This window comes from Streptomyces sp. NPDC057682, from assembly GCF_042799575.1.
Lineage (GTDB): Bacteria > Actinomycetota > Actinomycetes > Streptomycetales > Streptomycetaceae > Streptomyces.
Window position 1 is genome coordinate 1 of record NZ_JBHVIN010000020.1, and the last position, 110224, is coordinate 110224.

The 110224-nt window shown below is 72.4% G+C and carries 115 protein-coding genes and 1 pseudogene; 62 read left to right on the forward strand and 54 right to left on the reverse strand.

Annotated features, from left to right (window positions below):
* Window positions 1-216: 216 nt before the first annotated feature.
* Window positions 217-981, reverse strand: a complete 765-nt coding sequence (locus ACFVDM_RS30825; protein ID WP_383648040.1) for a class I SAM-dependent methyltransferase — start codon at window positions 979-981, stop codon at window positions 217-219.
* A gap of 170 nt (window positions 982-1151) precedes the next feature.
* Between ACFVDM_RS30825 and ACFVDM_RS30830 the strand changes: the two genes are divergently transcribed.
* Window positions 1152-1544, forward strand: coding sequence for a helix-turn-helix domain-containing protein (locus tag ACFVDM_RS30830; protein WP_383648042.1), 393 nt, complete (start codon window positions 1152-1154; stop codon window positions 1542-1544).
* A gap of 104 nt (window positions 1545-1648) precedes the next feature.
* A complete protein-coding gene (locus tag ACFVDM_RS30835) occupies window positions 1649-2062 on the forward strand; it encodes a VOC family protein (RefSeq protein WP_383648045.1) in 414 nt (137 codons plus the stop codon).
* Window positions 2063-2181: 119 nt separating this feature from the next.
* Here the strand turns inward: ACFVDM_RS30835 and ACFVDM_RS30840 are convergent, their stop codons facing one another.
* A complete protein-coding gene (locus ACFVDM_RS30840; RefSeq protein ID WP_383648049.1) occupies window positions 2182-2964 on the reverse strand; it encodes a DUF4232 domain-containing protein in 783 nt (260 codons plus the stop codon).
* 218 nt (window positions 2965-3182) lie between these two features.
* Between ACFVDM_RS30840 and ACFVDM_RS30845 the strand changes: the two genes are divergently transcribed.
* On the forward strand, window positions 3183-4457 hold the full coding sequence (locus ACFVDM_RS30845; protein ID WP_383648051.1) for a hypothetical protein: 1275 nt from the start codon (window positions 3183-3185) through the stop codon (window positions 4455-4457).
* A gap of 190 nt (window positions 4458-4647) precedes the next feature.
* On the opposite strand, the gene ACFVDM_RS30850 is transcribed toward ACFVDM_RS30845, so the two are convergent.
* Window positions 4648-5859, reverse strand: a complete 1212-nt coding sequence (locus ACFVDM_RS30850; RefSeq protein ID WP_383648054.1) for a low temperature requirement protein A — start codon at window positions 5857-5859, stop codon at window positions 4648-4650.
* Between the two features lie 520 nt (window positions 5860-6379).
* On the opposite strand from ACFVDM_RS30850, the gene ACFVDM_RS30855 reads away from it, so the two are divergent.
* From ACFVDM_RS30855 to ACFVDM_RS30890, 8 genes are all read left to right on the forward strand, one after another.
* The gene (locus ACFVDM_RS30855; RefSeq protein ID WP_383648058.1) at window positions 6380-8167 is read left to right on the forward strand and encodes a hypothetical protein; all 1788 of its coding nucleotides are present in this window, start codon (window positions 6380-6382) and stop codon (window positions 8165-8167) included.
* Between the two features lie 166 nt (window positions 8168-8333).
* The gene (locus ACFVDM_RS30860; protein WP_383648060.1) at window positions 8334-8765 is read left to right on the forward strand and encodes a hypothetical protein; all 432 of its coding nucleotides are present in this window, start codon (window positions 8334-8336) and stop codon (window positions 8763-8765) included.
* Between the two features lie 67 nt (window positions 8766-8832).
* Complete coding sequence (locus ACFVDM_RS30865) at window positions 8833-10641, forward strand: alpha/beta hydrolase (protein WP_383648062.1); 1809 nt, start codon at window positions 8833-8835, stop codon at window positions 10639-10641.
* 101 nt (window positions 10642-10742) lie between these two features.
* A complete protein-coding gene (locus tag ACFVDM_RS30870) occupies window positions 10743-11240 on the forward strand; it encodes a hypothetical protein (RefSeq protein WP_383648436.1) in 498 nt (165 codons plus the stop codon).
* Between the two features lie 270 nt (window positions 11241-11510).
* Window positions 11511-13997, forward strand: coding sequence for an alpha/beta hydrolase (locus tag ACFVDM_RS30875; protein WP_383648064.1), 2487 nt, complete (start codon window positions 11511-11513; stop codon window positions 13995-13997).
* A complete protein-coding gene (locus ACFVDM_RS30880) occupies window positions 13994-14617 on the forward strand; it encodes a hypothetical protein (protein WP_383648066.1) in 624 nt (207 codons plus the stop codon). The genes ACFVDM_RS30875 and ACFVDM_RS30880 overlap by 4 nt, the downstream gene beginning before the upstream one ends.
* A 231-nt stretch (window positions 14618-14848) precedes the next feature.
* Window positions 14849-15856, forward strand: coding sequence for an NlpC/P60 family protein (locus tag ACFVDM_RS30885; protein WP_383648068.1), 1008 nt, complete (start codon window positions 14849-14851; stop codon window positions 15854-15856).
* A 268-nt stretch (window positions 15857-16124) separates the two neighbouring features.
* Window positions 16125-16859, forward strand: a complete 735-nt coding sequence (locus ACFVDM_RS30890; protein WP_383648070.1) for a phosphatase PAP2 family protein — start codon at window positions 16125-16127, stop codon at window positions 16857-16859.
* Between the two features lie 31 nt (window positions 16860-16890).
* On the opposite strand, the gene ACFVDM_RS30895 is transcribed toward ACFVDM_RS30890, so the two are convergent.
* Window positions 16891-18495, reverse strand: coding sequence for an FAD-binding oxidoreductase (locus ACFVDM_RS30895; protein WP_383648072.1), 1605 nt, complete (start codon window positions 18493-18495; stop codon window positions 16891-16893).
* A gap of 47 nt (window positions 18496-18542) precedes the next feature.
* On the reverse strand, window positions 18543-18719 hold the full coding sequence (locus tag ACFVDM_RS30900; protein WP_383648074.1) for a hypothetical protein: 177 nt from the start codon (window positions 18717-18719) through the stop codon (window positions 18543-18545).
* A gap of 130 nt (window positions 18720-18849) precedes the next feature.
* Here ACFVDM_RS30900 and ACFVDM_RS30905 point away from each other — a divergent pair.
* Together ACFVDM_RS30905 and ACFVDM_RS30910 are read left to right on the forward strand one after the other, a co-directional pair.
* A pseudogene (locus tag ACFVDM_RS30905) lies at window positions 18850-19725 on the forward strand (hypothetical protein); the annotation flags it as partial.
* 292 nt (window positions 19726-20017) lie between these two features.
* Complete coding sequence (locus ACFVDM_RS30910; RefSeq protein WP_383648076.1) at window positions 20018-20248, forward strand: hypothetical protein; 231 nt, start codon at window positions 20018-20020, stop codon at window positions 20246-20248.
* Window positions 20249-20290: 42 nt separating this feature from the next.
* Here the strand turns inward: ACFVDM_RS30910 and ACFVDM_RS30915 are convergent, their stop codons facing one another.
* Entirely contained in the window at window positions 20291-20659 is a 369-nt protein-coding gene (locus tag ACFVDM_RS30915) for a metal-sensitive transcriptional regulator (RefSeq protein ID WP_383648078.1), read from the reverse strand.
* Between the two features lie 201 nt (window positions 20660-20860).
* Between ACFVDM_RS30915 and ACFVDM_RS30920 the strand changes: the two genes are divergently transcribed.
* Both ACFVDM_RS30920 and ACFVDM_RS30925 read left to right on the forward strand, forming a co-directional pair.
* Window positions 20861-21481, forward strand: a complete 621-nt coding sequence (locus ACFVDM_RS30920; protein WP_383648080.1) for a DUF47 domain-containing protein — start codon at window positions 20861-20863, stop codon at window positions 21479-21481.
* Window positions 21482-21486: 5 nt separating this feature from the next.
* Window positions 21487-22485, forward strand: a complete 999-nt coding sequence (locus ACFVDM_RS30925) for an anion permease (protein ID WP_383648082.1) — start codon at window positions 21487-21489, stop codon at window positions 22483-22485.
* Between the two features lie 171 nt (window positions 22486-22656).
* Here the strand turns inward: ACFVDM_RS30925 and pstB are convergent, their stop codons facing one another.
* From pstB to mshD, 8 genes are all read right to left on the reverse strand, one after another.
* The gene (gene pstB / locus ACFVDM_RS30930) at window positions 22657-23433 is read right to left on the reverse strand and encodes a phosphate ABC transporter ATP-binding protein PstB (RefSeq protein ID WP_383648084.1); all 777 of its coding nucleotides are present in this window, start codon (window positions 23431-23433) and stop codon (window positions 22657-22659) included.
* A gap of 23 nt (window positions 23434-23456) precedes the next feature.
* Window positions 23457-24539: a phosphate ABC transporter permease PstA gene (pstA, locus tag ACFVDM_RS30935; RefSeq protein ID WP_383648086.1), complete on the reverse strand. Its 1083-nt coding sequence runs from the start codon at window positions 24537-24539 to the stop codon at window positions 23457-23459.
* The gene (pstC, locus tag ACFVDM_RS30940) at window positions 24536-25528 is read right to left on the reverse strand and encodes a phosphate ABC transporter permease subunit PstC (protein WP_383648088.1); all 993 of its coding nucleotides are present in this window, start codon (window positions 25526-25528) and stop codon (window positions 24536-24538) included. The genes pstA and pstC overlap by 4 nt, the downstream gene beginning before the upstream one ends.
* 132 nt (window positions 25529-25660) lie before the next feature.
* Window positions 25661-26794 carry a phosphate ABC transporter substrate-binding protein PstS gene (gene pstS, locus ACFVDM_RS30945; protein WP_383648090.1) on the reverse strand — a complete coding sequence of 378 codons (1134 nt, stop codon included), beginning with the start codon at window positions 26792-26794 and terminating at the stop codon, window positions 25661-25663.
* Window positions 26795-27091: 297 nt separating this feature from the next.
* Window positions 27092-27517, reverse strand: coding sequence for an NUDIX hydrolase (locus ACFVDM_RS30950; RefSeq protein WP_383648092.1), 426 nt, complete (start codon window positions 27515-27517; stop codon window positions 27092-27094).
* Window positions 27514-28605: a CHAD domain-containing protein gene (locus ACFVDM_RS30955; protein ID WP_383648094.1), complete on the reverse strand. Its 1092-nt coding sequence runs from the start codon at window positions 28603-28605 to the stop codon at window positions 27514-27516. Before ACFVDM_RS30955 ends, ACFVDM_RS30950 begins: the two co-directional genes overlap by 4 nt.
* On the reverse strand, window positions 28592-30847 hold the full coding sequence (locus ACFVDM_RS30960) for an RNA degradosome polyphosphate kinase (RefSeq protein WP_383648096.1): 2256 nt from the start codon (window positions 30845-30847) through the stop codon (window positions 28592-28594). Before ACFVDM_RS30960 ends, ACFVDM_RS30955 begins: the two co-directional genes overlap by 14 nt.
* 296 nt (window positions 30848-31143) lie before the next feature.
* The gene (gene mshD, locus ACFVDM_RS30965) at window positions 31144-32082 is read right to left on the reverse strand and encodes a mycothiol synthase (protein ID WP_383648098.1); all 939 of its coding nucleotides are present in this window, start codon (window positions 32080-32082) and stop codon (window positions 31144-31146) included.
* 661 nt (window positions 32083-32743) lie between these two features.
* Between mshD and ACFVDM_RS30970 the strand changes: the two genes are divergently transcribed.
* A complete protein-coding gene (locus ACFVDM_RS30970) occupies window positions 32744-34597 on the forward strand; it encodes a bifunctional metallophosphatase/5'-nucleotidase (protein WP_383648102.1) in 1854 nt (617 codons plus the stop codon).
* 242 nt (window positions 34598-34839) lie between these two features.
* Here ACFVDM_RS30970 and ACFVDM_RS30975 read toward each other — a convergent pair whose 3' ends face one another.
* The 5 genes from ACFVDM_RS30975 to ACFVDM_RS30995 form a co-directional block, all read right to left on the reverse strand.
* The gene (locus ACFVDM_RS30975) at window positions 34840-36249 is read right to left on the reverse strand and encodes a sensor histidine kinase (protein WP_383648105.1); all 1410 of its coding nucleotides are present in this window, start codon (window positions 36247-36249) and stop codon (window positions 34840-34842) included.
* Window positions 36246-36977 (reverse strand): response regulator transcription factor, encoded by a 732-nt coding sequence (locus ACFVDM_RS30980; RefSeq protein WP_383648110.1) that lies wholly within the window; start codon window positions 36975-36977, stop codon window positions 36246-36248. The genes ACFVDM_RS30975 and ACFVDM_RS30980 overlap by 4 nt, the downstream gene beginning before the upstream one ends.
* Before the next feature lie 66 nt (window positions 36978-37043).
* On the reverse strand, window positions 37044-38147 hold the full coding sequence (locus tag ACFVDM_RS30985; RefSeq protein WP_383648114.1) for a S1C family serine protease: 1104 nt from the start codon (window positions 38145-38147) through the stop codon (window positions 37044-37046).
* Between the two features lie 125 nt (window positions 38148-38272).
* Window positions 38273-39313, reverse strand: a complete 1041-nt coding sequence (locus ACFVDM_RS30990) for a LacI family DNA-binding transcriptional regulator (protein ID WP_383648119.1) — start codon at window positions 39311-39313, stop codon at window positions 38273-38275.
* 24 nt (window positions 39314-39337) lie between these two features.
* Window positions 39338-40138: a response regulator transcription factor gene (locus tag ACFVDM_RS30995; RefSeq protein ID WP_383648124.1), complete on the reverse strand. Its 801-nt coding sequence runs from the start codon at window positions 40136-40138 to the stop codon at window positions 39338-39340.
* A gap of 302 nt (window positions 40139-40440) precedes the next feature.
* Here ACFVDM_RS30995 and ACFVDM_RS31000 point away from each other — a divergent pair, with 302 nt between their 5' ends.
* The 8 genes from ACFVDM_RS31000 to ACFVDM_RS31035 all read left to right on the forward strand — a co-directional run bounded on the left by ACFVDM_RS31000 (window position 40441) and on the right by ACFVDM_RS31035 (window position 46255).
* Window positions 40441-41316: an alpha/beta hydrolase family protein gene (locus ACFVDM_RS31000; RefSeq protein WP_383648127.1), complete on the forward strand. Its 876-nt coding sequence runs from the start codon at window positions 40441-40443 to the stop codon at window positions 41314-41316.
* Between the two features lie 53 nt (window positions 41317-41369).
* Entirely contained in the window at window positions 41370-41624 is a 255-nt protein-coding gene (locus ACFVDM_RS31005) for a MoaD/ThiS family protein (RefSeq protein WP_383648130.1), read from the forward strand.
* A 421-nt stretch (window positions 41625-42045) separates the two neighbouring features.
* On the forward strand, window positions 42046-43143 hold the full coding sequence (locus tag ACFVDM_RS31010; protein ID WP_383648440.1) for a hypothetical protein: 1098 nt from the start codon (window positions 42046-42048) through the stop codon (window positions 43141-43143).
* Window positions 43144-43308: 165 nt separating this feature from the next.
* A complete protein-coding gene (locus ACFVDM_RS31015) occupies window positions 43309-43998 on the forward strand; it encodes a DUF2993 domain-containing protein (protein ID WP_383648133.1) in 690 nt (229 codons plus the stop codon).
* A gap of 217 nt (window positions 43999-44215) precedes the next feature.
* A complete protein-coding gene (locus ACFVDM_RS31020; protein WP_351392369.1) occupies window positions 44216-44323 on the forward strand; it encodes a putative leader peptide in 108 nt (35 codons plus the stop codon).
* Window positions 44324-44491: 168 nt separating this feature from the next.
* Entirely contained in the window at window positions 44492-45337 is an 846-nt protein-coding gene (locus tag ACFVDM_RS31025; RefSeq protein WP_383648139.1) for a sulfurtransferase, read from the forward strand.
* A gap of 77 nt (window positions 45338-45414) precedes the next feature.
* Complete coding sequence (locus ACFVDM_RS31030; protein ID WP_148837139.1) at window positions 45415-45702, forward strand: DUF1416 domain-containing protein; 288 nt, start codon at window positions 45415-45417, stop codon at window positions 45700-45702.
* Window positions 45703-45931: 229 nt separating this feature from the next.
* A complete protein-coding gene (locus ACFVDM_RS31035; RefSeq protein ID WP_383648145.1) occupies window positions 45932-46255 on the forward strand; it encodes a DUF3099 domain-containing protein in 324 nt (107 codons plus the stop codon).
* 67 nt (window positions 46256-46322) lie between these two features.
* Here the strand turns inward: ACFVDM_RS31035 and ACFVDM_RS31040 are convergent, their stop codons facing one another.
* Window positions 46323-46685, reverse strand: a complete 363-nt coding sequence (locus tag ACFVDM_RS31040) for a DsrE family protein (RefSeq protein ID WP_383648149.1) — start codon at window positions 46683-46685, stop codon at window positions 46323-46325.
* Window positions 46686-46811: 126 nt separating this feature from the next.
* Here ACFVDM_RS31040 and ACFVDM_RS31045 point away from each other — a divergent pair, with 126 nt between their 5' ends.
* From ACFVDM_RS31045 to ACFVDM_RS31070, 6 genes are all read left to right on the forward strand, one after another.
* Entirely contained in the window at window positions 46812-47627 is an 816-nt protein-coding gene (locus tag ACFVDM_RS31045) for a hypothetical protein (protein ID WP_383648151.1), read from the forward strand.
* Between the two features lie 44 nt (window positions 47628-47671).
* The gene (locus tag ACFVDM_RS31050) at window positions 47672-48520 is read left to right on the forward strand and encodes a hypothetical protein (protein WP_383648444.1); all 849 of its coding nucleotides are present in this window, start codon (window positions 47672-47674) and stop codon (window positions 48518-48520) included.
* Window positions 48517-49425: a hypothetical protein gene (locus ACFVDM_RS31055; protein ID WP_383648153.1), complete on the forward strand. Its 909-nt coding sequence runs from the start codon at window positions 48517-48519 to the stop codon at window positions 49423-49425. Before ACFVDM_RS31050 ends, ACFVDM_RS31055 begins: the two co-directional genes overlap by 4 nt.
* A gap of 246 nt (window positions 49426-49671) precedes the next feature.
* Entirely contained in the window at window positions 49672-50244 is a 573-nt protein-coding gene (locus tag ACFVDM_RS31060; RefSeq protein WP_383648155.1) for an FABP family protein, read from the forward strand.
* Window positions 50245-50510: 266 nt separating this feature from the next.
* Window positions 50511-50978 (forward strand): Fur family transcriptional regulator, encoded by a 468-nt coding sequence (locus ACFVDM_RS31065; RefSeq protein ID WP_383648157.1) that lies wholly within the window; start codon window positions 50511-50513, stop codon window positions 50976-50978.
* A 60-nt stretch (window positions 50979-51038) separates the two neighbouring features.
* Window positions 51039-52004, forward strand: coding sequence for a YgfZ/GcvT domain-containing protein (locus ACFVDM_RS31070; RefSeq protein ID WP_383648160.1), 966 nt, complete (start codon window positions 51039-51041; stop codon window positions 52002-52004).
* 33 nt (window positions 52005-52037) lie between these two features.
* Here ACFVDM_RS31070 and dtd read toward each other — a convergent pair whose 3' ends face one another.
* Entirely contained in the window at window positions 52038-52487 is a 450-nt protein-coding gene (dtd, locus tag ACFVDM_RS31075; protein ID WP_383648162.1) for a D-aminoacyl-tRNA deacylase, read from the reverse strand.
* Between the two features lie 116 nt (window positions 52488-52603).
* On the opposite strand from dtd, the gene ACFVDM_RS31080 reads away from it, so the two are divergent.
* The 5 genes from ACFVDM_RS31080 (at window position 52604) to ACFVDM_RS31100 (ending at window position 57290) form a co-directional block, all read left to right on the forward strand.
* On the forward strand, window positions 52604-53269 hold the full coding sequence (locus tag ACFVDM_RS31080) for an ABC transporter substrate-binding protein (protein ID WP_383648164.1): 666 nt from the start codon (window positions 52604-52606) through the stop codon (window positions 53267-53269).
* Between the two features lie 46 nt (window positions 53270-53315).
* Window positions 53316-54308: an asparaginase gene (locus ACFVDM_RS31085; protein ID WP_383648166.1), complete on the forward strand. Its 993-nt coding sequence runs from the start codon at window positions 53316-53318 to the stop codon at window positions 54306-54308.
* A gap of 145 nt (window positions 54309-54453) precedes the next feature.
* Complete coding sequence (locus ACFVDM_RS31090) at window positions 54454-55707, forward strand: GNAT family N-acetyltransferase (RefSeq protein ID WP_383648168.1); 1254 nt, start codon at window positions 54454-54456, stop codon at window positions 55705-55707.
* A gap of 98 nt (window positions 55708-55805) precedes the next feature.
* Window positions 55806-56603 carry a TetR/AcrR family transcriptional regulator gene (locus ACFVDM_RS31095; RefSeq protein ID WP_383648170.1) on the forward strand — a complete coding sequence of 266 codons (798 nt, stop codon included), beginning with the start codon at window positions 55806-55808 and terminating at the stop codon, window positions 56601-56603.
* Between the two features lie 18 nt (window positions 56604-56621).
* Window positions 56622-57290 carry a TetR family transcriptional regulator gene (locus tag ACFVDM_RS31100; protein ID WP_383648172.1) on the forward strand — a complete coding sequence of 223 codons (669 nt, stop codon included), beginning with the start codon at window positions 56622-56624 and terminating at the stop codon, window positions 57288-57290.
* 31 nt (window positions 57291-57321) lie between these two features.
* Here ACFVDM_RS31100 and ACFVDM_RS31105 read toward each other — a convergent pair whose 3' ends face one another.
* The 3 genes from ACFVDM_RS31105 to ACFVDM_RS31115 all read right to left on the reverse strand — a co-directional run bounded on the left by ACFVDM_RS31105 (window position 57322) and on the right by ACFVDM_RS31115 (window position 60037).
* Entirely contained in the window at window positions 57322-57780 is a 459-nt protein-coding gene (locus ACFVDM_RS31105; RefSeq protein WP_383648447.1) for a DUF2199 domain-containing protein, read from the reverse strand.
* Window positions 57781-57850: 70 nt separating this feature from the next.
* Window positions 57851-59389 (reverse strand): MFS transporter, encoded by a 1539-nt coding sequence (locus tag ACFVDM_RS31110; RefSeq protein WP_383648174.1) that lies wholly within the window; start codon window positions 59387-59389, stop codon window positions 57851-57853.
* A 156-nt stretch (window positions 59390-59545) separates the two neighbouring features.
* Window positions 59546-60037 (reverse strand): MarR family winged helix-turn-helix transcriptional regulator, encoded by a 492-nt coding sequence (locus tag ACFVDM_RS31115; RefSeq protein WP_383648176.1) that lies wholly within the window; start codon window positions 60035-60037, stop codon window positions 59546-59548.
* 100 nt (window positions 60038-60137) lie between these two features.
* Between ACFVDM_RS31115 and ACFVDM_RS31120 the strand changes: the two genes are divergently transcribed.
* Together ACFVDM_RS31120 and ACFVDM_RS31125 are read left to right on the forward strand one after the other, a co-directional pair.
* Window positions 60138-61256: a DUF4037 domain-containing protein gene (locus ACFVDM_RS31120; RefSeq protein WP_383648178.1), complete on the forward strand. Its 1119-nt coding sequence runs from the start codon at window positions 60138-60140 to the stop codon at window positions 61254-61256.
* Between the two features lie 263 nt (window positions 61257-61519).
* Window positions 61520-62851 (forward strand): MFS transporter, encoded by a 1332-nt coding sequence (locus tag ACFVDM_RS31125; RefSeq protein ID WP_383648450.1) that lies wholly within the window; start codon window positions 61520-61522, stop codon window positions 62849-62851.
* Between the two features lie 84 nt (window positions 62852-62935).
* Here ACFVDM_RS31125 and ACFVDM_RS31130 read toward each other — a convergent pair whose 3' ends face one another.
* Window positions 62936-63568: a sigma-70 family RNA polymerase sigma factor gene (locus ACFVDM_RS31130; protein ID WP_383648180.1), complete on the reverse strand. Its 633-nt coding sequence runs from the start codon at window positions 63566-63568 to the stop codon at window positions 62936-62938.
* A 100-nt stretch (window positions 63569-63668) separates the two neighbouring features.
* Between ACFVDM_RS31130 and ACFVDM_RS31135 the strand changes: the two genes are divergently transcribed.
* A complete protein-coding gene (locus ACFVDM_RS31135) occupies window positions 63669-64514 on the forward strand; it encodes an alpha/beta fold hydrolase (RefSeq protein WP_383648182.1) in 846 nt (281 codons plus the stop codon).
* Between the two features lie 112 nt (window positions 64515-64626).
* Here the strand turns inward: ACFVDM_RS31135 and ACFVDM_RS31140 are convergent, their stop codons facing one another.
* Window positions 64627-65607 (reverse strand): NAD(P)-dependent oxidoreductase, encoded by a 981-nt coding sequence (locus ACFVDM_RS31140; RefSeq protein ID WP_383648184.1) that lies wholly within the window; start codon window positions 65605-65607, stop codon window positions 64627-64629.
* Between the two features lie 46 nt (window positions 65608-65653).
* Here ACFVDM_RS31140 and ACFVDM_RS31145 point away from each other — a divergent pair, with 46 nt between their 5' ends.
* Window positions 65654-66016 (forward strand): winged helix-turn-helix transcriptional regulator, encoded by a 363-nt coding sequence (locus tag ACFVDM_RS31145; protein WP_383648452.1) that lies wholly within the window; start codon window positions 65654-65656, stop codon window positions 66014-66016.
* 117 nt (window positions 66017-66133) lie between these two features.
* On the opposite strand, the gene ACFVDM_RS31150 is transcribed toward ACFVDM_RS31145, so the two are convergent.
* Window positions 66134-66790 (reverse strand): TetR/AcrR family transcriptional regulator, encoded by a 657-nt coding sequence (locus ACFVDM_RS31150; protein WP_383648186.1) that lies wholly within the window; start codon window positions 66788-66790, stop codon window positions 66134-66136.
* Between the two features lie 170 nt (window positions 66791-66960).
* Between ACFVDM_RS31150 and ACFVDM_RS31155 the strand changes: the two genes are divergently transcribed.
* Together ACFVDM_RS31155 and ACFVDM_RS31160 are read left to right on the forward strand one after the other, a co-directional pair.
* Window positions 66961-68091: a serine hydrolase domain-containing protein gene (locus ACFVDM_RS31155; RefSeq protein ID WP_383648188.1), complete on the forward strand. Its 1131-nt coding sequence runs from the start codon at window positions 66961-66963 to the stop codon at window positions 68089-68091.
* Between the two features lie 106 nt (window positions 68092-68197).
* Window positions 68198-68755, forward strand: a complete 558-nt coding sequence (locus ACFVDM_RS31160; protein WP_383648190.1) for a YceI family protein — start codon at window positions 68198-68200, stop codon at window positions 68753-68755.
* Between the two features lie 166 nt (window positions 68756-68921).
* On the opposite strand, the gene ACFVDM_RS31165 is transcribed toward ACFVDM_RS31160, so the two are convergent.
* From ACFVDM_RS31165 to ACFVDM_RS31180, 4 genes are all read right to left on the reverse strand, one after another.
* Window positions 68922-70775, reverse strand: coding sequence for a hypothetical protein (locus ACFVDM_RS31165; RefSeq protein ID WP_383648192.1), 1854 nt, complete (start codon window positions 70773-70775; stop codon window positions 68922-68924).
* A 152-nt stretch (window positions 70776-70927) separates the two neighbouring features.
* The gene (locus tag ACFVDM_RS31170; RefSeq protein ID WP_383648194.1) at window positions 70928-71506 is read right to left on the reverse strand and encodes an O-methyltransferase; all 579 of its coding nucleotides are present in this window, start codon (window positions 71504-71506) and stop codon (window positions 70928-70930) included.
* Between the two features lie 84 nt (window positions 71507-71590).
* Window positions 71591-72850, reverse strand: a complete 1260-nt coding sequence (locus ACFVDM_RS31175) for an MFS transporter (RefSeq protein ID WP_383648196.1) — start codon at window positions 72848-72850, stop codon at window positions 71591-71593.
* A gap of 44 nt (window positions 72851-72894) precedes the next feature.
* On the reverse strand, window positions 72895-73524 hold the full coding sequence (locus tag ACFVDM_RS31180) for an ArsR/SmtB family transcription factor (RefSeq protein WP_383648198.1): 630 nt from the start codon (window positions 73522-73524) through the stop codon (window positions 72895-72897).
* Between the two features lie 118 nt (window positions 73525-73642).
* Here ACFVDM_RS31180 and ACFVDM_RS31185 point away from each other — a divergent pair, with 118 nt between their 5' ends.
* Window positions 73643-74389 (forward strand): class I SAM-dependent methyltransferase, encoded by a 747-nt coding sequence (locus tag ACFVDM_RS31185; protein ID WP_383648200.1) that lies wholly within the window; start codon window positions 73643-73645, stop codon window positions 74387-74389.
* Between the two features lie 16 nt (window positions 74390-74405).
* Here the strand turns inward: ACFVDM_RS31185 and ACFVDM_RS31190 are convergent, their stop codons facing one another.
* Entirely contained in the window at window positions 74406-75176 is a 771-nt protein-coding gene (locus tag ACFVDM_RS31190) for a hypothetical protein (protein WP_383648202.1), read from the reverse strand.
* 20 nt (window positions 75177-75196) lie between these two features.
* Complete coding sequence (locus tag ACFVDM_RS31195; protein WP_383648204.1) at window positions 75197-75355, reverse strand: hypothetical protein; 159 nt, start codon at window positions 75353-75355, stop codon at window positions 75197-75199.
* Between the two features lie 985 nt (window positions 75356-76340).
* Between ACFVDM_RS31195 and ACFVDM_RS31200 the strand changes: the two genes are divergently transcribed.
* Window positions 76341-76745, forward strand: coding sequence for a hypothetical protein (locus ACFVDM_RS31200; RefSeq protein WP_383648206.1), 405 nt, complete (start codon window positions 76341-76343; stop codon window positions 76743-76745).
* A gap of 178 nt (window positions 76746-76923) precedes the next feature.
* Here the strand turns inward: ACFVDM_RS31200 and ACFVDM_RS31205 are convergent, their stop codons facing one another.
* The 5 genes from ACFVDM_RS31205 to ACFVDM_RS31225 form a co-directional block, all read right to left on the reverse strand.
* On the reverse strand, window positions 76924-77835 hold the full coding sequence (locus ACFVDM_RS31205; RefSeq protein WP_383648208.1) for an aminoglycoside phosphotransferase family protein: 912 nt from the start codon (window positions 77833-77835) through the stop codon (window positions 76924-76926).
* Between the two features lie 73 nt (window positions 77836-77908).
* Window positions 77909-78118 carry a DUF397 domain-containing protein gene (locus ACFVDM_RS31210; RefSeq protein WP_383648210.1) on the reverse strand — a complete coding sequence of 70 codons (210 nt, stop codon included), beginning with the start codon at window positions 78116-78118 and terminating at the stop codon, window positions 77909-77911.
* A gap of 17 nt (window positions 78119-78135) precedes the next feature.
* Entirely contained in the window at window positions 78136-78345 is a 210-nt protein-coding gene (locus ACFVDM_RS31215; protein ID WP_383648212.1) for a DUF397 domain-containing protein, read from the reverse strand.
* Window positions 78346-78426: 81 nt separating this feature from the next.
* Complete coding sequence (locus ACFVDM_RS31220) at window positions 78427-78636, reverse strand: DUF397 domain-containing protein (protein ID WP_383648214.1); 210 nt, start codon at window positions 78634-78636, stop codon at window positions 78427-78429.
* Complete coding sequence (locus tag ACFVDM_RS31225) at window positions 78633-79511, reverse strand: helix-turn-helix domain-containing protein (RefSeq protein ID WP_383648216.1); 879 nt, start codon at window positions 79509-79511, stop codon at window positions 78633-78635. The genes ACFVDM_RS31220 and ACFVDM_RS31225 overlap by 4 nt, the downstream gene beginning before the upstream one ends.
* 166 nt (window positions 79512-79677) lie before the next feature.
* On the opposite strand from ACFVDM_RS31225, the gene ACFVDM_RS31230 reads away from it, so the two are divergent.
* The 4 genes from ACFVDM_RS31230 to ACFVDM_RS31245 all read left to right on the forward strand — a co-directional run bounded on the left by ACFVDM_RS31230 (window position 79678) and on the right by ACFVDM_RS31245 (window position 82722).
* Window positions 79678-80103: an ATP-binding protein gene (locus ACFVDM_RS31230; protein WP_383648218.1), complete on the forward strand. Its 426-nt coding sequence runs from the start codon at window positions 79678-79680 to the stop codon at window positions 80101-80103.
* A 297-nt stretch (window positions 80104-80400) separates the two neighbouring features.
* Window positions 80401-81486, forward strand: a complete 1086-nt coding sequence (locus ACFVDM_RS31235) for a helix-turn-helix domain-containing protein (RefSeq protein WP_383648220.1) — start codon at window positions 80401-80403, stop codon at window positions 81484-81486.
* Window positions 81487-81516: 30 nt separating this feature from the next.
* Window positions 81517-82416 (forward strand): hypothetical protein, encoded by a 900-nt coding sequence (locus tag ACFVDM_RS31240; RefSeq protein ID WP_383648222.1) that lies wholly within the window; start codon window positions 81517-81519, stop codon window positions 82414-82416.
* A gap of 39 nt (window positions 82417-82455) precedes the next feature.
* The gene (locus tag ACFVDM_RS31245; RefSeq protein WP_383648225.1) at window positions 82456-82722 is read left to right on the forward strand and encodes a hypothetical protein; all 267 of its coding nucleotides are present in this window, start codon (window positions 82456-82458) and stop codon (window positions 82720-82722) included.
* 20 nt (window positions 82723-82742) lie between these two features.
* Here ACFVDM_RS31245 and ACFVDM_RS31250 read toward each other — a convergent pair whose 3' ends face one another.
* Entirely contained in the window at window positions 82743-83879 is a 1137-nt protein-coding gene (locus ACFVDM_RS31250) for a MerR family transcriptional regulator (RefSeq protein WP_383648227.1), read from the reverse strand.
* Window positions 83880-84121: 242 nt separating this feature from the next.
* Here ACFVDM_RS31250 and ACFVDM_RS31255 point away from each other — a divergent pair, with 242 nt between their 5' ends.
* On the forward strand, window positions 84122-85084 hold the full coding sequence (locus ACFVDM_RS31255) for a phosphotransferase family protein (RefSeq protein WP_383648229.1): 963 nt from the start codon (window positions 84122-84124) through the stop codon (window positions 85082-85084).
* A gap of 115 nt (window positions 85085-85199) precedes the next feature.
* Here the strand turns inward: ACFVDM_RS31255 and ACFVDM_RS31260 are convergent, their stop codons facing one another.
* From ACFVDM_RS31260 to ACFVDM_RS31285, 6 genes are all read right to left on the reverse strand, one after another.
* Complete coding sequence (locus ACFVDM_RS31260; RefSeq protein WP_383648231.1) at window positions 85200-86432, reverse strand: hypothetical protein; 1233 nt, start codon at window positions 86430-86432, stop codon at window positions 85200-85202.
* Window positions 86433-86510: 78 nt separating this feature from the next.
* On the reverse strand, window positions 86511-86645 hold the full coding sequence (locus tag ACFVDM_RS31265; RefSeq protein ID WP_383648233.1) for a hypothetical protein: 135 nt from the start codon (window positions 86643-86645) through the stop codon (window positions 86511-86513).
* A 195-nt stretch (window positions 86646-86840) separates the two neighbouring features.
* A complete protein-coding gene (locus ACFVDM_RS31270; RefSeq protein WP_383648235.1) occupies window positions 86841-87290 on the reverse strand; it encodes a hypothetical protein in 450 nt (149 codons plus the stop codon).
* Window positions 87291-87357: 67 nt separating this feature from the next.
* Window positions 87358-87825 carry a DUF5958 family protein gene (locus ACFVDM_RS31275; RefSeq protein ID WP_383648237.1) on the reverse strand — a complete coding sequence of 156 codons (468 nt, stop codon included), beginning with the start codon at window positions 87823-87825 and terminating at the stop codon, window positions 87358-87360.
* A gap of 305 nt (window positions 87826-88130) precedes the next feature.
* Window positions 88131-88601, reverse strand: coding sequence for a DIP1984 family protein (locus ACFVDM_RS31280; RefSeq protein WP_383648239.1), 471 nt, complete (start codon window positions 88599-88601; stop codon window positions 88131-88133).
* A gap of 92 nt (window positions 88602-88693) precedes the next feature.
* Window positions 88694-89437, reverse strand: coding sequence for a VOC family protein (locus ACFVDM_RS31285; RefSeq protein WP_383648241.1), 744 nt, complete (start codon window positions 89435-89437; stop codon window positions 88694-88696).
* A gap of 230 nt (window positions 89438-89667) precedes the next feature.
* On the opposite strand from ACFVDM_RS31285, the gene ACFVDM_RS31290 reads away from it, so the two are divergent.
* The 5 genes from ACFVDM_RS31290 (at window position 89668) to ACFVDM_RS31310 (ending at window position 93310) form a co-directional block, all read left to right on the forward strand.
* The gene (locus ACFVDM_RS31290; protein WP_383648243.1) at window positions 89668-90288 is read left to right on the forward strand and encodes an RNA polymerase sigma factor; all 621 of its coding nucleotides are present in this window, start codon (window positions 89668-89670) and stop codon (window positions 90286-90288) included.
* Window positions 90285-91418 (forward strand): CU044_5270 family protein, encoded by a 1134-nt coding sequence (locus ACFVDM_RS31295; RefSeq protein WP_383648245.1) that lies wholly within the window; start codon window positions 90285-90287, stop codon window positions 91416-91418. The genes ACFVDM_RS31290 and ACFVDM_RS31295 overlap by 4 nt, the downstream gene beginning before the upstream one ends.
* Before the next feature lie 200 nt (window positions 91419-91618).
* Window positions 91619-92116, forward strand: a complete 498-nt coding sequence (locus ACFVDM_RS31300; RefSeq protein WP_383648247.1) for a helix-turn-helix domain-containing protein — start codon at window positions 91619-91621, stop codon at window positions 92114-92116.
* Between the two features lie 47 nt (window positions 92117-92163).
* Window positions 92164-92826, forward strand: a complete 663-nt coding sequence (locus ACFVDM_RS31305) for a hypothetical protein (RefSeq protein WP_383648249.1) — start codon at window positions 92164-92166, stop codon at window positions 92824-92826.
* Window positions 92827-92959: 133 nt separating this feature from the next.
* Window positions 92960-93310, forward strand: coding sequence for a DUF2516 family protein (locus tag ACFVDM_RS31310; protein WP_383648251.1), 351 nt, complete (start codon window positions 92960-92962; stop codon window positions 93308-93310).
* A gap of 40 nt (window positions 93311-93350) precedes the next feature.
* On the opposite strand, the gene ACFVDM_RS31315 is transcribed toward ACFVDM_RS31310, so the two are convergent.
* From ACFVDM_RS31315 to ACFVDM_RS31325, 3 genes are all read right to left on the reverse strand, one after another.
* The gene (locus ACFVDM_RS31315; RefSeq protein WP_383648253.1) at window positions 93351-94724 is read right to left on the reverse strand and encodes a PP2C family protein-serine/threonine phosphatase; all 1374 of its coding nucleotides are present in this window, start codon (window positions 94722-94724) and stop codon (window positions 93351-93353) included.
* Between the two features lie 333 nt (window positions 94725-95057).
* Window positions 95058-96143, reverse strand: a complete 1086-nt coding sequence (locus ACFVDM_RS31320; RefSeq protein WP_383648257.1) for an NlpC/P60 family protein — start codon at window positions 96141-96143, stop codon at window positions 95058-95060.
* Window positions 96144-96392: 249 nt separating this feature from the next.
* Window positions 96393-97169: a class I SAM-dependent methyltransferase gene (locus tag ACFVDM_RS31325; RefSeq protein ID WP_383648261.1), complete on the reverse strand. Its 777-nt coding sequence runs from the start codon at window positions 97167-97169 to the stop codon at window positions 96393-96395.
* 269 nt (window positions 97170-97438) lie between these two features.
* Between ACFVDM_RS31325 and mshA the strand changes: the two genes are divergently transcribed.
* The 3 genes from mshA (at window position 97439) to ACFVDM_RS31340 (ending at window position 100481) form a co-directional block, all read left to right on the forward strand.
* Entirely contained in the window at window positions 97439-98803 is a 1365-nt protein-coding gene (gene mshA / locus ACFVDM_RS31330) for a D-inositol-3-phosphate glycosyltransferase (RefSeq protein ID WP_383648265.1), read from the forward strand.
* Window positions 98804-98934: 131 nt separating this feature from the next.
* A complete protein-coding gene (locus ACFVDM_RS31335) occupies window positions 98935-99471 on the forward strand; it encodes a YbjN domain-containing protein (RefSeq protein WP_383648268.1) in 537 nt (178 codons plus the stop codon).
* Window positions 99472-99686: 215 nt separating this feature from the next.
* Window positions 99687-100481 (forward strand): hypothetical protein, encoded by a 795-nt coding sequence (locus ACFVDM_RS31340; protein ID WP_383648270.1) that lies wholly within the window; start codon window positions 99687-99689, stop codon window positions 100479-100481.
* 63 nt (window positions 100482-100544) lie between these two features.
* Here ACFVDM_RS31340 and ACFVDM_RS31345 read toward each other — a convergent pair whose 3' ends face one another.
* From ACFVDM_RS31345 to ACFVDM_RS31355, 3 genes are all read right to left on the reverse strand, one after another.
* Complete coding sequence (locus ACFVDM_RS31345; RefSeq protein ID WP_359140358.1) at window positions 100545-100787, reverse strand: hypothetical protein; 243 nt, start codon at window positions 100785-100787, stop codon at window positions 100545-100547.
* A complete protein-coding gene (locus ACFVDM_RS31350; protein WP_383648274.1) occupies window positions 100784-101032 on the reverse strand; it encodes a hypothetical protein in 249 nt (82 codons plus the stop codon). The genes ACFVDM_RS31345 and ACFVDM_RS31350 overlap by 4 nt, the downstream gene beginning before the upstream one ends.
* Before the next feature lie 131 nt (window positions 101033-101163).
* Window positions 101164-101922: a phosphoglyceromutase gene (locus tag ACFVDM_RS31355; protein ID WP_383648276.1), complete on the reverse strand. Its 759-nt coding sequence runs from the start codon at window positions 101920-101922 to the stop codon at window positions 101164-101166.
* Window positions 101923-102160: 238 nt separating this feature from the next.
* On the opposite strand from ACFVDM_RS31355, the gene ACFVDM_RS31360 reads away from it, so the two are divergent.
* Entirely contained in the window at window positions 102161-103456 is a 1296-nt protein-coding gene (locus ACFVDM_RS31360) for an MDR family MFS transporter (protein ID WP_383648279.1), read from the forward strand.
* Window positions 103457-103485: 29 nt separating this feature from the next.
* On the opposite strand, the gene ACFVDM_RS31365 is transcribed toward ACFVDM_RS31360, so the two are convergent.
* A complete protein-coding gene (locus ACFVDM_RS31365) occupies window positions 103486-103635 on the reverse strand; it encodes a hypothetical protein (protein WP_383648281.1) in 150 nt (49 codons plus the stop codon).
* A gap of 192 nt (window positions 103636-103827) precedes the next feature.
* Window positions 103828-104505, reverse strand: coding sequence for a phosphate signaling complex protein PhoU (gene phoU / locus ACFVDM_RS31370; RefSeq protein WP_383648284.1), 678 nt, complete (start codon window positions 104503-104505; stop codon window positions 103828-103830).
* 210 nt (window positions 104506-104715) lie between these two features.
* Here phoU and ACFVDM_RS31375 point away from each other — a divergent pair, with 210 nt between their 5' ends.
* Window positions 104716-105990, forward strand: a complete 1275-nt coding sequence (locus ACFVDM_RS31375; RefSeq protein WP_383648286.1) for a sensor histidine kinase — start codon at window positions 104716-104718, stop codon at window positions 105988-105990.
* Window positions 105987-106667: a response regulator gene (locus tag ACFVDM_RS31380; protein ID WP_383648289.1), complete on the forward strand. Its 681-nt coding sequence runs from the start codon at window positions 105987-105989 to the stop codon at window positions 106665-106667. The genes ACFVDM_RS31375 and ACFVDM_RS31380 overlap by 4 nt, the downstream gene beginning before the upstream one ends.
* Before the next feature lie 90 nt (window positions 106668-106757).
* On the opposite strand, the gene ACFVDM_RS31385 is transcribed toward ACFVDM_RS31380, so the two are convergent.
* Window positions 106758-107393: a DUF461 domain-containing protein gene (locus ACFVDM_RS31385; RefSeq protein ID WP_383648292.1), complete on the reverse strand. Its 636-nt coding sequence runs from the start codon at window positions 107391-107393 to the stop codon at window positions 106758-106760.
* A gap of 638 nt (window positions 107394-108031) precedes the next feature.
* Between ACFVDM_RS31385 and ACFVDM_RS31390 the strand changes: the two genes are divergently transcribed.
* The 3 genes from ACFVDM_RS31390 to ispF all read left to right on the forward strand — a co-directional run bounded on the left by ACFVDM_RS31390 (window position 108032) and on the right by ispF (window position 110115).
* On the forward strand, window positions 108032-108514 hold the full coding sequence (locus ACFVDM_RS31390) for a CarD family transcriptional regulator (RefSeq protein ID WP_006380568.1): 483 nt from the start codon (window positions 108032-108034) through the stop codon (window positions 108512-108514).
* Window positions 108515-108869: 355 nt separating this feature from the next.
* Window positions 108870-109616 carry a 2-C-methyl-D-erythritol 4-phosphate cytidylyltransferase gene (gene ispD, locus ACFVDM_RS31395; protein WP_383648294.1) on the forward strand — a complete coding sequence of 249 codons (747 nt, stop codon included), beginning with the start codon at window positions 108870-108872 and terminating at the stop codon, window positions 109614-109616.
* A complete protein-coding gene (gene ispF / locus ACFVDM_RS31400) occupies window positions 109606-110115 on the forward strand; it encodes a 2-C-methyl-D-erythritol 2,4-cyclodiphosphate synthase (RefSeq protein WP_383648297.1) in 510 nt (169 codons plus the stop codon). The genes ispD and ispF overlap by 11 nt, the downstream gene beginning before the upstream one ends.
* Window positions 110116-110224: the final 109 nt, after the last annotated feature.

The window sequence follows — 110224 nt, forward strand, 5'->3', positions numbered from 1 at the left end:
CGACGCCATGCACGCACTCTCGCCCCACCGGCCCCAGACCCCAGTACATCCAGTACAGGGGACTGGGGCCGGCACGCCGAGAGCACGCACCTGACCCCGCCCGGCCCGCCCTCCGGGCGGACGACGGGAATGGTCAGACAGGCCCTGGTAACCGGCAGGTCCCTTCTCCGTCCCGGGCCGCCGAGGCCCCGGACGGAGTGGGCCGTCGGCCTCCGGCTATGGCTCCCGGCGCCGGGCCACGGCCAGACTGACCACGTACCGCTCCTCGACCGTCCCGTCCGGGAAGACCTCGCCCAGGGCGGCGCGTTCCTCGGCCAAGAAGGCTTCGGTGGCCTCCGCGCCGAGGACGAGGAAGTCCGAGTAGCTGGCCAGGTTGGCGAGATGGGTGCGGAGGGGGACGCTCCGGGCCCACTCCACCTGGCGGTGGACGAAGCAGGGCGAGGCCGGCAGCCGGCGGAACCGGGCCAGGGGGTCGTGCGGACGGTCCTCGGCGCCGAAGAGGCGGCGCAACCGGGCGTCCTGGGCGGCGATCCAGGGGACCGAGGCGTCCGAGTCGTTCCACCAGAGGGCGAGCGCGCCGCCGGGGCGCAGGACGCGCAGGGCCTCGGGGACGGATCTGTCCGGGTCGGTCCAGTGCCAGGCCTGGGCGTAGGTGATGAGGTCGACGGAGGCGGAGGCCAGGGGCAGCCGGTCGCCGTCCCCGAGCACCAGCGGGACGCCGGGCAGGTCCAGCCGGAACTGCGCGGCCATGCCCGGCCCCGGCTCCACCGCGACGACGTGTGCGCCGCGTGCCCGGAGGAGCCGGGTCCCGAGCCCGGTGCCCGCGCCGATGTCGGCGACCCGGGCGCCGGCCAGGGGGAAGCCGGTGATCTCCTCGATCGCGTCGAGCAGTCCGGCCGGGTAGGAGGGGCGGTTCGCGGCGTAGTCGGCGGCGGCGTGGTCGAAGGAGAGGGCCTGTGCGGAACTGCTCGTACGCGTCATACGGTCATCCTGCCCCGCTCGCCCCCGTCCGCGGAGCCCGCGCCGGGAACGCCCGCGTCCCGTCCGTCCCGGGCGCCGGGGCATGATCAGGGCATGACCAAGGGGCGACCGGCCGGCCGACGGGCGGGACGGTCGGCGCGCCGGGTCGGGAGCAGGGGGAGAACGCCGCCATGAGCCGTGCCACCGAGGAGTCCAACCGGCGGATGCTGCGGGCCAGGGACGCCATGGACCGCGCGTACGCGGAACCGCTGGACGTTCCGGCGCTGGCGCGGCTCGCCCATGTCTCCGAGGCGCACTTCTCGCGGACCTTCCGCGCCACGTTCGGGGAGACACCGCACCGCTACCTCCAGCGGCGCCGCGTCGAACGCGCGATGTTCCTGCTGCGCGAGACCGACCGCAGCGTCACGGACATCTGCTTCGAGGTCGGTTTCGGCAGCACGGGTACGTTCAGCCGCACGTTCAGTGCCGTCGTCGGCCGGTCGCCCCGGGCATACCGCCGGGAGGCGGTGGCCGCGGGCGTCCCCACCTGCTTCACGATGGCGTGGACCCGGCCCAGCGGCTGAACGGCCGACCCGGTCACGGTCACGGCTGCCGGGGCCGGGCGGTGCCGCCGGGACTGAGCAGTTTCGGATAAGTTTTCGCGCCGCCGGCTCCCTAGCCTGGACGCATGTTCACCGCCATCACGCACTCGCAGATGTACGTACTCGACCAGGACGAGGCCCTCGACTTCTACGTCGGCAAGCTCGGTCTGGAGATCGCCGCCGATGTCGACCTGGGTTTCATGCGCTGGCTCGCGGTCAGCGTTCCGGGACACCCCGAGCGCCAGCTCCTCCTGGAGCGGCCGGGTGCGCCGGCGATGTCCGAGGAGACGGCGGCGCAGGTCCGCGACCTGATCACGAAGGGGGCGATGGGCGGCTGGCTCATCCTCACCACGGACGACTGCCGCAAGACCTACGAGACGCTGCTCGCCCAGGGCGTCGAGTTCACCGAGGAGCCCACCGAACGCCCCTACGGCATCGACTGCGGCCTGCGCGACCCGTTCGGCAACCGCCTGCGCTTCACGCAGCCGAAGACCGCCTGACCCGGAATCGGCTGTGTGAAGCCGGCCCCTGACGCCGGAACCCCCTGCCGGACCGCGCGCATGCGGTCCGGCAGGGGGTTCCGGCGTGCCCGGGGTTCCGGGCGCGGTCCGGCGGGCGGTCAGGGCTTGGTGTTGGCCGACTCCATGGAGGACACGGCGTCCGCGATCGAGGTCTGGTAGAGGCCCAGCTTCGCGGTGCCGACCTTCGCGCCCGGGGGAAGCGGGTAGCCCTCCTGCTCGGCGTTGGACATGTTGTCGCCGTCGGGGAGCACGCTCATCTCGTCCGGCCAGGTCAGGCCGTTGCCGCCGCCCGGGTTGAAGTCGAGGACGGCGATGGCGGACGTCCCCGGCTTGACCGGGTACGCCGGCGCGCCCCCGAGCCCGCCCGGGACGAGCGGGATGATGTCACCGCTGTGGTCCGTGGCGTTCTGGGCGCCGATGCTGACGCGCGGGTAGTAGCTCAGACCGCAGGAGTTCGAGCCGGTGTTGTTGACCTCGATGACCTGCTGGGTGGGCGAACCCTCCCGGGGGTAGACCCGTACCGACAGGTCGCCCTTCTGGCAGGGGTGCTTGTACGCGTAGTCGTCGCTGGTGTTCCCGCCGCCGGAGGTACCGGTCTTCGTGGCGCCGCCCTTCGACGTGCCCGAACCCGAGCCGGATCCCGACGCGGAGCCGGTACTGCCGGATCCGTCCGTCTTCGCGGTGTCGCCGCCGCTCTTCGCGGCGTCCGAGGCCTGGCCGCTGTCCTTCGACGTGGTCGTGGCCTCGGCGGAGGACGCCGGGCCGGCCGACTTCGTGCCGCTGCCGTCGTCGCCGCCGCAGGCGGTGAGGGCGAGAGCGAGAACGGCGGTGACGGCGGCACCAAGGGTGGCGGTGCGCTTGCGGGTGCGGATCGTACGCATGAGGAATCCCCGGTTTGTGTGGCGGTCGAGTGTGACGGTGCGGTCGCGGCCCGGACTCAGCGGCGAACCGTTCCCCCGCCTGGCCTGCTGACCTCTGAAGCTTCCCGCCCCCCGCTCATGTTCGGCTAACGCCTCCCTGACGTCCCGCTGATGTCCGTCCGGAGCGTCGTGGCCCGCCGGTCGGGCACGCTGGGAAGGGACGGGCGCATGCACCGAACGTGGCTGTGCGCTACGTCACCCGTGACTTCTGCGGTCTGATCACCGTTAGATGTGATGTGCCCAAGCCTGCCGTCTCGGTCGAGACCCCCTCGTTGACCGCTCCGGAACCCGCGCCCGTGCCCTTCCTTCTGACGCCACGGCAGGGGGACGCGGCGCGCGCACTGCTGTCGTACGTGGCGGCGATGCCGCTGGCCTCGGCCGATGCGCAGTTGCTGGCCGTCGTGGTGGGGATCCGGGCGGCGCGGACCGGGGTGGGCAATCTGACCGGGACGGATCTGCGGTCGCTGCGGCTGGACGATCCGGCGGGGGCCGTCGCGGAGGTGGAGGCGGCCGGCTGGCAGGTGCCCGACGCGCTGCTCCACGGGGAGCCGGACAAGCCCGCCGGGATCGTGGTTCCGGACATGGCACCGGGGCCGGACCATGTGATGCCCCTGGGCAAGGGCACCCGGTCCAAGGTCTCGGGATGGGCCATGCGGGCGCGGATGGCCAAGCCGGTGAAGAAGACCTCGTCGGCGGCGCGGCTGGCCGCCCTGTTCCTGGCCGCGCACAGCACGGACGAGCTGGTGGGGGAGGCGCCCGCCGACTTCCCCGCCGTCTGTTACGGGGCGGTGCCGGTGCTCCTGGAGAAGGGGTTCCTCGCCGAGATCACCGGGAGTACGTACCGGCTGGGGGACAGCGTCCGGCATCTCGCCGGGCGCTTCCGCACCCCCGAGGAGGCCGCCGCCCTGGAGGCCGCCGAGGCCGGGCGGCGGGAGGCGAAGCAGGCGGCGGCAGCCGCCGCGCTCGTGGAGGTCACCCCCGCGCAGTGGGCCGCCTGGAAGGCGGACCTCAGCCCCGCGCTGCTGCGCCATGTGGAGACCGTCGAGCGGTGCGCGCTCTGCCAGTGCACGTTCCCCCGGGTGACCAAGGCCTTCATGTCCGAGCCCACCCCCGTGCCCGCGCCCCGGCCCGAGGACGGCGCGCTTGAGGCATGGCACCTCCGGTATCCCGACGCCGGCCGGGAGGCCGCCGAGTTCACCGTCGCCTTCCGGGCCGAGCACGGGCACGGCCCGTCGTACGGACAGCTGTGGAAGGGCCTCGGCTGGAAGAAGCTCTCCCGGGCGCTGCGTGGTCTCGTCATCAGCGGGATCATCGCCGACGGCTGGCTCACCGACACCGCCCCCGTGCCGTGGACCCTGCGCCCGGGGAAGGCCGCCCAGGCCCGGGGGATCACCCTGCCGGGCCAGGCGACCGCCGGGCGGGGCGCGGCGAAGGGCGCGGGTCCGGCGCGGTGAGGCCGTGGCGGCCGGCTGTCCGTACGGGCGGCATCGGCGGGCCGGCTGTGTTGCCCGTACCGGCTGACCACCGGCTGATCGGCTGTGTTGCCCGGATCGGCTGACCACCGGCTGACCGGCTGTGTTGCCCGGATCGGCTGACCGGCAGACCGGCTGTGCTGCCCGCACCGGCTGACCGGCCGCGTCGTGGCTAGTCGGCGGGGTGCGGTGCGGGCGGCGCCCCGTCCCGTGCGGCCGCGCGGGAGGCCGGCACCAGTTTCGCCGCGATGAGCAGAGCCGTCACCAGGCCCGTCAGGAGGACCGGGGACGGGGTGAAGGTCATGGCCAGGACCGCGGCGGCGGCGAGCGGCTGGAACAGGGTGATCCCGGCCCACAGCTCGGGGCCGCGGTGGTGGAGCAGCCAGACGAGCGTGATGAAGACGGCCACCGGGACCGTGTAGACGGCCGCCGCCGCGTGTTCCGACAGATGCCCGTGGCCGCCCGTGTGCGCGACGTTCAGCGCGAGGCCCGCACCGACGGCCGCCGCCGAGGCGAAGACGGCGTAGTGCCCGTACCCCCACATCAGCGCCGCGCGCAGCGAGTCCAGACGTACGGGGGTGCGCGGGGCGAAGTACAGCCACCACAGGGCGAAGACCGTGAGGATCCCGCCGACGACGAGCGGCGCCAGCTCGCCGATGCCCGCCTCGCCGTCGAGCGCGGCCCGTACCGCGCCGGTCGCCGCCGTGATGGACTCGCCGAGCACGATCAGGGTGAACAGTCCGTACCGCTCCACGATGTGGTGCGGGTGCCAGGTGGTGGCGATCCTGCGCTCGGCCCAGGCGGGGACGGCGAGTTCGGCCACGACCAGGATCGCGAACGTCACGCCGCCCACGTTCTCGGGCAGCGTGAGCCGCACCACCCAGCCGATCTGCACCACGAAGATCCCGGCCGCGTACCGCAGACAGCAGCCCCGCCGCTCCCGATCGGCCCGCGCGGCCCGCAGCCACTGCGTGACCATCGCCAGCCGCATGATCACGTAACCCCAGGTGATGACCGTGAAGTCCTCGTGCCGCAGCGCCTCCGGCGCGCCCGCCGCCAGGACCAGCGCGCCGGTGATCTGTACCAGTGTCAGCAGCCGGTACGGGACGTCGTCGGTGTCGTAGGCGGAGGCGAACCAGGTGAAGTTCATCCACGCCCACCAGATGGCGAAGAACACCATCGCGTAGCCGAGGACCCCGTGGCCGACGCGTCCCGCGGCCAGTTCCTCCTCGAACGCCGAGGCCGCCTGGGCCACGGCCGTGACGAAGCAGAGGTCGAAGAACAGTTCCAGCATGGTCGCCGTGCGGTGCTCCTCGTCGGCGAGGCGGGCGACCATGGGGCGGTGCCAGGCGTCGGCGCGGGGCGCGGGGGGTGAATGGCTCATGAGGAGGCATTCTTCCCGCTGTTCCCGCCGGAGAGCGGGCGCGGCGTCGCCGCCTCGCGGGCGGGACCGCCGTCCCACCGCGCTGGGGAGGGGACCGGTACGGCAGCGGGGGAAACGGGTGGCGAGGGAAACGGGTGGCGAGGGAAACGGGTGGCGAGGGAAACGGGTGGCGAGGGAATCGAGTGGCCAGGAAATCGAGTGGCCAGGGAAACGGGTGGCGAGAGGGCCGGGGCGCTGCCACACTCTGCGGCATGACTCAGGGAATCGAGAACACCCCCGCCCGTTGAGCGCCCCGGACGAGCGCGGAGCGCTCACTCCCCGGCCCTCGTTGTACGCCACGGCCCTCCGCGTCCGGCAAGCGGCACCGGAAGGGCCTTGGTCCGCGTGGTACTCCGCGCCTCCCGCACCGCCTGCACCGCCTGCATCTCCTGCCCGGGACGCCGGTCGTGATCGTGGTCGTGGTCGGGGCCCTGGTCGCGGGAAGGCTCCCCGTCGCACGTGGGCCGAGACCCGCGAGCTGGTGACCGGACTGCTGGTGCCCCTCCTCACGGACCCGGATCCCGCCCGCGCCGCGCGCGAACTGCACCGCGGACTGGCGGCCCTCGACCCGCCCGTGCGGCCGCGGCGCATTCCCCAGCTCCTCCGGCAGCTCCCGCCGCCCGCCGGTGCTCAGTACACGGATCGCGTAAGGGAGTTCGCGCGGCAGCTGGTCCGTACGGCGGAGCTGCCCACGGCCGTCTGCGTGGGCGTCGTACTCCTCGCCCGGTTCGGTACGGCACAGGACGTGCCGGTCCTCCGGACCCTCGGGCTCCTGCGCGATCTCGTCCCGCCCGTGGTGTCCGCCCTCGACGCCCTTGACCGCCGGACCGCCGCTGTCGTCCGGCTCGGGGACACGGACGGGGTGACCGGACTCCGCGCGCTGGCCGCGGTGGTGGAGCACACGGACAGCGGTTCCGGCGCGGACGTGGACGCGGGCGCGGACGCCGTACGGGAATGCCTGCTCGCCCTGCCGCGGATCGCGGGTTCGGAAACGGCCCGGAGGATCGCGGAGGCGGCGGGCCCGGCCGTGGGCTGGGACGCGGACCCGGATCCGGATCCGGATCCGGATCCGGAACCGGACGTGGACCGTGCGGGCCCGGTCGGCGGGGGCATCGGTCCGCCGGTCCGTCGCCCCCAGCGCGGGGCCGACCCGGAACTGACGGCGCTGCTCGGTGTGTTGCTGTTCCGGATGACGAGCCGGCGCGGTGACCGGGCGGAGATCCTGTCCTACCCGGCGGCCCCGTACGCGTACGGGGTGTTCGCCCGCGACGCCGGCCGGCTCCCGCCCACCCTGGACCACTACGCGCTGGTGCTCTCGGCGGCCGACGAACTGCGCAGTGGTTCCGGCCCCTTGTACCCGTGGCGGCCGGGCGCCCGGGAGGCGGTGCTCGCGGAACTGGAATCGATTCTGGACCGCGCTGCCTGGCGGGCGCTTCTCGACGGTTCCGGCCCCGGAGGCGAAGGGTCTGGGGGAGGTGTCGGGGGAGGCGCCGGGGAGGACGAGGGCATCGAGTGGCGGCGCAGGATCGAATGGGCGCGGCGGTCCCGGCTGTCGCGGCGGTCGCGGGAAGGGCGGGTTCGCGGGGAGGACGGTGCGGGGGCGCGGTTGCGGATCGAGGTCGTCGAGCGCGATCCGGCCGATCCTGACGTCATCGAGGCCCGCATCCTGGTCGACGGACGGCCGGTGGTGCCGGAGTACTTCGGCCGGGGGCCGGCCAACGCGCCCGAGTACCTGCTGGACCGGGGCCTGCTGCGGGCCACCGCCGAGCCGCGCGAGGTGCGGCTCGCGGAGGCCTACTGCAGCGAGGGCTGCTGCGGCGCCCTGTACGTCACGATCCGGCGGGACGGAGACCAGGTGCGCTGGTACGGGTGGCGGTGCCCGGCTCCGCCCCCGTCCCCGTTGCACACCCGCGAACTGCCCGAACTCCGCTTCGACGCCGCCGCGTACGACGCCGAGGTCGCCCGCGCGGAGCGTGACGACTCCTGGACCTGGCCCGCCCGGCGCACCGCCCGCCTGGTCGTCGCCGCGCTCCGCGACCGGCCGGAACCGCTGGAACGGTGGGGCGTCCGGCTGTCCTGGGCGGGCACCCGCTTCGGGAACCCGGAGGTGACCGCCCTCTCCCTCCTCTACGACCGGGGTGACGGCTACGACGGGCAGTACCTGTGGCTCGTTCCGGACGACGGGGCCCCGCCCGAGGAACGTGCGGCCGCCGTACTGGAACGCCTGGCGACGGAGGACCCGCGGACGTACGGCGCCGACGGGGGGTGACGGACCCGCCGGTCCACCGTTCGGGTGATCCCCGGAGTGGTGCGGCCGGACGCAGAGGCCCGGACGAGCGGGGGAATCCGCGCACGTCCGGGCCTTCGCGCGTCCGTGGCGCGGCGTGTCGGGGCCGCCGTGTTTGGGACAGTCCGCTCCACGATCAAGGAGCGGGGTGAGTGGTGTGACCGTGGTGGGGCAGCCCGTCGGGCGGCAGCGTCTGAGCGATCTGGCCGGCGGTACGGGGCCGGGGGCCGGCGGCGACGAACTGAGGCACAGCGACGGTCCGTGGCTCCGCGCCTCCGGCGGCACCGAGGCGATGAACGCCCACCTCGGCCCCGTACGCACCGAACTGGCCACCGCCCACGAGGGCCTCTCCACCGGCACCGCCGGTCTGAGCGCCCTCGCCGAACTGGGCGCCGTCCGCGAGTCCTGGCAACGCCGCTTCGACGCCGCCCGCCACGAATGCGCCTCCCTCTCCGCCGCCCTCCGCACCGTCGCCCGCGCCCAGGGCGAGACCAACGAGTCCGTGAAGGCCTCCTTCGCCCCGGTGACGGGACGGGACGCGGGTCGGGGCACCGGCGGCTTCGAGGGGCTGACGCGGTGAGGGGCGGGGGTCGTGTGATCCGGGCGGGGCGTGTGATCGGGGTGGGGCGTGTGATCGGGGTGGGGCGATGACCGTTGTGGGGACGCGGTTGACCTGGGCGCAGTTACGGGACCTGAAGTGCGACGAGTTGGAGGGCGCGGCCGACGGCTGGGGCCGGGCCAGCAACCGGGCCGACGCCGGCCGCGACCGCATCGAGCGGCAGTTGCTGAACGGTCTTCGCGAGACCCAGCACGGCGCGGCGGCGGAGGCGGCCGTACGGCGGATGCGGCAGCTGGGCCGGAACCTGAGCTACGTGTATACGGAGTGCGGCCTGGTCCGTACCGCCCTGAACAGCCTCGCCTTCGAGATGCGGGCCCAGCAGCGGGTGCTGCGGGACGCGTTGGACGAGGCCGCGGCGCTGAGGTTCACGGTGCACGCGGATGGTTCCGTCACGTATCCGGAGGCCGGGGAGGGCCTGATCGACGGCAAGCCGCTGGCCGGTGGCACGGTGTCGGCCGGGCCCGCGCCGGGGCTGCTCCCGCCGTCCGGACTCGTCGCGCCGAACCCCCACGCGGCCCGTGCGCGGGACATCGCGGACCGGGTGGCGGCGGCCGTGCGTACCGCCGGTGAGATCGACTGGCGGTTCGCCGGGATCCTCCGGAAGCTCCGGGCCGAGGAGGGGCTCAAGGTCCCCGACCGCACGTGGACCGACGCCGCGTCCGACGCCGCCTCCGTCCGCGCCGCCGCCCGCGGCTACCTCAGGTCCGCCATCCCCTACGACGCGACCCCCGCCGCCCGGCGCACCTGGTGGGCCCACCTCACCGACGAACAGCGCGAGGAGTACCTCGCCGTCTTCCCCGACCAGATCGGCAACCTCGACGGCATCCCCGCCCTCGTCCGCGACACCGCGAACCGGGACAACCTCCAACTCCTCATCGGAAAGCTGGAGGGCGAGCACGGAGAACGGGCGGAGACCCGGCTGGCGGGGCTGCGCGAGATCGACCGGCAGTTGCGGGCGGGCCACCGTCCCGGTGAGCCTCCGATGTATCTCCTGGGTATCGGAGATGAGGGGAACGGCAGGGCCATTGTCGCGTATGGAAACCCTGATACCGCGCGCAACGTTGCCGCCTATGTTCCGGGTTTGAATACCTCGCTCGACAAGGGCTTCGCTGAAGGCGATCTCAAGAGAGCCAGAGACACCGCTATCGGTGCCCGATACTACGATTCTTCGTCTGCTGCGATTGTCTGGTTGGGTTACGACGCCCCGCAAACGCCTGACGGATTGAACAGTTTCGACGTAATGGGAGATGAGCGGGCAGAAAAGGGTGGGGAGTCGTTCAACGCGTTCATGGGCGGCCTTGCCGCGACGAACGAGAATTCGGACCCTCACATGACGGCGATCGGGCACTCGTACGGGTCGCGGACCGTGGGTGCGGCCACTCAGCAGAGTGGGGGAATCCCAGGAGTGGATGACATCGTTCTCGTTGGGAGCCCTGGAGTTGGGGTGGATCGCGCGGAAGATCTCGGCGTAGGAAGCGATCACGTGTTTGTTGGTGCAGCCGAGAACGATGTCGTAACCAAGCTTCCGTCGAAGCGGCAGAGCGCTGCTGGAGCCATGGGCTGGGCCGTTGCCGGCCCAGTGGGGGCAGGCATCGTCGGCGCCGCGGCGGATGAAGGCGACGACGAACTCTGGTTTGGGAGGGATCCCGCCAGTCGAGCGTTTGGTGCGCGGCGCTTCCAAGTCGACGACGGACCCGAACTAGTGAGTTCCCATGGGCTGTCGACTGATGCTCACTCCCGTTACTTCGATCCGAATCGAGATGCGGTTTCGGCAAACAATATTGCACTTGTTGCGGCTGGGCGTCCCGAGAAGGTCAAGGCTGAGGAGTATCGATGAATCCGTCCCCGAGGTGGATTGTTCACGTCGTGGTTCTGTGCGCTTTTCTGAGTTCGTGTGCGATTGGTGATGGAGGTCGGGTCGTGAATCGACGGGAAGACATGGATATGCAACAGGCGGCAGAGCGTGCGGACGGACTCCTGGATGAGGTTCTGGCTGAAATTCGACCAGAGGTGCAATGGGTGCATGGGCCTACAACGACGGGGTCGTGCGATGTGACGCGCAGACGAACCGTTATGACCATTGTGTCCGCGCAGCGACGAGGGAGCTTGCTCGGGATCGTCGACAGGTTCTGGAGCAAGGGAAGCTATCGAATCAAGGCGATCAACGATGACGTCGATGTTCCTGCGGTCTTCGCACAGACAAAGGACGGCTTCGGCGTAAGCCTGATTGTTGGAGGTGAAGGCCAGGTCTTCTTCGAGGTCGACACTCCGTGTGTGCGGGAGTCCGAGGTGGCAGACCCAGTGGCTGAGCCGAGCGGGCCGAGTTACGCGGGGTCGGAAGTGATCCCCCGCCCCAACATCCACTCCGACTTCTGGTCCGCCAACACCCCACCCCCCGCCCCCAATGACCGCATTAGCCCGGTCAAGGGCGATTAGGGAGTCCCCGCCGGCGGGATATTGAGTCTCGTATTGGGCCCTGGGGCCCATGCCGAAACCGGTGGTGCTGTGGTCGCATACGGATACCGGGGGGAACCGTCGCTGCGCCCGCTCACAAAGCTGGGGAGACTCTTCGTGTCTGGCATAGGAGAAGTAGCGTTACCCGATGGTGCTGCCCTAGGCACCCCCGAAGTACGGCCGGGCAGACAGGCGCTGGCGCGCCCGCTGCTCATCGCTCTGATTCTTGTCCGTCTACTGTTCGTCGTCACGGTGATCGGCGCGTTGAACGCGCTGCTCGTGGCGGCTTCCGCCGACGCCGTCACGGGTCGGATTCTCGGCATGGTGCTGTACGCCATGCTGCCCGGCATCGCCGGGTTCGTTCTGTCGTTACGCGTACGGACCGGTGGGGTCCGGATCTGGTACGGGCTGCTGGGCGTGCACGCCTGGCTGCTGCTGGGAGCGGTCGCCACGCTCGGGCAGCCGGACAGCGGGCGGGGCTTCACGCAGCTCGTGCTGCCCGTCGTCGTCCTCGTCCTGCTCACGCGCCCGCACGCGCGCGCGTGGTTCCGGCTGGCTCCCGAACACCGCATCCCGGCCCAGCCGTTCAACTTCCCGCGGATGATGCGCTGGCGCCTCGACACCGGGCAGTCCGCGCTGGAGTACGTCGGGCTGATCCTGATCGTCGCGGCCCTCATCGCCGGTCTCGTCACCACGGGGGTCGGCGGGCAGATGGCCGGACGGTTCCGTACCGCCGTCTGTGAGGTCACCGGCGGCGGCTGCTCGTCCTCGCCCACCGTCGTCGCCGACGGCAGCAAGGGCGGGAACAAGGGCGCCAACGGTGACATCACCGGTGAAGCCGGGGCCGGTGAAGGGTACGAAGGCGCGACCGTCACCGGTGGCTCGGACGGCGGAGGCTCCAACGGCGGAGGCTCCGACACCGGAGGTTCCGACGGCGGGGGCTCGGACACCGCCGGTGCCGCCGGTTCCGCTGGTACCGAGGGTGCCGCCGGCACCGAGGGTGCCGATTCCCAGGGCATCGGATCCAAGAGTTCCGAGTCCGGCCCCGGCTCCGGTTCCAGCGGCGCGGGCGAAGGCACCGGTGCCGCCGGATCCACCACCGTCGGCGGGGCCTCCGGAGAGACCGCCACCGGCGGCAGCGCCGGAGCGACCTCGGGCACGGACACGTCCGGCACCGGCTCGTCCGGCACGACCTCCTCCGGAGCCGGAAACACCTCCCCCGACAACAACGCCCCCGCCGGTTCTTCTTCAGGAGTCGACGCGGGTAGACCGTCCACCACCGGCACTTCCGCGCAGGCCGCTTCCGCGCAGGCCGCTTCCCGGTCCGGGGGGAACTTCCTCACCGGGCTCGTGGGGGACGACGGGCTGCTCGGGGACGTGACGGGGGCCGCCGACGCGATCGCGCACCCGGTGGACACCGCGCGGGACGTCGTCCGGCAGTACGCGCAGGTCGCGAAGAAGGGCGGCGACAAGTGGGGGCAGGGGCAGTACGTGGCCGCTGCCTGGGACGTGGCGAAGGGGCCCGGGGGCCTCGGTGGTGCGGTGGCCGGGCTTCCGGGGTCGGGGCCGCGGGTCGAGGCCGCGGTGCGGGACTCGGAGCGGCAGTACCTCAACGGGCGCATTCCGACGGGGTCCAGCGCCGCCGGGCGCAAGGCCTGGTGGAACGGGCTCTCGCAGCAGGAGCGTGACCGCTACCTGGAGCTGTCGCCGGACCGGATCGGCAATCTGGACGGCATCCCGGTGGCCGACCGGGACGCCGCCAACCGGCGCCAGTTGCCCGACCTGATCAGCAAACTGGAGGGGCAGACCGACAAGCAGTCCAAGGAGAAGCTGGCCGGACTCCGTGAGATCGACCGGCAGCTGAAGGAGGGCAGCCAGCCCCCGATGTACCTCATCGGCATCAGCGACGAGGGCAACGGGAGGGCCGTCGTCGCGTACGGGAACCCGGACACCTCGCAGAACGTGTCGGCGTACGTACCGGGGCTGAACACCTCGCTCGACGAGGAGTTCGCGAAGAACGACCTCAAGCGGGCCAGGGACACCGCGATCGGCGCCCAGGGCTACGACCCGTCCAGCGCCGCCATCGTCTGGCTCGGCTACGACGCCCCGCAGACCCCGGACGGGCTGAAGAGCCTGGCCGTCGCGGGGACCGCACGGGCCGAGAAGGGCGGTGCCGCGTATGACGACTTCATGGCGGGCATCGCGGCCACCAACCAGAACAAGGACCCGCACATCACGGCGATCGGGCACTCCTACGGGTCCCGTACCGTCGGCGCCGCCACCCAGCGGCTCGGCGGGATCCCGGGGGTCGACGACATCATCCTCGTCGGCAGTCCGGGCGTCGGGGTCGACCAGGCGGTCGATCTCGGGGTCGGGGCCTCGCACGTCTTCGTCGGCGCGGCCGAGAACGACCCGGTCACCAAGCTGCCGTCGAAGACCCAGGCGATCGTCGGCGCGATCGGGGGGATCCTCGGCGGTCCGGCCGGAGCGTATCTGGCCGGGGACCTGGCGGATCCCGGCGACGACGACCTCTGGTTCGGCAAGGACCCGGCGAGCAAGGCCTTCGGGGCACGGCGCTTCCCCGTGGCTCCGGGGCAGCCGCTCATCAGCGGGAACGGGGTGAGCTTCGACGCCCACTCGAACTACTTCAACCCGGCCCGCGACGCCATGTCCGCCGACGCCATTGCTCTTATCGTGTCAGGACACGCCGACCGGCTGAAGATGGAGGAACAGCGATGAGCCGAAGGCTCCAGATCGTCGCGGTGGCTCTGCTCGCCGGCTTCTCGCTGTCCGCCTGCGGCAGCGAGAAGGCCCCGTCGGGCGCGGAGGCGGGGACCACCGTCTCGGACAGCCCCTCGGGCACCGGGAAGGACGCCGACAGAGGGGACAGGAAGACGTCCATGGACATGCAGGGGGCCGCCGAGCGGGCCGACGGCATGCTCGACACCGTCCTCGGGAAGATCGATCCGGAGGTGGAGTGGGCGCACGGGCCGACCACCAAGGGCAGCTGTGACGTCACCCGCAGACGGACCGTCATGACGATCGTCTCCGAGGACCGCCGGCAGGACTTCCTCGACCAGATCGAGGGGATCTGGCGGACCGCCGGCTACCGTATCAAGGCGAAGAACACCGATCCCGTCTTCCCCGCGGTCTACGCCGTGACCAAGGACGGGTTCGGAATCAGCGTCAGCATCCGCGCCCGGGGCCAGGCCTTCTTCGAGGCGGACACCCCGTGCGTGAAGGAGTCGACGGTCGCCGATTCCACGACACGGCCCAAGGGCAAGGACTACCGGGGGGTCTATCCGCTCCCCGCGCCCAACGTCCGTTCCGGGCACTGGTCCGGGGGCGGTTCGGCGTAACGGCCGTTGCCGCGCCGTCGCCGTGCCGCTGGTGTGAGCGCCGCCCGTTCCCCCTTCGTACGCGGGGGGAGCGGGCGGCGCGCGTGTGCGGGGGCGGCGGTGTCCCGCCGTGCCCGGTCGTGCCCGTCCGTGCCTCGTCGCGCCTCGCCGTGCACCCGCGTGCGCCGTGATGAGTCGTACACACCGTCGAAAGAGCTGATGAACCCGGCCCCGATGAGCGATGGTTGAGGGGTGCGGAAATACTGGATGGCTGGTGGGATCGGTGTCGGCGCCGCGCTGTGCTTCGTGGCGCTGCTCGTCGTCGGTACGTACTCCGCCGCCGCCGGGCTCGGGGGCGGCGGGGGCGGTGCGGTGGGGCTGGCCAAGGGGGCCGTGCCCGCCAAGTACCAGCCGCTGGTGCAGAAGTGGGGCAATCTCTGTCCCGCGATCAACCCGGCGCTCCTGGCCGCGCAGCTCTACCAGGAGAGCGGCTGGAACCCGCGCGCGCAGAGCCCGGCCGCCGCGCAGGGCATCGCGCAGTTCATCCCGGGCACCTGGGCCTCGCACGGGATCGACGGGGACAAGGACGGGGACCGCGACGTCTGGGACCCGGCCGACGCCATCCCGTCCGCCGCCTCGTACGACTGCGAACTCGCGGGGTACGTGAAGAAGGTCCCCGGCGACGCGACGGACAACATGCTCGCCGCCTACAACGCCGGTGCCTACCGGGTCATCCGGGCCGGCGGCGTCCCCGCGATCGCGGAGACGCAGAACTACGTCAAGATCATCCGTACGCTGGAGAAGAGCTTCGCCCGGCCCGTCGGGCGGGTGCAGCCCTCGCAGCAGGCGGCCGGAGCCATCTACTTCGCGCAGAAGAAGCTCGGGACGAAGTATCTGTGGGGCGGCAACGGGACGCCGGAGCAGGGCGGGCGGTTCGACTGCTCGGGGCTGACCCAGGCCGCGTACCGGACCGTGGGCATCGAGCTGCCCCGGGTGGCCAACGACCAGTACAACGCGGGACCGCACCCCTCGCGGGACGAACTGCTCCCCGGGGACCTGGTGTTCTTCTCCGACGACCTGAACAACTCGCGCGCCATCCATCACGTCGGCCTGTACGTCGGGGGCGGCTACATGATCAACGCCCCTTACACCGGTGCCGTCATCCGCTTCGACAAGATCGACACGCCCGATTACTTCGGTGCGACGAGGGTCACCAAGGACGGTGCGGCGGCGCTCCCGACCGCCCGTCCGGCGGCCTGACCCGCACGCGGCCATGGCCGGAACTCTCTGTGAACCCTGGGCCCTGAGCTGCGACGATGAGTCACTCTTCGATAACGTCATGGTGATCATTCGGTGGAGAGTGGAACGTACGCACGGGACCCGTCGTTCTCTGGGAGGACCGGGGCCACCGTCACTGACCGGGCGTCGCCCGCCACGTAATGAGTGATCGAACCGAACACGGGGGTTCGTCAACGCGGCACACAGGGCTGTGCGCCGCAGCAGCAGACAAGGCAAGGGGCCGCGGCAGATGGCTGGACTCGCACTGGATGGGTCGAACCCCGACGTCAGCCTGCTCTACGACATCAACGGGCTGGCCAAGTCCGCTCCCACCTGGTTCGACCGGGTCATGGAGTTCGTCGGTGAGTACGGGATCATGCTCGGCATGGTCCTGGTGGCTCTGTGGTGCTGGTGGAGCATGCGCCGGCGCGGCACCCTGGAGGATTCGGTGAGCGGCGTCGCCGGGATCGTCTGGGCCCCGCTCGCCGCCGGGATCGCGCTCCTGATCAACATCCCGATCCGTGAGTTCGTCGAACGTCCCCGCCCCTTCAAGGACCACTCCGGGCTGGACGTCCTCGTCGACGGGAAGAACGACTTCTCCTTCGTGAGCGATCACGCCACGATGGCGATGGCCCTCGGCGTCGGCCTCTTTGTCGCCCACCGGAAGTTCGGCATCGCCGCCATCGCGCTCGCCCTCCTCGAAGGCTTCTGCCGGATCTACATGGGCGTGCACTACCCCACCGACGTCATCGGCGGCTTCGCGCTCGGTACGGCCGTCGCCCTGCTCCTCGCCCCCCTCGCCATGATGCTGCTGACGCCCCTGATGGGCGCCGTCGCCCGCTCCGGCCGGATCGGCCCCCTGGTGCGCTCGCGCCGGCCGCTCGCCGTCGCGGTCCCCGGCGGCCGGGGCGAGGCCATGGGCATCCCCGAGCCGCGCCCCGGTTCGGGCGGCGGTTCGGAGGGCGAGAAGGGGCTCGCCGCCTGAGGGACGGGGTCCGCTGCTCCGGTCGCCCGTCTCAGACCCCCTGCGGATAGCTGAAGAAGCCCTCCGGGTCGTACGTCTTCTTCACCCCGGCCAGCCGGTCCGCCGCCGCGCCGTAGTAGGCCGTACGCCAGTCGGTCAGCGTCGGGTCCGTGTAGTTCTGGTAGGCCGCCCCGGACGCGTACCGGCGCATCGCGGCATGGGTGTCTTTCAGCCACTTCCGCTGAGCGGTGCCCGCGGTGTCGTGGCGCCAGGCCCCGATGTACTGGGCGAGCATCCGGGACCGCCGGTGGACGAACGCCGTGGCCTGCGGATCCACCCGGTTCACCGCCCCGCCCAGGGCGGTCAGCGCCACCGAGCCGCCGCCGCCCTCGTCGCCGCTGAGCCGGCTGAAGGCCTCCGTCCGGTCGAGCAGCGCCCGGACGCCCGCCGGAGGCAGTGAGCGGTCGAAGAAGTCCGAGGCCGCGGCGTAGGTCTCGCGCTGGAGCGAACCCTGCGGATCGCGGCCCGGGGTGGTGCCCGGCAGGTGGCACTGCGCGTCGGTGATGCCCGAGCAGCCCGCGTACACGAGCATCGCCTCCCGGTAGCCGCGGCGGCGCAGCGAGACCGAGGAGGCGGAGGCGCCGATGCGGTCGGCGAGGCGGTCCACCGCGTTCTGGAGGTCGCCGTAGGTGCCGAGGCTGAACGCGGAGACCGACACCGTGGGGTTCCCGCCGCCCGGACCGGCCGCGACATGGGCGGCCGACCAGATCTCGTCCGGCTGGTCCGGGCCCCACTCCTGCCAGGCCGTCAGCACGGCGTGGGCGCGCGACCAGGGCCAGGACATGTACGCGGAGACGGTCTGCGGGGCCGGGTGGGTGCGGAACCGGAGTTCGGTGACCACGCCGAAGTTGCCGTTGCCCGCGCCGCGCAGCGCCCAGAACAGCTCGGGGTGGTGCGTGGCGTCGGCGGTGAGCGTCCTGCCGTCGGCGGTGACGAGGGTGGCGGCGGTGAGGCTGTCGCAGGTCAGGCCGTACGCCCGGGAGGCGACGCCGTGGCCGCCGCCGAGGGTCAGCCCGGAGACGGCGACCGTGGGGCAGGAGCCGCCGGGGATCGTCACCCCGTGGGCACCGAGGCCCTGGTAGACGTCGAGGAGCCGGGCGCCCGCACCGATCGTGCCGTCGGGGGAGACCTTGGAGAGCGACGAGACGTCGACCACCAGCCGTCCGGTCCCGCTGGACCAGCCCGCGTAGGAGTGACCGCCGCTGCGGATCGACACGGGTACGGCGGCGCGGCGGGCGAAGGCCAGGCACTCGCGGATGTCCGCCTCGTGCCGGACGTACGCGACGGCGGCCGGTTTCTGTCCGTCGAAGCGGGTGTTGTAGAGCAGCCGCGCCGTCGGATAGGCCGCGTCGTCCGGGCGGACGAGCGAACCGTCCAGGCTCCGGGACAGCGCGGACCAGTCGGCCGGGCGGGCGGACGGCGAGGCGGGGACGGACGTCCGGGAGGGGGCCGGAACGCTCGCGGTCGCGGTCCCGGCCGGGGTGGAGCCGCCCGCCGGAGGTCCGGAGCCCGCGCCGTCGCACGCCGTGGCGGTGGCACCGGTGAGCACGGCCGCGGCGCCCGCGGTCAGGACGGTGCGCCGGTTGGGCAGGGGCATGGGACCTCCGGGGTGGGGGCGGGAGGAGCGGAGCGGGAGGGGACGCGTCAGGCCGTGGAGGTGCGGTGTTCCTCCGCGTCCGTGCGGGCGCGGTCGCGGGAGCGGCGGGCCGGGCCCGCCCAGCCGCAGCTGCACCGGGCCGTGCAGAACGAGCCGCGTTCGACGGTGGTGGCTTCGTGGACGGGGCGGGCCGGCGGGACCTCTGCGGTGTGTTGGTCGTACACGCGACCACGGTACTGGGCCGGCCCGTCCGGCGGTGAGGGGTGTGCGGGCGGCGTTACGGGGCGGAGCGGCCGTCGTTATCCGGACGGGTGGGGCAACGGGCAGGCGGTCGGCGTTGGGGGTTGGCAGGCGATGGTGGTGCAGCGGCACAGGACCGGAGGCGGGGTGCGCGCGGTGTGCGCCCTCGCCGTGACGGGTGTGATGGCCGGGGTCTCCGGGTGCGGGACGGGCGCCGGTTCCGGCCGCGCCGCGGCCGACGACCGGGCCGGGGCCGAGGCCGCCGCCGTGGTGCGGCGGGCCGCCGACGTCCTCGTGGGGACGGGGGCCGCGCCGGGCGGCGGGGCGGCGGCCGGGAGCGCCGAGGTGGTCACCTCGATGGAGACGGCGGCCGGCGGCACCCGGGTCACGATCAGGGGCAAGGGGGCGTACGACTTCCGTGCCCGGTCCGGGCGGCTCAAGGTCGTGCTGCCGCCGGACGCGGCGGGCGAGGACGAGCACCGGCCGATCACCGAACTGCTGGCCCCCGGCGCGCTGTACATGATGAACCGGGGCGCGGGCGTGCCCCCCGGCAAATGGGTGCGGATCGACACGACGACGCTGGCCGACGGCAATCTGGTCACGGGCGGGGTGACCGATCCGCTGGCCGCCGCCGAACTGCTGCGCGGGGTGCGCGCGGTGACGTATGTGGGGGAGACCGATCTGGCCGGGGTGACCGTGCGGCACTACCGCGGCACCACCGACATCGGCCGGGCGGCGAGCCGGGCCTCGGCCGGCTCGCGGGGAGCGCTGGCGGCCGCGGCGAAAGGGTTCAGCACGGACACGGTGGCCTTCGACGCGTATCTCGACGCGGAGGGCCGGCTGCGCAAGGTGCGCCACCGCTTCTCCTTCGCCAACGAGGACCCGGCCAAGGACGTCGTCTCCACCACGCTCCTGTACGGGTTCGGGGTGGCGGTCTCCGTGTCCCTGCCGGCCGAGCGGGACATCTACACCGGGGCGATCGACCAGGGCGGGGAGGCCGGGGCACCGGAATCCGCCGGGTCCGGTACGGCCGACAGGGCCGATACGGCCGCCGGGTCCGACAGGACGGGTACGACCGACGGGGCCGCCGGGTCCGACAGGGCCGATACGACCGGCAGGGCCGCCGGGACCGAAAGGCCCTAGCCACCTCGCGGGCGCGAAATGGTCCGTCCGTGCCATGCGCGGTGTGTGGCGCGCTCCCTACCCTTGGTCGTGACCCCTGGTCGTGTCCGCAGAGTCTTCCCGGTCCCCGTGCCGGTGACGGCAGTGAGAGGTGAGTGACGTGGTGGCGCTCAGCGCACGGTCCGTGTCGGACCATGTGGCCCTCGCCGAGATCGACCTGTGCGGGGAGCTCATGATCGCGGCGGCCGCGGCGATCGGGGAGCGGCTCAGCGCGGACCGCATCGACGAGGTGCTCGATGTGAAGGCGGTCACCGAGCACACCACCACCGGCCGGCAGGGCGGTCACCCGGACGACGGCGCCGCCCTCGGGCACCCGGAGCACCGCGGCTGACGGCGCCGCCCCCGGCGGAGCGCGGCGCCGGGCCCCTCCCGGTCAGGTGCGCAGCAGCCGGGCGATCGCCTTCGTGGCCTCCTCGACCTTGGCGTCGACCTCCGCGCCGCCCTTCACTGCGGCGTCGGCCACGCAGTGGCGCAGGTGCTCCTCCAGCAGCTGGAGCGCGAAGGACTGGAGCGCCTTGGTGGACGCCGAGACCTGGGTCAGTATGTCGATGCAGTAGACGTCCTCGTCGACCATCCGCTGGAGGCCGCGGATCTGGCCCTCGATGCGGCGCAGCCGCTTGAGGTGCTCGGCCTTCTGGTGGTGGTAGCCGTGTATGCCCCGGTCGTGGTCGGTGACGAGTGTCTCGGCGGCGGCCGCCGGCTCCGGCGTCCGTCCGGCCTCGGCGGCCTCGGTCGTGGTCATTGCTGCCTCCCGTTTTCCCTTTTACGCTGCCGTCTGCATACCCCTGGTGGGTATATCTTAGCGAATTCAGCTGAAACGTGACCGGGGCCCCGTGCTGATCAGCCTGCCTGATGCGCGACACTGAAGAATGCCGGTTAGCCGTGGCCGGATGATGCGCCTAGCATCAGCCTGACCGAATCCAAAGCACCCCGAGGACCCCACGTGCGCTTTCGTCTGACCCCCAGGGAGACGAGCTTCTACGACATGTTCTCCGCGTCCGCGGACAACATCGTCACGGGCTCGAAACTCCTGATGGAACTGCTCGGGGCGGATCCAGCCTCCCGGGCCGAGATCGCGGAGCGCATGCGGGCAGCGGAGCACGCGGGGGACGATGCCACCCACGCGATCTTCCACCAGCTGAACTCCTCATTCATTACGCCGTTCGACCGTGAGGACATTTACAACCTCGCGTCGTCGCTCGACGACATCATGGACTTCATGGAGGAGGCCGTCGACCTGGTCGTCCTCTACCAGATCGAGAAACTCCCCAAGGGCGTCGAGCAGCAGATCGAGGTCCTGGCCCGCGCGGCCGAGCTGACCGCCGAGGCCATGCCGGGTCTGCGCACGATGGACAACCTCACGGAGTACTGGATCGAGGTCAACCGTCTGGAGAACCAGGCCGACCAGATCCACCGCAAGCTGCTCGCCCACCTCTTCAACGGCAAGTACGACGCCATAGAGGTGCTGAAGCTGAAGCAGATCGTGGATGTCCTGGAAGAGGCTGCGGACGCGTTCGAGCACGTCGCGAACACGGTGGAGACCATCGCGGTCAAGGAGTCCTGAACCACGTGGACACCTTTGTACTGGTCGTGACCATCGGCGTCGCGCTCGGCTTCACGTACACGAACGGCTTCCACGACTCGGCGAACGCCATCGCCACGTCGGTGTCCACCCGGGCGCTGACCCCGAGGGCGGCGCTGGCGATGGCGGCGGTGATGAACCTCGCGGGCGCGTTCCTCGGCAGCGGGGTCGCCAAGACCGTCAGCGAGGGGCTGATCGCCACGCCCGAGGGCGACAAGGGGATGGGCATCCTCTTCGCCGCGCTGGTCGGCGCCGTCATCTGGAACCTCGTCACCTGGTACTTCGGGCTGCCGTCCTCGTCCTCGCACGCCCTGTTCGGCGGCATGGTCGGCGCGGCGCTCGCGGGCGGCACGCTGGTCCACTGGGACGGGGTGCTCGACAAGGTCGTCATCCCGATGTTCGTCTCGCCGGTGATCGGCCTGGTGGTCGGCTATCTGGTGATGGTCGCCATCATGTGGATGTTCCGGAAGGCCAATCCGCACAAGGCCAAGCGCGGTTTCCGCATCGCGCAGACCGTGTCGGCGGCCGGCATGGCGCTGGGGCACGGTCTCCAGGACGCCCAGAAGACCATGGGCATCGTGGTGATGGCCCTGGTCATCGCCGATGTGGAGTCCCCGAGCGACCCGATCCCGGTCTGGGTGAAGCTCGTCTGCGCGCTGATGCTGTCGCTCGGCACCTACGCGGGCGGCTGGCGCATCATGCGTACGCTCGGCCGGAAGATCATCGAGCTGGACCCGCCGCAGGGCTTCGCCGCCGAGACGACGGGCGCCTCGATCATGTTCGGTTCGGCGTTCCTCTTCCACGCGCCGATCTCGACGACGCACGTCATCACCTCCGCGATCATGGGTGTGGGGGCCACCAAGCGGGTCAACGCGGTGCGGTGGGGCGTCGCGAAGAACATCATCCTCGGCTGGTTCATCACGATGCCGGCCGCCGCCCTGGTCGCCGCGGCGAGCTACTGGGTCGTCGCCCTGGTCTTCGGCTGACGCCGAGGCTCACGTACGCACGGGTCACGTACGTACGGATCACGTACCTACGGCTCACGTACCTACAGCTCACGTACCTACGGGTCCGCCCCGCACTCCTCAGGGAGTGCGGGGCGGACCCTTTCGCCTTGTGGTGGCACCGCCATGCAGCACCCCAAGGCCGTCTGGGGATCAGCCGAAGCGGCCCGAGATGTAGTCCTCGGTGGCCTGGACCGACGGGTTGGAGAAGATGCGCTCGGTCTCGTCGATCTCGATGAGCTTGCCGGGCATGCCGACCGAGGCGAGGTTGAAGAACGCGGTGCGGTCCGAGACCCGGGCCGCCTGCTGCATGTTGTGCGTCACGATGACGATCGTGAAGCGCTCCTTCAGCTCACCGATCAGGTCCTCGATGGCGAGGGTGGAGATCGGGTCGAGCGCGGAGCACGGTTCGTCCATCAGCAGGACGTCGGGCTCGACCGCGATGGCGCGGGCGATGCAGAGCCGCTGCTGCTGACCGCCGGAGAGACCGGAGCCGGGCTTGTTCAGCCGGTCCTTGACCTCGTTCCAGAGGTTCGCGCCGCGCAGCGACTTCTCGACGATGTCGCCCAGCCGGCTCTTGCGGTAGTTGCCGTTCAGCCGCAGACCCGCCGCGACGTTGTCGAAGATCGACATGGTCGGGAAGGGGTTGGGGCGCTGGAAGACCATGCCGACCGTGCGGCGCACGGTGACCGGGTCGACGCCGGCGCCGTACAGGTTCTCGTCGTCCAGCAGCACCTTGCCCTCGACGCGGCCGCCGGGGGTGACCTCGTGCATGCGGTTGAGGGTGCGCAGGAAGGTGGACTTGCCGCAGCCGGAGGGGCCGATGAAGGCGGTCACCGAGCGGGGCTCGACGGTCATCGAGATGTCGTCGATCGCCTTGTGGTTGCCGTAGTAGGCCGAGAGGCCGCTGACATCGATGCGCTTGGCCATCTGAATCACTGCTTTCCGTGGCCTCAGCGGCCGGTCTTCGGGGCCTTCCAGCGGGCGATGCCGCGGGCCACCAGATTGAGGATCATGACGAAGGCGATCAGGACCAGGGCCGCCGCCCAGGCGCGGTCGTAGGACGCGGTCTCACCGATCTTGTACTGCTCGTAGATGTAGAACGGCAGTGACGACTGGGCGCCTTCGAAGGGGTTCGTGTTGATCAGCTGACTGCCGAAGACCAGCAGGATGATCGGGGCGGTCTCACCGGCGATACGGGCGATGGCGAGCATGACGCCGGTGGCGATGCCGCCGATCGCGGTCGGCAGGACCACCTTGAGGATGGTGCGCCACTTCGGGACACCGAGGGCGAGGGAGGCCTCGCGGAGCTCGTTCGGGACGAGCTTGAGCATCTCCTCGGTGGAGCGGACCACGACCGGGATCATCAGGATCGACAGGGCCAGCGAGCCCATCAGGCCGCTCGGCTCCAGACCCGCGATCAGCATGATCGAGAGGATGAAGAGGCCGGCCACGATGGACGGGATGCCGGTCATCACGTCGACGAAGAAGGTGACGGACCGGGCCAGCGCGCCCTTGCCGTACTCCACCAGGTACACCGCGGTCAGCAGTCCGATCGGGGCGGAGATCACGGTGGCGATGCCGACCTGCTCCAGGGTGCCGATCAGCGCGTGGTAGACACCGCCGCTGGCCTCGGGCCCGAGGACGCCGGCCATCGAGTGGGTCAGGAAGTAGCCGTCCAGGCGTTCGGAGCCGCGGCTGATCGTCGTCCACAGCAGGGAGGCCAGCGGGACGACGGCGAGCAGGAAGCAGACCCAGACCAGGCTGGTCGCCAGGCGGTCCTTGGCCTGCCGGCGGTTCTCGACGACGCTGGTGGTGACGTACGAGATCACCAGGAAGAACAGCGCGGAGAGCAGGCCCCACTGGACGCGGCTGTGCCAGCCCGCCACCACGGCGAGGCCGACGCCGAGGACGATGCCCGCGGCGGCGAAGCCGAGCGGTGCCAGGCGGGGGAGCGTGCGGCTGCTGAGGCTGCCCGCGGGGGCGGTGGGTGCGGGCGTCGGACGTTCCTGGACGCTCGTGGGTGCGTGGCTCATGCGTTGGCCCCCGAATACTCCTTGCGGCGGGCGATGATGAGCCGCGCCGCGCCGTTGACCAGCAGGGTGAGGACGAAGAGGACCAGGCCGGAGGCGATCAGGGCGTCCCGCCCGAACGCGTCGGCCTCGCCGAACTTCGCGGCGATGTTCTGGGCGAACGTGCCGCCGCCCGGGTTGAGCACATGCAGCGAGATCAGGAAGTTCGGCGACAGGACCGTGGCGACGGCCATCGTCTCGCCGAGCGCGCGGCCGAGTCCCAGCATCGAGGCGGAGATCACGCCGGAGCGGCCGAAGGGCAGCACGGAGAGGCGGATGACCTCCCAGCGGGTGGCGCCGAGCGCCAGCGCGGCCTCCTCGTTCATGCGCGGGACCTGGAGGAAGACCTCGCGGCTGACGCTCGTCACGATCGGCAGGATCATGATGGCCAGCAGGATGCCCACGGTGAACAGCGAACGGGCGACGCCGACCTCGGTCTTCTCGAAGACGTACGTCCACCCGAAGAACTGGCCGAGCCAGAGGTTCAGGCCCTCCAGATACGGCACGAGGACGAGTGCGCCCCAGATGCCGTAGACGATGCTGGGCACCGCGGCGAGCAGATCGATGACGTACGCGATCGGGCCGGCCAGCTTGCGCGGCGCGTAGTGCGAGATGAACAGGGCGATGCCGACCGCGACCGGGACCGCGATGGCCATCGCGATGACCGAGCTGATCACGGTGCCGAAGAGCAGGACCGCGATGCCGAAGACGGGCGGGTCACCGGCCGGGTTCCAGTCGAACGTTGTGAGGAAGTTGCCCTCGTCCCCGGATATCGCGATCGCCGCGCGGTACGTGAGGAAGGCGGCGATCGACGCCATGATCACGAGCAGCAGGATGCCGGAGCCCCGGGAGAGGCCCAGGAAGATCGTGTCCCCGAGCCGGCCGGTGTTCCCGGGGCGGGAGTGTCCGCCCGGCCGGGCCGGTGGGATGTCTGTCTGTGTGGTGGAAGCCATGGTCTTTCCGGTCTGTGTGGGGGAGCCGCGGACGGCGCCCCTGGCGGCGGTGCACCGGATGGGGGTGGGGGGCGGGCCGGTCCGGAGGGGTGCGCCGGACCGGCCGCCCGAGGAGCCCGGGTGGAGCGGGTGTTACGAGAGACCGGCGACGGTCTCGCGGACCTTGGCGTTGATGGCCTCGGGGATCGGGGCGTAGCCGGCCTCGGTGAGGAGCTTCTGGCCGTCCTCGGAGGCGGTGTAGGTGAGGAAGGACTTCACGGTGCCGAGGGTGTCGGCCTTGTTGCCGGTGTCGCAGACGACCTCGTAGGTGACCAGGACCAGCGGGTACGCGCCCTCGGCCTTGGTGGTGTAGTCGAGGTCGAGCGCCAGGTCCTTGCCGGTGCCCTTGACCTTGGCGGCGGCGATGGCCTTGGAGGCGTTCTCGGAGGAGGCCTTCACCGGGGCGGAGCCGCCGGTGTTGATGTCGACCGTGGTGATCTGCTGCGAGGCGGCGTAGGAGAGCTCGAAGTAGCCGATCGCGCCGTCGACCTGCTTGACCTGGGTGGCGACACCGGAGGAGGAGGTCGCGCCCTGGCCGCCGGGGGCGGGCCACTTCTTCTCCGCCTCGTACTTCCAGTCGGACGGGGCCGCGGCGCCGAGGTACTTGCCGAGGTTCTGCGTGGTGCCGGAGTCCTCGGAGCGGTGGAAGGCCTGGATCGCCTTGTCCGGGAGCTTGACGCCCGGGTTGAGCTTGGCGATGGCCTCGTCGTTCCACTTCTTGATCTTCGTGTCGAAGATCTTGGCGAGGGTGGGGGCGTCCAGCGTCAGGCTGTCGACGCCTTCCAGGTGGTAGCCGATCGCGATCGGGCCGCCGACCATCGGGAGGTTGATGCCCTGGCCGCTCTTGCAGATCTTCTTGGAGTCGGCGACCTCCTCGGGCTTCAGCGCCGAGTCGGAGCCGGCGAAGCCGACCGTGCCCTGGTTGAAGGCGACGATGCCCTCGCCGGACGAGGAGGAGTTGTAGTTGATCTCCACGCCGGAGCAGGCGGCCATGTACTCCTTGACCCAGAGGTCCATGGCGTTCTTCTGCGCGCTGGAGCCGGAGGCGCGCAGCTGCCCCTTGGCCCCGTCGCACTTGACGTTCGAGGCGGCCTTCGTCTGCTTGCCGCCGGTGGTGTCGTTGCTGCTGTTGTCGTCCGAACCGCACGCCGTGAGGACCAGGGCGCCGGAGACGGCGAGGGCACCGAGCGCGGTGGCACGAAGCCGGTTCTTGCGCTGAAGCTTCACTTTCGGGTGTTCCTTCCAGAAGCCGCCGAGGTGGTGTGGTCGCTACGACGGCGTGCGAGGTGGTGGGTGGTGCGGAAGTCGTGGACGGTGCGGTGAGTGCCTCGCACCGTGCACAGCCGAAATTAGGCAGATCAGGTGAATCGGCTTGCGGGGGTGAGTGAACGGGAGGTGAACCGTGTCGGGCGGCCCGGTTCCGGGTACGGGCAGCACGCCTCCAGCCCCGGACGGGTGCCGGTTACGGGGCCGGAGGGGGTGCGCGCGGGTGCTGCTCTACGAGGGCTACGAGGGCTACGAGGGCTACGAGGCCGGCAGGGTGTCCAGCGCCGCGTCGAGGAGCGCGCGGTCGCGGTCCTGGGTCAGCCGGGCACGGGCGGCAGGGGGCGTCAGCCAGCGCACGTCGTCCACCTCGCGGTTCGGGACGAACGCGCCCGCCGTGGCCTCGGCCGACCAGTACGTGACCTCCTTGGGGCGGCCGTTCACGACGTACCGCACCGCGGGGAGCAGCGGGCCGGGTACGCAGCGGTGCCCGGTCTCCTCCAGCACCTCGCGCAGCGCCGCCTCGCGCGGGGACTCGCCGCGCTTCAGCTTCCCCTTGGGGAACGACCAGTCGTCGTAGCGCGGCCGGTGCACGAGGCACAGCTCCACCCCGCCGCGCGGCGCCGTCGACCGGCGCCACAGGACGCATCCCGCCGCGCGCACGGTGCCGTCCGGGGCGCCGCTCACGGCCGGACCGCCGCGGCCGTGGCGTAGGGCCAGCACTGCCGGAAGAGGGCGCGGGCCGCCTCCACCTCGTGGCGCTGGTCGGCGTGGAGCACCCCCAGGGCGTACGCGGTCGTCGGGGCGATGCGCGGGGTGCGGGCCGCGGCGGCAGCGGCGGCGGCGGCCTCGGCGGCGTCCCGGTGGCGGTCGAGGGCGCGCCCGGGGCCGGCCAGGACCGGATCGGGGGCGCCGCGCAGCACCTCGTGGGCGTACCGGTGCAGACGCAGCAGCAGCCGGGTCTGGTGCCAGGGCGCGTCGTGCGCGTCGTTGTACGGCTCGGCCGTCTCGTCCGGGGGCAGCGCGGCGACGGCGCCGAGCAGCCGCTGTTCGGCCCGGCCGGCCGGATCGCCGAGCAGGTCGCCGGCCGGCCGGGCGGCCGCGGCGGACAGCGGCACCTCGGAGGCGAGGAGGGCGACCGCGTCGGCGACCGCGTGGAAGCGGGAGGAGCCGAGGGCCTGGAGCGCGGCGGAGTGGGCGCGGGTCCGGGCCAGGGTGAGCTGGCGGTCGAGCAGTGCTCCGGCGCGGGCGGCGCCGACGCCGAGGACGGCGCGTTCCTTCTCCGCGGCGGCCGTGGCGGTGGTGGAAGTGGTGGCCGTGGCGGCCGTGGCGGTGGTGGCGGCGGGGCCCGCGGCCACCGTGGCCGTGGCGGATGTCGGGGACGCCGGTGCCGTGCCCGTTTCGGTGCGGGCGGCGGGCAGGGCGGCGCCCGGGAGCCCGTGCAGGGCGTCAAGGAGCCGGGTCAGCCGGTCCGCGTAGGCGTGCTCGCGGGCCAGGGTGCCGGACAGCCAGGCCAGTTCGGTGCGCAGGTGCTCGGCCCAGAGCGGGTCGAGCGCGGAGCGGAACGTGTGGAGCGTCCCCCCGATGCGGCGGGCCGAGCGGCGCAGCGCCCAGGCGGCCTCCTCGGCGGCCCGGGGGCCGGCGTCGGTGGGTGCGCTGTTCTCGCGGTGCAGACGCAGGCTGCGCAGGAAGTCCGCGGCCCGGTCCCGCAGATACGGTGCGAGCACCGCCCCCGCGGTCACGTCCGCCTGTGTCTGGTGGTCAGGGCGTCGCACGCCGGCGCCTCCGGGCGTCAATGAGCATTTCCTGTACGTGCCGCAGCGGCCGGCCCTCCGCGTCCGTGGCGTGCCGGGTCCAGTCCCCGTCGGGGCCCAGGTGCCAGGAGGAGGTCGTGTCGGCCATGCCGGTCTCCAGGAGCCGGCTGAGCGCGGCCCGGTGCGCGGGGTCGGTGACCCGGACCAGGGCCTCGATGCGGCGGTCGAGATTGCGGTGCATCATGTCGGCGCTGCCGAACCAGACTTCGGGTTCGCCGCCGTTGCCGAACGAGAAGACCCGGGAGTGTTCGAGGAAGCGGCCCAGTATCGAGCGGACCCGGACGTTCTCCGAGAGGCCGGTGACGCCGGGGCGGATCGCGCAGATGCCGCGGACCCAGATGTCGACGGGGACACCGGCCTGCGCGGCCCGGTAGCAGGCGTCGATGACGGCCTCGTCGACCATCGAGTTGACCTTGATGCGGACGTAGGCGGGGCGGCCGGCCCGCTGGTGGGCGATCTCCTTGTTGATCCGGACGATCAGCCCGTCGCGCAGCGACTTGGGGGCCACCAGCAGCCGGCGGTAGGTCTCGCGGCGGGAGTAGCCGGAGAGCCGGTTGAACAGGTCCGAGAGGTCCGCCCCGACCTGCGGGTCGGCGGTGAGCAGGCCGAGGTCCTCGTAGAGCCGGGCGGTCTTGGGGTGGTAGTTGCCGGTGCCGACGTGCGAGTAGCGGCGCAGGGTGTCGCCCTCCTGGCGGACGACGAGGGAGAGCTTGCAGTGCGTCTTCAGCCCGACGAGGCCGTAGACGACGTGGCAGCCCGCCTCCTCCAGCTTCCGCGCCCACTTGATGTTGGCCTGCTCGTCGAAGCGGGCCTTGATCTCGACGAGTACGAGGACCTGCTTGCCGGACTCGGCGGCGTCGATGAGGGCGTCCACTATCGGGGAGTCGCCCGAGGTCCGGTACAGCGTCTGCTTGATCGCCAGCACGTCCGGATCGGCCGCCGCCTGCTCCAGGAAGGCCTGGACGGACGTCGAGAAGGAGTCGTACGGGTGGTGCAGCAGCACGTCGCGCTCGCGCAGGGCGGCGAAGATGTCGGGTGCGGAGGCGGACTCCACCTCGGAGAGGTCGCGGTGGGTGCCGGCCACGAACTTGGGGTACTTCAGCTCGGGCCGGTCGAGCGAGGCTATGCCGAACAGCCCGGTCAGATCGAGCGGACCGGGCAGCGGGTAGACCTCGGCGTCGGAGACCTTCAGCTCGCGTACCAGCAGGTCCAGTACGTACGGGTCGATGGACTCCTCGACCTCCAGCCGGACCGGCGGGCCGAAGCGGCGCCGCATGAGCTCCTTCTCCAGGGCCTGGAGCAGGTTCTCCGCGTCGTCCTCCTCGACCTCCAGGTCCTCGTTCCGGGTCACCCGGAACATGTGGTGCGCCAGCACCTCCATCCCCGGGAACAGCTCCTCCAGATGCGCGGCGATGACGTCCTCTATGGGCACGTACCGCTGCGGCGAGGCCTCCAGGAAGCGGGTCAGCAGCGGCGGCACCTTGACCCGGGCGAAGTGGCGGTGGCCGCTGACCGGGTTGCGGACGACGACGGCGAGGTTCAGCGAGAGGCCGGAGATGTACGGGAAGGGGTGCGCGGGGTCCACCGCGAGCGGGGTCAGCACGGGGAAGACCCGCTGGCGGAAGAAGGTGAACAGCCGGGCCTGCTCCTTCTCCGTCAGCTCCGGCCAGCGGATCAGCTGGATGCCCTCGTCGGACAGGGCGGGCGCGACGTCCTGCTGGTAGCAGGCCGCGTGCCGGGCCATGAGCTCCCGCGAGCGGGTCCAGATCAGGTCCAGGACCTCGCGGGGCTGGAGCCCGGAGGCGGAGCGGGTGGCGACCCCGGTCGCGATACGGCGCTTGAGCCCGGCCACCCGGACCATGAAGAACTCGTCCAGGTTCGAGGCGAAGATGGCGAGGAAATTAGCCCGTTCGAGGAGCGGGGTCGACGGGTCCTCGGCCAGCTCCAGAACCCGTTCGTTGAACGCGAGCCAACTGCGCTCCCGGTCCAGGAAGCGCCCCTGGGGCAGCTCGTCCCCGTCCGTACCCGGCTCGTACGCGTCCGCGTCCGCGTCGATGTCCGGATCCAGATCGGCGGCGGTGGACAGCGCGCCCGGCCGCGACGCCTGGCCGGCGACGGCATGCGGGCGGTGGGCGGCGAGGGAGCCGACCGACGGCTGGGCGGCGGGCTGGACCGGGACCTCGGAGCTGGGCTGCTGGCTCATGGGCCCATTCTTCCGCGCGGAGGGCTCCGGAGGCGCGTCGGAGGGGGCGGAGATCACGGGAACCGCGCGCGGAGTGCGTCGCGGGCCGGGATTCTTCCCGTTGCGGGGGGTCGGCAGGGCTGGCTGCATCCTGAGAGGGTCGCAAGGGCGTCTGAATGCCCGGTAACGGCGACATGACATGCAGGAAGCGGTGAGTGGCCGTGTGTGGCGGCTCCGCCCGGGGCCGGGGCCCCGGAGGGACGTGTGCACGGTCCCCGGGACCCCGTACGAGTCCCGGGGCGTCCCGTGCCGCCGTCTCAGGACTCCGTGCGGTACATCAGGTCGACCTCGTGGGTGGTGAAGCCCATCCGCTCGTAGACCGTCACGGCGGCCGTGTTGTCCGCGTCGACGTAGAGCATCGCGGTGGGCAGGCCCTCCGAGGCGAGGTGGCGCAGCCCGATCGCGGTGAGCGCCTTGCCGAGGCCGCCGCCCTGGGCGTCGGGCCGGATGCCGACCACGTACACCTCGCCCAGCTGCTCCTCGGCGTGCACCTTCGTCCAGTGGAAGCCGATCAGTTCCGTGGTGCCGTCCTCGCCGGTCCGTTCGGCGAGGAAGAAGCCCTTGGGGTCGAACCACGGTTCGGCCTTGCGGTCGTCGAGGTCGCGCTGGCGCAGGGCGCCCTGTTCGGGGTGGTGGGCGAAGGCGGCGCTGTTCACGGCGAGCCAGGCGGCGTCGTCCTGGCCGGGGACGAAGGTGCGGACGGTGACGCCCGGCGGCAGGACCGGTTCGGCGATGTTCAGGGGGCTCAACGGTCTGCGGAGCTGGCGCAGTTCGCGGAAGAGCGAGAGCCCGAGGACCTGGGCCAGATGGCGGGCGGCGGCCTTTCCGCCGTGTGCCCAGACGCGCAGCCGCTTGCCGGTCGCGGCCAGCAGCGCGGCGCCGAGGGCCCGTCCGTGGCCGTGGCCCCGGTGGGCCGGGTGCACGACCAGCTCGGCGGCCGGGGCCTCGACGGGGTCGGTGTCCTCCAGTTGCGCGTACCCGACGAGTGTGCCGCCGGCCGTCAGCAGGAAGTGCCGGACGCCGTCCCGGTGTCCGCCCCGCAGCTGGAGCCGCCCCTGCTCGGACACGGCCTGCCGGCCGTCGGAGCGCGCGGCCTCGGCGAGGAGCCCGGTGACGGCTTCCGCCTGGTCGGGGGTGAGGGTGTCCAGGGTCTGGATCTCGCGTCCGGGGGCGGGGAGGGGTACGTCAGTCGTCATGGGTACGAGCGTACGGGCCCCTTGGGCGGGGGGCGGCGAGGTTGGTGCGGGGTGCTCCGTGTTCGGGGTTCCGTCCTCAATCTCCCCCATAGCCTTAAAGGCATGGGGGGACCCCCTCGACGGGCTGGTTTGTGCGGGTTCCCCGCGGGGCGCCTTTGTCCGGTGGGTGGGGGTCCGGGGTCCCTCCGGGGCGACTCCTCGAACGACGAACGTGCGGGCACCTCGTACACGTACCCCGGTCTGTGTTCGTCGTTCTGCGGGGACGCCCCTGCACGCCCCCGAACCCGGCCGTCGTGCGTCTGCGACAGCGTGATTCACCGGCGTGAGGACGCGGAACCGGCCCGGGTGGGGGCGTGCAGGGGTGTCCCCGCAGGAAATGGCGTACGACCCGGCCCACTCCTCGTACCCGGGTGAACACGCCATTTCTGAGGAGTCACCCCGGAGGGACCCCGCCCCCACCCACCGGACAACGGCGCACCGGCCCACCCCGAAGCGTCCCGGCCCCATTTGGGCGAATGGCCCCGTTCCGATCGTGCGGCAACCAGTTCGTAACCCCAAACATCTGTCGCGCTACGCGCGTTGACCCTAGGCTGCGCACGCAGTATCCAGTTTCAGACGTGGCTCGATCGTCACACCACCCGCTGAACTCACAAGGGGTCCGATGTCAGCGACACCTCAGAAGAACCGCGCGTCCCGGCGGGTGCTCGCCGCCGCGGCCGGGCTGGCCACCGTCGGTGCGCTGGTCGCCGCGATGCCGGCGAGCGCCGAAGGACACGGCAAGGGCCAAGGGGGGCACCACGCTCCCGGCACCGTGGACGTGCAGCTGCTGTCCTTCAACGACCTGCACGGAAACCTGGAGCCGCCCGCCGGCTCGGCCGGCACGGTCACCGAGACGCAGGCCGACGGCACGACGAAGGCCGTTCCGGCCGGCGGCGTCGAGTACCTGGCCTCCTCGCTGCGCGCCGCGCGCAAGGGGCACCCGTACTCCATCACCGCCGCGGGCGGCGACATGGTCGGTGCGAGCCCGCTGCTGTCGGGGCTCTTCCACGACGAGCCGACCATCGAGGCCCTGAACAAGATCGACCTCGATGTGACGAGCGTCGGCAACCACGAGTTCGACGAGGGCGCCACGGAGCTGGGCCGCCTTCAGAACGGCGGCTGCCACCCGGTCGAGGGCTGCTACGAGCAGGGCAAGAAGTTCCAGGGCGCCGACTTCCCGTACCTCGCGGCCAATGTGACGGACGAGAAGTCGGGCAAGCCGATCCTCCGGCCGTACACGGTCTGGAAGAAGGACGGCATCAAGATCGGCTTCATCGGGGTGACCCTGGAGGGCACGCCGAACATCGTGACGGCCAACGGCGTCAAGGGCCTGAAGTTCCACGACGAGGTCGAGACGATCAACAAGTACGCCAAGGAGCTGGACCGCCAGGGCGTGAAGTCGATCGTCGCACTGATCCACGAGGGCGGCGCCCCGGCGTCGTCCGCGTACGACTACGACTGCGACAGCCCGGGGGCCGGTGACGGGATCTCCGGGCCGATCACCGAGATCGCCAAGGGCATCACGCCGAAGGTGGACGCGCTGGTCACCGGCCACACGCACCAGGCGTACGTCTGCACGATCCCGGACCCGGCGGGCAACCCGCGCCTGGTCACCTCGGCGTCCTCGTTCGGCAAGCTGTACACGGACACGACGCTGACGTACGACCGCCGCACCAAGGACATCGTGCGCACCGCGGTGAAGGGGGCCGGGCGCGGCCACCACCCGGCGCCCTCGAACCCGGTCTCGGCCAACCACATCGTGACCCGCGACCAGGCCCCGGCCTCCGACATGACGGCCCTGATCGCGCGCTGGAACACCCTGGCGGCCCCGATCGCCAACCGTCCGCAGGGCTACATCTCGGCGGACATCAACGGCCGCGGCTCCACCGCGCCGGAGAAGCCGCTCGGCGATCTGATCGCCGACGCCCAGCTGGAGGGTCTGGCCCCGGCCGACAAGGGCGGGGCGGTCGTCGCCTTCATGAACCCGGGCGGCATCCGCGCGGACCTCGTGTACAAGGCGACCGGCGCCGAGGGGGACGGCGTCGTCACCTACGGCGAGGCGTTCACCGTGCAGCCGTTCACCAACATGATGAACGTCGTCGACCTGACCGGCGCCCAGCTGGTCTCCGCGCTCCAGCAGCAGGTCAGCGGGTCGAACGAGGCCAGCCCGAAGATCCTCCAGGTGTCGAAGGGGCTCACCTACACCCTGGACATGACGAAGTCGGGCGCCGCCCGTGTGGTGACGGACACGATCCGTCTGAACGGTGAGGCGATCGACCCGGCCAAGACCTACCGCGTCGCCATGAACGAGTTCCTGGCGGGCGGCGGCGACGGCTTCGCGGCCCTCGGCCAGGGCACCAACAAGCTCGTGGGCGCCTCGGACCTGGACCTGTTCAACGCCTACCTGGCGGCCCACTCCACGGCCGCCGCCCCGCTGGCCCCGCCGGCCGCGGACCGGATCACCGTCATCCAGTAGGACGGAACCACCAGACCGACCGCGATGCGCGGGCGGGGGCGAAGGCCCCGCCCGCGCATCCGTCGTTTCCCGGCTCCGCCAGCCCCTGCACATCCGGCACACACCCCTGCACGTCCGGCACATCCCGCCGCTCCGGAGCGGCCTAGTGTCCTCGGCGGACGGTGCCCTCCTTCCGGGGTGCCGCTCCGGTGGCGCGGTACGAGATGGGTCGGCGGACCCGTGTCGTACCGCGTCTCCGTGTGTCATTCCCCGGGGGTCTCCGGGGGTGGCTGGGGCGCTCCTGGGAGCCGGAGGGTGGCTGTCGTGCCGCCGCCTTCGGCCGGGAGGAGGGTGACCTCGCCGCCGGCCTGCCGGACGGTGCGGGCGACGATGGACAGGCCGAGGCCTGAGCCGGGGAGCTGGCGGGCGGACGGGGAGCGCCAGAAGCGTTCGAAGACGTGGGGGAGTTCGTCGGCGGGGATGCCGGGACCCTGGTCGCGGACGGTCAGTTCGCCGCGGTGCAGGACGACGGTGACGGTGCCGCGCGGCGGGCTGAACTTCACGGCGTTGTCGAGGACGTTGACGATCGCCCGTTCCAGCGCGGCGGGCTCGGCGCGGACGTACCAGGGGGCCAGCTCGGCCGTGATCGTCAGCTCGGGGCCGCGGAGCCGGGCGCGTTGCAGGGCGGTGCGGGTGATGTCGTGCAGGGCGACCACCTGGAGGGGGCCGGTCTTGGCGGCGTCGGGGCGGGCCAGTTCCTGGAGGTCGCCGATGAGCGAGGCCAGCTCGGTCATCTGGGCCTTCACGGAGGCCATCAGGGCCTTGCGGTCGTCCGGCGGGATCGCCCGGCCGGTCTCGTCGCTGCGGGCGAGGAGTTCGATGTTGGTGCGCAGCGAGGTGAGCGGGGTGCGCAGTTCGTGGCCGGCGTCGGCGATGAGCTGGGCCTGCCGGTCGCGGGAGGTGGCGAGGGAGGACGTCAGTGAGTTGAACGAGCGCGAGAGGCGCGCGATCTCGTCCTCGCCGTCGACGGGGATGCGGACGGTCAGGTCCTCGGTCCGGGCGACGTGCTCGACGGCCTCGGTCAGCTCGTCGACGGGGCGCAGTCCGGAGCGGGCGACCCAGAGCCCGGCGGCGCCGGCGCCGAGGACGCCGATGCCGGAGACGAGGAGGAGTACCCAGGCGAGGGTGGTGAGGGGTTTGTCGATCTCGCTGAGGGGGCGGCCGAGGGAGACGGCGAGGTCGATGGGGCCCTTCACGGGGGCGGTGTAGACGCGCATCTCGACGCCGTCCGCGTCCTTCGCGGTGCGCAGGGCGTCGGGGCGGTCGTGGGTGACCACGGCGAGGTCCGCGTCGCTGACGGGGAGCTTGGAGGAGCCGGGCGCGAGGCAGACCGTGCCCTGGGCGTCGATGAGCTGGACGGTGAGCCCGGAGTAGGGCCGGGGAAGCGGGACCTGATCGGCGCCGCGGCAGTAGTCGTACAGGTTGGTCAGATAGCGGGCGTCCACATTGGAGCCGCGCAGGGTCGAGTCGAGCTGGTTCTGCAACTGCTCCCGCGTCACGAACCAGCACGCCGCCGCCACCGCCGCGACCGCGACCGCCACGGCGGTGGCGATGAGGAGGGCGAGGCGGGAGCGGAGCGGCAGGGCGCGGATGCGGCGCAGGGGGCCGGTCATCCCTCGGCCCCGCCGGAGCGCAGGGCGTAGCCGACGCCCCGCACGGTGTGGACGAGGCGGGGTTCGCCGCCGGCCTCGGTCTTGCGGCGCAGGTACATCACGTACACGTCGAGCGAGTTGGAGCTGGGCTCGAAGTCGAAGCCCCAGACGGCCTTGAGGATCTGTTCGCGGGTGAGGACCTGGCGCGGGTGGGCGAGGAACATCTCCAGGAGGGTGAACTCGGTGCGGGTGAGTTCCACGCGGCGCTCTCCCCGGGTGACCTCGCGGGTGGCGAGGTCCATGCGCAGATCGGCGAAGGAGAGGGTGTGGTCGTCGGGGACGGGGGCGCCCGCCGCGGCCGCGTAGGAGCTGCGGCGCAGCAGGGCGCGGATGCGGGCGAAGAGTTCGTCGAGCTCGAAGGGTTTGACGAGGTAGTCGTCGGCGCCCGCGTCGAGTCCGGTGACGCGGTCGCCGACGGTGTCGCGGGCGGTGAGCATCAGGATGGGGGTGGTGGTGCCCGTGGCGCGGATGCGGCGGGCGGCGGTCAGGCCGTCCATCCGGGGCATCTGGATGTCGAGGACGATGAGGTCGGGGGCGTACGACTCGGCCTTGGCGAGGGCGTCGAGACCGTCGACGGCGACCTCGGTGCCGTACCCCTCGAAGGCGAGGCTGCGCTGAAGTGCCTCGCGCACGGCGGGTTCGTCGTCGACGACGAGGATGCGCTGGGGACCTTCCTCGGCGGGGCTCATCGCTGTCTCGTCCTCTTCTCGGTGCGTACGGTGCGGGGCGGGTCCCAGTTTCTCAGCCCCGCCCGCTCAGGAGCCGTCGCCGGACCGCAGACCGGCGAGGTCGGCCTTGAGGGTGTTGACCGGGATGGCGAAGCCCAGGCCGACACTGCCCGCGCTGGAGCTGCCCTGGCCACTGGCGGAACTGGCCGAGTACATGGCCGAATTGATGCCGATGATCTCGCCGTCCATGTTGATCAGGGCGCCGCCGGAGTTGCCGGGGTTGAGCGAGGCGTCGGTCTGGATGGCCTTGTACGTGGTGGTGGAGTCGCCGGTGTCGCCGTTGAACTGCTGTCCGCCGAACTCGAAGGGCCACTGCCGGCCGCCGCCCTGGTTCCCGTTCCCGTCGCCGCTCTCCTTGGCGACGGTCACGTCGCGGTCGAGCGCGGAGACGATGCCGCTGGTGACGGTGCCGGTGAGGCCCTCGGGGGAGCCGATCGCGACGACCTGGTCGCCGACCGCGACCTTGGAGGAGTCGCCGAGCGTGGCGGTCTTCAGTCCGCTCGCGCCCTGGAGCCTGATGAGGGCGAGGTCCTTGTCGGGGTCGGTGCCGACGACGTCGGCGGTGTACTTCTTGCCGGTGGAGAGCGTGACCTCGATGGAGGTGGCGCCCGCGATGACGTGGTTGTTGGTGACGATCTCGCCGTCGGCGGTGATGACGACGCCGGAGCCGGTGGACTGGCCGGAGGTGGAGGTCGCGCCGATCTCGACGATGGTCGGGGAGAGGGCGGCGGCGACGCCGGCGACGGTGCCCTTGCTGCTCTGCGAGACGGTGGTGCCGGGGATGATCCCGCTGCCGGTGCTCGTGGCGGTGTCGTCGGTGATCCGGCCGAGGAGGGTCGCGGTGCCGCCGCCGACGACCGCCGCGGCGATGGCCACGGCCGTCAGCAGGGCGACGGGGCGGCGGACCCGGCGGCGGGAGGGCGCCGGTTCGGGGGAGTGCGGGGCGGCCGGGGCGGCGCCGTGGAAGCCGCCGCCTCCGTGGCCGCCGTCGCCGGGCCACACGGTCGTGCCGTGGCCCAGGTCGACCGGCTGGACGGGCTGGTATGACGGCGGCGGCGGGTAGGCCGCTTCGCCGTTGCCGTACGAGGGGTACATCGGGTACTCGCCGCTCGGGCGCTGGCTCTCTGTCATGACCAAGAGCCTGTCCGGCCAAGATGAGAGGAGCGTGAGCACGCGCTGAGAAGCCCGGCAGAACCTCGTATGCCCGATATAAAGACCGGCGGGGGGCCGATACGGGGACCGGGCGCCGGGAGGGCTCAGAGCGGCTTCGGGGGTTCTCCGCAGCCGCAGGAGCGGCGGACGACGAGGGCCGAGGGAAACTGCTTCAGCCGCTCCCGCCGCGAGCCCGAGACCCGCAGCGAGTCGTCGAGGACCAGGTCCACCGCGGCCCGCGCCATCGCCGGACGGTCGGAGAAGACCGTGGTCAGCGGTGGATCGGTGAGACCGGCCTCCTTCACGTCGTCGAAGCCGGCGACGGCCAGCTCGCCGGGCACGTCGATGCGCAGTTCGCGGGCGGCCCGCAGGACGCCGATGGCCTGGTCGTCGGTGGCGCAGAAGATGGCCGGCGGCCGGTCGGGGCCCGAGAGGAGGTCCAGGGCGACCCGGTAGGCGTCGTAGCGGTTGTACGGGGCCTGGAAGAGGCGGCCCTCGGTGGAGCGCCCGGATTCGTGCATGGCCCGGCGCCAGCCCTCGATGTGGTCGGCGACCGGGTCGCCGACGGACGGGGTGGACTCCATGCCGCCCAGACACGCCACGTAGGCGTTGCCGTGCTCCAGGAGGTGGCGGGTGGCGAGCTGGGCGCCGCCCACGTCGTCGGTGACGACGGCGACGTCGTCGATGGCCTCGGGCCGTTCGTGCAGCAGCACGACCCGGGCGTCCCAGGCCTCTATCTCCGCCGCCGCGCGCTCGCTGGGGCCCTGGCTGACGAGGATCAGGCCGGAGACCCGCATGCCGAGGAAGGCGCGCAGATAGTGGACCTCGCGCTCGTCGCGGTAGTCGGAGTTGCCGACGAGCACCATCTTCCCGCGCTCGGCGGCGGCCTGTTCGACCGCGTGCGCCATCTCCGCGAAGAAGGGCTGCCGGGCGTCCGGCACGATCATCCCTATGAGGTCGGTCCGCCGCGAGGCCATGGCCTGGGCGACCCGGTCGGGCCGGTAGCCCAGCTCCTTGATCGCGGCGAGCACCCGCTCGCGCGTGGCCGGGGCGACCGGCCGGGGTCCGTTGTTGATGACGTAGCTGACGACCGCGGTCGACGTCCCCGCCAGTCTCGCCACATCGTCCCGCGTCACCTTGGCCACGCGCGGCAGTCTACGCGGATGGAACTACCTCTTGACAGGCCGGACCGGGGCTTCTTCCGTGACTTCGGACATCTCCGACTGCTCCGAACGGGTGAGGGTTTCGGTGCTTCCCTTGGCGGCGCCCGCCTTGGCCTCCTCGGCGGCCCGTTCCACCTTCTCCGGGGCGACGAAGCGGTATCCCACATTGCGGACGGTGCCGATGAGGGATTCGTGTTCCGGGCCGAGTTTGGCGCGCAGCCGGCGGACGTGGACGTCGACGGTGCGGGTGCCGCCGAAGTAGTCGTAGCCCCAGACCTCCTGGAGCAGCTGGGCGCGGGTGAAGACCCGGCCCGGGTGCTGCGCCAGATACTTGAGCAGTTCGAATTCCTTGAACGTCAGATCGAGGACCCGGCCCTTGAGCTTGGCGCTGTACGTGGCCTCGTCCACGGAGAGGTCGCCGTTGCGGATCTCCATGGGGGAGTCGTCGGCGGTGATCTGCTGGCGGCCGGTGGCCAGCCGCAGCCGCGCCTCGACCTCGGCGGGACCCGCCGTGTCGAGCAGGACGTCGTCGATGCCCCAGTCCGCGGTGACGGCCGCGAGGCCGCCCTCGGTGACCACGAGGATCAGCGGACAGCCCGGTCCGGTGGACCGCAGGAGCTGGCAGAGCGACCTGACCTGGGGCAGGTCGCGGCGGCCGTCGACGAGGATGACGTCGGCACCGGGGGTGTCGACGAGAGCGGGGCCCTCGGCGGGGGCGACCCGCACGCTGTGCAGCAGGAGGCCGAGGGCGGGGAGCACCTCCGTCGACGGCTGGAGGGCATTGGTCAGGAGCAGCAGAGAACTCATCGCCGTCCACCTGCCCGGTCGGTCGGTCGGTGATCGTGCACGGTTGGCTCGCCCATTGCGTCGGTCCTCCTCGTTCCCTGCGAGAGGGGCACTCCCGGGTGGGACCCGGGGGAGTCTGCGGCACTGCTTCGTACGCTGTTGTCCTGCTCGGCCGTACGACGGGTGGTCGTACGGGTTTCGCCCGTGCGGCCCGCGCTCAGGAACGCTGAGCTTGTCGAAACGTCTCCGTAACAACATGCGGAAAGCACAAAAGGACCCGGGGGCTGCGTTGCCCGGATCCTCTTCCCCGCAGAATAGCCCACATGACTTCAGTGTCCGAGGGGCGAATTCACGGTGGCGCTGTTCCCTTGATCACGCGCGGGCCGCTGCGGACGACATTGCGGGCGGGTGACGGGGTCCGGATCGAGGCGGTGTACGAACCGTGTACGGCGGGTGCCGCGGCGGCGGACGGGGCGGCCGGGGCGGGGACGGCGATCGTGCTCGCGCACGGTTTCACCGGTTCGGCCGACCGCCCCGCCGTGCGGCGGGCCGCGGAGGTGTTCGCCCAGCGTGCGGCGGTGGTGACGTTCTCCTTCCGGGGGCACGGAGGGTCCGGCGGACGGTCCACGGTGGGGGACCGCGAGGTGCTGGATCTGGCGGCGGCGGTCGCCTGGGCGCGGTCGCTCGGGCACCGGCGGATCGTTACGGCGGGGTTCTCGATGGGCGGTTCGGTGGTGCTGCGGCACGGGGCGCTGTATACGGCTCCGGGCGTACGCGAGGAGGGCGGGGGGCGCACGGAAGCGCACGGGGAGGCGCACGCCGACGCGGTGGTGTCCGTGAGCGCACCCGCGCGCTGGTTCTACCGGGGGACGGCACCCATGCGCCGGCTCCACTGGATGGTCACCCGCCCCACCGGCCGGCTCGTCGGGCGCTACGGCTTCCGCACCCGGATCGACCGCAGGCCCTGGGACCCGGTCCCGCTCTCCCCGGTCGAGGCCGCCGGGCGCATCGCCCCCGCCCCGCTGCTGATCGTGCACGGCGACCGGGACCCGTACTTCCCGCTCGACCACCCGAGGACGCTGGCCGAGGCGGCGGGCGGGGCCGCCGAGCTGTGGCTGGAGCCCGGGATGGGCCACGCGGAGAACGCGGCGGACGAGAGCTTGCTCACCCGCATCTCCGACTGGGCGACGGCCCGGTGACGCGGGTGAACCATGATGGACAGCCGACGCGAGACGAGGAGAGGAGCGCCGCCATGCCTGCGGGAACGATCCGCTACTGGGCAGCAGCCAAGGCAGCAGCCGGAACCGCGGAGGAGCCGTACACCGCCGCGACGCTCAAGGAAGCGCTCGACGCGGTGCGCGCCGCGCACCCCGGTGAGCTGAGCCAGGTGCTGCGACGGTGTTCGTTCCTCGTCGACGGTGACCCCGTCGGGACCCGGAGCCATGAGACCGTACGCCTTGCCGAGGGCGGCACGGTCGAGGTGCTCCCGCCGTTCGCAGGAGGGTGAACCGGAGAACATGAGCAGCGATCAGCAGCAGCCGTACCCGCAGGACCCGTACGCCCGGGATCCGTACGCACCGGACGCGTACGCGCAGGACCCGTACGCCCAGGCCCCCGCCCCGGCCCCGTACGCGCAGGACCCGTACGCCCCGCAGCAGCCGTACCCGTCCGGGCAGGCCCACACCGGGCAGGCGTACGGCGCTCACGGCCACCACGACCCGGGCTACGGCGGTCACGGCCCGCAGGACCCGGGGTACGGCGCGCAGGGCGGCTACGACCCGCACGGGGCGCCCCGGGCGGCTCACGCGCCCCAGGCGCAGCCCGGGGACGGATGGCAGTCCGGGGAGCAGGGCGTCGCGCAGACCTGGGAGGGCCAGACCTGGGACACCCAGTACCAGCCGACGATCGGCCCCGGCGGAGCGGCCCCGGTGCCGGACCCGGAGCAGACGGCGTACATGGCCCCGGTGCCCGCGGCCGACGCGGAGCAGACGGCGTATCTGGCCCCCGTGCCCGCGGTCGACCCGGAGCAGACGGCGTATCTCGCCCCGGTGGCCGTGCCGGACGCGGCCGAGACCGCGTATCTGCCGCCCGTCCCGGCGGGGGACGCGGCGCAGCCCTCCTACGCGCCCCCGGCGGCCCCGGCCCACCCCTCCGGCTCCTACCCGCTGCCGCCCGAGGTGCCCGCGGCCCCCGCCGCACCGGCGGCACCGGCATCCGCGTCGGCGGCCGACGGCTACAGCGCGCCCACCACCCTGGGCAACAGCCGCATCACCGACGCGCAGCGCGCCCGCGCCGAGGGCCGTTCGCCGATCATCGCGCCCGGGACGCAGCCGGCCGCGATCACCGCCGGGCTCGGGCTGCTGCTGGCGCTCGGCGCGGCCCTCGGGCCGTACGGGCTGGCCGTTCCGCTGGTGCTGCTCCAGGGGCTCACCGCGGCGGGCTGGTTCCGGCTCAACGGGATGTGGCCCGCCCGCCAGGGCATCGCGCTGGCCTTCGCCGGCGGGCTGGTCGCGGACGTGGCGCTGCTCGCCGCCGGCCGGGACGACGGTCCTGCCGCGATCCTGGGCACCCTCGGCGTCTGGGTGCTGCTCACCGTCGTGCTTCAGCTGCGCAGCCGCGCGGGCGCCGACGAGCGGATGCAGGGGCTGATGGCCACGCTCGCCTCGGCCGCGCTCGCGGTGCTGGCCGCCGGGCTCCTCGCGGCCGTCCCGGACGCGGTGACGGCCGGGTCCGTGGCCGTCGCCGCCGCGGTGCTCGTCCGGGCGCTGCCGCTGCCGGGTCCCGCCTCCGTCGTGGGCGCGCTCGTCGTCGCGGCGGCCGGGGGCGCGGTGGGCGGTTCCCTGGCCGGGCTCGGCGGGTCCGACGGTGCGCTGCTCGGCCTGGCCGCCGGTGTCTGCGCGCTCGTCGGGCTGCGCGTGGCCAGCTACGACTACCCGTCCCGCTTCGTCCACATGACGGCGGGCGTGGCGCTGCCGCTGACCGCGGCCGTGCCCGCCGTCTACCTGGTCGGACGCCTGATCGGCTGACCCGGGGACGGGAGACGGGCGCGCCGCGCCACCGGGACGAAGCCCTCCACGGGGAACCGCTGGGGGGCTTCCGCACGTCGATCACCCGGGGCGTGCCGCGCCGGCCGGTGCCGGAACGCGCGGACGCCCGGGACCGGACGGGCGTGGGGTGGGGGAAGGACAGGCATGCGTGCACTGCGAATACTGCTGGTCGTCTTGGTGGTCCTGGCCGGACTGTTCACGGCCGTGGACCGGGCGGCCGTCTGGTTCGCCGAGTCGCGGGCGGCCGACCGGGTGGAGGTCTCCGGGGCGACCATCAAGTCCACGGACGTCTCGATCAAGGGCTTCCCGTTCCTGACCCAGGTCCTCGGCAAGGAACTCGACGAGGTCGAGGTGAAGGTCGACGGGATCGAGGCGACCGCCGGGGGCCGCGCGCTGCGCATCGACCGCATGACGGCGGACCTGCACCGGGTGCGGCTGGCCGACGGCTTCTCCGGGGCGACCGCCGACCGGGCCACCGGGACGGCCGTCGTCTCGTACGCGGATCTGACGAAGGCGGCCGCCCAGGACGTCGTCGTCGAGTACGGCGGCAAGGGCAAGGTGAAGGTGACCGGTTCGGTGAACATCCTCGGCCGGACGCTGACCCGCAGTGTGCTGTCCACGGTGACGCTGGTCGACGGCCACACCGTGCGGGTGCACGCCGACAAGGTGCCGGGCGAGGGGATCCCGGGGCTCGAAGGCCTCGTCCGCGAGAAGACCGACTTCGAGCGCGAGGTCGGCACGCTGCCGAACGGGCTGAAGCTGGAGCGGATCGAACCGACCGCCGCCGGTCTGGAGATCTCCGTGACGGGCACCGACGTCCGCCTCGCGGGCTGACCATCTCGTCGGGCCCGTTCCGTACCGGCCGGTCCGCCCGCCTCACCACATACTGAGACGGCGGAGTCCGTACCGCAGATGCCGCACCGGGACCGCCGGGTGCGCGGAGCCCCGGGAGGCGGATGCACCCCACACTCGTCCCACATGTCGGACGATCGTGTCTCAATATACGACACAACGGTGACATGGCCGCCCGGACGTCCCTACGATCGGACCCATGCAGTGCTCTATTAGCGGTCTCCGACAGCGGGGACAGGCGGATCTCACGAAGCGGCGGGCAGTGGACCTGTGCCGCGTCGCCGCCATGCTCTGTCGCACTGTCTGAGCGGGACCTCCGCCGTCCCGCATTCCCGGGCCTCCGACGCCGTTCGTCGAGGCCGTCCCGCGTGGCACCTGTGCACGCGCCCACCGCGCCGCGTACGTCCGGAATCACCACGCACCATCGCGCACCACTCGCATCATCCCGCCGCAGACTGCCCCGGAGGAGAACAGCATGAGCCGCAGTGACGTCCTGGTAGACGCCGACTGGGTCGAGGCCCACATCGACGACCCCCAGGTCGCCCTCGTCGAGGTCGACGAGGACACCTCCGCGTACGAGAAGAACCACATCAGGAACGCGATCCGGATCGACTGGACGAAGGACCTCCAGGACCCGGTCCGCCGCGACTTCATCGACCAGGCCGGCTTCGAGGCGCTGCTGTCCGCCAAGGGCATCGCCAACGACACCACGGTCGTCCTCTACGGCGGCAACAACAACTGGTTCGCGTCCTACGCGTTCTGGTACTTCAAGCTCTACGGCCACCAGGACGTCCGCCTGCTCGACGGCGGCCGCAAGAAGTGGGAGCTGGACTCCCGCGACCTGGTCGACGGCGACCAGGTCCCGTCCCGCCCGGCCACGCAGTACAAGGCCCAGGCGCAGGACGAGTCGATCCGCGCCTACCGCGACGACGTCGTCGCCGCGATCGGCAGCAAGAACCTGGTCGACGTGCGGTCGCCCGACGAGTTCAGCGGCAAGCTGCTCGCCCCGGCGCACCTCCCGCAGGAGCAGTCGCAGCGCCCCGGCCACGTGCCCAGCGCCCGCAACATCCCGTGGTCGAAGAACGCCAACGACGACGGCACCTTCAAGTCGGACGAGGAGCTGAAGGCCCTCTACGAGGCGGAGCAGGTCGATCTGTCGAAGGACACCATCGCCTACTGCCGCATCGGTGAGCGCTCCGCGCTGACCTGGTTCGTGCTGCACCAGCTGCTCGGCCAGGAGAACGTCAAGAACTACGACGGCTCGTGGACCGAGTACGGCTCCCTCGTGGGCGTGCCGATCGAGCTCGGCGCCAACAAGTAATCCCCGTACGGCCGGTCCGCACCCGGACCGGCCGTGCCACCCGGACCGGCACGACCCCCGACCAGAAGGACAGAACCATGTGTGGAGCAAAGGCCGGCGGCCCCGACGCCTCGACGATCAAGCCCGGTGAGACCACCATCCAGGGCAGCGTGACCCGCAACGGCGAGCCCGTCACCGGGTACGTCCGCCTGCTGGACTCGACCGGCGAGTTCACCGCCGAGGTCCCGACCTCGGCGACCGGACAGTTCCGCTTCTACGCGGCCGAGGGCACCTGGACGCTCCGCGCCCTGGTCCCCGGCGGCAGCGCCGACCGCACGGTCGTCGCGCAGACGGGCGGCCTCTCCGAGGTGGCCATCGCCGTCTGAGCAGGGCCGGCGGGTCGCTGCCGCCGAACCGGCCGGAGGGCCGCACCCCAGGGGGTTGGACGCTTCCTGAGCGGGGTGCGGCCCTTCGCGCCGTCCGGAGCGTGGCCGGGGGCGGCTTCGGGTCCGTGGTCGGGTGCGTGGGCCTGTGCGCGATCCGGTCCGCGACCGGGTCCGCGATCGGTCCGTCCTTGGACCGGCCGGGTGACGGAAACGGGCCTACGCTGGAGTCATGTACCGCCGACGCCGGCGCGCCTACTTCCTGATGATGGCCGGATGCCTCGTGCTCTTCGTCTCGGCCTGGTCCTTCGTGCGGCTCTGGTCGATGCCGGCCGCGATCGCGATGTGCGTGGTGGCGATGGTGATCCCGCCCTTCGCGGCGATGGTCGCCAACCGGAAGGGCCCGGAGGACCGCTGGTGGGACGAGCCCGCGCGGCGCACCCGGCCGCCCGAGCGGACGCGCCGGACCGAGGAGCCGCCGGTGCGGCAGGGGCCCACGGGCGATCCGGAGTCCGACGCCTGGTGGGACGAGCTGGACGGCAGACACCGCCGCTGAACGGTCCCCGGCCGGTGGCGGACCGTGGACACCACCGCCCAACGGCCCCCGGGACGGTGGCGGACCGTCAGTAGACGAGCGCCTGGACGCCGTCCGCCATGATCTCGCTGACGAAGACCTGGGCGCCCGCGATCCGCACGCCCTCCAGGACGTCCGCCTCGGTGATGTCGCGCCGGGCCGCGCACTGCGTGCACAGTGTGATGAGCCCGCCCGCCTGGATCGACTCGATCAGGTCCGGCAGCGGCGCCGCGTGCGGCAGTTCGAACTCCGCGGCCCGCCCCGGGAGCGCGAACCACGCGGACTCCCCGGTCAGCCAGAGCGAGACCTCCACCCCGCTCGCCACGGCCACCGCCGCGACGGTGAACGCCTGCGAACAGCGCTCGGCGGAGTCGGCACCTGCGGTCACCTTGATCACGAGCTTCTTCGGCATATGCCGAACTGTAATCCCCTGCCGTACAACCCCGTTGGCGCCCCGGCGGTCAGGTGGATGCACAGGTAACGGAACCCGTGCCTCAGGTCTCGTGGGGGGACCCCAAAAGTGAATCCGAACGACACAGTGTCCGACGAACAGGCGGAGCCGCCCGTTCCGGTGGGGGTGGCGGAACCGACGGCACCGCCGGAACCGGCCGCTTCCCCGAAGCGGCGCCCGCGCGGACGTACGACGCTGATCATCGCGGCCGCGGCCGTGCTGGGCATCGCGGCCGGTGCGGCCGTCGGCTTCGACATCCAGGCCGGACGCGCCCCGACGCCGCTCGCCGCGCTCTCGCAGCCGGGGCTCGGGTACCCGGCGAAGGCCCTGCCCGCGGGCCGGGCGCCCGAACCGCTGCCCGCCTCGCAGGACCGCCGGGTCCGCGCGGACGGCGATCTGCGCACACTGCTCGTGCCCCGGCCGGCCGGCTGGCGCGAGAGCAAGGACGTACCCGAGATCCGGGACGGCTGGATCACGGTCGACGACTATGTGCGCGACTTCGAGAACGACTCGTACATGTTCGGCAGTCTTCTGGAGGCGGACATCCGCCGGGTCGCGGCCGCCGCCTGGACGAAGGACGAACACCGCGTGGCGAGCGTCATGCTGGTGCAGTTCCGCGCCGGTACGGCCATGTCGGCCGACCTGCACGCCGCCGACCAGCGCTCCTACATGCCCGACCCGAAACACGGCGCGGGCAACACGGGAGACGCGCTCAAGGGCAGCATCGACGGCCGCTACTACCTGTACAAGGCCGACCGGGAGCCGGGCTACCTGCCGCTCTACCGGGCCAGGGCCGTCTTCGACCGCGGGGACATCATGGCCGAGGTCAATCTGGTCGACACCGAACCGATCAGCAAGAAGGACATCCGTACGCTGGCCGAGCAGCAGCTGGAGCGCCTGTGAGCAACGACGACGCCGCCCCGGAGCAGGGCCCCGCGCCCGAAGCCGTGACCGCAGCCGTTCCGGAGACGGTGCCCGCTCCCGCAGCCGAGCCCGTTCCCGCAGCCGCGCCCGCCCCCGAAGCCGTGCCCGAGTCCGCGCCGCCCGTCCGCAGGAGCGGTGTGCGGCGGGTGGTCCTCGCGGCGGTCCCCGTCGTGCTGGTGCTGGCCGCCGTCGCCGGAGCGGCCGTGTACACGAAGGCCACGGTCGACGGCGCCGACCGCACGGTGCCGACGAGCCTCTGGTACGAGGACGGGAAGGGGCCGGGCCCCGACCCGGCCGGTGACGTCTCGCGCGGCCGGACCACCACCGAACTGAGCAGGCTGCTCCTGCCGGTGCCCCGGAACTTCCGGCTCGGCCCGGACTCCGGGGTGCACGGAAACGACAGCGAACTGAGCGGACGCGCGGCCACCGCCGAGATGAAGGAGAGCGCCCGGGGGCTGGCCGGCAAACAACGCCGGGAGCTGGAGAAGCGCATCGACAAGCTGCGCGTCCAGGGCCTCGCCATCCGGACGTACGCGCAGGACACCAACGACCTCGTCGTCAAGACGGAACTGGTGCGGATGAAGGACACCAAGGCCGTCCGGGACCTGTACACGACGCGGACCGGTCTCTTCGAGGCCGTCGGCTTCTTCCGGAAGGGACCGAAGGTCGCCGGCCACACCAGGACCGCCCGGTGCTTCCTGGCGCCCAAGGAGAAGGAGAGCGGGGTCGAGCGCATGACCTGCATGGCGTTCGACGGAGAGATCACCCTCACCTTCACGGCGTCCGGCACCAAGCCCTTCGACGCGTCCGCCGTCGTCGGGCTGGTGAAGGACCAGCTCGACCACCTCACGTCCCCGGGGGAGTACGTATGACCGAGCAGACGGCCGCACCCGCATCGCAGCCGCCCGAGCAGGCGGAGCCGCCGCATCAGGCACTGCCGCCCCAGCCGCCCCAGCTTCCGCCCGTGCCTCTGCTGCCGCCGGTTCCGGTCCCGGCCGTGGTGGCGCCCGCGCCCCGGCCGCCGCGCCGGGCGCTGCGGGCCGTGGCCCGGTGGACCGCCGCCGTGCTGGTCTTCGGCGCCTTCGGGGCCGGTACGGCCTACGCCCTCGCCTCGGCGGACCGCGGCGACGTACCGGGGCTGGCGACCGAGAGCGACGGGCGCTGGGACTACCCCCGGCTGAGCCTGCCCGCGCTGCCGGCCGGCGCGCCCCGCCCGTTCACCGAGGGCAACACCGCCGAGGTCCACCACGCGGACCTGCGCCGGCTGCTGCTCCCGGCCCCGGCCGGGGCGACGCCGGACACGAAGCTGACGGGCGGCTGGATCGGCACCGAGCAGTTCCTCGCCGCGTTCGCGAAGGGCTCCCGCGCCGATCTCCGCCTCCAGCTCAAGGAGTCCGCCGTGCGGCACATCGCGGCGCGCGGCTGGACCATGCCGGACGGCACGTCCACGCGGATCTATCTCCTCCAGTTCAACTCGACGGCCTTCGCCGACGACTTCCGGGACACCCGGTACATCGGCACGACGCCCGGGGACGCGCTGACCGGCGCGGAGCACATGGACCTGGACGAGACGTGGAAGGGCGGCGGGAAGGTCCCGGAGACGTCGACGTACGTCTTCGACGAGCCGAAGCCGTTCGGCGCGGCCCAGGTACGGGAGGGCTTCGTCGTCGCGGGCGACACGATCGGCCTGGTCGTCCAGGAGCGGAAGGGCGCCGCGGGCACCCCGCGCGTCCCCTTCCACCAGACGCTGATCCTCCAGAACCAGCTGCTGGGCTGACGGACGGCGGCAGGGCCCCGGCACGCCCCGGAACGGCGTGCCGGGGCCCCACCCATTAGGCTGGTCCCCGGCCCCGTACTGCCGCCATACCGCTCGTTCAAGGAGCTCCACGTGCTTGAGGCATTCTTCTCCGCCCTGCTGGTCCTCGTGTGCGTGGGCGTCCTCGCCTTCGCGGCCGTGACCGTGAAGAAGCTGTACCAGGGTCAGCGCTAACCCCCTCCGCCTCACCGATCGATTGAGCCGCTCATGATCGAGATCCCGTCCGACCTCCACCCGGACCTCGTGCCGCTGGCCTTCCTGCTGGGCAACTGGGCGGGTGCCGGGGTGTCCGACTTCCCCGGTGCCGAGAAGTGCAACTTCGGCCAGGAGGTCACCTTCAGCCACGACGGCCGGAACTTCCTGGAGTACGCCTCGCACTCCTGGGTCCTGGACGACCAGGGCAACAAGGTCGCCCCGCTGGAGTCGGAGACCGGCTACTGGCGCATCGACAAGGACCGCAAGGTCGAGGTCGTCATGGCCCGCGACCAGGGCGTCATCGAGATCTGGTACGGCGAGCTGGCCGACAAGAAGCCGCAGATCGACCTGGTCACCGACGCGGTGGCGCGGACCGCCGCCTCCGGCCCGTACAGCGGCGGCAAGCGGCTCTACGGCTATGTGAACAGCGACCTGATGTGGGTCGGCGAGAAGGCGACCCCCGAGGTCGAGCTGCGGCCGTACATGTCGGCGCACCTGAAGAAGGTCGTCACCCCGGAAGAGGTCGAGGCCATGGCGAAGAGCCTGGGCGACCTCCCGGACGACGGCATCGCGTTCTTCAAGTAGTCCACGGGCACCCCGGGGCCGGCGTCCGCACGGCCCCGGGGCGCCGTATTTCCACGCAGGGCAGGAACGTCGGGCCGGACGCGCCCCAGGGGCGCGTCCGGCGGATCAGGGCCGGGGGCGCGACGCCTGGCACGGCACCTCGCGGCGTTGCCGGAACGCCCGGATAGCTCCGCTATCAGGACGCTCCGGCGCCTTGCGATGCACCGCACCAGACGCCGTGCCCTGATCCGGCCCTGATCCGCCGGACGCGCCCTAGACTGGAGCCTGTGGTGAGCACCGACTGGAAGTCCGATCTCCGGCAGCGCGGCTACCGGCTGACGCCGCAGCGGCAGCTTGTCCTGGAAGCGGTCGACGCGCTGGAACACGCCACGCCCGACGACATCCTCTCCGAGGTGCGGCGCACGGCGTCCGGGGTGAACATCTCGACGGTCTACCGGACGCTGGAGCTCCTGGAGGAGCTGGAGCTGGTCAGCCACGCCCATCTGGGCCACGGCGCGCCGACCTACCACCTGGCCGACCGGCACCACCACATCCACCTGGTCTGCCGCGACTGCGCGGACGTCATCGAGGCCGATGTCGACGTCGTCGCCGAGTTCACCGAGAAGCTGCGCGGCGCCTTCGGCTTCGAGACGGACATGAAGCACTTCGCGATCTTCGGCCGCTGCGCGGACTGCACGGCGAAGGCGGCGGCGGCCGACGAGGAAGCGAAGCGGACGGCCCCCGCCGCCGAGTGACCTCCGGCCCGGTGCCGCCTGGGTGAACGGCCCGTGCCGGGACGGTCGTACGCTGGTCGTATGAAGAGCCCCCTGCTGTCCCTGCCCGGCGCCGTCCCCGCCGAAGGCCGCGACGAAGGCGTCGCCGCGCACTACGGCGACCTGTTCCGCGAGCAGCGCGCCCTCGCCGACGGCTCCGGCCTCGTCGACCTCTCCCACCGCGGTGTCGTCACCGTCTCGGGGAGCGACCGGCTGGCCTGGCTGCACCTCCTGATCACCCAGCACGTCAGCGAACTGGCCCCCGGCCGCGCCACCGAGGCCCTGGTCCTCACGGCGAACGGCCACATCGAGCACGCCCTGTACCTCGTCGACGACGGCGAGACCGTGTGGATGCACGTCGAGCCGGGCACCCAGGGCGAGCTGATCGCCTATCTGGAGTCGATGAAGTTCTTCTACCGGGTCGAGGTCGCCGACCGCACCGAGGACGTCGCCGTGGTGTACCTCCCGGCCGGTTCGATCGCGGAGGTACCCGAGGGGGCCGTCGTACGGGAGACGGCGTACGGCCGCGACCTGTTCCTGCCGCGCGGCTCGCTGGAGGCGTACGCGGCCGACAACGGCCCGGCCGTCGGCGTCCTCGCCTACGAGGCGCTGCGGGTGGAGGGCCACCGGCCCCGGCTCGGCTTCGAGACCGACCACCGCACCATCCCGCACGAGCTGGGCTGGATCGGCACCGCCGTCCACCTCCAGAAGGGCTGCTACCGGGGCCAGGAGACCGTGGCCCGGGTGCAGAACCTGGGCAAGCCGCCGCGGCGGCTGGTCTTCCTGCACCTGGACGGCAGCGAGGTCGTGCTGCCCGGCCACGGCGCCCCGGTCCGGCTCGCGGCGGACGGCCCCGAGGGCCGTCAGCTGGGCTTCGTCACCAGCTCCGCCCGCCACCACGAGCTGGGGCCGATCGCCCTGGCGCTGGTGAAGCGGAACGTGGCGGTGGACGCGGAGCTGCTGGCCGGGGACACGGCGGCGGCGCAGGAGACGGTCGTCGAGCCCTGAGGTTCCGCGCGGGCCGTCCGGGCCCGCCGCCGCTCAGACCTCGATGAGAACGGTGAACGGGCCGTGGTTCGTGAGCGAGACGCGCATGTCCGCTCCGAACCGGCCCGTCTCCACGTGCGCGCCCAGCGCCCGCAGCTGCGCCACGACCTCGTCGACCAGCGGTTCGGCGATCTCGCCGGGCGCCGCCGCGTTCCAGGTGGGCCGGCGGCCCTTCCGGGCGTCCCCGTAGAGAGTGAACTGTGAAATCACCAGAAGCGGTGCGTTCACGTCGGAGCAGGACTTCTCGCCCTCCAGGATCCGCACCGACCAGAGCTTGCGGGCCAGCTGGGCCGCCTTCTCCGGGGTGTCCCCGTGCGTGACTCCGACCAGGACACACAGGCCCTCGCCGACTATTTCGCCGACGACGGCCGTACCGTCGCCCCCGTCACCGGCGCCGGCCACCGAGACGCTCGCGCCATCCACCCTCTGTACCACTGCACGCATACAGACCAACCTATCTTGGGCTGAACGGGTACAGAGCACCTCCACGGGACCCCTCGGAGTGGCACCATGCACGGAGGCGGTGTGCCGACGCACCGGTCGAGGGGATGGACACAAGCATGAGCACGTATGGAACCGGGCAGTCCCCGGGCACAGTGCCGGTTGCGCGCCCCGGCGTCAACAGCGGTGTCAGTACGAGTACCGGTACGGGTGCGGGCATCGGCACGGGGACGGCGGGCGCGAGCACCCTGCGCCCGCCCGTGCAGCGGACCGGGCACGGGTCCGAGGAGGGGCCCGGCGGCCCGGCGGCGCCGGATCTGGGCGGGCTGCGGCTGCCGGAGCTGCGGGCGCTGCGGCGCGCGTCGCAGCGGGACGAGGCGGATCTCAGCTATGTGCGGCGGCTCGTGCAGGGGCGGATCGACATCCTCCGGGCGGAGCTGGCGCGGCGGCGGGATCCGGAGACCCCGGTGGTGGACCGGCTGTCCGAGATCCTGGCGGACGCACCCTCGCCGCATCGTTCCTCCGCCCGGCACGTCACGCTCGGCCCGCCGCGCAGCGACGAGTACCGCAGGCTGGCGGCGGAGACGCTTGCGGAGGTCGAGCTGTCCGACCTCGACGCCCGGACGGACGAAGAGCTGCACACCGCGATGGGGCGGCTGGTCCGCTACGAACAGCAGGTCTCCCGGCGCCGGCACCGGCTCCAGCGCACCGCGGACGATTGCGGCGCGGAGATCGCCCGCAGGTACCGTGACGGAGAAGCACAAGTAGACGACCTGCTCGCCTGAAGCGATCCTTCCGGGGGCGGGTCCCGCCCGTCCCCGGAAGGCCACCATGACCTCCAGCGCAGCTCCGTCCGCCATATCCGAGCCGGGCGCGGTCCCGCCGGTTCCGCCCGTCCTGGCCGAGGTGGTCCGCTCCGGTTTCGTCGAGGGGCATCACCGGGGCTCCCTGGTGCTGCTGGACGCGGACGGCGGTGTGGAGCGGACGCTGGGCGATCCGTACGCCCCGGTCTTCCCCCGCTCCTCCAACAAGCCGATGCAGGCGGCGGCGGTGCTGCGGGCCGGTCTCGACCTCTCCGGGGAGCGGCTGGCGCTGGCCGCCGCGAGCCATTCCGGCGAGGGCTTCCACCTCGATCTGGTCCGCACGATGCTCGCGGAGCACGGCTTCGGGCCCGAGGACCTCCAGACCCCGCCCGATCTCCCGCTGGACCCGGTGGAGGCGGAGGCCTACCTCGCGGCGGGGCACGTCCGGGAGCGGCTCACGATGAACTGCTCCGGCAAGCACGCGGCGATGCTCGCGGTCTGCGCGCGCAACGGCTGGGACCCGGCGACGTATCTCGACCCGGACCACCCGCTCCAGCGCCTCGTCCACCAGGTGGTGGAGGAGGCGGCGGGCGAACGGATCGCCGCGGTCGGCACGGACGGCTGCGGGGCGCCGCTGATGGCGTTGTCGCTGGTGGGGCTCGCGCGGGCGTTCCGTACGTTCGTGACGGCGGCGCCGGGGACGGCCGAGCGGCGGGTGGCGGACGCGATGCGGGCGCACCCGGAGTACGTGGCCGGGACCCGGCGGCCCGACACCTGGCTGATGCGGGAGGTGCCGGGGACGCTGTCGAAGATGGGCGCGGAGGCGGTGCAGGCGGTGGCGCTGGCGGACGGCAGGGCCCTCGCCTTCAAGATCGACGACGGCGCGGGCCGGGCCCTGGGCCCGGTGCTGGCGCGGGCGCTGGGGCTGCTGGGCGTGGACGCCCCGGTGGTGGCGCGGATCGGCCGGGCGCCGCTGATGGGCGGGGCGGCGGAGGTCGGGGAGATCCGCGCGGTGTTCTGAGGGGGTCCGGCCCGCTTGTGTACCGGCCCGAAAGCACGGGTCCCTGTGCACCCGCCCCCGGGCCTGCCGGGGGCGTTCCGGCCCTGCCGCGCACCCGTACGAAAAGCGGGCGACATACCCACCCCGGCTGTTTAGCGTGAGGGGCATGACCAGCCTCGATGTCCGTCCCGTCCGTGAAGCCGAGTTCGCCGAGTGGCTCCGCGCCCTGAATACCGGCTTCCTGCGGGTGCCGACCCCGTCGCGGGAGGAGGTGGAGGGCCGGCTGCCGCACATGGACCTGGCGCGGGTGCGGGGCGCGTTCGACGGGGGGCGGTGCGTGGCGACGTTCCGCTCGTTCGCGCAGGAGCTGACGGTGGTCGGCGGGGCGACGGTGCCGACGGACGCGGTCACGAACGTCACGGTGACCCCGACGCACCGCCGGCGCGGACTGCTCACGCGGATGATGGCGGCGGACCTGGCGGAGGCCAAGGAGCGCGGCGACGTGGCGGCGACGCTGATCGCCGCCGAGTACCCGATCTACGGGCGGTACGGGTTCGGGCCCGCGGCCTGGACCACCGAGTGGGAGGTCGACGTCCACCGCACCGGCCTGGATCTCGGTGCCCGGGTGCCCTCGGCGGCGGACGGGGGCCGGATCGACCTGGTGGACGGGGCGGAGGTGCGCGCGCTCGGCCCGGCGCTCCACGACCGGCTGCGGGCCGCCCGGCACGGTGCGGTGAGCCGGGGTGCGCGGTGGTGGGACCTGTACACCGGTCAGGCGCTGTTCCCGGGCGACCCGTGGACCGAGCCGTTCCACGCGGTGTACCGGTCGGCCGGGGGCAGCGTCGACGGTCTGCTGACGTACCGCGCGGACGGCACCTGGGGCGACGCCAAGCAGCCGCTGAACCGGGCGACCGTGCGCAGCCTGGACGCGGTGACCCCGGAGGCCGAGCGGGCCCTGTGGCACTACCTCTGCTCGATCGACTGGATCGCCACGGTCCGCACCGGCCACCGTGCCCCCGACGACCTCCTCCCCCTCCTCCTGCCCGACCCCCGCGCCGCCCGCACCGTCACCCACGCGGACTTCCTCTGGATCCGCGTCCTGGACGTCGTCCGGGCCCTGGAGGCACGCACCTACGCCGTCCCCGGCTCCCTCGTCCTCGACGTCCACGACCCCGCCGCCCTCACCGGCGGCCGCTACCTCCTGGACGCCTCCCCGGACGGCGCGAGCTGCACCCCCACCACCCGCTCCGCCGATCTCGCCCTGGACATCCGCGAACTCGGCACCCTCTACCTCGGCGACGAGAGCGTCTCCCGCCTGGTCGCCCTGGGCCGCGTCGAGCAACTGACCGAGGGCGCCGCCGCCCGCGCGGACGCCATGCTGCGGGCGGGGCGGCGGGCCTGGTGCCCGGATGTGTTCTAGCGCGTGTCCGGAGTTCCGCGTCGTCCGCCCCGAGGGACGCGTCGCCGTGTTGAGGTGACGCGTCCCTAGGATGGGCGCCGAGGGAAGGCGGGGTGCGGGTGACGCGTGGGGAACGGGCGTCGGGGGACACGGGCCTGCCGGTGAGCATCGAGAGGGCCTGGGGGCTGCGGGCGAGGCCGGCGAAGGGGCCCCGGCCCGGTCTGAGCCTGGAGCGGATCGTGGACGCGGCGGTGGGGATCGCGGCGGCCGAGGGGCTCGGCGGGGTGTCGATGGGGCGGGTGGCCAAGGAGCTCGGGGCGTCGACGATGTCGTTGTACCGGTACGTGGCCGCCAAGGACGAGCTGTACGTGCTGATGCGGGAGGCGGCCCTGGGGCCGCCGCCCCCGTTGCCCGCCCCGGAGGAAGGGGCCGGCTGGCGTGCGGCGCTCGCGCAGTGGGCCTGGGCGCAGCGGCGGGTCCTCCACGCGCATTTGTGGATGCTCCGCGTCCCCGTCGTCGGCCCGCCGGTGAGCCCGCACTCGGTCGCCTGGTGGGAGCAGGGGCTCCAGGTGCTGGAGGGCACCGGTCTGGAGCCCGGCGAGCAGTTCTCCGTGCTGATGCTGGTCAGCGGGTTCGTCCGGAACGAGGCCCTGGTGCGTGCGGACCTGGACGCGGCCGTCGAGGCGCGGGGGGTCCCGGCCGAGGAGGTCAGGGCGGGGTACGCCCGCACGCTGGGCCGGCTGGTCGACCCGGAACGCCATCCCGCCCTCTCCCGGCTCGCCGCCACCGGGGGCATGGGGGCGCCGGGCGACCCGGACCACGACTTCCGGTTCGGGCTGGAGAGGGTCCTTGACGGGATCGACGTCCTGGTGCGGTCGCGGACGCGGTCCCCGGGGCGGGGCGCCGGGCACGGCTGAGGCCGGCGCGTACCCTTCATGGCCATGAACGCAGAGAAGCCCGGATCCGCGGCGCGGCCGTCCCGGTCCGAGCCCGCCGCGCCGCTGGGGCTGCGCGAGCGGAAGAAGCAGCTGACCTATCAGGCCGTCTCCGAGGCGGCGATCTCGCTGTTCCTGGAGCGCGGTTTCGACAAGGTCTCCGTCGCCGAGGTCGCGGCCGCCGCGGACATCTCCAAGCCGACGCTGTTCCGGTACTTCCCGGCCAAGGAGGACCTGGTACTCCACCGGTTCGCCGACCACGAGGACGAACCCGCCCGGGTGGTCGCCTCCCGCGCGTCCGGCGAGACCCCCCTGGACGCGCTGCTGCGCCATGTCCTCGACGGACTGGAGCGCCGCGACCCGGTCACCGGGCTCTGCGACGTGCCGGCGGTCCTGGACTTCCTCCGGCTGCTGTACGGGACGCCGTCCCTGGTGGCCCGGATGTACGCGTACCAGAGCCGCTCCGAGGCGGCGCTCGCCCGCGCCCTCGGCGACGGGACGGGGGACCGGCTGGCGGCCGGTCAGATCATCGCCGTGCTGCGCATCCTGGCGCTGGAGAACTGGCGGCGGATCGACGAGGGCCGCACCGCCGACGCGCTGTACGCGCAGGCGGTCCGCGAGGCCGAGGACGGTTTCGCGCAGCTGCGGTCGGGGCTGGAGGGGCGGTAGGGGCGTCCGGGCCGGGTACGGGAGGCGGGAGCTAGCGGCTGTCGTCCGCGTGCTGGACCGCCTCGGCTATCTCCCGTACCCGGTCCAGTGTGATGCCGGTGCGCTGCTCCACGGCGAGCGGGTGGTCGGTCGGTTCCAGTTCGATGCGCGGGCGCCGGCCGATGGGGCGGGTGTGGGCGTTGGTCTTGAGGTTGGTCGTACGGGGGGTGTACAGGCCCAGTTCGGTGGTCAGCCAGCCGAAGTACGGCTTCTCCGACTCCCGGCCCGGGGTCTCCCACATGTCCAGCGCCCGGCCGAAGTTCTCCCTGCTCAGCGAGACCCAGACCCCCCAGGAGAACGGCTCCGGGCTGTCGGTCACGGGTATCTCGATCAGGCCTTTGATGAAGTAGTGCTCGTGCCTGACGATGCACTGGTCCGAGGAGAGCATGCTGTCCGGATCGTTCTCCAGGCTCGCGTCCCACACGTCGGGCGCCATGGTGGAGTACCCCATCGGGAGTTCCGGGTGGTGTTCGCCGCAGCGGGAGCAGGTGTAGCCGGGATCGGTAGCCATGGGCGGGATCCTAATGGGGCAACGGAGGTGTGTGAGCCTCGTGTTCCGGTTCGGCGGGGGTGCGGAGGGGTCCGTCGGCGGCGGGTGCCGGGACGGGGCGGGCCGGTGCCGGGCGGGCCGGACGGCGCAGCACGGTCAGGGCCACCAGCAGGGCGGCGGCGAGGAGTCCGGCACCGACGGCGAAGGCCAGGTGGTAGCCGCCGGTCAGCGCTTCGGCCCGGTCGTGGCCGTCCGCGAGGAGGGTGCTGGTCCGGGACGCCGCGAGGGTGGAGAGGACGGCGACGCCGGCGGCCATGCCGAGCTGCTGGGTGGTGTTGAAGAGCCCCGAGGCGAGTCCGGCGTCCTTCTCGCCGGCCCCGGACATCCCGAGCGTCGTCAGCGCGGGGAGCGCGAGTCCGAAGCCCGCGGCGAGCAGCATCAGCGGCAGCAGGTCCGTGGCGTAGTGGGCGTGGACGGGGAGCCGGGCGAGGAGCCCCAGCAGGGCCGTCAGCATGGCCAGGCCCGCCGCCAGCACCCGCCGTTCACCGAAGCGCGCGATCAGCCGCGCCGAGATCCCGAGCGACACCGCGCCGATGGTCAGGGCGGCGGGCAGCATCGCGAGCCCGGTGGCGGTGGCGCCGTAGCCCCGTACCCGCTGGAGGTACAGCGCGACCAGGATCTGGAAGGAGAACAGCGCGGCCACCATCAGCATCTGGACCAGATTGGCGCCCGCGACGCTGCGCGAGCGCAGGACGCGCAGGGGCAGGAGCGGGGTGGCGGCCGTGGCCTGGCGCACGGCGAAGGCGGCGATCAGGGCGAGGGCGAGGGCCCCGAGCCCGAGCGTGTGGGCCGACAGCCAGCCGTACGACTCGACGCGGACGACGGCGTAGATGCCCGTCATGACCCCGGCGGTCACCAGGAACGCGCCGAGCGCGTCGGCTCCGGCCGCGAGTCCGGGGCCCCGGTCGGCGGGCAGGACGCGGGCGGCGACGAGGAGCGTGCCGATGCCGATGGGCAGGTTGATGAGGAAGATCCAGTGCCAGCCGAGCGCGTCGGTGAGGACGCCGCCGAGCACCTGGCCGAGTGAGGCGCCCGCCGAGCCGGTGAAGCTGAACACGGCGATGGCGCGGGCCCGTTCGCGGCGTTCGGTGAACAGGGTGACGAGGATGCCCAGGCCGACCGCCGAGGCCATCGCGCTGCCCGCGCCCTGGAGGAAGCGGGCGGCGATCAGCAGCGCGGGGGAGCCGGCGGCGCCCGCGAGGACGGAGGCGGCGGTGAAGACGCCGGTGCCCGCGAGGAACATGCGCTTGCGGCCGATGAGGTCGCCGAGCCGCCCGGAGAGCAGCAGCAGTCCGCCGAAGGCGATCAGGTAGGCGTTGACGACCCAGCTCAGGGCGGAGGGGGTGAACCCCAGGCCGTTCTGGATGGCTGGCATCGCCACGGTCACGATCGAGCCGTCGAGCACGGTCATCAGCAGACCGGTGGCGATCACGCCGAGGGCGAGGCGGCGCGTGCGGGGCGAGCCGGGGGTGGGGTCGGGGGCGAGGGCAGGGGGATGCGGGGCGGACATGGGGCTCTCCTGTCGGTCGGTGCGACAAGAGAGAAAGTAGCAGATGGTTTTGTTGCAGACTATTTCTTTCGGTTCTTGTTTTCGGGCATACCGCGGCCGGGGGAGGGCGTCCTCGTGGTTCTCGTGGTTCTCGTGGGCCCCGTCGGCCCCGGCGGGCTACTTCCGGCGGTTCTGGCGGGCCCGGCGGGCTGTGTGGGGAAGCTCGGACGGGGTGGCGAGATGCCCGCCGGCCAGCCGCTCCAGCGCGCGCAGCAGGGTGGTCCGGTCGGATTCCGGCAGGCTGCCCAGCGCGTCCGTGTGCACCCGGTCGACGATCTCCTGGCTTCGGGCGGCCAGTTCCGCGCCCTTCCCGGTGACGGCGATGATCCGCGCCCGGCGGTCCCGGCTCGACGGCCGGCGCTCCGCCAGTCCCGCGCTCTCCAGGGCGTCCACCGTCACCACCATCGTGGTCTTGTCCATGTCGCCGATCTCGGCGAGCTGGATCTGGGTGCGCTCCTCCTCCAGCGCGTGGACCAGCACGCAGTGCATGCGCGGGGTGAGTCCGATCTCGGCGAGCGCCGCCGACATCTGGGTGCGCAGCACATGGCTGGTGTGGTCGAGGAGGTAGGAGAGGTCCGGTGCGGTGCGCGCGGGTGCCATGGCCGTCATGTCCGCCAGCGTAACAATTCGGTCTGTGACAGATCGTCCGCAAGTGGACGGCCCGCGAAAACCGCTGGCCGCTTCCGCCGGAGGGTCGCAGAGTGACCGTATGCCCGCTGCCGAACCCGCCTTCCTGCCCGGTCTCGACCTCTCCCGGATCCTGTACGAGGAGGCGGTGCGGCCCCTCCTCGACGAGGCCTTCCCCGGTCTGCCGTACGCCGCCGCGCGGATCGGACCCGGCTCGGAGGTCCTGGGCTTCGACACCGCGCGCTCGGCCGACCACGACTGGGGACCGCGTCTGGACCTCTTCCTCGCGCCGTCGGACGCGGCGGCCCACGGCGAGGCGATCCGGCGGCTGCTCGCGGACCGGCTGCCGAAGCGGGTCCGGGGCTGGTCCACCCATTTCGCCCCGGCCGCCGACCCGCTCGACCCGGCGGCCCACATGACCGCGTCGGACGGCCCGGTCGACCACCGCGTGGCCGTGCACGCGCTCGGGGACTGGCTCGTCGCGGAGGTCGGCCAGGACGCCGCCGCCTCCGAACCGGGCGTACGGGACTGGCTCGCCATGCCCCAGCAGCGGCTCGCGGGCGTCACCGCCGGGGCGGTGTTCCACGACGGCCCCGGCGACCTGACCACCGCGCGGACCCGGCTGGCCCGCTACCCGGACGAGGTCTGGCGGTACGCGCTGGCCTGCCAGTGGCAGCGGATCTCCCAGGAGGAGGCCTTCGTCGGGCGCTGCGCCGAGGTGGGGGACGTGCTCGGTTCGGCCGTCGTCGCCGCCCGGCTGGTCCGCGATCTGATGCGGCTGAGCCTGCTGCTGGAGCGGCGCTACGTCCCGTACACCAAGTGGCTCGGGAGCGCCTTCGCCCTGCTGGACGCCGCCGGGGAACTGACCCCCCTGCTGAGCGGCGCGCTGGCCGCCACGGACTACCCGGAGCGGGAGCGGCTGCTGTGCGCGGCGTACGAGGCGGTGGCCGTCCGGCAGAACGCGACGGGTCTGGTCGACCCGGTGGACCCGTCCCCGCGCCCGTACCACAGCCGTCCGTTCCTCGTCCTGCACGCGGAACGGTTCGCCCGCCCGCTGGCCGACTCGCTCACCGACCCGGAGCTGCGCGGACTGCCGCTGACGGGGACCGTCGACCAGTGGGCGGACAGCACGGACCTGCTGACGGGGGCGGACGCGCGGACGCTTCGGTCGGCGAGCGCGGCGGTGCGCGGAGGAGCGTGAGCGGCGCGTAGGGAGAAGGGGTGCGGAGGGAGAGGGGACGCGGAAGGCGGGGGGACGCGGGCGGCATCGGCCGGTGGACGGGAAAACCCGTGGCGGGTCCGGGGCCGGCGCACCTAGCCTGACGGCCCGTGACCCATGATCGGAAGGCGTCCGGCGACGGACGGCACGGGGCGGTGGCGGCGACGACGGCTCCGCCGGAGGCCCCCGAGGAGCGCTTGTTCTCCCGGACGTACGCGGCGGCCACGTTCAGCTTCGCCGCGGTGATGTTCCTGACCGGCTTCGCCGCGCTCGCCGTCGTCCCGATGCTTCCGGTGGCCGCCCGGGAACTGGACGGGGTACCGCTCTACCCGCTGGTGGCGGGCTGTTTCGTCGCGGCGAGCCTGTTCGGCGGGGTGCTGGGCGGCGACTGGGCGGACCGCTCGGGCGCGGCGCGCCCCCTGGCGGCGGGCGTGGTCCTCGCGGTGATCACCCTCGTCGTCTCCGCGACCAGCACCAGCATCTGGCAGCTCGCGGCCGGGCGCTTCCTCGACGGGGTGGCGGCCGGAATGATCGCGGTCGCGATCAACACGGCCATCGCGCACGCCTATCCGGACCGGCTGCGGGCCCGCGCCCTGGCCCTGATGAGCACCTGCTGGATCATCCCGTCCCTGGCCGGCCCGCCCCTCGCGGGCCTCGTGGCGGCCTGGTGGTCGTGGCGGGTGGTGTTCTTCGGCCTGGCGGCCCTGACGGTGATCCCGTCGTTGATCGTCGTGCTCCAGCTGCGCGGCCGCTCGTGGAAGGCGGAGAACGCGGGCGGTACGGGGAAGGCGGAGCCTGAGGGCGAGGGCGAGGGCGAGGGAGAGGCGCGGCCGAGGCCGCCGTTGCTGGTCGCGGCGGCGGTGAGCGTGGGGGCGGCGCTGGCGCAGTTCGGCGTCTCGGGCTGGAACCTCACGCATCTGCTGTGCGGGGCGGCGGGGCTCGCGCTGCTGGTGGTGTGCGTGCCGCGGCTGCTGCCGGCCGGCGTCTGGCGCGCCGCGCGGGGACTGCCCGCCACGGTGCTGCTGCGCGCGATGACGTCGGGGGCGTACTTCACGCTGGAGGCCTTCGTACCGCTGCTGCTCAACACGGTGCGGCGGGTGCCGCCGGTGCAGACGGGGCTGGCGTTCACGGGCGCCGCGATCGCCTGGGCGGGGTCCTCCTGGCTGCAGGGCCGCCTTCAGGGCCGGGTCGCCCGGCACCGGCTGGTCACCGCCGGTGCGCTGGTGATGGGCGCGTCGGTGGCGCTGGCCGCCGCCGGAACGCTGCCCGCCCTCCCCGCGCAGACCGCCGCCGCGGCCATGGTCCTGGCCGCCGTCGGCATGGGCATGGCCGCGCCCTCGCTCACCCTGCTCTCGCTCACCCACAGCCCGCCGGGCCGTCAGGGGTACGCGAGCAGCGCGATGCAGACCAGTCAGAACCTGGGCCAGATGGCGGTGATGGCGGTGGCCGCCGCCGTGTTCAACCTCGTCCTCGCCGGCGGTTCCGCCGATCCGGCCGCGTACGCCGCCGCCTTCGGTCTGCTCCTCGTCCCGAGCGTGCTGGCCGCGACCCTGGCGGTGCGGGCGCGCGGGGAGTGAGGACGCGGGCCCTCTCCCTCCGCGGCCGGGAGGCATCAAGGGACATGTCTGGCGGCGGTACGCGTGCGCGGGGGTGAGGTCCCGTCAGTGCCCGGGGGAGGTGTGGGCGTTCCCGAGGGCGTCGCGCTGGAGGCGGTGGGCGAGGGCGCGGCGGACGGAGGGGGTGCCGGGCGGCGCGACGGACGGCGGTGCGGCCGGCAGGTCGAGCCCGCGGCTGATCTCGTCGTACGCCCGGCGGTGGGCGGAATCCGCGGCGGCGTAGCGCCGCAGGTCCTCCTCGACGAGGCGGCGCAGCACGTCGACGTCCTCCGGGGCGAAGCCGTTCTTCCCACGGGTCAGGGCGCGGAGTCCGGCGGTGCGGCGGGCGTCCGGCCCGTACGCCTCGGCCAGTTCCTCGGCCAGCCCCCACAGCCGTCCTTCGAGCCAGGGCGGGTCGCCCTGGCTCAGCGAGAGGTCCATGACCGGACCGGGCCCGGCGTCCCGTTCCTTCGCCATCTGCTTGGACACGGCGGGCTGGCTCAGCCCGGTGAGCCGGGCGATGCGGTCCTGGGTCCAGCCGAGCCCGGCACACACCTTGATCAGCTCGGCGCGGAGCCGGCGCGCCTCCTCGCCGGCCCGGATCACCTCGTTCATCCCCGCGAACATCCCCGCGGCCTGCGCGTCGGTCAGGCCGGGCGGTCCGCCTCCGGGCGCGTTGTTGGTCTCCTCGACTGCCACACCCCAGTTATATACCCACGCCAGGGACTCATGAAGGGTTGCATAACGAGGTTGTATAACGGGGTTGTATAACAGAGTTATGGCGTGCAGGATCGCTGTCATGACCACCTTCTACGCGGCAGATGACGGAACCCGCCTCGCCCTGCGCCTCCACGGGGAGGGCGAACTGCTCCTCTGCCTGCCGGGCGGCCCAGCCGACCCCCGCTACCTGGGCGACCTCGGCGGCCTCTCCGGCGGGCGCCGCCTGGTCCTCCCGGACCTGCGCGGTACGGGCCGTTCGCCGGTGCCCGAGGACCCCGCCCGGTACCGGTGCGACCGGCTCGTGGACGACGTCGAGGCGCTGCGCCGCCATCTGGGGCGGGACCGCGTGGACCTCCTCGCCCACAGCGCGGGCGCCAACATCGCCGTCCAGTACGCGGCCCGCCACCCTTCGCGCGTCGGCCGGCTCGTCCTGGTCGCCCCCGGTACGCGGGCCGTCGGCATCGACGTCGACGGTGCGGAACGCCGGGCCCTCGCGCGGCGGCGGGCGGACGAACCCTGGTTTCCGGCGGCGTACGCGGCCCTCGACGCGATCACCCGGGGCACCGGCACCGACTGGGAGGCCATCGCCCCGTTCCTGTACGGCCGGGGCCGCTGGGACGACAGTGCCCGGAGCCACCACACCGACGGCGCGCCCGACAACCCGCGGGCCGTCGCCGGCTTCGGCGCCGACGGGGCGTTCACCCCGGCGGCCACCCGCGCCGCCCTGGCCGGCCTTCCCTCCCCCGTCCTCCTCCTCGCCGGCGCACTCGACCTGAACAGCCCGCCCCGGCCCACGGCCGACTGCGCCGCCCTCTTCCCGGACGCGCGGCTCGTCGTGCAGGAGGGGGCGGGGCACTATCCGTGGCTGGACGACGCGGGGCGGTTCAGGGAGACGGTGGAGAGGTTCCTGTCGGGACGGCCGTGAGACGGTGGGCGGGCGGAGCCCGGCCGCGTGGGGCGTCCGGCCGCGTGGCGCGCCAGGTCGGGCAGGGCGCCAGGTCGGGCAGGGCGCCCGGTCGGGCAGGGCGTCCGGTCGGTCAGGACGAGCGGTCGTGGGCGAGGCGGTCGGCGACGCGGGCGAAGCCGTCGGGGCCGTGGCCGGCGGCGATGACGCGGCGGGTGAGGGCTTCGGCCGCCCGGATCGGGCCCGATGCGATGCCGTGGGCCTCGGCGGCGTGGACGATATGGGTCATGGAGGAGGCCGCCGAGGTCAGCGGGTTGCCCTCGCCGGAGAAGTCCTGGTTCTCCAGGGCCTCGGCGACGTCCCGGAAGACCGTGGGCAGCAGCGTACCGATGCCCTCGGCGAACGGCAGGAGCGAGCCCGGGGCGATGCCCTCCGCCGAGGCGAGGGCCAGGGCGTGCGCGTAGCCGGACATGGCGGTCCAGAAGATGTCGAGCAGGGCCAGGTCGTACGCGGCGGCGCGCCCGATGTCTTCTCCGAGGTGGGTGTGGGTGCCGCCCAGCGCGTCGAGCACCGGCCGGTGCCGGGCGTACAGCTCGGCGGGACCGCTGTGGAGGAAGACGCCCGCCGGGGTCCCGATCGTCGGGGTGGGCGTCATGATCGCGCCGTCGAGGTAGCCGACCCCGTGCCGTGCGGCCCACTCGGCGGTGGACCGGGCCCGGTCCGGGGTGTCGGCCGAGAGGTTCACGACGGTCCGGCCCCGGGCCGCCGCGGCGACCGCCGCGTCCCGCAACACGGCGTCCGCCGCGTCGTAGTTGACGACGCAGACGACGGTCAGCGCACTGGCCGCGACCGCCGCCGCGGCCGACTCCGCTCCGGTCGCGCCCCCCGCGACCAGCTCCGCGTCCCGGCCCGGGGTGCGGTTCCACACGGTGACCGCGAGCCCGGCGGCGAGGAAGGCACCGGCCAGCGCGCGGCCCATCGGGCCCAGACCGAGCACGGTCACGGCAGACTGGCCGGTGGACGGGTCCGTCGTGGAGGGGTCCGTCGTGGACGGGGCCGTCGTGGACGTGGGCGTTGCGGGCCGGGGTGTTGCGGGCATGGGCGTCGTGGACATGGTGAGACTCCTGGGACATGTGAAGGACGGGCTGGGGGAGACCGGAATGGGACGCAAGCGCGCACAGGACACGAACGTCTGCGGGGTCACCGCCGCGATCGCGGTGATCGACGGCAAGTGGAAGACGCCCCTGCTCTGGCTGATGGAGGCCGGACCGCAGCGGCCCGGCGAACTGCGCCGCCGGCTCGACGGGCTCAGCGAGAAGGTGCTGACCCAGGCACTGCGCGAGATGGAGGCGGACGGGCTGGTCCACCGCGAGGTGTACGACGAACGGCCGCTCAGGACGGAGTACTCCCTGACCCCGTTCGGCCAGGACCTCGCCGACGCCCTGGCCCCCCTCTCGGACTGGGGCCACCGCCGCCTGGACCAGCTGACCGGGACGCCCTCGCCCTCGCTCTCCCCCTCCTGACCTGCTCGGGCGCCCCGCGGCATGACCAGCTTCGCCGCGGCGCGGGGCGGTGCCAAGTACCCACAAAAAGGTGGGTAGGGGGGTGGCGGTCGACCTCGGGCCGGCCCGAGAGGGTCCCTACGCCCTCCCCGCCGCCCCCATCCCCGCCAGGTGCGCGGCCAGGATCGCCTCGAAGGCGGCGGCCCGGTCCGCGCCCAGGGGGCGGAGGTCGCGGGCGAAGTGGGCGACGGCCGGGAAGCGGGCCGGGTCGGCGCCGAGGACGGCGACGCGGAACAGCTCCATGCCCTGGGCCCGTTCGTCCGGGCCCACGGTGGCCGCCCCGGCCTCGAAGGCGATCAGGGCGGCGATGAGGACGGCGAGGCGGTGATAGCGCTCCGGGATCTCCTCATCGGGGATTCCGGAGGCGCGCAGGGCCTGGATGACCTCTTCCATCATCAGCCGGGCGCCGTCGCCGCTGGAGGCGTAACGGCCCCAGACGGCGGCGAGTTGGGGCTGCTCGCCGAAGGCCTCGCGCAGCCGCAGGGCCAGGGCGGTGATGCGCTGCTTCCCGTCGCCCTCGGGGCGGTGGCCCTCCATGGCGGCGAGGAGGACCCGGTCGGCGACCGCCCGCAGCAGTTCGGTCTTGCTGCGGAAGTGGCGGTAGAGGCTGGAGGAGTCCGTACCCAGCTCCGAGGCCAGTCTGCGCACGCTGAACGCGTCGGCGTCGCCCGTGCGCAACAGCTCGGCCGCCGCGTCCAGGATCTCTTCGGTCGACCAGCGCCTGCGGCCCGCCATGTCGTTCCCCTCACGCTTCCGCTGCCGGATCAGGGCGCCAGCGTAACCCAGGCACTCCATGCTGCGCCTAGCTGTGCACTTGGCGTTGCACGCACCGCGTGCATAATGGGTGCATGAACGTGAGGGACTTAGGAAGCCGGCCGCAGGACACGACGGAGGGACACCCCGACATGAGCAACGCACTGGATTCCGCAGCGCTGGACGCCGCGATCGACCGCGTCCACCGGGCAGGCGTGCCGGGCCTGTTCGCCGAGGTGCGGGCCGGGGACGAGGTCTGGCGCGGGGCCGCGGGCGTCGCCGATCTCGGCACCGGCCGCCCGGCGGAGCCCGGACTGCGCCACCGCGTCGGCAGCGTGACGAAGACGTTCACCGCCGCCGCGGTCCTCCAGCAGGCCGAGGCCGGCCGGATCGGCCTGGACGCGCCCGTCGGCGGGTATCTGCCGGAGCTGGTGCCGGGGGAGCGCGGGGAGGTGATCACCGTGCGGATGCTGCTCGACCACACCAGTGGGTTCCCCGAGTACCTTCCGTACGCCTATCCCTCGCTGAAGGCGTATCCGGTCGTCGCGGAGACGGGGCCCGAGAGCCTGGAGGAGCACCGGTTCACACGGTTCGATCCGGCCGAGCTGATCGGCATGGGGGTGTCCGCGCCGCCGGCGGGAACGCCGGGCGGCCGGCCGGGGGTGTACTCGAACACCAACTACCTGCTGCTCGGCCGGCTCCTGGAGGAGGTCACCGGTGTCCCGGCCGAGCGGTACATCACGCGGCACGTCATCGAGCGCGCCGGGCTCCGGGACACCGGATTCCCGGAGGGCCCGGAGGTCGAGGGGCCGCACTCCCGGCTGTACGAGTCCTGGTTCGGGAAGCTCGACCCGCCGCGCGACTTCAGCGTGTTCGACATGTCGTGGGTGGGCCCGACCGCCTCGCTGGTCTCGACGGTCGCCGACCTGAACCGCTTCTACGCGGAGCTGTTCGCGGGCCGGATCGTCGGCCCCGCCTCGCTGGCGGAGATGCGGCGCACGGGCCCGGTCGTCTCCCAGGAGGGCCGCCTGATCGCGTACGGGCTCGGACTGCACCCGATGGAGGGCGAGGAGGAGCACGACGGGCCGGACGCCTTCTGGGGGCACGGCGGCACGGTGTGGGGCGGCGGCACCCTGGCCATGACCCGCGCCGACGGCGGGCGGCAGCTGGCCGTCGGGATGAACCTCCAGCGCTGGAACCGGCTCGGCGCGGACGGCAGGCCCCAGCCGCACCCGATCGACGCGGCCCTCGCCGCGCTGTACCGCGTGGCGCTGTACGGCTGAGGCGGTTCCCGTCCTAGCGTGGCGGGGGCAACGCTCCACGGGGCCGCCCGGCAGGGACGGTCCCGTGCGCCCACCCCCCACCACCACCTCGGCCACGGAGGAACCCTTGACGACCAACACCGGCCTCGCCGACCTCACCGGTGACTACGTCCTCGACCCCACGCACACCCGGATCGGCTTCGTGGCCCGCCACGCCATGGTGACCAAGGTCCGCGGCGCGTTCCACCAGTTCGAGGGCACCGCCCATCTGGACGGCACGGACCCCTCGCGCAGCACCGCTCAGGTGGTCATCAGGACCGAGAGCATCGACACGGGCGTCGACCAGCGCGACCAGCACCTGAGGACCAACGACTTCCTGGACGCCCCCAACTTCCCCGACATCACCTTCCGTACGACGGCCGTCGAGGCGAAGTCGGAGAGCGACTACCGGGTCACCGGCGACCTCACGGTCAAGGACGTCACCCGCCCCGTCTCCATCGACTTCGAGTACACGGGCAATGCCGTCGACCCGTACGGCAACCTCCGGGTCGGCCTGGAGGGTTCCGTGACGATCTCCCGCAAGGAGTTCGGCGTGACCTGGAACGCTGCCCTGGAGGGCGGCGGGGTGCTGGTCGGCGACAAGATCGTCCTGGAGTTCGACATCTCCGCGATCAAGCAGAGCTGACGCACCGGAGTAGGCGTACGGGCCCGGCCCGGTGAGTACGGCGTACGCACCCGCGTCGTCGGGTACGGGCCCGGCCCGTCGGGTACGGCATGCGCACCCGCGTCGCCGGGTACGCGTCCGGCCCGCCGGGTACGGCGTACGCGCCCGCGTCGTCGCGCGGTCCGGATCACAGCTCCTCGGGCCAGGTGAATCCCAGCTGCTCGGCGCGGGCGCGGTTGCCGCCGCAGACGTCGGCGTACGTCGTCGGGTTCTCGGCGGCGAGACGGTCGAGGGCGGCGGCGGCCCGGGTATCGGGCGGGGTGCCGTCGTCGGGGATGATCCAGCGGAACTGGAGCGGGATCCCGTCCGGCGTGCCCGCGGCGAGGCCCGGGGCGTGGTCGAAGGTCACGACGGTGGTGTCCGGATCGTCGAACCCCGTGCTGATCCAGCCGCGCCGCGCGTCCCACCGGCCCAGCAGGTCCGGACGCGCCACCAGCCCCGCCCTGATCAGCCGGCCCGTGGTCCGGGCGGGCCACGACCAGGCGGTGTCGGCCTCGGCCCGTGCGATCTCCGCGTCGTACGCCGCCGCGTCGAAGCGGAGGGCGGCCCGTTCGGCGGGGACGCCCGGGGGCAGCGGCGGGGTGCACGGCCGCCGCCAGTTCTCCCACACCACCGCGTCGCCGTCCCGCCGCACGGTCACGTACAACGCCCCGCAGCACCCCTCGGTGCAGTACGCCTCCGCCAGCCGCACCTCGTGCGGTTCCTCGCCCGCCCGGAGCGCCCGGCTGTCGAGCAGCGCCTCGGGCTCCTCGGCCGGACCCCAGGGGAACAGTGCCGGGACGAGGGGCCGCCCGTCGACGAGGATCCGGGTCTCGACCGGCTCGCGGTCCACCGGGTCGCCCGCGACGACCTCGATGCGGAGTGCCCGCGGTGCGGCGGCGAGCGCGAAGGGGCGTCGGCCGGTGCGGCGGATCCAGCGGGCGCGGAGCCCTTGTTCGCCGTTCGCGGGGCCGGACTCCGATACGGCGACGGCGGCATCGGCCCAGCGTGGTTCCGCCAGCACCCGCCCCAGCGCTTCCAGCAGGTCGGTACGCCGTCCCGGTGCCCAGTCGAGCAGGACGGCGGCGCCGCTGCTCAGGTCGAGGGCGAGCGAGAGCAGGGTGGCGTGGTGTTCGGTCGTCGGCGGCAGGAGCCCGGCGCGGGCCACCACCCGCTCGTACAGCGCGGGCGCGTCGCGGAAGGCGAGGAGTGCGGTGTCGCCGTCGCGGGAGGACCCGCCCCGGACCAGGAGCCGGGCCGCACGCGAGAGCAGAACGGGGTCGTCGGGGTGCCGGTCCAGCAGGTCCGGGAGCGACGCGGCCTCCGCGATACGGCGGGCGACCTCGGCGGGGAGGAAACGCGGACCGGGGGAGAGCACGCCGAGTTCCTCCCGGACGGCATCGGGATCGCCTGTCCACAGGGCGTGGACAAGTGGCGTCAGCTCGGCCGGGCGGGCCCGGACGACGAGCCAGACGGCTGCGGCGCGGCGGCGGTCCAGCCGGTCGAGGGCGCGGACCGCCCCGTCGGTGAACTCCCGGTACAGCCCGAGGGCGGTGAGATACCGGACGTCCCCGGGCTCCCCGAACCGGCCGAGGAGCGCGATCCCGACGGCGACGGCGGACTCGGTGGTGCCGGTCCGGACCAGCTCCCGGGCCAGCGCGGCGGCTGCCTGTTCAGGTCGCCCTTCCGGCGCTTCTTCCGGCAGCGGCAGGGCGGCGACGGCCGCCCGGAGCCGGGGGAGATGGCTGTGGTCCAGGCCGAGCGGAGCGAGGCGGCGGTCCAGCTCGGCCGCGCCGCGCGGCAGCGGAGTCAGTACCTCCGCGAGGACACGCGGGACGTCTTCGTGCGGCAACGGCTCGGCGCCGGAGGCGGGTTGCGGGGAGAGCGGGAAGCCGCGCCGGGGCGGGGTCCCGCCGTGGGCCGTGTGCAGCAGCCGGCGCACCTGGTCGTACAGGGCGGCGGGCGCGGGGGTGAGCGCGTCGCGCTCCTCGTGGGCGCTCACCGGGCGGGACGGGTCTCGATTCCATGGGTCATGCGGGGAGCCTGCCAGCCCGGCGAGCGCGTTGTCGAGGGAGTTACGGGGGCGCCTGGCCCCCGGATTCCGGGGCCCTCGCCCCGTACGGACGGCGCGAGGGAATCAGCGGCCCGGCACCCTCACCCCGTACGGACGGCCATCAGCAGCCCGGTCGACCAGGCCAGCCGTACGCACCGGAAGTCGTCGCGGGCCTCCAGTTCGACGAGGAGCGCGTCCACGGACTTCTGGTGGCTGTCCGGCCAGTTGGGCTGGGGGTCCAGGTCGTCGATCAGATAGGTGCCGCCGACGGCGACGAGGCCGAGGGCCCGGTCGAGGTGGGTGAACTTGCCGGGCCACGTGTCCGCGAAGACCAGGTCGAACGGAGCGTCGTCGTACTTCTCCAGCCAGTCGCCGCCGTCGCCGGAGACGAAGGTCGCCCGGGGGTCGGCGCCCAGCTCCTGGCGGGCGACCTCCTGCACGGCGGTGTCGAGTTCGACGCTGGTGAGGCGGGCGGAGGCGTCCATGCCGTCGAGGAGCCAGGCACTGCCCTCGCCCACCCCCGTACCGAGTTCCAGAATGCGCCCGCCCGGCCGGGCGGCGGCCAGGGCGGCCAGCAGACTTCCCGTGCGGTCGTCGCTGGACATGGTGAAGCCCGCGTCGCGCGCCCGGGAACGCAGGGCGGGCAGGGAGGCGGGGCGGGTGCTCGGAGTGTCGTCCATGCGCTGATGATGAAAGGCCCCCGGGCGCACGGGCAAGGCAATTGGGCCCGGGTGTCAGCAGGTGGACGGGCGGGGCGTCCCGGATCATGCCTCCGCACCCAAGGACCGGTCCGGCGACTGGAGTTCGGCCCGCCGAAGCTCCGTGACGGTGGCCCCGAGCACCGCCCCGAGCAGGCAGATCGCGCCGCAGCCGGTGAAGAAGGCGGCGGCGCCCCACGCGGCCACGGTGAGGCCGACGGCGGGGAAGAGGACCGGGGCGAGCCCGACCGCGCACAGGGCGGTGACGGCGGTGACCCGGCCCAGGTAGCGGGGATCGGTCGCCGTCTGGACCAGTGCCCCGGTGACCGTCGCGGTGAACCCGCTGGACAACCCGACCACCGCACCGCACACCACGGCGGCGGCCAGGGACCGGCTGTGCCCCAGGGCCACGGTGCCCACCGCCGTGACGAACAGGGCCCCGGACACGGCCAGTCCGGCGCGCGGGATCCGGGACGCGACGGCCGGCAGCAGCGCACCTCCACCCGCCCCGGCGCTGAACGCGCCCGCGATCCACCCCATGCCGGCCGCGCCCCACCCGCGTGCGTCGGCCAGCAGCACCAGCCCGGCGGCGACTGGCCCGCTGAAGCACATCTCGCTCAGACCGATCACGGTGACCAGCGGGGCGAGGAGCCGGTGCCGGCGCACGTAACGCAGCCCGTCCCTCAACTCCCGGGCCGGAGAGGCGGGTTCCGCTCCCTCCGGCACATCATTCGTCCGTACGGTGAGCAGCAGGGCCAGCGACAGGGCGAACAGCGCCCCGGACGCCGCGAAGGCCCCCGCCGCACCGCCCGCCGCCAGAACGGCCCCCGCCAGGACCGGGCCCACCGCGTTGCTGAGGCGGACGGCCAGACCGCGCATCCCCTGGACGCGGGCGAGCTGTCCGGGAGCCGTGAGGCGCGGTGGCAGGGCGCCGACGGCGGGCATGAACACCGCGTCCACCACCCCGAACAGCAGCGCCACCGGCACCAGCAGCCACAGGCGTGGCGCGGTCAGCATCAGAACGGCGGCTGCCGCCAGGATCACCGCGCACCGTGTCGCGTCACTGACGACGGCGACCCGGCGCGGCCCGAACCGGTCGGCCACCACGCCCCCGCCGAGCATCAGCACCGCCCGGGGCAGCGCCCCCGCCGCGATCACGAACCCGGCGAGCGAGGGCCCGCCGGCCCGCGTCGCGCACCACGACAGCGCGAGGAAATACACCACGTCGCCCATGACCGACGCGGTGTAGGCCCCGAGCCAGCGCAGGAGGTTGGGGTCGCGGTGGGCGGGGGGAGGGTGGGGCCCGGCGGGGGCCGTGGGGTGCACTCCGCAGTGGTCCGGGGGCCGGGCTGCGTCCCGGCCGTGCGCGGTCACGCGCTGTCCGGGCCGGGCTCCGTGGTGCCGGGTACGGCGAACGCCTGCATCTGGAGGGTGACGGGGGCGGCCCCGGGCGGGGCGTCGGCGGGGTCGCGCCGGTAGCGGTCGACCACCGCGAAGAGTTCGGCGCGCAGCCGTTCGACCTCGTCCGGGGCGAGCCGGAGCGCGAAGTCGGCGTACACCCCGGCCGCGTACCACTCCGGCGGAAGGGCGGGCACCTCGTCGGCGGCCCTCCGCAGCCGTTCGGCGGCGGCCTGCGCGACCGCCTGCGCGTACGCCCGCCCGGCCGCCCCCTGCTCCACGGACTCCTCCGCAGGCTCGTGCACCGACTGCCGGTGCACGGCCCGCCACCACCGCTCGCGGCCCGCGCCCCGCTCCGGAACCTCCGCGATGAGCCCGCCCGCCGCGAGGCGTCGGAGGTGGTAGCTGGCGGAGCCGGGGGTGATGTCCAGCGCCTCGGCGACCCGGGTCGCGGTGGCGGGGCCGCGCAGGCGCAGCAACGCCAGGACGTTCAGGCGCATCGGATGGGCGAGGACCCGGAGCCGGGCGGTGTCGAGGCGGACGTCGGGGTCGGGTGCGGGCGAGGGGGAGGGCGAGGAGGAGGGCGAGGAGGAGGCGGCCATGGGCGACGAGCGTAGACGTACAACAGTTGTTTCGAAAGAGTTGTTGTGAGAGCAGTATGCGCTGCCCGAGGGGCAGTTGACGTCGTACGCGGTCGGCAGCGCCCCTACCCTCGTCCGCATGGCTGACGAGTGTTTCGGGGATCCGCGTCTGGCGGCCGTCTATGACGCGCTGGAGCCCGACCGGGGTGATCTCGACGCGTATGTGCGGATCGCGGAGGAGTTCGGGGCGCGGCGGGTGCTGGACATCGGCTGCGGCACGGGGGTGTTCGCGCTGCTGCTGGCCGGGCGGGGGATCGAGGTGGTCGGCGTGGACCCCGCGCGGGCCTCCGTCGACGTGGCGCGCGGCAAGCCCGGCGCCGAGCGGGTCCGGTGGATCGACGGCGACGCGACGGCCCTGCCGCCCCTGCGCGTCGACCTGGTGACCATGACGGCGAACGTCGCCCAGGCCCTCGCCGCCCCGCCCGTCTGGCGCGGCACCCTGCGCGCCGCCCACGCGGCCCTGCGCCCCGGCGGGCATCTGGTATTCGAGACCCGCGACCCGGCCGCCCGCGCCTGGGAGGAGTGGAACCGGGCCGCCTCGTACACCGTGACGGACGTCCCCGGGGCCGGCGCGGTCGAGAGCTGGGTGGACCTTCTGGACGTCAACGGGCCGCTGGTGACCTTCCGTTGGACGTACGTCTTCGGCGCGGACGGAGCCGTACTGACCTCCGACTCCACCCTTCGCTTCCGCGAGCGCGAGGAGGTGGCGGCGGAGCTGGAGGAGCTGGGCTACGAGGTCGAGGACGTACGGGACGCGCCCGACCGGCCGGGCAGGGAGTTCGTGTTCGTGGCGCGGCGCGTGGAGGGCCGGGAGGCCGGGCGGTAGTCCGGCGGGGCGAACGTCACGGCGTCGGCGACGCCCCCGTCAGGGCCGTCCACGCCCGCACCGTCTCCTCGTGCGAACCGTTCGCCGTGCCCGCCGCCACGGCCCGCGCCTCCGGGTCCTCCGGGGAGCGGGGCGCGCCCGCGCGTGCGAGGAGGGTGAGCGGCCAGACGGGGGCCGCGCCGTACGAGTCGCCGTCGAAGGCGGTCCAGTCCCACGGCCCGTCGAACCGCCAGGCCCGCCCGGCCGCGTCGGCGACCTCGTCCCCCGCGAGCAGGTCGGCGTACGGACGGAGCACCAGCTCGAAGGCGTACGGGATGCCGTCTCCGGGATGCAGTGTGTACCCCGAGCCGTCGAGATGGCTGCCGTCGGGGTACTCGCGGTACGACAGGCCCCGCCGCAGTACGGTCACCGTCCGCGTGGGGCGCGGCAGCCAGACCGTCTCCAGCGGGGGATCGTGCCGCTCGACGCTCGTCACGTGCACCACGGTCGGCGGTATCCCGACCCGGCAGCGGTCGCCCGCCACCAGTGCCTCGGGCGGCGGGTCCGTGCGGAACAACTCGGCGTCCGCCTCGGGCGGGACGTACCCGTCGTTGTTCGCGACGCCGAGGGCGACGACCCCGTTCCAGTGCCCGTACGTCCGGCTCTCGTCGATCTCCCACCAGGGCCACCGGACCGACAGGTGGTCGCGGGCGGGCCCGGCCCCGATGCCGCGTACGACCTCGGTGGGGGTGAACGGGCAGGAGACCGACAGCACGTCCCCCGGCCGGATGTCCTCGCTGTCGATCATCCGGCCAGGTTAGAACGCGGTCAGTTCGTCGGCGTCACGGGGAGGCAGACGGCGTAGACGACGTACGAGCCCGTGGTGGAGGCCGAGTTGTTGAAGGACAGCGTCCAGGTGTTGTCGCCGGACGGGTACGACTCGTACGTCTGGGCCGTGAGGTTGTTGCCACCGAGAGGCGTCTTCATCCCGCCACCGGTCAGGGTGGTCCCCTCCGGACAGGTGGCCGTCCCCGTGTTCAGGCCGGGGACCAGGGCGTAGGTCTCCTCGACGATCTCGGTGGGCAGGGTGGGCCCGGGAGGGCCGGGGGGCCCTTCGGGCCCGGCGGGGCCTTCGGGTCCGGCGGGGCCTTCGGGTCCGGCAGGTCCATCCGGTCCGGCGGGTCCCTGGGGTCCGGCGGGGCCGTCAGCACCGACAGGACCGGCGGGTCCCTCGGGCCCTGCGGGTCCTTCCGGTCCGGCGGGGCCCTGAGGTCCTGCGGGGCCTTCCGGTCCGGCCGGACCCTGCGGTCCGGCCGGACCCTGCGGTCCGGCGGGTCCCTCCGGTCCGGGCGGTCCGGGCGGTCCGGGCTTTCCGTGCGGGCAGGTCTTCTTGCAGGTGCCGCTTCCGCCGTCCCCGCCGTGGCCGTCGTCTCCTCCGGCCACCGCCTGGGTCGCCAACCCGCCCATCAGCAGGGCGGCGGTGAGCACGGGCAGGGCCGTGCCCCGCAGCAGGGCTGTGTGTTTCCTTCTCAATTCATCCTCCGACGCCGGAATGTTCCTGGATACGGAGATAGGAGCACGGCCGGAGTGGCGCCGCCAGCGAGGAGACGCGTTGGGGTTCGCTCTGTTCCGAATGGGGCGGCGATCGGGTGGATCGTCCCGCCGTAGGCGCGATGAAGGGCAGGGTTCGGAACGGTTCGGAGTTCATCGTCCAGGCCCCGGACATTCCCGTTGCATCGATGGGGAGAGGGACGAATGAGAGGGTGCGGTAAGGGAAACGTGACCCATGCACCGGTTGTGTGAAGGACCGGTTCCGGTTGCTCGTCGGGCGCCTGCGCCTTCGGTTAACGTGTCGGCCACGCCTTCAAGATCACCGCAGGTTCATTTCCTGCCTGACGGTGGACGGGGGGAAGAGGCGGCCCGGTGAAATGCGTCGATCGACGGCGGCGGGGCGGCCGGGAAAGGGGATCTGATGGGTCAGGCATTCCGCAACGCGGCCAGGGGTCTGGTCGCTGTGACCGGGGCCTTTGTGATCGGCGTGGGCATGTCCGGAAGCGCGTCGGCCGTCACGGAGGGAGGGTGGATGTTCGACACCACCTACTCCTCCCAGGCCAAGTTCTTCTCTCTGGGAGAGCACTTCAGGGTGGTCGACTCGGCTGCGGACGGTCACTCTGCGGTCGGGCGGTGGCGGCAGACCGGCCCGAATTCCCAGTACCACTACTGCTGGGACTCGGACGGCGCCAACAACGGCTACGAGGACTGCAATTACGCGCTCCCCGAGGGGACGTACGTGTATTACGAGGCATGCATCGGTGAATACGGCGCCCGGGATGTGTGGACGTCGACCTGCGGCAGCACGGACTTGACGATCACCTGATTCGCGGATCAGTGGCACAGCGGCCTTTGCCCGTTCATGCATGCGCTCACGTTTTACGCGTACGCGTATACAGCAAAGGCCGCTTCCGTGTTTCCCGGAATTCTGGAGACGGACCCCATGAGGCACCCGTTCGTACCGTCCTGAATTCTCGCCGCACGTTCCCGGCGGCCGGGACGGCTCAGCGGAGTGAACGAGGTGCGGCGAGAACGGCGCTCAGCCGCGCCCGGCACTCGGTGACGAACGCCGGGTACGTCGTCCAGTAGTACGGGATCCCGAGGACGGCCACCGCGACAGCCCAGGCGCGGGCACGCGTCCAGGTCCCCTCGTCGAGGTCCAGCGCCTCCCAGTACGCCTGGCGGGCCTCCGGCGGCAGATCCCACACGGCGGCGTGCTCGGCGTCCGGAAGCCCGATCGACAGCCCGCCGAAGTCGATGACCGCGTGGAACCGCCCGTCCCGCGCCAGGAGATTGGCCGCCCTGAGGTCGCCGTGCAGCCATACGGGTCCGGCGCCGGAATCGGGCAGCGCGAGCCCGTCCCGCCACATCCCCTCCAGGGCGTCCACGTCCAGCTCGTCCCCCACGAGCGGCCGGCACGCCTCGAACGCCGGACCGACATACGCGTCGCTCTCGGCCGGCCGTCCCCCTCGGTACCAGCTGAGCCCGTCCGTACGGCTCGCGCCCATCAGCCGCGTCCCGTGCAACTCCCCGACGAAGGCCGCCAGATCGGCCCCGAAGACCCCCCAGTCGCGTACCGTCTCCGGCCCGACGGGATCCCCCTCGATCCACCGGTACACCGACCACACGAGCGGAAAGCCCTCCGTCGGCGTTCCGGCATGCACCGGCTCCGGAATCGGCCACGACAGAGCCGCCCCCAGCCGGGGCAGCCACTCGCGTTCCTTCACCAGCGTCGGCGCGTGCTCAGCCGTACGCGGAACCCGCACCAGCAGCTCGTCCCCGAGCCGGAACATGTTGTTGTCCGTCCCCGCCCCCGCCCGCCTCAACGGCAACTCCGCCCACTCCGGCCGCTGCGCCTTCAGCAGCGCCCGGACCAGTGCCTCGTCGACCGGAATCTCGTTCTCGTGAATCGTCACGCGGGGGAGTCTGGCGTGCGGCGGGGCGGGATTCCATCGACTTTCCGCGCCCGGGGGCGGGCCGCCTACGGGCTCAGTGCCCGGCGGCGTACGACACGAACCCGGCCCAGGCGGTCTCGCCGAAGGCGAGCCGTGGTCCCGGCACATCCTTGGAATCCCGGACGTGCACCGCCCCGGGGGCGGCGGCGACCTCGATGCAGTCGTTGCCGTCGCCGCTGCTGCTGTAGCTGCTCTTGAACCAGTTCAGCCGGTGGGCGCTCGGGGGAGAGGTTCCGTGGCTCATGTCGCTCCCATGCAGGGCTAGTGTCCGGCGGCGTACGAGACGAATCCGGTCCAGGCCCGCTGGCCGAAGACGAGCAGGGGGCCGTGCAGACTCTTTGAGTCGCGTACGCGTACTGCGCGTGACGCAGAGGCGACTTCGACGCAGTCGCCCTCGTTTCCGTTGCTGCTGTAGCTGCTCTTGCGCCAGTCCAGCCCCGAGACGTTCTCGGCAGAGACCTCGACAGTCACGTTCGCGTTCCCCTTGTGTGAGCTTGGCGAACCGTGGCCCGTCGATGCCGGACACCGACGGGCGTGCACGTACGTACGAGATCAGTGCCCGGCGGCGTACGAGACGAACCCCGCCCACACGTCCTCGCCGAAGGCGAGCTGCGGTCCCCGCACGACCTTTGAGTCACGGACGTGCACGGCCTGGGCCGAGGCCGCCACCTCGATGCAGGAGTCTCCCTCGCTGCTGCTGCTGTAGCTGCTCTTGAACCACTCCAGTGCGGAGGCGTCCCCGGTAGTGGTCTTGCGCATCATGTCTCTCCCAGCAGTTGCTCAATGAAGGCCAGCGACTCTCGTGGCGTAAGAGCCTGGGCCCGGATCATCCCATAGCGCAACTCAAGGATCCTGAGACGCTTCAGATCGGAGACCGGGCGCCCGGCGAAGGCGCCGTCCGACCGCCCCACCGCAGTGCCGTCCTCGAACTTCAGCACTTCGATGACGCCGGCCATTCCTGCGTGATCCTCGCGATCGGTGGGCATCACCTGAATCTCCACGTTCCTCAACTGGCCGATCTCCAAGAGCCGTTCCAGTTGTCGACGTAGCACCATTCGCCCTCCGATGGGACGGCGGAGCGTCACTTCTTCCTGGACGAAGCTGAGCGCGGGAGCCGGGGACCTTTCGAAGATCGTCTGCCTGGCCATGCGTGCGGCCAGCACTCGTTCCACTTCATCGTGAGAGTACGAGGGCCGCCTCATCTCGAACAGTGCCCTTGCGTAATCCGGTGTCTGTAGCAGCCCGTGAATGTTGTGGTTGCTGTACATCCCCATCTCGGCCGCACGATTCTCAAGGTTCGCCAGGTCCCGTACCTTCTTCGGGTACCGAACGGCCGCCACGTCCGCCTTCATCGCCGCGATCTTCCCGCCCGCCCCACAGATCTCGTCCACCTTGTCCAGGAACTCCGGCCGGGGGATCCGCCGGCCGCCCTCGACCTTGTAGACCAGGTCCTCCCCGTACCCGATCAGCGCGCCGAACTCACCGGCGCGGAGGCCGGCCGCTTCGCGCCAGGCCTTGATCTGGCGGCCGACGGCGGCGACGACGGCGACGCCGGACTCGTCGTCGGGGTCGACGTCCCATCCGGGTTCGTCCGCAATGCCGTTGACCTGCTCCGTACCGGCCCCGTCCACACTCATCCGTGCCCCATTCCCGACCGTGCGTGTGCTGGTGTTCCTCAACCGCGTCTGTTCCCCGCAGGTCACTCCGGACAGCCGGGACAGCGCTGGACAAGCCCGGGACAATCGCCGTACGCAAGGGCTGTGTCACTGGGCACGGTATGCGGCGGCGGCCACGCTGAGTGATGTGAACCAACAAACCGCCACGCTTCAACAGTCCACCGCAGAGCGCACGTTCACCGTGCTGCTCTCCCCGACCCGGCGCGGGGCCCGGCTCGCCAGGCTCCTGGCCGTGGCCCATCTCGATCTCTGGGGGCAGCCCTCCGCGACGGCCGCGCAGGTGGTCGCGGAGCTGGCCGCCAACGCGGCGCTTCACGGCCGGGTGTCGGGGCGGGACTTCCAACTGCGCCTGGCCCTGGTCACGGAGACGCGGCTGCGCATCGAGGTGACCGATACGCGGGGCGACAGCCTGCCCGCCGTGGCCGTTCCCGATCCTCTGGCGGAACGCGGGCGGGGGCTGCTCGTCGTCGAGGCGCTGGCCGACCGGTGGGGTGTGGTCCGGGGGCCGGTGCCGCGCAAGACGATCTGGGCGGAACTCGACCTCGTACGCTGACCGGCTTCACCGGGTCGTGGGCGGCCACGACCCGGTGCGCCGTGTTCCGGCGTACCGCGACGTGGTCGGCCACGACGTCTGAAGGCTTTTGAAGAACTTGGGAAACAACCTCACCAAACCCGACCCCGCCCCGTCCTGACCTGCATCACTCGCGCGGGTGAACCCTGCCAACTGAGCTGGATTTCGTACCGGTTGGCTGGCATATGCTCGCCGCGACAACCCCAGAACTTGAGCGGCCCCGGACGGGAATGAGAATCCCGGCCAGGGCCTGACCACGAAGAAGAGAACAGCTTCCCCATGGATTCCCAGCAGGTTATCGCGCCTCCGCGCGCCCAGCAGGGCCCTCCCGGCCCTCAGCCCCCGCACGTCTCGCCGACGTCCGGCGTCATCCACGTCAACGCCCGCCACACGACCGGCTTCACGGTCATCGGCAACCACCTCGCCCAGCACCGCGAACTCTCGCTGCTGGCCATCGGGCTCGCCGCCCACATCCAGTCGCTGCCCGCCGGGGCCCAGGTCGGCATCAAGTCGCTGGCCGCCCGCTTCCCGGAGGGCGAGGCGCGGATCGCGGAGGCGCTGCGCGAGCTGGAGGGCAAGGGGTATCTGCACCGGAGCCGCGTACGTCTGCCCGATGGGCGCGTGGTCACCCGGACGGTGTCGTACAACCGGCCGCGTACGACGGGCCCGATGGCCACGGCACTCCGGCCCCGATCGCGTTCGCTTCCGTGCCCTCGGCCGGAAGCCCAGCAGGGGCCGCATCCGGAGCCGCAGCCGGAACGGCCGCTGGCACCCTCGCCCGAGCCCCAGCCGGAACCCGAGCCCCAGCCGGAACCCGAGCCCCAGCCGGAACCCGAGCCCCAGCCGGAACCCGAGCCCCAGCCGGACCCGCAGCCCCGCCCCGCCGCCCCGCCCGCCGTCCACGTACCCGCCCCGACGGCCCCCAGGCGGCAGCCCCGCCCGCTTCCCCAGCCCCTGACGCCGACGCCGGAGCTGTACCGGACCGCAACGGCGGTGCTGGCGGACCTGCGGCGGCACGCGCCTCAACTCAGCCTGACGGAGCGGGAGATCGAGGAGCTGGCGCCGGGCGTGGCGGCATGGCTGGAACGGGACGGGCATCCGGACGTGATCCGCCGGGCGCTGACGAGCGATCTCCCGGTGCCGGTCGCGTACCCGTCGAAGTTCGTGCGCAGCCGCATCACCGCGCTGCTGCCACCGCCGCTCCCCGGCAGCGCGGATCTCGCGCCGCCACCGCAGCGCAGGGTCCTCGTCATTCCCCTCCAGAACTGCGACGGCTGCGACCGCGCGTTCCGGGCCAGGGAACCGGGCCTCTGCCGTGCATGCCGTACCCACTCGTCCCCGGACCCGCACGCGACCGCCGCCTGACAGCGACATCCCCTCCCGGAACGGACCCACATGGTCAGCTCACCCCACGAAGCGATGCACCGGATCTTCCAGGAGTACCCGGGCCTCTTCTCCGGCGTCTCCGAAGTCCTCGGGATCGACATCCCGCCGCCCACGTCCGCCACGGTCCTGCCGACCGACCTCACCGAGAACAGCCCGGTCGAACGCCGGGTCGACACCCTCCTGCGCATCGAGACCGAGCGCGAGGGCCCCTTCCTCCTCGCCGTCGAGGCGCAGGGCAAGAAGGACGCGCGCAAAACCACCAGCTGGCCCTACTACGTCAGCTATCTCCACAACCGGTACGGGGCCCTGCCCGTCCTCCTCCTGGTCGTCTGCCAGGACCACGCCACCGCCCAGTGGGCCGCCCGGCCCGTCACCATCGGCCTCACCCAGTGGCCGACCCTGATCCTCAACCCGCTCGTCGCCGGACCCCACAACATGCCGGTGATCAGGGACGTGGCCGAGGCCCGCAAGGACCTCGCCCTCGCCACGCTCGCCGCCATCACCCACGCCGATCATCCGGACGTCGGTGCCATACTGAAAACGCTCTCCGCCGCGCTGCGGGACGCGCCCGAAACCCTCACCGACCCCATCGTCGAACTCACCGCACAAGGCCTGGGGACCCGCCCGGCCGCACAACAGTGGAGGAACCTGGTGGCCGTGGACACTTCTTTCTACAAGTCCTTCATGTCCGAGGAAATCCGCGACGAGGGCCGGGCTGAGGGGCGTGCCGAGGGGCAGGCCCAGGGACAGGCCCTCAGCCTCCTCCTCATCCTCGAAGCCCGTGGGATCCCGCTCAGCGAGGAAGACCGGCAGAGGATCACCACCTGCACCGACCCGCAGCGGCTGAGCCAGTGGGTGAGGCGCGCCGTGACCGCCACCAGCTCCGAGGACGTCCTCGCGGAGGACTGATCAGCCGCAGGCGGGGAAGCGCCGAGGAGGCTGGTGGCCGTGGACATCTCTTTCTACAAGTCCTTCATGTCCGAGGAGATTCGCGAGGCGGGCCGAGCCCAGGGCCGAGCCCAGGGCCGAGCCCAGGGCCGAGCCCAAGGCCAGGCCCTCAGCCTCCTTCTCGTCCTCGACGCCCGTGGCGTAGCCCTCACCGGCGAACACCGCCGGAGGGTTACCACCTGCACCGACTCCCACCAGCTGGACCAGTGGCTGAGGCGCGCCGTGACCGCCACCACCTCCGACGACGTGTTCACCCCGGCCCCCTGATCGCGGCCCGCCGGGGGGTGCTACCGGTCGGCCTCCACGACATCGGCCACGACACAGCTGATGTTGTCGGGGCCGCCTGAGCCGTTGGCGAGGGCGACGAGGTCGCGAACGGCCCGGTCGGGGGTGGTGGCCGTGGTGAGGACGCGGTGGAGGTCGGGGGCGGGGACGACGGTGGAGAGGCCGTCGGAGCAGAGGAGATAGCGGTCGCCGCTCCGGGCGTCGTGGAGGCGCAGGTCGGGGGCGGAGCCGGTCTCCGCGCCCAGGGCCCGGACCAGGAGGGAGCGCTGGGGGTGGGAGGCGGCCTCCTCCGGGGTGAGCCGGCCCTCGTCGATCATCGACTGGACCATGGTGTGGTCATGGGTGATCTGGGAGAGGTTCCCGTCGCGCAGGAGGTAGACGCGCGAGTCGCCGATGTGGACGAGGCCCAGTTGCGAGCCGGTCCAGAGCATGGCCGTGAGCGTGGTGCCGGATTCGGTGGCGGGCGTATCGGTGCTGCCGGATTCGGCGGGGGACGTGCGGGTGCCGGACCCGGCCGGGGACGTACCCGTGACGGCGGCGTCGCGGACGGCCCGGCGGGCCTCCTCGACGACGTCCTCCAGGGCGTTGAGGAGGCCCCCGGCGGGGATGCCGTCGGCTTCGAGGTGCTTGAGCGCGTCGACGGCGGCCGCCCCGACGGGGGCTCCCCGGTCGCCCCAGCCGTCGGCGACGGCGAGCAGCCGGGTCCCGGCGTAGGCGGTGTCCTGGTTGCTCTCGCGGATCAGGCCCCGGTCGGACAGGGCGGCGCAGCGGATCTCCAGGGGTGCGGTGGTCGAGGACATGGCGGGTTCCTTCCCGGACAGATGGTCGACGAGGAAGGTGGCCAGATCCCGCCGTGCGGCGGTGTCGGCCTCGACCCGGGCCCAGTACGCGCGGACTTCCCGGGCCGCCTCGGCGGCGTCCAGGGTCCGTACGTGCCGGATCAGGGCCAGGGGCATGCCCAGCCGCCGGAGCCAGGCGACCAGCCGGGCCGCGTCCAGTTGTTCCGGTGCGTAGAGCCGGTAGCCCGTCACCGGGTGGACGCGGGCCGGGGGCAGCAGGCCGAGTTCGTCGTAGAGGCGCAAGGCCTTCGGCGAGAGCCGGGACGCCTTCGCGAACGCCCCGATCGTCAGCAACTCCATGCCCGTCCTTCCTCGTACCGGGCACGCCGCCCGGCACCACCGATGCTGTGGGCTGCCCCAAGGGGAAGGTCAACCCGCTGCGGATGCACGGTCCGGCCGCCCCACGGTTCCGCCGTCTCCGGGTCCTGCCGTTCCGCCGTCCGGCCGTCCCCCAGTCCCGCCGCTCCACCCTCCGTGCCTCACCCGCCGCGCTCCGCGCAAATGCCTCGCCCCGGCCCCCGCCCGGATGATGAGCTTCCCCGGTGACGAGCCACGACGCGACCGCGCCCCTCCGCCCGCAGACCCTCGCCTGGGTGAGCCGCCACCTGGAAGCGGGCGAACGCGTCGTCCGGACCGAGCCGCTGCACGGCGGCGTGACCGCCGACGTACGGAGACTGACCATCGCCGCCCGGGACGGCGGCACCCGGGACCTGGTCCTGAGGAGCTACGTCGACCCGTTCTACCTCCGCGACGCCGAGTCCGCCCTGAACAGGGAGGCCGCCGCCCTGACCCTGCTCCCGGGAACCGGCGTGCCCGCCCCCGCCCTGGTCGCCGCCGACCCCACGGCCGCGCACTGCGCGTACCCGTCCCTCCTGATGACCCGCCTGGAGGGCCGCACGGTCCTCGACGACGCGGGCATCCCGACCCGCCTCCCCCTCCTGGCCCGCCACCTCGTGGCCGTCCACGCCCTGCGCCCCACCGAACGGCCCCCGGAGTACGTCGCCCTCTCGACCCCCGACACCGCCGTGATCCCGCAGCACGCCGACCGCGCGGTCTGGTCCGCCGCCGCCGACGCGATCCGGACACCCCGACCCCCGTACCAAGGGCGCTTCCTGCACCGCGACTTCCAGCCCGGCAACATCCTTTTCGACAGCGCCACCGCCCTCACCCCTTCCGCCCGCATCACCGGCGTCATCGACTGGGCCGGCGCCTCCTGGGGCCCCTCCGACCTCGACGTCGCCCACTGCTCCACCGTCCTCGCCCTCCTCCACGGCCCCACCTGGGGCCTCCGCTTCCCCGACGCGTACGAGTCGGCCGGCGGAACCCTCGCCCCGACCCGGGCCCAGCGCCGCTACTGGCAGGTCCGGGACGCCCTCGCCGCGTCCGAGGAGGTGGGGATCATCTCGCGGGTGTGGCGCGAGGCGGGGCGGTCGGAGCTGACGGAGCGGGCGGTGGGGGAGCGGCTGCACGCGTATGTCGTCGCGTTGATGGGGGCGGTGGGCTGAGTACGGGAATGCCGAGAGGCTGCTTCGTTCGCGAGACGAGAGTGCTTCGATTCCGCCCGAAGTAGCGCGCATCTGCTGTTCGTTGGCGTCACCGAAGCCAGGGAGCCCACCTGCGTCAGCGGACCACGGGGTTGCCCCGAAGGTTCGCGTCGCCGCACGGCCAGGGTCCCTCGGCCAAGGGGCCCAGAGGGGTTCGGAACACGACTACCTCACTGTCCAGCGGGACGACGACGAGGCCGTCGTCCAGGAGCAGGGTGCGCCCCATGATGTTCCTGCTGTCGTCCGTCGCGTACAACTCGCACGGAGTCAGGTCCGCGTCGACGGTGAGGAGCGTGCCGTCGCGCCAGAACACGGTGGTGCCCGCCCGGTCCATCGCCGGAGAGGACGTGTAGTAGCCGGACAGCGGAGGCCCGTCTATGAGGACGGCGTCCGGGGCAAGTTGCCGGAAGCGCGATGTGGACGGCAGGCTGTTCTCCAGTTCGGGGCCGCATACGGTCCCCCGGTCGTTGACGAGCATCGCGCCGTGGCTGGCCCACCGGTCCGATTCGCTGCCGCTCCGGTCGTAGCGGCGTGTGGTGAACTCCCCATATCCCTGAGACCCGATCAGGAACGCGCCCGGACCGGCGATCGCCTTTCGTCCCATGGGTGTGGGCTCGGTGGCCGAGACGATCGCACCACTGACCAGGTCCAGGAAGAAGGTTCTCCCGAGCCCACCATGCGCGTCGGTGAAACTGGCCGCGGCCCGGTCCCCGGAGACCAGCAGGGGCTCCCAGTGATCGACGCTGGTTTCCTCCGGGACCCAGGGCCGCAACGGCCGTGTCTCCCAGCCGGTCTGCCTGCTCATCCCCATGACACCCGGATGCGAGACCGCACCGAGCGTGACCGGCGTCGACCACAGGCACTGTCCCTCCCGTGTGTACCGGGCGACGCGAGGCGGCGGTGGGGTGGACGCGATGCCCTGCATGCGCCGCAGCATGGGTGAAGCACCGGCCCACGCGATGCAGAAACCGTCGTCCAGCACCACGAACGCGCCGATCTCCTCGCCGGCCTCGCACTCCGGGACGACGGTTCGGTCAGTGGATCCGTCGGGGAGTACGCCCTCCAGGACCCGCCCGGTCCCTTGCGGGTACGCGACCCAGAGCGTCCCGTCCGCGGACAAGCGGGACTGGGGCCGTCCAGTGCCGGGGTACGACCGGTGCCATGACACGGATCCCCTGACGTGGACCATCGTCACGACGGTCTCCAGGGCGTTCGCGCCGTAACTGGTCACGTACAGCGGGCCGGACGGATCCTGTACGGCCACGGACCGAACCTGGCCCGGCATGGTGAGTCCCGACGCGGAAGTCATGGCCCCGCATCGTACGAGAACCGGTCGGCGACAGGAGGGCATCGGCGGACCTCTCGGTACCCCAGACGGGGGCGCCCTTCAGGAGGACTCCTCGGCCACGAACGCGACGTACCGGCCGAACACCTCATGGCTGTCCGGCGTGAAGGGCCACTCCGCCAGGGCCGACCGCAGCTCCGGCTCGGTCAGCCAGCCGTGCCAGGCGACCTCGCGCATCGCGGCAGATTGTTACGGCGACCCGGTGCAGCCATCCTTCGCGGACGGCCCGGCGGCGGCTGACGGCCGTCCCCGTCGTCCGGTCCCGATCGTCGACACGCTCCACGAGTTCGTCCACGACGGACAGCCTGGCAGGCACCACCGACAACGCGGCGTGCGTCCGGGGCGCGACGACGTCGGAGGGAGGGGGCGGGCCTACTCGGTCCGCGCGGGACAGGTACCGGAACCGGGGCCCGTCCCGGCACCCGTACCCGTACCGGACTCGGCATCGGCCGACCGGCCTTCGGCGATCTCGGCGATCTCGGCCCCCCGGCCGCTCCTGGCCGCTCCGCCGTCCCTGCCGCCCTTGCCGTGTCGGATGCGTACGACGCCGGAGTCCAGGTTCACCTGAAACGGCGGGTCCTCGGCGGGGCGCACGTTCTTGCGTACGCGCTCCTGCTCCATGGCCTTTTTGACCGCCTGGCTCCCCGGGGCGCTCTCCTGGAAGAGGTCGACGCCGATCGACGACAGACCCTTGGTCTTGCGCCAGTAGACCCAGCCGCGCGCCTCCATCGCCAGCAGGATCCGGTCGGCGAGGAAGGCGACGGCGGCCACGCCTGCGGCGACGCAGCCTGCGGGGGCCAGGAACGATAAGGGTGCGTCCATGGGGCCGAGCCTACGTGCTGGCATCCGCTGCCTGAAGATCCGGAGCGAGGCGAAGGCCTTGATCGGGTCAGCGTTCCGACGCGGGTTCGTGCGGTGGTTCCTGTGGAGGTTCCTGCGGACGTTCGTGCGGACGTTCCTGTGGGGGCGTCGCGAGCCGATGCCACGCATGGCCGCAGCCGTCGGCGCAGAAGCGTTCCCGCCGGCGTTCGTCGGCGACGGCCAGCACCGCGATGAGCAGCCGGAATGCCTTGAGGCGGTCGTCGTGCGGGGTGAGGGCGGTGATCTTCCGGAGTTGCTGGTCGATCCGGCCTCGTACGAGCAGGACCGCCGGTGTGTGCGTGGCGCGGAGGCCGGAACGGCGGATGCTCTCCGGCGCGTCCTCGGCGGTGGCGCGGGCCTGGACGCAGTAGTGGGCGAGGAGGACCAGGGTGCTGGACCGCTCCTCGGTGTTGAGGCTCTCGAACCATGCGACGCCCTGCGACATCGGCCGAAGGCCCTGCGCGAGCTGGTTCAGCATGATGTGCGGATCAGCCATGCCTGTACCCCCGTTGCGCTCGGCCCGCCGCTGGCCAGGGTGCCGCGGCGTGCCCGGCGTACCGCACCGCCCTGTGATGTGGAAAGCCCCGAACCCGCCCTCACCGCTTCGGATCTGCACATGGTGATGTGCTGTGCGATGTGCACCTTTACCTGTACGCCGTGCTGAGCTGCACTGTTGGTGGGGAGTCGAACCCCGCGCTGCTCTCCACGCGCCAGGAGTGGACCGGAAAGACCGCCGGCCCTCGGCTTGTGCACGCCTCCGAAGCGGCTACCTGCTCCACATCGTGTGCGCCTGCCGGGCCGTCAGTCCAGCAGGTCCACTTCCCAGTTCGTGCGCTGGATCAGCACGTCGACCTCGCGGATCTCCCGCGCGAGGACATCGGCCCGACCCCGCAGCTCCGCGACCGGAAGCGCGGCCAGCATCATCAGCTCGGACCGGAGCTGCCGCCCGTGTCCTCGCCCGCCGCTGCCCGCCGCCGCGTCCGCCGCCGCCGTGACGACGGAGTGGCGCAGCCGCAGGACGTCCCGGCGGGCGAGTGCGTCGGTGAGCGTGCCGCCGGATTCGAGCTCCACGGTGGCGTTGGTCCGGTTGATCCGCCGGATCAGCGTCTCCAGTGTGCTGAGCACCTCGCCTGACTCGGCCAGCAACTGTGCGGCGTCCTCGGCGGGCGTCTCCCCCTCCTGGTACCGCGCGCTGCCGACGATGCGGGCGCGCAACTGCTCCACGCGACGCGTCGCCGCCGCCCGCTCGGCCAGTGCCTCGGCAAGCTTCACCGTTTCGACCTCCCCCTTCGTGAACGCGCCCGAGTATAGGAGTGAGGGAACGACGCACCCGCACCCAGCCCTTACGAGGTCACCACTCCGGGTCAGGACGAACGGGCGAGGACGCAGAACTCGTGCCCCTCCGGGTCCGTGAGGCACGTCCACGGGACGTCGCCCTGGCCGACATCGAGGTCGGCGGCGCCGAGCGCCCGAAGCCGGGCGACCTCCGCCTCCTTGTCGTCACCGGGCTCCGGCACCACGTCGAGGTGGACGCGGTCCGGCACGGTCTTCACATCGGTCGAGCGGCGGAACTCCAGATACGGGCCCACGCCCGTGGCCGACCGCCACACCGCGTGGTCGTCCGTCACCTCGTGCAGGGCCCAGTCCACCGCCTCGTCCCAGAACCGCGCCATGGCCCGCGGATCCGCGCAGTCGACCACCACCCGGGCGATCGGCCCGGTGTCGCGGTAGGCGTCCCGGGGCTCCAGTACGCAGAACTCGTTGCCCTCCGGATCAGCGAGGACCGTCCACGGCACCTCGCCCTGACCCACGTCGGCGGGCGTCGCACCGAGAGCCTTCAGGTGCGCGACCAACTCTGCCTGGTGGGCCAGGGAGTTGGTGGCGAGATCGACGTGCACACGGTTCTTCGTCGCCGTCTTGGCCTCCGGCACGGCGACGACGTCGATGCATACGCCGACCGGGTCCAGCCAGTCGAAGCCGGCGGGTTTGGCAGCGGTCGCGCCCGATCCCTCCCCGCTGACGCTCCAGCCGAGCGCCTCCGCCCAGAACCGTCCGACAGCCGAGTCATCGCATGCCTTCATGTTCACCAGGACGGGTCGCAGTGTCATGCGGGGGATCCTATGCAATCGCTCCGGCGGCACCGCTGTGACGACGAACGCCGAAAGCGACGGCTGAGGCTGGAGGCCATACACCTGAACGCCACACACGCTGAAACGCCTCTGTGACGCGGAGCGACAACGGTGACCGGAATTCTTCTTGGTGCCGTTCTGGGAACCCTGCTGGGTGTGCGGAGAGAGAAGGTGATACGGCCCAGTGCGGGCGTGAGTGAGGAGATGGGATGAGGGAGCGGATACGCGCGGGCGATCGCGAGGCGTTCGGCGAGCTCTATGAGCAGTATGCGAAGGCGGTGTACAACCATGCCTTCCGGCTGACCGGCGACTGGTCGGTGGCCGAGGACGTCATGTCGGCGACGTTCCTGGACGCCTGGCGGACGAGGGAGAAGGTCGGAGAGAAGGGGGGATCGCTGCGGCCGTGGCTGCTGGGGATCGCGACGAACAAGGCGCACAACGCCAGACGCGGTGTCCGTCGGCGTTTCGCCTTCCTGGCCCGGGTGCCCGCCCCGGAGCCGGTGGAGGACTTCGCGGACGAGGCGGCCGGGCGGATCGACGACGTCCGTCGCCTGGACGCGGTTCACCGGGCGGTGCGGGGCCTGCGCCGTCAGGAGAGGGAGGTGCTGGCGCTGTGCGTGTGGTCGGGGTTGGACTACCAGCAGGCCGCTGACGCGCTGGGGGTACCGGTGGGCACTGTGCGCTCACGCCTGTCGCGCGCCCGGGTCAGGCTGCGGGACCTGGCCGACCGGCAACTGGCCGAAGAAAAGCGGGAACCGCGCCCGGGGCGCGGAGAGGTAGAGAGTGAGGCCGCGTTCGCGGCCCTGTCCGTCCAGGAGGGAACCCGGTGAACGCCACCCCGTACCGGCCCGCACAGGCCGAGCGCGAGGAGACGGCCCGGCTGCTGCCGGCCCCGGCCGAACGGGACCTGCCGCCGGGCCGCCACCTCCACCACAAGGAACTCCTCATGCGACAGATCGACCAGGACACCCACACCTCCCACCAGCCAGGCGGCGGACTGCGCCGGCGCTTGGCCGACGCGGCCGCCCCCGGCCGTCCCCGGCGCCGACTGGTCCTCGGGGCGTCGCTGGCCGCGGGGGCGATGGCTGCGGTCATCGCGGTGACCGCCGTCGGTTCCCATGCCCCGACCACGGTTCCTCAGGCGGGCAGTGCTCCGGGCGGCTCGGTCAGCGAGCGCGGGCCCGGCGGCGCGTCACCCCAGGCCGTCCAGCTGCTGACCCGCATCGCCGCCGTCGCCGCCAGCACCTCTGCCCCGCAGGTCCGTGACGACCAGTACATCTACATCGCCAGCCAGGTCTACGGCGCGAGCAAGAAGATCGGCGCCGACGGCGACGGCGCCAAGGCCCAGTACGACGACGACGGCACCGGGACCACCCACCCCCGACAGGCGTGGTTCTCCGTCAACGGCAGCCGCGACGGTCTCCTCACCGAGCCCCTCAGCCCGGCCTTCCGGCCCGGCGAGGGAGGCGTCAACCTCGGCAAGAACACCGAGCCCTCCCTCCAGTTGCCCACCTACACGTACCTGGCCTCCCTGCCCACCGACCCCGACGCCTTGCTGACAGCCATCTACGCCCAGAACACCGGCGTGGACAAGAACCTCAACCCCGACCAGGAAGCGTTCCAGACGATCGGCGACGCGCTGCGCGAGTCCCTGATGCCCCCGCAGATCGGGGCGGCACTCTACAAGGCCGCGGCCAAGATCCCCGGGGTGAACGTCGTGGACGACGCCGTGGACGCGTCCGGCCGGCACGGCGTGGCCGTCAGCCAGGACCACGGCAACCAGCGCACCGAATGGATCTTCGACAAGGACAAGCTCACCTACCTCGGCGAGCGGACCGTCCTCGTCAACGACGACAGCGCCGGTGGCAAAGCCGGACGCATCCTCGTCAGCACCGCCGTGACCGAACGCGCCGTCGTCGACAAGGCCGGCCAGAAGCCTTCTCCTGGTACAGCCACCTGACCTTCGACACCGGTCCCGGTGCCCGCCCGCCCAGCAAAGTGGCAGGCGGGCACCGGGACCGGTACTTCCTCAACCGACCACAGACCTGGCCGGGAACACGCACGTATCACTGCGGGTCACACACCCCCACCCGAGTGGCCCGGCACACTTTTGCAAGCACCTGCTTGCAAAAGTTAGCGGCATGGGTCCAGTATCGGAGCATGGCCTCACTCAACGTCGGCAATCTCGGCGACTACCTGCGCGAGCAGCGCCGCAGTGCGCAGTTGTCGCTGCGGCAGCTCGCGGATGCCGCCGGGGTGTCGAATCCCTACCTCAGCCAGATCGAGCGCGGGCTGCGCAAGCCCAGCGCCGAGGTGCTGCAGCAGGTCGCGAAGGCGCTGCGGATCTCGGCCGAGACGCTGTACGTACGGGCCGGGATCCTGGACGAGCGGGAGCGGGAGGAGTCGGAGACGCGGGCGGTGATTCTGGCCGATCCGTCGATCAACGAGCGGCAGAAGAGCGTGCTGCTCCAGATCTACGCCTCCTTCCGCAAGGAGAACGGGTTCGAGGACGAGCCCGTCGACGGGGCCCCGGGCAAGGAGGGGCGCGCGGACGGGCCCCTCAGTGTCGGCGGCCGTGCTGCCGATACAGCTGATGCGGGCCGGGAACCGACGGACGCCGACGGGCCGTCGGCGGAACCTCCGCACCGCGCCTCATAAGACCCACCACCCTCAGACCGAGCTGATGATCCGGGAGGACCACAGTCATGGCCATCACCGATGACCTGCGCAAGACCCTCACCGACCCGACCCCCCTCTACTTCGCCGCCGGTACGGCCGATCTCGCCGTGCAGCAGGCCCGGAAGGTCCCGGCCCTGCTGGAGCAGCTGCGGGCCGAGGCGCCCGAGCGGATCGAGGCGGTACGCAACACCGACCCCAAGGCCGTGCAGGAGAAGGTGACCGGGCAGGCCAAGGAGGCGCAGGCCACCCTCCAGGCCAGGGTCACGGACCTGATCGGCGCCTTCGACACCGATCTGAAGAAGCTCGGCGAGAGCGCCCAGGACCTGGCCCTGCGCGGGGTCGGCGTGGCCGCCGAGTACGCGGTCCGGGCCCGGGAGACGTACGAGAAGGTCGCCGAGCACGGCGAGCAGACCGTCCGCACCTGGCGCGGCGAGCCCGCCGAGGAGGTCGTCGAGATCGCGGTCGTCGAACCGCGCAAGGAGGCCCGTCCGAGCGCCGGGTCGCCGACGGCCGCCGAGGCCCGGCCGGCCAAGCCCGCCACCGCGAAGGCCACCCCCGCCGCCAAGCCCGCACCCGCGGCGAAGACGGCCAGGACGGAGGACAAGCCCGCCTCCGCCAAGCCCGCCGCCGCCAAGAAGGCTCCGGCGCGCAAGCCCGCCGCGAAGAAGACCACCCCGCCGGCCAAGTAGCCGTCGGCGAGCAGCCGTGCCGTGCCCCGGGCAGGTGTGCCGGGGCGGTGGGCGGGCACTTTTCAGGGGTGCCCGGCCGTTGTCCCGGTACCGTGGCCGCGAGCGCTCATCCACTGACTAGGCGGTGCCCATCATGTTGCTCGAAGGCTTCACCACATTCCTCGGGCTGCTCTCCCTGGCCATGCTGGTCCTCGCCGCGGTCGCGCTCATCATGGCCGCGATCGCCCGCGAGGACGCCTACCGCGCCGCGGACAAGCAGAAGAAGTCCTTCTGGCTGATCATCCTCGGCATCGTGGTCGTGGTGAACCTGGTGCCCCTGGGCGGCCTCCAGCTGATGCTCCAGATCGCCGGTCTCGTCGCGACCATCGTCTTCTTCGTCGACGTACGGCCCGCGCTCAAGGCCGTCTCGGGCGGTGGCCGCGGAGGCCGGCGCGGCGGTTCCAGCAGCGACGGACCGTACGGGCCCTACAACGGCGGTCGCTGACCACCGGGCCACTGACCGTCGGTGTCGGGCGTTACGGCACCTACGACGACGGCGGTCGCTGAGCGGCCGCCGCCGACGTCTCCCCGGGCCTCGGGCGCGGAATGCTCCGGCCCGGCCCCGCACCCCGTCCCGGGCCCTGTGGGCGGTGGCGGGCGGTCTCGCCGCCCCGGTCGAGCAGCAGGACGGCGACGTCGTCCGTCAGCTCGCCGCCGTTCAGCTCCCGGACGTGGGTGACGGCCGCCTCCAGCAGGTCCTCGCCGGTCAGGCCCTCGGCCAGCTGGCGGTTGATCATCGCGACCATGCCGTCCTGGCCCAGCCGCTGCGTCCCGTTGCCGACCCGGCCCTCGATCAGCCCGTCGGTGTACATCATCAGGCTCCACGAACCGCCCAGCTCCACCTGCCGGCGCGGCCAGCGCGCCCTCGGCAGCAGTCCGAGCGCCGGGCCGCCGTCCTCGTACGGGAGCAGCCGCGCCGCCCGGCCCCGGCGGGCGATCAGCGGGGCGGGGTGGCCCGCCAGGCAGAGGCCCGCGCGGCGGCCGTCCGGGGCGATGTCCACCGTGCAGAGCGTCGCGAAGATCTCCTCGCTCTCCCGTTCGTGCTCCAGGACCTGCTGGAGGGTGGAGAGCAGTTCGTCGCCGCACAGGCCCGCCAGGATGAGGGCCCGCCAGGCGATCCGCAGTTCGACGCCGAGCGCCGCCTCGTCGGGGCCGTGGCCGCACACGTCGCCGATCATCGCGTGCACCGTGCCGTCGGGGGTGCGGACCGTGTCGTAGAAGTCGCCGCCCAGCAGGGCCCGGGAGCGGCCGGGGCGGTAGCGGGCCGCGAAGCGCAGGTCCGAACCGTCCAGCAGCGGGGTGGGCAGCAGTCCGCGCTCCAGGCGGGCGTTCTCCTGGGCGCGCAGCCGGGATTCGGTGAGCTGGTGGTGGGCCGCGTCGGCGCGTTTGCGTTCCACGGCGTAGCGGATGGCGCGGCTGAGCAGCCGGCCGTCGAGTTCGCCGCGGAAGAGGTAGTCCTGCGCGCCGACCCGGACCGCCTCGGCGGCGAGTTCGGCGTCGTCCTCGGCCGTGAGCGCGAGGACGGCGTGCCGGGGCGCGATCCGCAGGACGTGCTTGAGCGTCGCGAGCCGGTCCGCCTCGTCGTCTACTCCGGCGGTCGCGGCGGCCGCGCGGGTCTCGCTGCCGGCCGGCAGGGCCAGGTCCAGCAGGATGCAGTCCACGTCGTCGGTGAGGAGCCGGCCCGCCTCGGTCAGATTGCGGGCGGCCCGGATGCGGACGCGGGCGCCGGCCGCCGCCGAGAGTTCCGGGACGGTGATGGTGCCCGACGGGTCGTCCTCGATCACCAGGAGGGTGAGGTCGGTGCCATTGCCGGGCTCCGCAGCGGACGCGGAACGTTGCTGCGGTACGGGTACGGGCATCGGTAAAGGTTTCCTTCCCTCCCCCCGAGGGCGCGGCGGGACGACGATCGACGACCCGCCAGACGGGGACGATAGCGGTACCGGATGCGGGAACGGAATGGCGTACGGCACTCGGCCGTTGGCATATGCGGAGCCATAAGCCGCGTCAGGTCACGGATCCGGCGCGATGGGCCCGCCCGGGGTGTCCATGAGGGCATGACAAAGGTCACGCCGGCCGGTTGAACCACAGTGGCGCCGCTCACGTGGGAAGTGGCCGGGAACGGGCCTTCTCTTCGGCGGCCCCGGAAGGGCGCGGGAAACCCCGTTCCGGAAGGGCGCGGGAAATACCCCCGCTCACTTGTCCGGGCGGACGACTCCCAGGATCTCCATCGAGCCCGCCCCCGCGACCGTGACATTGCGGCCGGGGCGCGGGGCGTGCACGATCGCGCCGTCGCCGATGTACATGCCGACGTGCGTGGCGTCACGGTGGTAGATGATCAGGTCGCCGGGACGCATGTCCCGGATCGCGATGTGGGGCAGCAGCCGCCACTGCTCCTGCGAGGTGCGGGGGATGGGCCGGCCGGCCGCCGCCCAGGCCTGCGAGGTCAGTCCGGAGCAGTCGTACGACTTGGGGCCCTCGGCGCCCCATACGTACGGCTTGCCGATCTGCGCGGTCGCGAAGGCCACCGCCTTCTTGCCGGCCGGGCTGGCCTCCTGGCTGATCTCCTTGAGGATGCCGGAGCCGAGCCAGGCGGTCTGTGCCTGGTACTCCTGTTCCTGCTCCAGCTGGAGGAGGCGGGCGCGCTCCTTCTTCTCCAGCTGGTCCTCCAGCTTCTTGGCCGCCGCGATCTGCTCGTTGATCTTCTTCTTGGCCTTGGCCTGCTTGACGCGGTTGGCTTCCAGCTTGGTCCAGTTGATGCTGGCGTCCTGGGTGTAGGTCTCCAGGTCCTCCTGGGTCCTGTTCAGTTCGCCGAGCAGCCCCTTGGCGGCCTTCTGGCCCTGCTGGGCCCGGCTGAGGCCGTCAAGGAAGAGCCGGGGGTCGCCGCTGAGCATCAGCCGGGCGCCCGGCGGCAGGCCCGCGTTGCGGTACTCCTCGCGGGCCTGGGCGCCGGCCCGCTGCTTCAGCTCGGCGATCTTCGCCTGGCCGGCGACGATCGCCTGGGCCAGCTTGACGATCTCGCCCGACTGCTTCTTGGCCCGCTCCTCGGCGAGGTTGTACGCGTCCGTCGCCGCCCCGGCCGCCCGGTAGAGGCCGTCGATCTCCTGGCGCACCTCTTCGAGGCTCTTCTTCGCGGGCGGAGCGGTCGGGGAGGCCGCACCGGGCCCGGGGTAGGGCGTTCCGGGGGGCGCGGGAGCGGCGAACGCCTGGACCGGCGCGGCCAGTACGGCCAGCGCGCAGACCAGAGTGATCGCGGCAGCGGCACAGTGGCGTCGGTACACGAGCTCCCCCTCCGAGCGGAAAACAGAATCTGATTTACCGTCAGTAACTTGTGGTTCCCGACGAGATCGTGCCATGCCCTACCGAAAAGCAACAGAGGCAGACACATCCAGCCCCCAGTTCACAGGGACGAGTGAAGGGGCGCGGCCGTTCCCGCGCGGGGGAGTTTCCCGCTGTTCTCCCGGCGTTGGTGCGCAGGTGGGCCGGGACCGGCGCCGACTGCCGGGCCGCAGGGGCGGCCGGGGCCGGCGTCAGCCGCCGGGTCGCAGGGCCTCCCAGGCCACGGTCACCTCGCCCTGGCGCCACCGCCGTTCGCCGTCCCTCAGCGGCCAGTCGGCGGCCAGCGCGCGGACGGCCGCGATCCAGCGCTGCCGGGCGCCGAGCGAGGCGTACGGGGCGGCCGCCGCCCAGGCCCGGTCGAAGTCGCGCAGGAAGGCGTGGACGGGTTCGCCCGGCACATTGCGGTGGATCAGCGCCTTGGGCAGCCGTTCCGCGAGGTCGGACGGGCGGCCGAGCGAACCGAGCCGGGTCGCGAACGTGACCGTACGGGGCCCCTCCGGGCCCAGCGCCACCCAGACGTGGCGGCGGCCGATCTCGTCGCAGGTCCCCTCCACCAGCAGCCCCTCCGGTGCCAGCCGCTCGCACAGCCGCCGCCAGACGGCGGCCACCTCGCCCTCGTCGTACTGGCGCAGCACGTTCGCCGCCCGGATCAGGACGGGCCGCTGCGGCAGCGGGATCTCGAAGCCGCCGTGGAGGAAGGCCAGCCCCTCGCGCTCGTACGGGCGGGCCGCCTCGACCCGCTCCGGGGAGATCTCGATGCCGACCACCCGGGTGCGCGGTTCGGCCGTCCGCAGCCGGGCCAGCAGTTCGACGGCGGTCCAGGGCGCCGCCCCGTAGCCGAGGTCGACCGCCACGGGGTCCTCGGCGCGGCGCAGGGCGGGGCCGTGCACGGCGGCGATCCAGCGGTCCATGCGGCGCAGCCGGTTCGGGTTGGTGGTCCCGCGCGTCGCGGTGCCGATCGGGCGCATGGCACAGAGCGTAACGATCCCGGCGGGTGGCGCGGCGCGCCGACCGGTCCTACAGGGGGTGGTGCGGGCCCCGGGGCGACGCGCCGAAAGTCTGGGGTAATGATTTGGCAAAGTGGAAATGAAAGGACGTGCTCCGCTGTTCGACACCTTCGAAGGGCGGCTGTGCCCCTGAGGCGGCATGCCGTGCGACGCAAGCAGATCCGTATGCCGGCGGAGCCGGAGCCGGTGCCCGTGCCGGTGCCCCGAGCGAGCGAGGAGGACCGGACGACGTGAGCCAGTACGTCTCCCGACTCGGCAGCGGCCGGGTCGCACCGCGTCTCAGGTTCCCCGCCGGTCTCACCGGTACGTTCACGGGCGGCCACCGCAGACCGCGCCGGATCGCGATGCTCTCCGTGCACACCTCCCCGCTGCACCAGCCGGGGACGGGCGACGCGGGCGGCATGAACGTCTACATCGTGGAGCTGGCCCGGCGGCTGGCCGCGATCAACATCGAGGTCGAGATCTTCACCCGCTCCACCACCGGCGCCCTGCCGCCGGCCGTCGAGCTGGCCCCCGGCGTCCTGGTGCGGCACGTGGACGCGGGGCCGTACGAGGGACTGGCCAAGGAGGAGCTGCCCGCCCAGCTCTGCGCCTTCACGCACGGCGTGATGCAGGCCTGGGCCGGCCAGCGACCCGGCTACTACGACCTGGTGCACTCGCACTACTGGCTCTCCGGCCACGTCGGCTGGCTCGCCGCGCAGCGCTGGGGCGTCCCGCTCGTCCACGCCATGCACACCATGGCCAAGGTCAAGAACGCCGCGCTCGCCGAGGGCGACACCCCCGAACCGGCCGCCCGGGTCATCGGCGAGACCCAGATCGTCAGCGCCGCCGACCGGCTGATCGCCAACACGGCCGAGGAGGCGGACGAGCTGGTCCGCTTCTACGACGCGGCGCCCGGCTCCGTCGCCGTCGTCCACCCCGGCGTCAACCTGGACCGTTTCCGCCCGGCCGACGGCCGCGCCGCCGCACGGGCCAGGCTGGGGCTGCCGCAGGACGCGCTGATCCCGCTCTTCGCGGGCCGCATCCAGCCGCTGAAGGCCCCGGACGTACTGCTGCGGGCCGTCGCGGTGCTGCTGGACCGGGACCCCTCGCTGCGGTCCCGGATGGTCGTGCCGGTCGTCGGCGGGCCCAGCGGCAGCGGTCTCGCCAAGCCGGAGGGGCTGCAGAAGCTGGCCGCGCGGCTGGGCATCGCCGATGTCGTGCGGTTCCACCCACCGGTCGGGCAGGACCAGCTCGCCGACTGGTTCCGGGCCGCGTCCGTGCTGGTCATGCCCTCGTACAGCGAGTCCTTCGGCCTGGTCGCCATCGAGGCCCAGGCAGCCGGTACCCCCGTCGTCGCCGCGGCCGTGGGCGGGCTGCCGGTCGCGGTGCGGGACGGAGCCAGCGGCTTCCTGATCCCGGGGCACGACCCCGAGGCGTACGCCCGCGCGCTCCAGCGCTTCGCCGCCGCGCCGGAGCTCGTCGACCGGATGGGCGCCGAGGCCGCCGCGCACGCCCAGCGCTTCGGCTGGGACACGGCCGCCGGGGCGACGGCGGACGTCTACACGGCGGCGATCCACGACCACCGCCGCCGGGTCCGCACCCACCACGGCTGAGCCCCCTTCCGGCGCACCTCGCCAGTGGCCCCCTTCCCGCGCACCCCACCCGTGCACCCCTTCCCGCGCACCCCACCCCCGCCCGCCGCTCCCGGCGGACGGGCGCGAGCCGGCTGACGTACGCTCGATCCATGGCTGACGCACCCGAGGAAGCGGCAACACCGCAGGTCGCCCACGCGACGCAGATCGCCCGGGTCATCGAGACGACACTCGCGGACGCCGGACTCGACTGGGAGAGCCCCGAGCCCGGCAGCTACGTAGTCCAGCTGCCCGGCACCCGCAAACTGGCCACCACCTGCTCGCTGCGCGTGGGCCGGCACTCGCTCTCCCTCAACGCGTTCGTCATCCGCCACCCCGACGAGAACGAGGCGGCCGTCCACCGCTGGCTTCTGGAGCACAACCTCCGCCTGTTCGGCGTGGGTTACGCGATCGACGCGCTCGGGGACATCTACCTCGCCGGCAGGCTGCCGCTCTCCGTCGTCACACCCGAGGAGCTGGACCGGCTGCTGGGGTCGGTGCTGGAGGCGGCGGACGGGGCCTTCAACTCCCTGCTGGAGATCGGTTTCGCGAGCGCGATCCGCAAGGAGTACGCCTGGCGGGTGTCGCGCGGCGAGTCCACGCGGAACCTGGACGCGTTCACGCATCTGATCCGGCGTCCGTCGGCCTGACCGGACGGAGCCCGGCGGTCCGATCCGGGGCGTCCCGAGACCGGCCTGGTGATCACGACGTCGTCACGATCACGCGTAATGCCCAGGTCAAGGGATTGCCAAACCACAGCCTGCTCATAGAGTTGGCCCACCCCCACGAAGTGCGAGGCCGCGCCGTTCCCGGCGCCGGCCGCCTTTGTGCTGGGCGGAACACACCGAGACCAGAAGGACGGGCCATGCGACCCACTGCCCTACGCCGTACCGCCGTTGCCGCCTCCGTGCTGTCGCTGGCCCTCCTCACCGCGGCCTGCGGCTCGGACGGCGGCGACAATAACAAGGAGAAGGACGCCGGCAAGGCGGGCTCCTCCGCCTCCGCCGCGCCCGCCGAGAAGCCCGCCGCCAAGGCGCTCACCGCGGCCGAACTGGAGAAGGCCTCGCTGGCCCAGGGCGACGTCGAGGGCCACAAGATCACCAAGGCCGGTCCGGCCGACGCCATCACCGGTGACAAGGTCACCACCGACAAGGCGGAGTGCGACGTGTTCGCCGACGCCCTGATGGGCGCCAAGGCCGGTACGCCGGCCGCGTCCACGCAGCGCAAGGTGATGAGCGAGCCCAAGAAGCCCGAGGGCAAGGAGAGCGAGGACCCGGCGGAGGCCTTCAAGGCGGCGTTCGACATCACGACGACGCTGGCCACGCTCGCCACGTACGACGGCACGGGCGCCGCCGACACCCTCACCGAACTGCGCACCGCCGCCACCTCCTGCGCCTCCGGCTTCTCGTTCACCGCCGCCGGCTCGAAGCAGAAGGTCCTCAAGATCGCCGAGGTGCCGGTCAAGGGCGCCGAGGAGGCCGTCGGCTGGACGGTCACGGTCCAGGCCGAGGGCGAGACCAGCGCGATGAAGCTCGTCGAGCTGCGTCAGGGCGGCACGATCGCCTCGCTGACCTCCCTCAACCTGGGCGCCTCCGGCGCGGGCGGCGACTTCGACCTGCCGACCGCCGTCATCGACGCCCAGGCGGCGAAGCTGACCTGATCCGGCGTCGGGCGGAGGGGCCCGGCCCGTCGGGCTGCGGTTTCCAGGGGCCCGGCCCCTCCGTCACGGCAGCGGTACCAACCGCACCACGGTGACGGTCAGGACCGAACCGGAGACGTAGTAGAGCACGATCGCCCCGGCGACCGTCGCCTCCCGGCGATCGTGCTCCCCCTTCACGGCGGACGAGCCGTGCCCGTACGGGTCGCGCCCCAGCGTGCGCACCATCTCGTCCCGGAAGGTGTCGCCGTCCCGCATCTTGGCCAGGGTGTCGTCGGCGGGCGGTGCGTAGGAGATCCGGAGACTCAAGCGACGCTCCGCCTCTCGGCCTCGTCCTGCGCCAGCCGGTCCAGGATCCGCTCGGCCTCCGGATCCGGCACCGCCTCCAGCATCCAGTGCCGCATCACGGCCTGGATCTCGTGCACCCCCGCCTCGTTGATGGCGCGGTCGAACTCCTCGCGTCTCGCCTCCGGCAGGGCGTCACGGATCGCCGGAATGCTGTTCGGCACCTCGACCTCGGCACCACCGACAAAGGTCTTGAGGGGTTCACCCATGACTGCTCTCCCCGCTTCTTCCCCGCTCTCTCCTTACCCCACGGTATCCGCCCCACCCCCACAACGCCGCGACCCCCGCCACGAGTTGCTCGCGACGGGGGCCGGGGTGCGGGACGCCCTGGGAGTGGGGGCTACTTCTTGCCCTGGTTCTTCACGGCCTCGATGGCGGCCTTCGCCGCGTCCGGGTCGAGGTAGGTGCCGCCGGGCTTCAGGGGGCGGAAGTTCTCGTCCAGCTCGTAGGCGAGCGGGATGCCCGTGGGGATGTTCAGGCCCGCGATGTCGGCGTCGGAGATGCCGTCGAGGTGCTTGACCAGGGCCCGGAGGCTATTGCCGTGGGCGGCGACGAGGACGGTCTTGCCGTCGAGGAGGTCGGGGACGATGCCGTCGTACCAGTACGGCAGCATGCGCGTGACGACGTCCTTCAGGCACTCCGTGCGCGGGCGCAGCTCCGGCGGGATCGTCGCGTAGCGCGGGTCGTCGCTCTGGGAGAACTCGGTGCCGTCCTCAAGGGCGGGCGGCGGGGTGTCGTACGAGCGGCGCCAGAGCATGAACTGCTCCTCGCCGAACTCGGCGAGGGTCTGGGCCTTGTCCTTGCCCTGGAGGGCGCCGTAGTGGCGCTCGTTCAGCCGCCAGGAGCGGTGGACGGGGATCCAGTGGCGGTCCGCGGACTCCAGCGCGAGCTGGGCGGTGCGGATGGCGCGCTTCTGGAGGGAGGTGTGCAGCACGTCGGGGAGCAGGCCGGCGTCCTTCAGCAGCTCACCGCCGCGGACCGCCTCCTTCTCGCCCTTCTCGGTGAGGTTGACGTCCACCCATCCGGTGAACAGGTTCTTCGCGTTCCACTCGCTCTCGCCGTGGCGGAGGAGGATCAGCTTGTACGGTGCGTCGGCCATGGTTCCGAGCGTAATCGAACCCGTACGAGCCGCGCGCGACCGGTCACAGGGCGGACACCGGGGGAGCGGGGGGAATGGGAGCGGGGGAGCGGCGGGCACGGCGCGCGGCGACGGATTGACGGGGGGCGTCAATTGAGTGGCCCGCGCCGACCGGGGCTTCGTAATGTTCGGCACGTCGGTGGGCCACTTACGACGTGCCGCCGCTCCTTCGCTCCGCACGTCCCTGGGGGGAACCCGTATGTCTGTCACCGGTCTCGGCCGGGCGGCCCGTGAAACCGTCTCCGGCCTCCCACGGGAGTTCTGGTGGCTGTGGACCAGCACGCTGGTCAACCGCCTCGGGGCGTTCGTCGCCACCTTCATGGCCCTCTATCTGACCCTGGACCGGGGCTACTCCGCCTCGTACGCGGGTCTCGTCGTGGCCCTGCACGGGCTCGGCGGCGTCGTCTCCTCGCTCGGGGCGGGGGTGATGACCGACCGGCTGGGCCGGCGGCCCACGATGCTCGCCGCGCAGACGGCGACCGCGGTCGCCGTGGCCGTGCTCGGCTTCATGACCCACCCGGCGGCCATCGCCGCCGTCGCCTTCCTCGTCGGCATGGCGAGCAACGCCTCGCGCCCGGCGGTGCAGGCGATGATCGCCGACATCGTCCCCGCGAAGGACCGGGTGCGGGCCTTCTCGCTCAACTACTGGGCGATCAACCTCGGCTTCGCCGTCTCCTCCGCCGGGGCCGGGTTCGTCGCCGAGTACAGCTATCTCGCGGGCTTCGTCGGCGAGGCGGCCATGACGCTGATCTGCGCCGTCGTCGTCTTCCTGAAGGTGCCCGAGTCCCGGCCCGAACGGGCGACGGCGACAGCGTCGGACGCCTCGGGGGCGCCGGCCGACGACGGCGTACGGCTGGGCGACGTGCTGCGCGACGGGCGGTTCATGGCCGTCGTCGGGCTGTCGTTCGTCATCGCGCTGATCTTCCAGCAGGGGTACGTGGGGCTGCCGGTGGCCATGGGGGCGGACGGCTTCAGCAGCTCTGACTTCGGGACGGCCGTCGCCGTCAACGGTGTGCTGATCGTGGTGCTCCAGATCCCCGTCACCCGGTTCATCCAGAGCCGCGACCCCCGCCGGCTGCTCGTCGTCTCGTCGCTGCTCGCCGGGTACGGATTCGGGCTGACGGCCTTCGCGGGCTCCGTCGGGATCTACGCGCTGACCATCTGCGTCTGGACCGTCGCCGAGATCGTGAACGCGCCCGTGCAGAACGGCCTGGTCGTCCAGCTCTCCCCGGCCCAGGGACGGGGCCGCTACCAGGGGATGTACACCCTGTCCTGGTCGGCCGCCGCGCTCGTCGCCCCGCTGATGTCCGGTGTGGTCATCGACCGCTTCGGCGCCCAGTGGCTGTGGGGGACCTGCGCCCTGCTGGGCACGGTCGCGGCGCTCGGCTACTGGCTGCTGATGCGGGGGCTGCCGGGGGAGGGTCCCGGGGAGCCCGAGACGGTGGTCACCGCTCCGCTCCCGGACCAGAAGCCCGCGGTGGAACGCGCCGCCTGAGGACCGCCGCCTTCGAGGACGGCCGTGCGTCAGCCGGAGCAGCCGCCGCACTGGCACGGCGCGCCGGACTGGCAGCCGCAGCCGCAGCCCGAGCCGCAGCCGCAGGCGCCGAGCACGGTGAGGTGCACCACCTCCGCGGGGGCCTCCTGCGGGGTTCCGGTCGTGGGGGAATCGGCCATGGTTCCTCCTCAAGGCGTACGAAAGGGCCGTACGCCCGAGCGGGGCCCACGACCGGGGCCGCACGACAACTCGTGCGTCCCCACCCCATTGCATGCCCACCCGGACGGGCGCATCAACGGCGCACACGCGCAGGAACACATGTGCGGATCCACACGCCTCGCGTGCGCCGTCCACGCCCGCTCACGTACGCCCTACGCGCCCTCCACCGGAGCCGCCTGCTGGATCTCGTCCGCGTGCTCGCCCGTCACCAGGTAGACGACGCGCTTGGCCACCGACACCGCGTGGTCCGCGAACCGCTCGTAGTAGCGGCCGAGCAGCGTCACGTCGACGGCCGTCTCGATGCCGTGCTTCCAGCGGTCGTCCATCAGGTGCTGGAAGAGCGTCCGGTGCAGCAGGTCCATCTCGTCGTCGTCCTGCTCCAGCTGGAGGGCCAGGTCGACGTCCTTGGTGATGATCACCTCGGCGGCCTTCGCCATCAGCCGCTGCGCGAGCTGCCCCATCTCCAGCAGGGTGGCGTGCAGGTCGTGCGGGACCGCGGACTGCGGGAAGCGCAGCCGGGCCAGCTTGGCGACGTGCTGGGCCAGATCGCCCGAGCGCTCCAGGTCGGCGCTCATCCGCAGCGAGGTGACGACGATCCGCAGATCCGTCGCCACCGGCTGCTGCCGGGCCAGCAGCGCGATCGCCCTGGCCTCCAGGTCGTGCTGGAGGTCGTCGACCTTCTGGTCGGCGGCGATCACCGACTCCGCGAGCTTCAGATCGGCGTCGAGCATGGCCGTCGTCGCCCGGCCGATCGCCGACCCGACGAGCCGGGCCATCTCGACCAGACCCTCGCCGATCGAGTCGAGTTCCTCGTGGTACGCGTCACGCATGGATGTCCCTCTCCAGTCCTCGGAAGCTGTCGTACGGCACAGCCGGGGCCAGCTCTGAACCCCACGGTGCCACCGTGACGGCCGTACGCGTCGGCTTCCGGCCGGTGAAGTGAACCGCCCCTTGCCCCTCGGTGAACTCTGGGCGACGAGTGTTCGGACAGGCACTCGGACGGCTGGGAGAGTGTCCGCGGTGCCGCATAACCTGGAGCCATGGACGTGAACGCGGCGGTCGCCGCAGCTGCAGCGATCGCCGGGGTGTGCACCGGCGTGATCGCCATGCTGGCGTTCCGCTGGAGCGAGCGCGACCAGAAACGGCCCACGCGTACGTCCCTGCGGCCCGACAGCAACGCCCCCCTGCCCCCCGGGGTCGACACGGTCCTGTCCGTGCTCAGTTCCTCCGCCGTCGTGCTCGACGAGAGCGACAGCGTCGTCAAGGCCAGCTCCGCCGCGTACGCGCTGGGACTGGTCAGGGGCGGGCGCCTGGCCGTCGAGCCGATGCTCAACATGGCCAGGGACACCCGCAGGGACGGGGAGATACGCCAGGTCGAGCTGGACCTGCCGCGGCGCGGCACCGGCCGGGGCGAGGCCCTCGCGGTGTCCGCCCGGGTCGCCCCGCTGGGCTCCCGGCTGGTCCTGCTGCTCGTCGAGGACCTCACCGAGGCCCGCCGCATCGAGGCCGTCCGCCGCGACTTCGTCGCCAACGTCAGCCATGAGCTCAAGACGCCGACCGGCGCCCTGTCCCTGCTCTCGGAGGCCGTGCTCGACGCCTCCGACGACCAGGAGGCGGTGGAGCACTTCGCCCGCCGCATGCAGATCGAGGCCACCCGGCTCACCAACCTCGTCCAGGAGCTGATCGACCTCTCCCGGGTGCAGAACGACGACCCGCTGGAGGACGCCGAGCCGGTCCGGGTGGACGAGCTGGTCGCCGAGGCCATCGACCGCTGCCGGCAGCAGGCCGGCTCCAAGCAGATCACCATGGCCGCCGGCGGCACCGCCGAGCTCCGGATATGGGGCAACCGCGGCCAGCTCGCCGCGGCCCTCGGCAATCTCGTCGAGAACGCCGTCAACTACAGCCCCGCCCGCACCCGCGTCGGCATCGCCGCCCGCCGCGTGGTCGTACCGGGCGGGGACGAGATCGAGATCGCCGTGACCGACCAGGGCATCGGCATCTCGGAGAAGGACCGCGAGCGGGTCTTCGAACGGTTCTACCGCGTCGACCCCGCCCGCTCCCGCGCCACCGGTGGCACCGGCCTCGGCCTCGCCATCGTCAAGCACGTGGCCGCCTCGCACGGCGGGGAGGTCACCGTGTGGAGCTCGGAGGGACAGGGCTCCACCTTCACCCTGCGGCTGCCCGAGGCGGGCTCCGTACGGGACCGGGACCGCACATCCGGCGGCCCGCTGATCGTCAACGGCGACGAGGCATCCCATCCGGACGCCGCACCCGACACTTTTGATTCATTCCCTGCCCCGGAGGCTCTTCCGTGACCCGAGTGCTTGTCGTCGAGGATGAGGAATCCTTCAGCGACGTCCTGTCCTACATGCTCCGCAAGGAAGGCTTCGAGGTCGCGATCGCGGCCACCGGGCCCGACGGCCTGGACGAGTTCGAGCGCAACGGCGCCGACCTCGTGCTCCTCGACCTGATGCTCCCCGGCCTGCCCGGCACGGAGGTCTGCCGGCAGCTGCGCAGCCGCTCCAACGTTCCGGTGATCATGGTCACCGCCAAGGACAGCGAGATCGACAAGGTCGTCGGCCTGGAGATAGGAGCCGACGACTACGTGACCAAGCCCTTCTCCTCGCGCGAGCTGGTCGCCCGCATCCGCGCGGTGCTGCGCCGCCGCGGGGAGCCGGAGGAGGTCACCCCGGCCGCCCTGGAGGCGGGCCCGGTCCGGATGGACGTGGACCGGCACGTGGTGACGGTCGGCGGCGGCAAGGTCGACCTGCCGCTGAAGGAGTTCGACCTGCTGGAGATGCTGCTGCGCAACGCGGGCCGGGTGCTGACCCGGATGCAGCTGATCGACCGGGTCTGGGGCGCCGACTACGTGGGCGACACCAAGACGCTCGACGTCCATGTGAAGCGGCTGCGCGCCAAGATCGAGCCGGACCCGGGCGCCCCGAGGTTCCTCGTCACCGTGCGCGGACTGGGGTACAAGTTCGAGCCGTAGACCGGTGGGACACCCGGAGCGGATACGACACGGCCGAGGCGCCTCCCGGTGGGGGAGGCGCCTCGGCCGTGTCGTGTGCGCGGGATCCGGTCAGCCGGGCTGCTGCGTGGTGGCCTCGCCGGCGCCCGGGGTGGCCGAGCCGCTGGGGCTGCCCGACGGGGAGGCGTCGGCGGACGCGGAGGCCTCGGGGGTCTTCTCCGGGAGCTTCGGCAGCGTGCTGGGGCCGAAGCCGGTGAAGTAGTTCTCCGCCGGGACGACGGTGACGCCCAGCGGGATGTCGCCGGTCTTGCTGAGCGAGAAGACGAGCGACTGCACGTTGCCGTTCTGCGTGGCCTCGTTGCCGTTCTCGATCACGGCGGAGGCGTTGCCCTTGCCGCCGATGATCAGCCGGCCGCCGGCCGGGACGACGACCGGACCCGAGCCCTCGGCGGCGTGCAGCTGGACCGTGCCGCTGCTGCCCTTGAGGGCGATGGCGTTCAGCGTCTCGTCCTGCGTGCCGCTGTTGAACAGCGTCGCGGAGACCACGGCGGGGCCGTTGGCGCCGCGCACGGGCTGCGTGATGACGTTGGCGTTCTGGATCTTGATGTCGCCGGACGAGGTGGCGGCGTTGTCCGGCCGGACCTTCAGGGTTTGCGCGTCGTTGCCCGCTCCACAGGCGGAGAGGCCGGCGATCGAGAACGCGAGGGCGGTGGCGGCGAGGACGCCGTGTCGAAGGCTGCGGCTCACGGCGGCGGCAACTCCTTGAACGAGCGGACGTACGGACGGAGGCGAGCGGTGTAAAGCCGCCCTAAGGGTGTGTCAGCGGCCAGGTTACCGAGCCGCCGTGAGCGCTCCGCACCCGACCCGCCCCTGTGCGTTCCGAGATCACCGGCCCCCTTACGGCCGTCGCCGCGCCCGAGATCATTCGCACGCCGTTCACAAAACGCGCGTGATCAATTCCGCCCGGCGCGGGGCCCGGGGTTGCGCCGCAGTTCAACGCGGTGTGACGCATTCATTGCGGATAAGCGGGGCCCGGCAAATCCGGCGGGTGTCCACGGCCGGGCGTTGATCAATTTCATTGGCCACCGGCACTTACCCCGTACGAGTGATCGATCTCCGAACGGCCTGCGGAATCTTCCGCTCCAGGAACCCGGCAAAACGGGACGTTCGGTCACTTCCGAGCGGCTTCCGGGGCGTGTAACGTGCGCGTTTCTCTGCGCCCGCACAGCCGCTCCGACCTGCGAATACCGCTTCGCGCGCCCCTTCCGCAGCACGTCCGTGTCTCAGTTGTCAAGCCCCGAGATATGCCCTGACCTGCGAAAACGCCATTCAGGAGAAGCTGTTCTCGTGTTACTCTTGATAGCCACGGAAGGGGTACCTGTCACATGACGTTCAAGGTTGGCGACACCGTGGTCTATCCCCATCACGGGGCCGCGCTGATCGAGGCTATCGAAACTCGCCAGATCAAAGGCGTGGACAAGACCTACTTGGTGCTCAAGGTCGCCCAGGGCGACTTGACGGTGCGTGTGCCGGCGGACAATGCCGAGTTCGTAGGCGTGCGCGACGTGGTCGGGCAGGAAGGGCTGGACCGGGTCTTCGAGGTGCTCCGCGCGCCGTACGCGGAGGAGCCGACGAACTGGTCCCGACGCTACAAGGCAAATCTCGAGAAGCTCGCGTCCGGCGATGTCATCAAGGTCGCGGAAGTGGTTCGCGACCTCTGGCGTCGTGAGCGCGAGCGCGGACTCTCCGCAGGTGAGAAGCGCATGCTCGCCAAGGCTCGGCAGATCCTGGTGAGTGAGCTCGCCCTCGCGGAGAACACCAACGAGGACAAGGCCGAGGCTCTGCTCGACGAGGTCCTCGCGTCCTGAACCGGATCGCACCGGTCGTAAATAATGTGCCGCGGTGCCCGCTGACCAGCCGTCTGTACGGCCTGTCGTCGGGCGCTGCGGCATGTCCGGAAGCGAAGAGTCCGGAGACGACGACTCCGGACGTGCCGACGCGTTGGCCTCGTCGGCGATCCCCCGGTACTTTGCTCGCGATCTTGTGAAGTCGACGACCCCGAAGCCGACGATCCGTCCGATCCCGAACGGCCGGTGCGGTGCCCGTCTCGCCCGGGGTCACGGAAAGGGTCCCGGTCGAGTCATGGCGCAGTGCCCGGCTCGCTTGTGGCCATACCCACGTCGGCTGTGAGGACAAACATGCCGAAGCCTCGGAGTGCTACCGATGTCTGAACAACCGCGTCCCTCCCGCACCGCCGCCGTGATTCCCGCGGCCGGCCGCGGCGTACGGCTCGGCCCCGGCGCCCCCAAGGCGCTCCGCGCGCTCGGCGGGACACCCATGCTGGTCCACGCCGTACGCGCGATGGCCGCCTCCCGCCATGTCTCCGTCGTCGTGGTCGTCGCCCCGCCGGACGGCGCCCCCGAGGTCCGCGCACTGCTCGACGAGCACGCGCTGCCCGAACGCACCGAATTCCTCGTGGTCCCCGGCGGCGCCACCCGCCAGGAATCCGTACGGCTCGGCCTGGACGCCCTGCCCGAGGACATCGGCACCGTCCTCGTCCACGACGCCGCCCGGCCCCTCGTCCCCGTCGACACCGTCGACGCGGTCGTCGAGGCCGTGCGCGACGGCGCGCCCGCCGTCGTCCCGGCCCTGCCGCTCGCCGACACCGTCAAGGAGGTCGAGCCCGGCGCCCCCGGCGCACCGGAGCCCGTGCTCGCCACCCCGGTCCGGGCCCGCCTGCGGGCCGTGCAGACCCCGCAGGGCTTCGACCGCGACACCCTGGCCCGCGCCCACGCACAGGTCGCGCTCAGCGGTGAGGGGGCCACCGACGACGCCGGCATGGTCGAACAGCTCGGCGCGCCCGTCGTGGTCGTCCCCGGCCACGAGGAGGCGTTCAAGGTGACCCGCCCCCTCGACCTCGTCCTCGCCGAGGCCGTACTCGCCCGCAGGAGGGCCCACGATGGCTTCTGATCCGTCCGCCGTCCCCGCGCCGGTGATCCCGCTGGTCGGCATCGGCACCGACATCCACGCCTTCGAGGAGGGCCGCGAGCTCTGGTGCGCCGGGCTGCGCTGGGACGGCGAGGGCCCCGGCCTGGCCGGGCACTCCGACGCCGACGTCGTCGCGCACGCCGCCTGCAACGCGCTGTTCTCCGCCGCCGGCCTCGGCGACCTGGGGCAGCACTTCGGCACCGGGCGCCCGGAGTGGTCCGGCGCCGCCGGTGTCACCCTGCTCACCGAGGCCGCCCGGATCGTCCGCGCCGAGGGCTTCGAGATCGGCAATGTCGCCGTCCAGGTCGTCGGCGTACGCCCCAAGATCGGCAAGCGGCGCGAGGAGGCGCAGAAGGTGCTCTCCACCGCCGTCGGCGCCCCCGTCTCGCTCTCCGCCGCCACCTCCGACGGCCTCGGCTTCACCGGGCGCGGCGAGGGCATCGCGGGGATCGCGACGGCCCTGGTCTACCGCACCGGCTGACCCCGGGCGCACCGGCCCGTCGTGGGCCGGTGCGCCCGCCCCCGTCCTTGTTGCACATCACTTGCACGTACGCTGATACGGCAAGGACGTGGTGCGCAAGGGGTGGTGG

Coding starts and splice junctions, on each gene's coding strand:
- ACFVDM_RS30825 (WP_383648040.1), bottom strand. CDS start 981: ATGACGCGTACGAGCAGTTCCGCACAGGCCCTCTCCTTCGACCACGCC.
- ACFVDM_RS30830 (WP_383648042.1), top strand. CDS start 1,152: ATGAGCCGTGCCACCGAGGAGTCCAACCGGCGGATGCTGCGGGCCAGG.
- ACFVDM_RS30835 (WP_383648045.1), top strand. CDS start 1,649: ATGTTCACCGCCATCACGCACTCGCAGATGTACGTACTCGACCAGGAC.
- ACFVDM_RS30840 (WP_383648049.1), bottom strand. CDS start 2,964: ATGCGTACGATCCGCACCCGCAAGCGCACCGCCACCCTTGGTGCCGCC.
- ACFVDM_RS30850 (WP_383648054.1), bottom strand. CDS start 5,859: ATGAGCCATTCACCCCCCGCGCCCCGCGCCGACGCCTGGCACCGCCCC.
- ACFVDM_RS30865 (WP_383648062.1), top strand. CDS start 8,833: ATGACCGTTGTGGGGACGCGGTTGACCTGGGCGCAGTTACGGGACCTG.
- ACFVDM_RS30870 (WP_383648436.1), top strand. CDS start 10,743: ATGGATATGCAACAGGCGGCAGAGCGTGCGGACGGACTCCTGGATGAG.
- ACFVDM_RS30880 (WP_383648066.1), top strand. CDS start 13,994: ATGAGCCGAAGGCTCCAGATCGTCGCGGTGGCTCTGCTCGCCGGCTTC.
- ACFVDM_RS30890 (WP_383648070.1), top strand. CDS start 16,125: ATGGCTGGACTCGCACTGGATGGGTCGAACCCCGACGTCAGCCTGCTC.
- ACFVDM_RS30895 (WP_383648072.1), bottom strand. CDS start 18,495: ATGCCCCTGCCCAACCGGCGCACCGTCCTGACCGCGGGCGCCGCGGCC.
- ACFVDM_RS30915 (WP_383648078.1), bottom strand. CDS start 20,659: ATGACCACGACCGAGGCCGCCGAGGCCGGACGGACGCCGGAGCCGGCG.
- pstB (WP_383648084.1), bottom strand. CDS start 23,433: ATGGCCAAGCGCATCGATGTCAGCGGCCTCTCGGCCTACTACGGCAAC.
- pstA (WP_383648086.1), bottom strand. CDS start 24,539: ATGAGCCACGCACCCACGAGCGTCCAGGAACGTCCGACGCCCGCACCC.
- pstC (WP_383648088.1), bottom strand. CDS start 25,528: ATGGCTTCCACCACACAGACAGACATCCCACCGGCCCGGCCGGGCGGA.
- ACFVDM_RS30960 (WP_383648096.1), bottom strand. CDS start 30,847: ATGAGCCAGCAGCCCAGCTCCGAGGTCCCGGTCCAGCCCGCCGCCCAG.
- mshD (WP_383648098.1), bottom strand. CDS start 32,082: ATGACGACTGACGTACCCCTCCCCGCCCCCGGACGCGAGATCCAGACC.
- ACFVDM_RS30970 (WP_383648102.1), top strand. CDS start 32,744: ATGTCAGCGACACCTCAGAAGAACCGCGCGTCCCGGCGGGTGCTCGCC.
- ACFVDM_RS30975 (WP_383648105.1), bottom strand. CDS start 36,249: ATGACCGGCCCCCTGCGCCGCATCCGCGCCCTGCCGCTCCGCTCCCGC.
- ACFVDM_RS30980 (WP_383648110.1), bottom strand. CDS start 36,977: ATGAGCCCCGCCGAGGAAGGTCCCCAGCGCATCCTCGTCGTCGACGAC.
- ACFVDM_RS30985 (WP_383648114.1), bottom strand. CDS start 38,147: ATGACAGAGAGCCAGCGCCCGAGCGGCGAGTACCCGATGTACCCCTCG.
- ACFVDM_RS30995 (WP_383648124.1), bottom strand. CDS start 40,138: ATGAGTTCTCTGCTGCTCCTGACCAATGCCCTCCAGCCGTCGACGGAG.
- ACFVDM_RS31000 (WP_383648127.1), top strand. CDS start 40,441: ATGACTTCAGTGTCCGAGGGGCGAATTCACGGTGGCGCTGTTCCCTTG.
- ACFVDM_RS31005 (WP_383648130.1), top strand. CDS start 41,370: ATGCCTGCGGGAACGATCCGCTACTGGGCAGCAGCCAAGGCAGCAGCC.
- ACFVDM_RS31015 (WP_383648133.1), top strand. CDS start 43,309: ATGCGTGCACTGCGAATACTGCTGGTCGTCTTGGTGGTCCTGGCCGGA.
- ACFVDM_RS31020 (WP_351392369.1), top strand. CDS start 44,216: ATGCAGTGCTCTATTAGCGGTCTCCGACAGCGGGGACAGGCGGATCTC.
- ACFVDM_RS31025 (WP_383648139.1), top strand. CDS start 44,492: ATGAGCCGCAGTGACGTCCTGGTAGACGCCGACTGGGTCGAGGCCCAC.
- ACFVDM_RS31030 (WP_148837139.1), top strand. CDS start 45,415: ATGTGTGGAGCAAAGGCCGGCGGCCCCGACGCCTCGACGATCAAGCCC.
- ACFVDM_RS31035 (WP_383648145.1), top strand. CDS start 45,932: ATGTACCGCCGACGCCGGCGCGCCTACTTCCTGATGATGGCCGGATGC.
- ACFVDM_RS31040 (WP_383648149.1), bottom strand. CDS start 46,685: ATGCCGAAGAAGCTCGTGATCAAGGTGACCGCAGGTGCCGACTCCGCC.
- ACFVDM_RS31055 (WP_383648153.1), top strand. CDS start 48,517: ATGACCGAGCAGACGGCCGCACCCGCATCGCAGCCGCCCGAGCAGGCG.
- ACFVDM_RS31060 (WP_383648155.1), top strand. CDS start 49,672: ATGATCGAGATCCCGTCCGACCTCCACCCGGACCTCGTGCCGCTGGCC.
- ACFVDM_RS31070 (WP_383648160.1), top strand. CDS start 51,039: ATGAAGAGCCCCCTGCTGTCCCTGCCCGGCGCCGTCCCCGCCGAAGGC.
- dtd (WP_383648162.1), bottom strand. CDS start 52,487: ATGCGTGCAGTGGTACAGAGGGTGGATGGCGCGAGCGTCTCGGTGGCC.
- ACFVDM_RS31080 (WP_383648164.1), top strand. CDS start 52,604: ATGAGCACGTATGGAACCGGGCAGTCCCCGGGCACAGTGCCGGTTGCG.
- ACFVDM_RS31085 (WP_383648166.1), top strand. CDS start 53,316: ATGACCTCCAGCGCAGCTCCGTCCGCCATATCCGAGCCGGGCGCGGTC.
- ACFVDM_RS31090 (WP_383648168.1), top strand. CDS start 54,454: ATGACCAGCCTCGATGTCCGTCCCGTCCGTGAAGCCGAGTTCGCCGAG.
- ACFVDM_RS31100 (WP_383648172.1), top strand. CDS start 56,622: ATGGCCATGAACGCAGAGAAGCCCGGATCCGCGGCGCGGCCGTCCCGG.
- ACFVDM_RS31105 (WP_383648447.1), bottom strand. CDS start 57,780: ATGGGGTACTCCACCATGGCGCCCGACGTGTGGGACGCGAGCCTGGAG.
- ACFVDM_RS31110 (WP_383648174.1), bottom strand. CDS start 59,389: ATGTCCGCCCCGCATCCCCCTGCCCTCGCCCCCGACCCCACCCCCGGC.
- ACFVDM_RS31115 (WP_383648176.1), bottom strand. CDS start 60,037: ATGACGGCCATGGCACCCGCGCGCACCGCACCGGACCTCTCCTACCTC.
- ACFVDM_RS31120 (WP_383648178.1), top strand. CDS start 60,138: ATGCCCGCTGCCGAACCCGCCTTCCTGCCCGGTCTCGACCTCTCCCGG.
- ACFVDM_RS31125 (WP_383648450.1), top strand. CDS start 61,520: ATGTTCCTGACCGGCTTCGCCGCGCTCGCCGTCGTCCCGATGCTTCCG.
- ACFVDM_RS31135 (WP_383648182.1), top strand. CDS start 63,669: ATGACCACCTTCTACGCGGCAGATGACGGAACCCGCCTCGCCCTGCGC.
- ACFVDM_RS31140 (WP_383648184.1), bottom strand. CDS start 65,607: ATGTCCACGACGCCCATGCCCGCAACACCCCGGCCCGCAACGCCCACG.
- ACFVDM_RS31145 (WP_383648452.1), top strand. CDS start 65,654: ATGGGACGCAAGCGCGCACAGGACACGAACGTCTGCGGGGTCACCGCC.
- ACFVDM_RS31150 (WP_383648186.1), bottom strand. CDS start 66,790: ATGGCGGGCCGCAGGCGCTGGTCGACCGAAGAGATCCTGGACGCGGCG.
- ACFVDM_RS31155 (WP_383648188.1), top strand. CDS start 66,961: ATGAGCAACGCACTGGATTCCGCAGCGCTGGACGCCGCGATCGACCGC.
- ACFVDM_RS31170 (WP_383648194.1), bottom strand. CDS start 71,506: ATGGACGACACTCCGAGCACCCGCCCCGCCTCCCTGCCCGCCCTGCGT.
- ACFVDM_RS31180 (WP_383648198.1), bottom strand. CDS start 73,524: ATGGCCGCCTCCTCCTCGCCCTCCTCCTCGCCCTCCCCCTCGCCCGCA.
- ACFVDM_RS31185 (WP_383648200.1), top strand. CDS start 73,643: ATGGCTGACGAGTGTTTCGGGGATCCGCGTCTGGCGGCCGTCTATGAC.
- ACFVDM_RS31190 (WP_383648202.1), bottom strand. CDS start 75,176: ATGATCGACAGCGAGGACATCCGGCCGGGGGACGTGCTGTCGGTCTCC.
- ACFVDM_RS31195 (WP_383648204.1), bottom strand. CDS start 75,355: ATGAAGACGCCTCTCGGTGGCAACAACCTCACGGCCCAGACGTACGAG.
- ACFVDM_RS31200 (WP_383648206.1), top strand. CDS start 76,341: ATGGGTCAGGCATTCCGCAACGCGGCCAGGGGTCTGGTCGCTGTGACC.
- ACFVDM_RS31210 (WP_383648210.1), bottom strand. CDS start 78,118: ATGAGCCACGGAACCTCTCCCCCGAGCGCCCACCGGCTGAACTGGTTC.
- ACFVDM_RS31220 (WP_383648214.1), bottom strand. CDS start 78,636: ATGATGCGCAAGACCACTACCGGGGACGCCTCCGCACTGGAGTGGTTC.
- ACFVDM_RS31225 (WP_383648216.1), bottom strand. CDS start 79,511: ATGAGTGTGGACGGGGCCGGTACGGAGCAGGTCAACGGCATTGCGGAC.
- ACFVDM_RS31235 (WP_383648220.1), top strand. CDS start 80,401: ATGGATTCCCAGCAGGTTATCGCGCCTCCGCGCGCCCAGCAGGGCCCT.
- ACFVDM_RS31240 (WP_383648222.1), top strand. CDS start 81,517: ATGGTCAGCTCACCCCACGAAGCGATGCACCGGATCTTCCAGGAGTAC.
- ACFVDM_RS31250 (WP_383648227.1), bottom strand. CDS start 83,879: ATGGAGTTGCTGACGATCGGGGCGTTCGCGAAGGCGTCCCGGCTCTCG.
- ACFVDM_RS31260 (WP_383648231.1), bottom strand. CDS start 86,432: ATGACTTCCGCGTCGGGACTCACCATGCCGGGCCAGGTTCGGTCCGTG.
- ACFVDM_RS31265 (WP_383648233.1), bottom strand. CDS start 86,645: ATGCGCGAGGTCGCCTGGCACGGCTGGCTGACCGAGCCGGAGCTGCGG.
- ACFVDM_RS31270 (WP_383648235.1), bottom strand. CDS start 87,290: ATGGACGCACCCTTATCGTTCCTGGCCCCCGCAGGCTGCGTCGCCGCA.
- ACFVDM_RS31275 (WP_383648237.1), bottom strand. CDS start 87,825: ATGGCTGATCCGCACATCATGCTGAACCAGCTCGCGCAGGGCCTTCGG.
- ACFVDM_RS31285 (WP_383648241.1), bottom strand. CDS start 89,437: ATGACACTGCGACCCGTCCTGGTGAACATGAAGGCATGCGATGACTCG.
- ACFVDM_RS31290 (WP_383648243.1), top strand. CDS start 89,668: ATGAGGGAGCGGATACGCGCGGGCGATCGCGAGGCGTTCGGCGAGCTC.
- ACFVDM_RS31300 (WP_383648247.1), top strand. CDS start 91,619: ATGGCCTCACTCAACGTCGGCAATCTCGGCGACTACCTGCGCGAGCAG.
- ACFVDM_RS31305 (WP_383648249.1), top strand. CDS start 92,164: ATGGCCATCACCGATGACCTGCGCAAGACCCTCACCGACCCGACCCCC.
- ACFVDM_RS31310 (WP_383648251.1), top strand. CDS start 92,960: ATGTTGCTCGAAGGCTTCACCACATTCCTCGGGCTGCTCTCCCTGGCC.
- ACFVDM_RS31315 (WP_383648253.1), bottom strand. CDS start 94,724: ATGCCCGTACCCGTACCGCAGCAACGTTCCGCGTCCGCTGCGGAGCCC.
- ACFVDM_RS31325 (WP_383648261.1), bottom strand. CDS start 97,169: ATGCGCCCGATCGGCACCGCGACGCGCGGGACCACCAACCCGAACCGG.
- ACFVDM_RS31335 (WP_383648268.1), top strand. CDS start 98,935: ATGGCTGACGCACCCGAGGAAGCGGCAACACCGCAGGTCGCCCACGCG.
- ACFVDM_RS31340 (WP_383648270.1), top strand. CDS start 99,687: ATGCGACCCACTGCCCTACGCCGTACCGCCGTTGCCGCCTCCGTGCTG.
- ACFVDM_RS31350 (WP_383648274.1), bottom strand. CDS start 101,032: ATGGGTGAACCCCTCAAGACCTTTGTCGGTGGTGCCGAGGTCGAGGTG.
- ACFVDM_RS31355 (WP_383648276.1), bottom strand. CDS start 101,922: ATGGCCGACGCACCGTACAAGCTGATCCTCCTCCGCCACGGCGAGAGC.
- ACFVDM_RS31360 (WP_383648279.1), top strand. CDS start 102,161: ATGTCTGTCACCGGTCTCGGCCGGGCGGCCCGTGAAACCGTCTCCGGC.
- ACFVDM_RS31365 (WP_383648281.1), bottom strand. CDS start 103,635: ATGGCCGATTCCCCCACGACCGGAACCCCGCAGGAGGCCCCCGCGGAG.
- phoU (WP_383648284.1), bottom strand. CDS start 104,505: ATGCGTGACGCGTACCACGAGGAACTCGACTCGATCGGCGAGGGTCTG.
- ACFVDM_RS31375 (WP_383648286.1), top strand. CDS start 104,716: ATGGACGTGAACGCGGCGGTCGCCGCAGCTGCAGCGATCGCCGGGGTG.
- ACFVDM_RS31390 (WP_006380568.1), top strand. CDS start 108,032: ATGACGTTCAAGGTTGGCGACACCGTGGTCTATCCCCATCACGGGGCC.
- ispD (WP_383648294.1), top strand. CDS start 108,870: ATGTCTGAACAACCGCGTCCCTCCCGCACCGCCGCCGTGATTCCCGCG.
- ispF (WP_383648297.1), top strand. CDS start 109,606: ATGGCTTCTGATCCGTCCGCCGTCCCCGCGCCGGTGATCCCGCTGGTC.